Here is a 114,678-nt window from a genome sequence, read left to right as displayed (position 1 = left end):
TAAAGAAAGCTAATCCATATTTTTCGGATTAGCTTTCTTTTCATTATTATAATAATTTTTTCATAAAACACCCTCCTTTTTATAGTTAAGATTATTATAAAATCTTAACTATAAAAATTAATAAAGGAAATATGGAAAAACTATACAATGTCATTACAACTACTCTAATATTAATTTCTTTAACAATCATTTTCACTAGTTTGCCTTTTTATCAAGACAGCAAAAACTTTTTTAAACCCTAAAAATGAACTGAAAAATCAAGGTCGTTTTTTGTTAAAATTTTAGACAATCAATATTTATGATAAAATAAATTTTAATAAACAGGGGTGATATAATGAAAAAAATTATTCTTAATAGTTTACTAGTAATGATACTTTTATTCTTTATATTCAATATTCTTGTAATCTTTAACTTAATCAACTTCACTACAGACTACTCATCAAGAATTTACAGCCTAGTTATTATTGTATTCACGATATTAAACTTAATATACTTCAAACTAAAAGAAAAAGAAGAGAAAAAGGAAGAAGATAGACATCAATAATGATGTCTATCTTCTTTTTCATAAACTTATTTTTTTATTCATATTTTTCGACTTAATGTCATCAATCATGCGATGATTCAATTTTCTTTTTTCTTGTTCTGTTAAATCATGAAGCTCACTCGCTAAATATTCATTTTGTTTCCAAATATAAAAAATTTGATAGATATATTCAGTCGGATCAATCTCTTTTAAATAATCTAAATCGCCATTTTCCAATAACTTACTCGTCTCATTTAATAATCCCGAACACACTAATACCTGCTTACCTTTTAAAGAATGATAATACGCGTCGAACACTTTTTGAACATGAACTTGTGTTATTACTGGCATACCTGTAACATCACGCCATAAATTTAACATAAATCCAACAAAATAAAGCCAAAAGTAATATGAAAATAAAAACGGAAATATTTATAATTATTTTTACCATTTCATTAGAATTAAAGAATCCATTAAAACAAACAATAACAGCTAAAACTATCAAAATCACCTGAATATTTTTATATAATTTTTCCAAAAAATAACCTCTCTTTTATGTTAGTATAATATTATAAATGATAAGTATTAATAAAAAAATGTCGAATTCAATAGCTGATGCTATAGAAGATGCCGGAGCAATGATTCATGGTGAAATTTATCAATCTTTACTTTCTGCAGGAGTTCCACAAACTTATGCTACAAATATAGCTTGGGCTATAGACACATTTTTACTCTAAAGGAGAATTTTTTTGGAAAACAATCAATACAAATTATTATTAGACGAAATTGAAAAATTAAAATTTCACAACACTAGCTTACTAACGCTTATTGGACTTCTACATACTGAGGATATGAAAGAACCTACAATCCAGGAGACTGTAGTTTTGTTTGATTTATCTAAAAAAGACTTAAGAGAGTTCTCTACACTAATAAAAAACTATAACGGTAATAATTTTGCTTTAGAACAAAAAGCTTTAAAAATTAATCCTATTTTCAAAAGAAGAAATATAATTTCTATTTTAAAGTCATTTATTATTTCTGAAATGTTCCAAGAAAAAAGTCAAGAAATACTAAATTCTTATGAATAATATTTATTCCAATTTTCTTTTTGAACAGAAACTTTGAACCTTAAAAACCCAAAAGCGTGTCAAGCGCTCGGTTTATTTTAAGGTTCTTTTTTTAAAAGAGTTTTCTCAGCATAAAGGACACCAAACATTTTATTCATCACCTAGCCTATTTTCAAAATGAATAACATTTAATGTTTGCCATTACATACCCATCTCTCAAATTCTATACGATCTTATTAAATCTACAATCTTTTAAAAAGAGATTCTCCAAGATTTCCCTATTTCGATTTTAAATTCTCAAATCGTTTTTTTAACACTTTACATTTATCACTAGAAATCGGTAGCGGTTCATTTATTACAAGCGAACAAACTATAAAAGAATTAAAAGGATAGTATTTTGCATTTTTTATTTAATTTAATTTCAAATGCACTCATTTAATATTTCTTTTAATATCACAACATGATTGTATGTCTCGTCTTTTGCGGCATAAATTAAGGTTATATCCTGATTGGATTCTTTCATAATATGTTTAATGGTATCAAGAGCATCTTTTTGTGCGCCAGATTGTAATTCTTGTTTATACTTTTTCTTAAAGTCTTCAAATTTATCAGGATCATGGTTAAACCATTTTCTTAATTCGGTTGTAGGTCCGACTTGCTTTTCCCAATAATCTAATGCTGCCTTTTCCTTAGAAATACCTCTCGGCCAAACTCTATCAACCAATATACGAATTCCATCATCGTGTGCATCATTATATACTCGTTTCATTTGAACCTTCACCATCTTCAACTCCTTTATTTACCTTTTTTATACAATACCCTAATGTATTTTCTATAATGACTAAACAATCAAATGTGATATACTATATTATAATTCGTATGTAATATTTAAACATCATTTAGTGACTGGAGTGTATAGGATGACTGAACTAAATAATAATTATTTAAAAGAAAAATATTTGGATTTATTAGCTGAAAAGTTTGATGAAGAGGAAAAAGTTGCAACTGAAATAATCAACTTGGAATCTATATTAGACCTACCTAAAGGAACTGAACACTTTGTCAGTGATTTACATGGCGAATATCATGCATTTCAACATGTCTTACGAAATGGTTCTGGAAATGTTCGTGCTAAGATTAACGACATCTTTAAAGAAACACATTCTGAAGAACATATTAGTGAACTTGCAGCACTCGTTTATTATCCTGAAGAAAAACTCAAGCTTATTAAAAATCAATTCGAGTCTAAAGAAGCTTTAGATGATTGGTATATCGAAACTATACAACAACTTATTCATCTCGTTTCATATGCTTCTAGTAAATACACACGTTCTAAATTACGCAAAGCTTTGCCTAAACAATTTGTATACATAATAGAAGAGTTGCTTTATAAAAGTAACGTTTATAATAATAAGAAAACATACTACGAAACTATTCTCCAAAAAGTTAATTCTTTAGGTCAATCGGATAAATTGATTATTGGTTTAGCCTACTCTATCCAAAGACTTGTCGTAGATCATCTTCACGTCGTTGGTGACATTTATGATCGTGGCCCTGAACCGGATAAAATTATGGAAACACTTATTAATTATCATTCTGTAGACATTCAATGGGGTAATCATGATGTACTTTGGATAGGTGCTTTTGCTGGGTCTAAAGTATGTTTAGCTAACATCTTAAGAATATGCGCAAGATACGATAATTTAGACATTATTGAAGATGGTTATGGCATTAATTTAAGACCTTTAGTTAATCTAGCCGAAAAATATTATGAAGATAACCCAGCATTCTATCCAAAACAACGATCTGATAAAGCATTAGCTGACGATGAGAAATTACAAATTACAAAAATTCATCAAGCGATTGCGATTATTCAATTTAAACTAGAAGCTCCTATTATTAAGCGTAGACCTTCGTTTGATATGGAAGAGAGATTAGTATTAGAAAAAGTTGATTATCAAAACCAAGAAATAACGATTTATGGTCAAACATATTCATTGGAAAACACGTGTTTCCAAACTGTTGATCCAACGAATCCTGCTCAATTAACTGAAGAAGAGGAAGAAGTAATCAATAAATTGTTACTTTCAGTTCAAGAATCAGAAAAACTAAAACGCCATATGAATTTCTTAATGAAAAAAGGAAACCTATATTTACGATACAACGGTAACTTATTAATTCACGGTTGTATCCCAGTAGATGAAAATGGCAACATGGAAGAAATGGAGATAGACGGTAACTATTACAATGGTAGAGAACTACTTGACCAGTTTGAACGTCATTTAAGAACATCGTTTATTCATAAAGATAAAACTGATGACTTATCTACGGACTTAATTTGGTATTTATGGACAGGTAAATATTCATCACTATTTGGTAAACGTGCCATGACGACTTTTGAAAGATACTTCATTTCAGATAAAGCATCACATAAAGAAGAAAAGAATCCTTACTACTATTTAAGAGAAGACAATGACATGTGTCGTAAAATGTTAGAAGAATTTGATTTAGATCCAGAACAAGGTCGCATTATAAATGGACATACACCAGTTAAAGAAAAAGAAGGCGAAAATCCAATTAAAGCTAACGGAAAGATGATTGTTATTGATGGAGGATTTTCTAAAGCATATCAATCTACAACTGGAATAGCCGGATATACCCTATTATATAATTCATTCGGTATGCAACTTGTTGCTCATAAACGATTTGGCACTAAAGAAAACGTACTAAACAATGGTGCAGATGAATTATCTGTAAGACGTGTTGTTGATGAAGAATTAGAAAGAAAAAAAGTTCGTGACACAAATACTGGTGCCAAATTACAGGAAGAAATCAAAATGTTACAAGAACTGATGTCATATCGATATATAGACTAATCATTGCTATCGAAATAAGAAAAGAACTTATGAATCAACATAAATGTTGGTTCATAAGTTCTTTTCTTCTATTATATATGTACTTCTTCTAATTCTAGTTCTATATTTAATTTGTTCAACATTTCATTAAAGCTTTCTAACGTATAAACTTGATTTGTTGTAACAAGTGATTTAATCATACCGCTTCCTTCTACAGCATACTTCCCTACTTGTTCCACAACCTCAGTACTAGGATCAATAAACATAATATGCGGATATAATTCTTTGAAGTAGCTATATAACCATGGTAAATGAGTAGAAGATAATGTAAACACATCAATTGCTTCATGTTCATCCAGAACATTATCCATAAATGATTTAATCGTTATTAATGTACGATATTTGTCATTCATAAATGCCCCTGTTTCAACTAGTTCGACTAATGATGATGCATTGAATGTATTTATATTTGCATCTGGACTTTTTTCTTCATTAATATAATGCATCACTTCATCTGTTTCTATCATAGATTTTACACCTAATACACCAATTTCTTTAGTAGAAGATTTCTCGATAGCTTCTTTAATTGGTGGATACACACCTATAATATCTGTTTCAAATTCTGTTTGTATGTCCGGCAATATTGTCACAGAAGGCGCATTTGATGCTACTACAATCAAGCTAGGCAGCCATGTCTCTAAATACTTTAATGTATTCCTTAATATCACTGCTAATTCATCGTTTGTTTTATTTCCATATGGAAAGGAATTTCGGTCAGCTAAATATATAATATCTTGCTTTGGAAATTCTTTCTTTAACAATTCAACAATGGCATAACTACCTATGCCCGCATCAAACACTGCAATCGGTCGGTTTAACTTAAGTTTTGAATTCATATGTAAAGTCCTTTCAATTATAATTTAGTAAATACTTCTGGTAATGGCGCAATTTTCTTTGTTACAACGTTATAGAAACCGCCCTTTTGATATCCTTCACAGTGCACTTTATGATTTGAAATAATTTCGAATTCCAATTCCCATTTCAACTTACTCGTCTTTACTAACCAGCATCGTCCAATAGGTTTATCGTGAATTGTAAGTGGCGCTTTATAATCAACTTCTGTCCTCATCAATATTGGATTAATATCAGCATTCATCATTTCAGATATCGTCATATATTGATTGATAAATGCAGTACGAAGGTCTTCAAACCATCTGACATACACTATGTTACTGACAATACCCATTACATCAATATCATATACTTTAATTTCTATTTCTTGTTCTGCAACTAGTTTTCTTTCTGTCATACTAGACGCTCCTTTACCTAAAATCATGGCACAGACATCATTTTTTATTTTCTCTATTATCTCACTTATTCGGTTTCATTCAAATATCTATTTTTCTTTGTACTTTTCAATGTGAAAGTATACAATTGGATTAACTTGCAACTGAGATAAGGGGCGTTAACATGTACAAGCGTCATGGTGAATTTTTCCGCTTTATTATCGTTGGTGGTATTAACACGATAAATTATTATTGGATTTATTTAGTATTGCTTGAATTAATAAAACTCAATTATTTATTTAGCCATGTGTTTGCATTTTGTTTAAGCTTTGTTATTTCTTATTACTTAAATTGTTATGTTGTTTATCACGTGAAACCAACACTGAAAAAATTTATTCAGTTCCCACTGACACAGATTGTAAACATTGGTTTACAGACTTTGTTATTATTTATTTTTGTTGAATGGTTTAATTTAAGAGAGGTGTTCGCTCCTTTTTTAGGGCTTATCATTACTGTTCCGATAACGTTTATCATTTCAAAGCGAATTCTTAAAGCGAACGAACACACTAATCGTTAAATTAATATTGACTGATCAAGGGGGATATTTATGAATTTACAACTGGCAAAGCCCGATGAAATAAGAAAACAAATTAGAAATGGTGCATTAGACATCCCTACGAGTGGCATGTGTAAAAGCTATGTGCAGGCGAATGTCGTCATTTTACCTTCAAAATACGCATATGATTTTTTGAAATTTTGTTTTAGAAATCCTAAAACCTGTCCTTTATTAGATGTATCCGAAATTGGATCAACATCATTTTCAAAGTACGGAAAAGATGCAGACATCCGTACTGATGTTGGTAAGTATCGACTTTATAAAAACGGGAAATTAGTTGATTCTTATTCAGATATCAAAGCCTTATATACAGATGATATGGTGAGTTTCTTAATTGGTTGTAGTTTCACATTTGAACATGCTTTACTAGAAGCTGGTATTCCCATTAGACATATTGAAGAGAATCATAATGTTCCAATGTATATTACGAATATTCCAGCATCTCCTAGTGGCGTGTTTACAGGGAATATTACGGTCAGTATGAGACCGATGACGATGGCACAAGCAATTAAGGCTACTGAAATCACTTCAAATTTCAAAGAAGTACATGGAACGCCTATTCACATTGGGAACCCAAGTGAAATAGGCATTAGCGACTTAAACACACCTGATTATGGTGAGAAAGTAACGATTAAAGAAAATGAAGTACCTGTATTTTGGGGGTGTGGTGTAACACCTCAATCTGTTGCATTAGATGCTAAACCTGAATTGATGATGACACATGCACCTGGCTATATGTTTATTACAGATGTAAGAGATAGCGAAATGGGAAGTTAATCTATATCACAAATATAAAGACACGTACTTTAAAATCAAATTGATTTTGAAATACGTGTCTTTACATTATAATTCAGTTCTTAGCTCCCATAATTCTGGAAAGAAACTTAAATCAATAACTCGCTTCAAGTAGTTTACACCCGAACTACCGCCTGTCCCCATTTTAAATCCAATAATCCGTTGTACAGTTTTCATATGTCTAAATCTCCATTGACTATATCTATCTTCAACATCTGTTAATTTTTCCAATAACTCGTATAAATCGAAATATTTGTCTGAATTTAAATAAATTTCTTTAAACGCTTCTTTAACGGACTTATTTGGAACATAGTTTTCAGTCACTTTACGATTAAGCACTTCCTCATCAATATTAAATCCTGCTCTATGAACTGCTTTTATAGTCTCATCGTATAAGCTCGGTCTTTCTAATTGTGTTTTTAACTGATTATATATATGTGTATCATTTTCATAAATTTTTAATGCATGTGTTGTCTTATATCCAAGATTAAATTCTATCATTCTATTTTGAAAAGATTGAAATCCTGAAGAATTACCTAAATCATTTCTAAATTTTAGATAATCACTCGGTGTCATAGTCGACAATACTTCCCATACTTGTATAAGCTGTTTTTGAATATTTCCAACTCGAGCTAATTTTTTAAATGCTTGTTTATGTTGATCTACTTTAATGTCTTCACATGCTGAATTAATTTCATGAATAATTAAACTCATCCAAAGTTCTGAAACTTGGTGGACAATGATGAATAGTTTTTCATCATGTGCATCAGTTAAAGTATGTTGTGCAGATAAAATTTTATCCAAACCTAAGTACTCACTATAAGTCATATCTTCTGTGAAATCTGTTTTTACTGTTTCCCCTTTGATTGTTTCATCTTGAAATTCATTCATCAAAACTCCCCTTTCTTATTAATGACAGCTCTTATTGGTGAGCCGTCTGCACCTTTAATATTTAAGGGCAATCCAATAAAATCATAATAACCACTTGATACATGTTCTAATAATAAATTTTCAATATTAATAATGTTATAGCGATTAAAAGCATGATGATTATTTAACGTTTTCGAATCAATGTCATCTACAGATGCAACATCGATACCGAACACACATACTCCAATAGACGATAAATATTTAATAGCTTCCTCATTTAGAACGGGTACATTCTGTGGAAATATATGTGCGTTAGCTTGCTCTTTCGTTTTTATCATAATAATAGAACCTTTAATATCATAATTTTTCAAAGTATCTGCTGTAATAATGTCTTGATCTAAGATTTCAATTAACGTTGCTTCTCCAATCAGTTTATTGACATCAATTTCATCTATCTTAATCCCATCATCATCGAAATGAAACGGTGCATCCATATGCGTCCCGATATGTGTGCTTGTGGAAATACTACCTATATTGACTGAACCCGTTTCTTCCTTTGTCGCAGAAAATTCAAATCGAAAAGGCTCATCACCTGGCCAATGTGCAATATCATTCGTTAAAGTTTGTGTAATATCAATCCACATAATCATACCCCTTTATTTTTATTATTTATTCAATCATATCGTTTATTACCTTTATTTTACAACTCATAACATCATGTTTGTATAAAGCTATTTTATAAAACTTATGAATCGATATATTTAGCACAAATATTTCTGAACATCCTATTCATCTCCATCGAAATAAAATGTGAATTTATTTCGAATGTTAAATTATCTTATAAAATATTTATTGAATTTGTGATATACTGAACATGAAAAAGAAGTATTAAGGAGGAATAGCATATGAAAGCAATTATTGCAGCATCTGACAAAACAGCTCAAATTATATCTAAGGAAGTACGACCACTGAAATATGGTGAAGCTTTACTTGATATGGAATGCTGTGGCGTTTGTCACACAGATCTACATGTCAAAAATGCAGATTTTGGTGATGTTTCTGGTACTACTCTAGGTCACGAAGGAATCGGTATCGTTAAAGAAATTGGTGAAGGCGTAACAAGTCTGAAAGTAGGAGACCGTGCAAGTGTTGCTTGGTTCTATGCTGGATGTGGTCATTGTGAGTATTGTGTTTCTGGTCGAGAAACATTATGTAGAGAAGTTATAAACGCTGGTTATACTGTTGACGGAGGCATGGCAGAACAATGCATAGTTAAAGCAGATTATGCCGTGAAAGTACCAGACGGTTTATCTTCAGAAGCAGCAAGTAGTATTACTTGTGCAGGAGTAACGACTTATAAAGCCATTAAAGAAGCTCAAATTAAACCCGGAGAATGGCTATTCATTTCTGGGCTTGGTGGACTTGGCAATCTAGCTTTACAATATGCTAAAAATGTATTTAACCATAAAGTCATCGCTGTAGATATCAATGACGACCAACTTGCATTTGCTAAAGAACTTGGAGCAGACATTACATTGAACCCATTGAATTGTAAAGTTTCAGAAGAAATCCAATCATTAACAGGTGGTGCACATGCAGCAGTTGTTACAGCTGTCGCTAAATCTGCATTTAATGAGTCAGTTAATTCAGTACGTGCAGGTGCTCGTATCGTAGCAGTAGGTTTACCATCCGATTCTATGGATTTAAATATTCCACGACTCGTATTAGACGGTATACAAGTTGTAGGTTCACTTGTTGGTACAAGAACAGATCTACAAGAAGCTTTCCAATTCGGAGCTGAAGGAAAAGTCGTTCCGAAATGTGAATTACGTCCTATGGAAGATATCAATGACATCTTTAGTGAGATGGAGCAAGGAAAGTTTACAGGACGTATGGTAATTGATTTTAGAAATAAGACAGAATAAATAAATCTAAAGACCGTAACATTTCTTAACTTAACAAAGAAATGTTACGGTTTTTCTCTTTCCCTATTTGTCACCTCGACCTCAACGTGACAAGTTTGCGCCTTCTATTTGTCATCTCACGCTTAACATGACAAATTCGCGATCTCTATTTGTCAGATTCTGATACTTTTCCTTCATTTATAATAAATTTCTGGTCTTATCAACTAATACCAAATACAAATTACATTCTTGAGCCTATATCTTCACCAATATTCACCGTAGTTACATAGTTATCTTCTATTGTGAAAATGATAATATTACTACCTACAAGGAATTTATAATTTGTTTTATTACCACTTTCTTCTATAGTATAGTTATTTCCATACGCTTTTAATAATTGTGATTTTGAAATGTGATGTCGTTTAACAGGAAATTTAACACTTGCTGCATAATTGAGTTGGCTTGATTTACTTAGATAGAAGTGTTGATCGTATGCTTTTTTATGATTATAGTTATTTCCATCATCAGATTGAGGTTGAACAATCTTGTAACCATTCATTTCGACACCTTTATATTTAATGGCATTTATAAATGTTGAATCCAGTACAAATTTTCCATCATGTCCAGTGTTCCCTTTGTATTTATAATATGGCGTAGTCTCAGCATGAACAATTCCCGTATCTGAATGATTAAAATTTATCGTTCCGAATAATCCTCCTAGTGAAATACTAGTTGCAATAAATATTTTCAAAGATTTATTCATATTTATCATCTCCTAAGGTAGTGTAAATCTACTTATAATATTACAATAAGATTACAAACATTGCAAATATATTACACAACGTGATTTAATGCCGTTTTAACGTAATAAAACAGATAATTTTAATTAAAAAAATCGATAATCCCTATAAACATACTCGCCGTAGAGCTGGAATATAATCTGATAAAATAATTAATAATAATTTTTAATCAATATTTTAAATTATTAATTAAAACCAGGAAGTTAATCAATAGTATATAAATACTTAATATATCACTCTGAATTTCAATATTATTTACATTTTTAAAATAATTATAGAAACACAGACTGTTGTGAAAGTATTTCAAGCTCAATTAAATACTAGCATTTTGATTTTAACCAATACGCTAAAACGTATCTTAATGTGTATTATTACAAAGTGTGACATACGTAATTCATTATTACGAAATATCTTTTATATTGTAATCTTTTGTTATTTGACTGTAATTTACAAAGCCTTTATTTATGTTATTGTTGTCTTGTCCCAAATTAAAGGGAAGAATTTTTAACTAACGCAGAAATTATCATCTTAAAATACAATACTAATTAATATAATACTAACGGAGGGTTTTTATTTATGAAAAAAGCATTATTAACATCATCATTAGCAGTAGCAATCGGAGCAACAGGAGTAGCATCATCAAACACAGCGGACGCAGCTGAACAAGACGTTAACAAAGAGCAATTAGCTCAGTTAGCTCAATCAAATTCACCAGAATTAAATGATCATGCTATCCAAGAAGGCGCTTATGACATTAACTTTACTTTAAACGGTTTCGAATATAACTTCGAATCAGATGGTCAAAACTTTACTTGGGAATATCATGCATCAGGTGCAGCTGACACACAAGCTCCTGCAACTCAACAACAACCAGTAGCAGAACAACCAGCAGCTGAACAAACTCCAGCTCCTGCAGCTAATGAGCAAGCGACACAAGCACCACAAGTGGAAGCTCCACAACAACAAGCTCAACAACAAGCACCAAAACAAGAAGCAGCTCCACAACAACAAGCTAAATCTTCAGCTTCTGAAGGTTCAAACGTGAATGTAAATGATCACTTAAAATTAATCGCACAACGTGAATCAGGTGGCGATATCCATGCTGTTAACGCATCATCAGGTGCAGCAGGTAAATACCAATTCTTACAATCAACTTGGGATTCAGTAGCACCTGCACAATATAAAGGTCAACCAGCTTCAAGTGCACCAGAAAATGTACAAGATGCAGCAGCTGTTAAATTATACAACACTGCAGGCGCTTCACAATGGGTTACTGCATAATAAGTAACGAAACAAAATCTTTTTATTCAACTTAAATCCAACGCCCTCGGCAATAGCTGAGGGCGTTTTTATTATATAATTTTTAAAAATATTCTGTATAATATTGTAAACGCTTCCTAATTATTGTAAAATATTGTTAAGTTAATATTCTGGCTTTTGCCCCTTTATTCCATTAAACATTCTGAATTGAGTATTATTGTTTAATGCTTTAATAAAGGGGTTTTTATGTACTATTAAGAGAAAACTATCCGAGAATCATTAACAAATTTCAACCTTAGGAGGACATATGAAAACTATTTTTGCTCACAGAGGTATTCCAGATTTAGCACCTGAGAATACTTTACGTTCATTTAAAGAAGTCATCAAACATCCTGAAGTAAAGTGGTTAGAGTTAGATGTAGCCATCACTGCTGACAAAGAGCTCGTAATTATCCATGATGATTTTTACGATCGCACGACAAATATTAGTGGCGAAGTTAGTAATTCTCAATTCAACCAGCTTAATAATATAGACGCTGGATTTTGGTTTGATGCTTCGTTTAAAAATGAAAAACTACCTACACTTTGGGACGTTATCCATTTTGCGAACTGTCATAAAATAAACCTTAATTTAGAATTAAAAGGTGTAACTGGCGAAAATGGATACGCATTATCAATAACATTTATTAAACTTCTGCAAGAATATATACAAAAATTTAATAAAGATATTGATATCATTATCTCTAGTTTTAATTTCACACTTCTCAAGCTTGCACAACAATATATACCTCATATAAAGAGAGCAGTATTATTTGAAATGCATGCCTTTTATCCTGATTGGAGAACGATTGCTGAATATTGTGGTAGCAACATTATCCACTTAGAAGATAAAAATTTAACTAAAGCATTGATTCATGAAATAAAGTCATCTGGCTACATTTTAAATATTTACACTGTAAATACTTGCGATAGAGCAAACGAACTATTTAATTGGGGAGTTGATGGCATCTTCACAGACAAATGTCATAAATTAAAATACATCTTAGAATAACTACAAGGAGATTTATTATGAACAAAATGATTGATAAATTAGGATTAGAAAATAAACAGGCACTTATTGGATTCTTGTCAGTCATAACTGCCGGTCAATTAATTTATTCCGGATTTGAAGCATTTAAAGGTACATTTTATAATTTATTGTTAGAAGTATTAAACGTAAGTAATGCTGAACTTGGGGCAATATTTGGACTAATTGGTATATCTGTATTCTTTTATATTCCAGGTGGCTGGATAAATAATCGTTTTTCTATTCGTTCTATTTTAATTTTTGGGTTAGCAGTTAGATTTATTACGATGTGTATCATTGTATTTTTCACACCTAGTTTTGCAGTATTAAAAGTGATCGCTGTGATTTGGGGACTCATTGATGCATTCTTTTGGCCAGCAGTATTAAATGGTGTTATCTTCTTTACTGATGACAAGAAGAAGGCTTTAGGCTTTGGTTTACTAGAGTCTATTAGACGCGCACAAGAAATGTTGATGAACCTGTTACTTGTTGGTATTATGGCACTGATTAGTGGTATCATCGTCTTTAAAGGTGGTATGTTCGTTTATAATTTACTCATTATCCCTCTCATCTTACTAATCATCAAATATGTACCTAAAAATGGTATCGCTAAAGAGGACTCAGAAACAACTGTTAATATTTCTCAAAAAGAAAAAGCACTAGACGCACTTAAAGGCTTAGTTTATGTACTATTACAACCAAGAGTTTGGTTAGCATCTGTTAGTGCAATGTCGATTTATTGGTGTTATATCATTTTAATTTATAGTGTACCTTATTTACAAAGTTTGTATAAACTTTCTACTGCACAAACAGCTTTGTTTGGTATTTTGAACACTGGACTCATGGGTGTTTTTATAGGTGTTATCGCTGGTGTTATTTCGGACTTTGTATTTAAATCATCATCAAAAATGATATGTGTCGCTCTATTGTTTTCATCAATCACATTAGCTTGTGTTGTATTTTTTGATACAGGGCTTATTATGAGTATTATTCTAATATTCGCATTTTCGGTGACAACATTTCTTTCAAAAAGTGTTATATTGGCGCCAATTGCTGAATTTAAAATCCCAGAAAAATACACTGGTTCAGCTATGAGCGTTGGTTCATTCACAGCATATGCCCCAATATTTTGGGTTTATACGATGAACGGCTCATTACTTGACCATTATGCAGGCCATGAAATAGATGCCTATAACATTATCTTTAAAATTGGTATTATCGTTGCATTAATTGGTAGTTTTGCTGCGTTGTTGTTGCAACTTTTAAATAAAAAATATAAATCTGCATAAATTTATCCTATACATGTTGGGAGTGGGAAAGAAATCTCATTTTATCAAAAAGATTTCGTTTTCCCACCCCGGCAAGGATGACTAGAATTGAAAAAAGCTTGATTTAAAGCATATTTTCAATTCAGTCATCTACTGCCAATATATGACAAAGGCTGGGATGCATCCATTATATCCCAGCCTCATTATTAAATATGTTTTCAACATAATCGCGTACTTCTGGGAAAGTATCGTATCCATCGCGATCACAAAAGTGACCATCATGTTTTAAAGTCACAACTTCAACATTTAAATTTTTAGACATTTTTACACTTAATTCATAAGGAACAGTACGGTCATTATCCCCTGCTATGCTCACGATATAAGGAATTTGTTGAATTATTTTATCATAATTTTGATTAGTTTTATCAATGTAAGGATCTAACTTTTTCAAATTCGGTATTTTTTCATCAAATCCTGCTACAAGCACTAATCCTTTAACATTTAACTCTCCTTCATACTTGGATAAATAATCTAATACTGTAATCACACCTAAACTATGGGCAACTATAATATTTTCTCCGCTAGATAAGTCCATTTCTTGATTAAGTGTTGTTAGCCAGTTTTCTAATACAGGTTCAGTAGGATCAGGGAAATCAAATATATAACTATGAACTTCTTTCAATTGTTCAGTTAACCATTTAAACCAATGTCTATCACTACTAGCATTGTAACCATGTGCAATATATAAATTTTGTTCCGACATACTTCTCACCTTTCAAACATTTAAGTGTATAATCTTAAAATCGCTATAATCATTCCAAATAAAGGAAATGCTAACCACCAGTAATGAGATGCAAACTCCCAACCATTCATAGGTCTATCTCTATCGTGATTTTGATTTCTGTTTAATGGCTCTTCTCTATATGTTTCAATAATTGTCTTCTTTAATTCTTTATCTCCTTTTATTAATTCATCTAAAGAAATATCAAATAAATCACTCATTTGTACAAGTATATCAATTCCAGGATAGGACTTCCCAATTTCCCATTTAGAGACACTTTGTCTTGTCACATGTAGTTTATCTGCCAATTCATCTTGTGACCAACCACTCAGTTCACGTTCTTCTTTGATTTTTTTACCAATGTTCATCATCAATCACTCCTTTTGCTTTAATATAAAACTTAAACACCCTTTTGTCCCGAAGTTATTAATTGCACTACCGCAACCAGGAGTTGCAATCACAGCAAATATCGTACTTATCTCATATATACCCAAAATTAAAAATATTAGCCTCTTTATATAGGTCACTATGCCTTCCGTCTAAAGATAATGAATTAATATGAATAATGGTATTAAAACCAACTGTCGTATTTACTTTGTTATACTTAACTATAATGCTATTTATAAAATCTTAGGGGGAATTGACTATGACAACACCTATTATTATTGATACAGATCCAGGAATTGATGACATTATTGCGATTTCTGCCGCATTAAATTCTGACAAACTAGATGTAAGATTAATTACTTCAATTGGGGGAAATGTTGGAATTGAACATACAACTAAAAACGCTTTAGACATTGTTAATTATTTTAATAAGAATGTGCCTGTTGCTCAAGGCGTTAATAAACCTTTGCTCAATAAATTGTCTACTGCTGAACATGTACATGGACATAATGGCATCGGTAACTATATCATTAACACTTCACAAAATCTAAGCACAATAAGTGACAATGCTGTAAATGCTATGTATAACACGATCATGCAATCTGAAGAACCCATCACATTAGTACCAATTGGACCACTAACAAATATTGCATTACTGCTTTCACTTTATCCAGAAACTAAAAACAATATAAAAGAAATCGTATTAATGGGAGGCGCTGCTGTAGGGGGAAATGCTACACCTGTAGCTGAATTTAATATTTATGCTGATCCACATGCCGCTCATATAGTGTTTAATATTGATATACCAATCGTGATGTGTGGTTTAGATGTGACACGAGAAACGATGATTAACTTTAATGACATAAAGACAATTGAAACCATGGGAGACTTTGGACAAATGATTACCAAAATGCTCGATGTCTATAATGACGTTAATTCAGGTGAAGACCATGAACATATTATTCACGACCTATGTACGATCTTTTATTTATTATATCCAGAAATATTTATAACAGAACAAGCCAACGTTACAGTTATTACAGAAGGACATGCAGCCGGATGTACACTTACCGAATTTAGTCATGAAGGACGAGTAAAAGTCTGCATGCATGCTGATAATAAACAATTCAGAACAAAATTCATTGAATTTGTAAGTAACATTCATAGAAAAGTTAAGTAGAAATAAAAATAATGATGAGCTATTTTGCTAGATTTGTCAGTCTGGCTACTTAGAACGAAAAAACCGTAAAATTCCTTTTCTAAGAAAAGAAATTTTACGGTTTTTATATATATTTATTAAGTTCATTTAAATTTAATGTACAAATTTAATATTCTCCTCTATCTACCTTATGATAACCTCTTAAGAAATAGATAATGCCCATTATTAATAAGAATACTATACCTATAATAACTGAGACTCTTGTTTCACCATTAAATAGCATACCGATTAGGACTAATGTGAAGAAGCCTAATGTAATATAGTTTGTAAATGGTGCACCTGGCATTTTGAACGGATGATCTTTAAGTTCATCTGCATGGTTTCTTCTAAATTGAATATGACTTAATAAAATCATAAACCATGGGACCATACCTGGTAGAATAGACGCACTATATACGTAAACGAATATGTTTTCTGAACCATCAATTATTAACGGTAATACAATGTTTAAAATAACACCAAGGAAGATACCAATAGAAATTGCTAAAACAGCAAAGAATGGTACACCTGTTTTCATAACTTTTGTAAATATTTTTGGCATTTGCCCTTTTTGAGCTAATGTATAAACCATTCTACTAGAACTGAATATTCCTGAGTTACAACCTGACATAGCAGCTGTAATAACAACAAAGTTAATTAATCCAGCAGCAATTGTAATACCTACTTTTGCAAATGTAGCCACAAATGGACTACCTACAGAACCTAATTCATCCCAAGGATAAACAGTAACAATAACGAAAATTGCCCCTAAATAGAATATTAGAATACGCCATATAACTCCGTTTACAGCTTTTTTAATATTTTTTTGAGGGTCTTTAGTTTCACCAGCTGTTATACCGATTAACTCAACACCTTGATAGGATCCAACAACCATTGATAATGCGAAGAAGAAGCCTACGATTCCTTTAGGGAAGAAACCACCATGTTCAGTTAAGTTTCCTAACCCAATTGCGTTTCCATGATTCCCCAACCCGAAGAATATAAGTCCGAAACCTGCAACAATCATAAGGATAATTGTCACAACTTTAATCATTGCAAACCAAAATTCAAATTCCCCAAATGCTTTAACAGACGTTAAATTTGCTGCTGCTAAAGTTACGATGACAATGACACCTGGTATCCATGTAGGCAATTCCGGCCACCAAAATTGCATATATTGACCAACTGCAATGACTTCACTCATACCTACAACAATCCATTGGAAAATATTACTCCATGCTGTTAAATATCCTGCAACTGGATGTAAGTAGTCACTTGCATAGTTTGCGAACGAACCTGTTGTTGGATATAAGTATACTAATTCTCCCATCGCTCTCATCACTAAGTATAAGAATAGACCTGCAACTAAATAAGCAAAGATTGCAGATGGACCTGTCCATTTAATTGTGCTTGAAGCACCCATAAATAGACCTACACCAATTGTCCCACCAAGTGCAATCATCTGTACTTGACGAGAACTCAGGCCTCTTTTTAAATGATTATCTTCCATTATTGATTTGTCACTCCCTGAATATATTTAATGTTTTTTTATTTAATATCTAACATATGGGACAATTATACTATAAAGTTTTATAAAAAAAAGTATAACTTGAAAGCGATTTCCCAAATTTTATCCTTTTTGTGTTAATAAGTTCACATTTTTGTAATATTTCTCTATTTTTAATATTAAGGATATTCAAAAGGCTAATGTTCCATCATTAAGATAGGACATTAGCCTTTTTTAGCTCATACGATTATTTATTGAGCGTGCGTTCTATTGAAGTATTTCGTCCAGCTTGTGAACCAAACACCATAATTAATAATGATGTAACGAGTAATATACTAAACGATGCGTTCCAACTATTCGTCGCATCATGCAAAATACCGAAGAATAGTGGTCCAATTGCTGCGAATAAGTACCCCACTGATTGAGACATACCTGACAATTTAGCAGCTGTATAACCATTTTCAGTTCGTAAACCAAAGAATGTATTCACTAATCCGAATGCTAAACCACTCGCTATACCTATAAAGATAATACCTAAAATAGCCCATTCCGGTTTAATCATTAAAGTGATCACACCTAATACAAAGAGCATACCTGTACCAAACGTAACTAATACTTGTGATTTCAGCTTAACCGCAAATATAGGCGTTACAAATGTAAGTGGAATAATGGCAAGTTGCATTATTGATAAATAAATACCCGCTTCATTTATCGGTATTCCATTACTAAGTAAAAATTCTGGCAACCAATTTATAAGTGAATAAAATATCATAGATTGTCCACCCATCAACAACGTAATTTGCCAAGATAATGGTGATTTCCATACATTTATGTTCGATGTTGATTTAACAGCTTTTATGTTGCTATCATACTTCTTAAGTTGGAATGACCATATAACAACACCTATAAATGTTACGATACCTATTAATCCTATTGCGATATTATAATTAAACTGTTTTACTAAAGGCGCCGTTACATAAGAAGATAAACTTCCAAATATATTCATCGTAACGGTGTAAAATCCTGTCATTATCCCAATTCTTGTTGGAAAATTCAACTTAATAATTCCTGGTGTTAATACGTTCCCAAACGCAATACCTATACCTATTAAGATTGTTCCAACATATAACCATGATACACCTGTAATCGTTCTTAGTATAATACCTAATAATAGTAATAACAATGCACCAAATACTGTACGTTCTAATCCAAATCGGTCACTTATTTTAGCTGCAAATAATGAAATGAATGCAAATGAAAGCAGTGGAAATATCGTGATTAAACTGACTGACGTATTTGATAAACTCAGTGTTTCTTTAATTGATGGTAATGCGATCCCAACTGAAGTTATAGGTGCTCTTAAACTTGCACCAATTAATAAAATACCGAGAAATAACGTCCAATCAATTTTACTATTTCTATTTATATGTTCTGACACATTAATTCTCCTAAATTTTATTTTCTGTTATAATGTACTAAACGTTCGTTATAAAGAATACGTTATATTGTATAATACGTTCGTTATAAAGTAAATAGGAGTGCATTTTATAATGGAAGACATCCATACAATCGTTGCCCATAACCTTTCTCAATATCGTATGCGTAAACAGCTCAGCTTAAATTCTGTAGCTAAAAGTACTGGCGTCAGTAAAACAATGCTCAATCAAATTGAAAAAGGACAATCTAATCCTACGATTACAACACTTTGGAAGATTGCAAACGGACTTCATATCCCCATTTCAGAACTCATTACAAATAAAGATAATAATGTAAGTTGTATATCTAAATCAGACATCATACCAATCTATAACGATGATAAATCTATTATTATTCATCCTTATTTTCCGTATAATATAGATAAAAATTTTGAAATGTTCAATATGGAACTTCATCCCAATGCAAAAATGCATTCTGAAGGTCATCATGAAGGGTCAGAAGAATATATCATTGTTCACAGTGGTACTTTAGAAATATCACTTAATAATCAAACACATATTATTAGAAAAGACGATGCCGTCCACTTTGAATCTGAAACACCACATACATATCACAATATAGGTGATGAGACGATCTTTCTAACCGCTACAATTCAATATCAAAAATAAAAAGTCTGGATACCCAGACTTTTTTATTCTAATATATCCAGCATAGTACGATTTACACTTCCTGCATACATTGACCCAAATTTAACTAGATGAACCATCAATAAATATAGTTCATAATATTTAATGCGTTGGTCAGCACCTTTACTAAGTGGTAAAGCCTCGTTGTAAGCATCATAAAATGCTTGTGTAAATCCGCCAAATACTTTTGTTGCCCCTAAATCAAATTCTCTATCACCGTATAATGGAGACGGATCAAATAATGCCGGTTCTCCATTTGATAAAAACATATAGTTTCCTGCCCATAAATCACCATGCAACAATGATGGTTTACTTGTATGATTTTCTAAGTTTTCTATTATAATTTGTCTAACTCTGTCATAAATTATTAACTCTTCTTTCGTCCATAAACCACGATTAACTATCTCATTTCGTAATTGGTCTAGCCTTTGATACACAAATATTTCTATCCACGAATGTTTCCAGCCATTTTCAAAAGAGATATCTCGACCGTGATAAGGTAAATCAAAACCAAATTTCCCATTTGGTTCATATACACTATGCATTTTTGCAACTAAGCGACCAAGTTCTTTCTGACTACCTTGTCTACCTTCTTCTAAATAATCTAACAGTAAATATGCATCTTGATTTATTTGACCATACCCAACTACTTTAGGTGCTGTTACGTTCGCATCTTCTAACGCTTTCAACCCTGCAATTTCCGCTTCATAAAATTCTTCAGAACGGTTGCGTTGAACCAATAAGAAATAGTATCCATCTTCAGTTCTCACTTTAAACGCTTCATTTACATCACCACCACTTACTTGTGTTATATCTATAATATGCTCAAGTGGTAATTGTGCTTGCCATTCTTTATTCAAGAAAATCACTCCTCAAATTATTTATAGTTTAGATTGCGCTATCGCTTCAAACACTGTTATAATCTCTTTCCCTTGATTAGAAATAGTATAATATATGTTGGGTGGCATGATTTCTTCAATTCTAATATTTAACATGCCATTATTAACTAATAAATCAAGATTCTCTTTTATATACGTTGGGTTATATTCTTTCAATGCTTGATAAATTTCACTTATCTCCATTTCGTTATTCATAACTGTTAACAAAATCATAAGCCCGTAATTTTGACCCATCTTTTCTATTTTAAATTTCAAGTCATGTTTATGATATTCATGCATAGGATTAGCCTCCTTTCACGAATTATATACTGATGGATTTATCGTCAACTTTATCTTAACATATATGTTTTATAGGATATGACATTAAGGTTTACGACCATTTAATTGGGTATTATATAAATAAAAAGAGGAGTTGTTTAGTGTGAATAAACAAAGGATTTTTCCACATTTATGGTTTGACACAGGTTCTAAAGATGCTGCAGAATATTATATGAATGTATTCCCTGAATCAAAAATTTTATCAGAGGTTACGTTATCCGATACACCTTCAGGGGATTCTAAACAAATGTCATTTGAAGTATACAATTATAAATTTATGGCGATTGATGCAGGGCCATACTTTGTAAAGAATCCTTCCATTTCATTTACAGTATTATTTAAAAAATCCGAACTAGACGTATTAGAAAATGCTTGGCACTTATTATCTAAAAACGGAAATATTATTATGGATTTAGATACTTATGACTTTAGTGAAAAATACGGATGGGTAGAAGACCAATTTGGCGTTTCATGGCAATTAATCATTACGGAAGAGCCTTTCGAAGAACGAATTCGACCTTCTTTATTGTTTAACAATGATAATGTTGGACGTGCTGAAGAAGCAATTCATTATTATACAGAAATCTTCAAAAATAGTGAGTCTGTTAGTAAATTTTATTATCCAGAAGGTATGGAACCAAACAAAACTTCATATTTAGCACATTCTGAATTTAAATTAGAAAACCAATATTTTATCGCTATGGATAGTGCTTTTGAATATGATTATAGCTTTAATGAAGGTATTTCGTTAATGATTTTAGTGGATGGTCAAGACGAAATAGATTACTATTGGGATAAATTATCTGCCGTACCAGAAGCTGAACAATGCGGTTGGCTTAAAGATAAATTTGGTGTCTCATGGCAAGTTGTACCGAGCATCATGAACGAATTTGCTAAAAAAGGTACACCTGAGCAAATGCAACGTGTTACACAAGCATTTTTAAAAATGAAGAAATTTAATATTGCTGAATTAGAAAAAGCATTCGAAGGTCAATAAATAATTATTTAATAAGTTTACTGACCTCCCATTCTCATAGCATATCGATTTGGAAGTTATAAATATAAAGAGTAGAACTAAGAAGATTTTAACAATCAACGATTTCTTAGATCTACTCTCTTTTTATTCACAATTTTTTAAAAATGTTAATGCCTGTTTGTTAACTTCTCTTAAATCAATACCTTGTTTCATAGCTGCAAAGACACATCCACAATAACATTGTCGGTAAATATCATAATCATTACATAATGTGATAGATCGTTCATAACCTTTATTCTTCTTAAAGTCGCTCGGTAAATAGTTCGCGCGGAATTCATCTTGTATATTTAGACCGAGGTCATTAATGAGTTGTGCATTTTTCTTAGGAGATAATGTTAACGCACTCGCATAATAATCATACCCATACTTATCTGCCGCGTCAGCTACTAACTCTAATCTCATCTCAAAGCAAGCGGTACAACGCAAGCCGCCTTCTTCTTCATCTGATAATTCTTTGTCTTTTACCATTTTCATAAATTTATGTGGTTCATATGGCGCTTCTATATATTTAACATTTTGATGTTCTCTTTCATTGAACGCTTTAATAAATGCTTCTTGTACTTTCGCTCTCCTTTGATATTCGCTTTTAGGATGAATATTAGAATTCGCAAAATATATCCCTACATCTGCATATTGCGTTAACAACTCTAATGTATATGTACTACATGGTGCACAACAGCTATGTATTAATATACTTGGTCTCACTTCATCTTGTTCCCACTTTGAAATCATTTTCCGCATAACTTTATCATAATTTATTTTCTGGTTTTTCATTTTTAATATTATTTCATTTGCTGAAATCATTTGTCATTCACCTTTTGTAAAAAAATGTTAATTATATTTTAATGGATTCATCTTAGAAATACTAGACAAAGTTTAAATAACATTCGTATTGATGACACCTATGTCGATAAATATGCAACATAAAAAAAGTCTAGGACTAATCAAATATGTCCTAGACTTTTTAAATTTATGATTTTATTTTTCGGTTCTAAAGATGTTTTCTTTCTTCTTACCTCTTGCAAGTTCATCAATGAGTTTATCTAAATATCTGATTTCTTGCATAATAGGTTCTTCAATATCTTCAACTCTATATCCGCAAATAACGCCTTTAATCAGTTTTCTATTTGGATTCATATGAGGCGCTTCTTTAAAGAAAGTTTCATAGTTGGTTCTATTCTCAAGTATTCTTTCTATGTCGGTATCGCTATAACCAGTAAGCCAAGTTATGATTTCATGAACGTCTTCTTTAGTCTTTCCTTTTTTCTCAACTTTATTGATTAAATGTGGATATACACTTGAAAATGGCATTGCATATACTTTTTCTAATCTGCTCATATGACATTCCTCTTTCGTTTAATGATTTCTTTCATTATAAACAATAGTGGATTCATATTGCTAATTATTGATATTATTCGTCATCGTCGTTATTGATATCTTGTAGCAGTTCATTAACATGAACGATGCTTTGTTTTGTTTCGTTTACAATATCAACTTCTTGATCTAACATCTCACCATTTAAATAAGCGATAACCATAGGTAAGTTCATGCCTGCATATAATTTAAAATTTTGCCCTGTCATCAATTCTTTAGAAATGACGTTAGCAGGTGTTCCACCAAGTAAATCGGTAAAGACCGTAATATCATCTTCATCGTTAATAACTTGTTTGAATTTATTTTCATAATCTTCTTTGCCATCATCCGGTAACAATGATACCGTTACAATATTCTCTTGTGGACCTAAGATCATTTCTACACTTTCTTTTAATCCTTCACAAAATGAACCATGACTTGCTAACACTAATTTTCTCATCTATAAAACCCCTGTGAATTAAATTTTTGTAAGTACGCCTAATGCTGATAGAATAACTGTTACAATAATTACGATGAAAATTGCTCTCGTAGAATTCATATGTTTTTTACCTAGCAACCAATAAATACCTAACACGATAACGAGTGGTAATAATTTTGGTAAAATCATATCTAAATTGTTTTGTAGGTTTATAGTTAAATCACCTATCTTTGGTTCCCATGCAACTTGTACTTTAACCATTGTGGCGACTAGTGCCCCAACCATAAATACCCCGAGCAATGTTGCAGCATTTGTTAAAGATTCAAGCTTATGTTGCATTGTTGTAACAAGCGAAATTCCTTCTTTATAAGCAAATTCAACTTGTTTCCATCTAAATACCATAATTGCAATTTGAGCCGCCAACCATATAAATGCACCAATTGGATTACCATTGATCGCCATATTGGCAGCTAAAGCACCAAATATAGAAGGAATTAAGGCAGCAAATATTGAGTCACCAACAGCTGCGAACGGTCCCATTAAACCTAATTTAATACCACTTACAGATTCTTTAGATTTAATTTGTTCTTTTTCTTCCATTGCGATATCGATACCCGTCACAATCGTATTAAAGAAGTTACTTGTATTGAAAAACTGAGCGTGTGTTTTCATCATTTCTTTTAATTCAGGTGTGTCATCTCCGTAAATTTTACGTAATTGAGGTAACATGACATATAAATAACCTGAACCTTGCATACGTTCATAGTTCCAACCTGCTTGGAAGCCTAATAAACTTCTTCTATTAATTTGTCTAAAGTCTTTCTTAGTTAATTTATAATTACCATCTGAAGTTCCATTGTGTTCTTGTTGTTCAACATTTTGGTTAGATTTCGTCATCTTCAATCTCTCCTTCATCGTCATTTTGAGAATGAGTTTCACTCATTTCACCAGGTTTTACTGGCTTAGCTAAGGATGTACGTTTATATTCCATTGCTGCAAAAGCAAATCCTATAAGCGCAATTGCAAGCATTGGTAATGAATTGAATTCTGTATCAAACTTCTTGTCCAATCCTGAAACTGCCGTACCAAGTGACGTCATACCATCAAACATTGATGCAAATATTGCTGTTAATACAAATCCTAGAATAAAGTACATATAATGTTTCTTTATTGGTAAATATCTTAAGAGTATTGCGAAACCTACTGCTGGTAATACAGCACCTGCAGTTGTTAAACCATCGCCCAACCATTTCAAATCTGTGTTTAAGAAATGAACGACCGATTTAACGACTGAACCACCAAATGCTAAAGCTAAGAATACTGGAATCATTCGAGATAATGCCCACGGAATGATACCTGCGACATAATATCTTTCAATTGCTTTATAATTCATTTCTTCTATCTTCGTATCAATACGATGGGCGAAGAATGTATTCGTGAATCTCGCTAGTATATCTGTTTGAATCATTAAACTAGCAACTGGAACAGCTAATGTTGCTATCGCTTGTGTCGGTTCCATTCCAAGTGCAACAGAAAAGGCAACTGCTAATAATGTTCCAGAGTTAGCATCAATTCTAGATGCACCACCAAATGTACCTACACCTAAAATCATCAACTGCATACTACCACCGATTACTAAACCAGTTGTAACGTCTCCCATAATTAATCCCGCGATTAACCCTGCAAATACAGGTTGGCTAATTGAAGAATAAAGATGTAACTCATCCCATATTTGATAACCAGCATATAACGTTAAAAGCAGAACTTGCCACCATAATATTTCCATAATTAAAAACCCCTTTGTTTTTGTCTTTATATTACTGAATTAATGACATGAAATCTTCACTATTATCATTTGGTACCATTTGTGAAACAATTTTAATTCCTTTTTCATGAATTTTTCTAAACGTTTCAATATCTTTATCTGTAACATTGATTGAACGCTTAATTGATCTTGTTTCTTCAGTTTGAGACATGTTACCAACATTTAATGTGTCAATATCTACTCCGTAATTCGCAAGTTCTAAAAATTGATCCGGACCTTTTGCAATTATCATCAGCCTTTGAGAATCATATTTACCATTTAAGATGTTATCGGCTGCTTTTTTAACTGGTAAAACACTTAACTTAACGCCAGACGGTGTTGCTAATTTTAATCCGCTTTTGTCAACTGCACTTTCAGCTACAATATCATCAATAACCATTAAGCGTGTAATATCTAATTTAGTTGTCCATAAATTTGCTACTTGCCCATGTATCAATCTACCATCTATTCTGTTCGCTATAATTGCCATTTAAATCTCCCCTTCAATGTTAATTAGTTTTGGCTTGTCTATTAAGTTTATTTCACTAGAATATTTACCTTCTGTATCAAAGATAATGATTTCATTATGTCCTTCTTTAAGAAAAGCTTTAGAAATATAAAGTGATACTGTAGGTCCAATTTCCCAATATCTTCCGATATTAAAACCATTTACAAGTACAACACCTTTGTTGAAATCGCTTACATCAATATGCGTATTATTCACTTCGGACAAGTTGAATTCATACCTATAAAAGGCTGGCGTATCTTCTTCCCAACTTGATTTAAAGTGTTCTAATTTCAACTTATCAAATTGTATATTGAATTGTTCATAACCTTGAACAAAGTGTAAATCTTGCATTAAACCTTGTCCTATACCTTTTCTTTGTGTGTTTGAAAGTAATTTGTAACCGTAATTTACACGCCCCATATTCTCAACTAGTATATCTATTTTGGGTTGTTCCTTTTCAAGTTCTACTTCAAATGCTTCTCCAATTTCTTGTTGGTATGCTGTATAAACATGTTTGCTATCTACATACATTTTAACTCTATCACGTGCATCTACTATCCTGAACTTTTCAATATTAGAATCCCTTTGAAGTGATGTGCGATAAACCATATAGCCTAATCCATCACTTACTTCTTCCATTGTTTGTGGATAATTAGAATATGATTTTTCAGAAATATCTTCTAATATATTAAACAAACTCACTTTATCTGTAAGTTTAATATTTTCAACTTTCATAAAATCTTTAACTAAAGGTTTTGCTTGTTTAACATTAGGTAACGTTTCCTTAATCATTTGCTGTAAGTCATAATACTTTTGAGTAGGATTCCCCATTTCATCAAGAGGTGCATCATAATCGTATGAAGTAACTTGTGGTAAATCTATTGTCCCTCTTGCTGAACACCCATTCCAAAATCCAAAGTTTGTACCACCATGAAACATGTATAAATTGATATGTCCGTTTGTGATTACTGTTTTAACTTCTTCCGCTAGGTCTTTGCTATCACGTTTAATGATATTGTCACCCCAACGGTTAAACCAACCATCCCAAAACTCCATACAAATAAGTGGCCAATCTTTCTGAAATTCTTGATGATAGTCTTGCAAATTTTTAAAGTTTTGTTCCGTTCTAGAACCAAAGTTTGCAGTTGGTAGTATGTTTTTATCTGCCATACTACCTGCTCGTAACGTTTGTGCCCAACCACCATCAGATGTGAATAAAGGCACTGTTGTTCCATACTTAGTCATTAAATCTTTAATCATATTTAAATATGTTTTGTCTTCACCAAAAGACCCGTATTCATTTTCAATTTGCATTGCTAGAATTGGTCCTTGATGATCTATTTGTAATGGGGTTAATATACTGAATAATGCTTTGTAATATCGGTCTACTTTATTAATAAAAGTTTGATCCGATGTACGTATTTTCATATTTTTATCATTTAATAACCATGCAGGCAAGCCACCAAATTCCCATTCTGCACAAATGTAAGGTGAAGGTCTTATGATGACGTACAGTCCTACTTCTTCAGCTAATTTAACAAAGTGTTGTATATCTTTTTCACCTTCAAATTCAAACTGTCCTTCAAGGGGTTCATGGTAATTCCAAGGAATGTAAGTTTCAACTGTATTAAATCCTAATGCTTTTAAATTGAAAAGTGAATGGTACCAGTCTTCTCTTGGAACTCTAAAATAATGTATTGAGCCTGATAACATATGAAATGGTTCATCATCCAGTAATAGCGTTTTATCTATTTTAAATTGGGTCATATTGTCACTCCTTCAAACGTCTCATTAGCGAATTGGTGTTGCAGTGTTTTGAATTACTTCGTTAAGGGATTCTAAGTTTTGTAATCCTTGAGTTTTCAACCATGTTCTTGCCGCTTCTTCTCCGTGATTCTTCAATTCTGCTGTTCCGTCTTTCCATGTAGCACGACCACATAATACGCCATTAAACTTTGCGCCACTATTTTTAGCAAATTCTAAAGTATCCATAAATTGTTGTGCATTTAATCCCCCACTTAAATAAATATATGGAATCTCTGAAATACTATCTTGTTCTTTAAAGAATGCTTGTGCTTCTGATTTATTATGAATATAATCTGAAGTAAATCCTTCTACAAAATTCATATTCAGTGGTGTTTCAACTTTGATTACATCAATATTGAATCTAGGTTCGTTAAACACTTTCATTGCTTCAATCACTTTGTGAGGTCTTACTTTCGCAAATTCTTTACCTTTTTCATCACCAATTTTTTCATCATAAGTTAATATTTCTAATAAAAATGGTAATGATTCCTCAACAAGTTCTTTACCAATTTCTTCTACGAATTGTTTTTTCTTATTATTTATTTCGTCTGATTCATCTACATCGTAATAAATTAGAACTTTAACACCATCTGCTCCCATTTCTTTTAAACGATGAGCTGTTAATCCTTCAACTAGTCTAGGTAAACGACCTACTTCTGACTTATCATAACCTGTTTGTTCATATGCCAAAATCAAACCTGCATCTTTCGACTTTGCTTGAATACCCTCTTCTCCGAATTCTGGATCTAATAATATACTTGATCCTGCAGGAGATAAAACTTCAGATACTAATTTTTTAAATAATGAAATATTTTCTTCAGTTCCTTCGTCACCAAGAAGACGTTTCATCGCACCCCTTTGATCTACTGCTACCGCTGCAAATATTCCGTTGTCACTTACTAGTTTAGATATATTTTTATTCGTCATGATAATGTCTTAACCTCCACTTTGTTTATAAACGCTTTTACTTGTTCTAAATTAATATGACCAGTCTCTGCTTGCATAGCATTAGATGTCCCACATGCTAGTGCTGTTTTAATCAGCGTAATTGCATCTAAATGACTATCTATTCCAAATGCTATACCTGCAACGGTTGAATCACCAGAACCGACCGGGTTTTGAACTGACATCTTTGATATCGTTGCATGGTAAATGACATCACTTAGTTTAACGATTGCACCTTCAGAACCTAATGTTACAAATACATCTATCCCCTTGAACATACTCATATTTTTCAAAGAATGAATGATTGTTTCATGAGATAAATTAACCTCACCAATCAAATCTTCAAATTCTGATTTATTCGGTTTAATCGCGTGTATATGGTGCTCACTTTCAAGTAATGGCTTTAATTCTCGAGCATTGATATCCAAAATATTATAGCTATCCGTCAGTAAGCTTAAAATATTGCGTAAATGATTTGTCTTAGTATTGTTTATAACATTAGGTGTACTACCACTTATTGTTACTACAGAATATTTGTTTATTTGTCGTTTTATATTATGAATATATCTTTGTTGTTCAACTTCATATATTTCAGGACCTTGTTCTAATATTTCTGTTTGATTTGACCCATCATTTATTGCTATACATTGACGCGTATTGTTTCTTATTTCTACAAAATCTGTTTCTATTCCACGGTTCGACAATGTCTCTTTAATCCAATCACCATTGTTCCCACCTAAATAACCTGTTGCTGTAACATCAGACCCTAACTCTTGAAGTACTTTCGTAACATTGATGCCTTTTCCTCCAGCATTTCTAACGATATGAGTCGGTCTATGTACTTCGCCTATTGATAAATTATCAATTTGATAACTTATATCTATTGACGGATTGAGTGTGTTTGTTAGAATCATAAGCTTCACCCTTAATTGTATGGATATATTGTTACACCTTTAACTACTCGATTTATAAAACCATCGGGACTTGGATTGTCAGGATTTAATCCTAATTGTACTGATTTCTTACTTGCTAATAATTGTCCAAACATTAAGTATACGAGTCCTATTTCTAAATCATTAAATGATTCTAAATTAGAAATCTTAGTTACGTCTTCACCATCTTGATGATCTAATACTAAAATTTCATACTTATTTCTTACTTTACTAACCTCTTCCAATAAATCCGCTTCATATTGTCTCTTGTATAAATCATTACTTCTTAACAAGATGAATATAGTGCCTTGTTTAAGGCCAGCTTTTGGACCATGCCTGAACCCTAATGTAGTTTCTCGTGCTATTTCTATTGATCCACCCGTCAGTTCATTTAATTTCAAGCTCATTTCTCTTGTAAGTTCCCCTAATATCCCAGTACCAACATAGAACACTTTATTGAATGATTTTTTTAACGTTTGATCGGCAAGTGTTTCTATTTGTTCAAACAATGATTCCGCAATTTTATAAAATTCATTTGAAATTTTACCGTTAAATAACAAGTATCCAGCTAGCAACATCGTTGAGAAGCTTGACGTCATAGCAAGTGATTTATCATTTGTTTCTTTCGGTAATATAACTTTAAATACTTTCGATGTATCATCACCTTCATATGTAGCAAGATATCCACACTTGTTATTTGTAACAAACAAATGGTAAACCTTATCTGAAAACTGTTCAGATATTTCAATAGTCGCTTTAGTTTCTGGACTATTACCTGACCTTGCGAATGAAATGATTAAATATGTAGTATCCTTATCCATAAAAACTTCAGGACTTGTAACAAAGTCAGTCGTAGAAACAGATTCAAATTCCAAATTGTCATGCATAGATTTATCAATAGCATGTTTTAAGATATCTCCTACGTATGCAGAAGAACCTGCCCCTGTAAATAGTACTTTGACTTTACCAGTTGTTTCTTTCTCAATACTTTTAATGAATTCATCAAATTGATTTTTCAGTTCTGAAATGATGTTTGCAGTTTTTTCCCACATTTCAGGTTGTTGCCTTATTTCCGTGTACGTGTCAGTCTTATTTAACAATAGACTTACCTCCTATAATGGTAATGTTGTCATAACCAGTTATTGTATATTATCCTATATACTATAAATTTCAATTATATTAACTCGACAGTATATCGATAATCTTTACCGCTCGTTACGCTTTCAGTAAACTCAATAATTTCTTCGTCTACAAAACTAAATCTTTCAATAAACATACATGGTGCACCATCATTTTTTTCCAAACATCTTGCTTGTTCTTGAGTTAACTGTTTAGCTGTTAATGTCTCATAAGCGTGATTGATTTGAATCTGATAATGGTTGTTTAAAGTTTCATATAATGAAACTTTATTAAAATCAAATCGATCTAAGCCTTCGCAATACCTTACTGGTAAGTAACTTGTTTCATAAACAATCGGTCTATCATTTGCCAACCTTAATCGCTTTAATTCATATACTTCTTGAAATGATTTAAGTTGCATCTTCTCTTGTATATACAAACTAGGCTTAATCTTCTGAATACTAATGACTCCTGTACTCGCTTTATCGCCATTTTTCTCAATTTCTTCACTAAAGCTATACAAGTCATTCATCACTTGGTTGTACTGATTCCCTAGCACGAAAGAACCCCTGCCATGTTCTCTTTGAATCATATTGTCCGCTTCTAATTTCTCTAATGCTTCTCTAATCGTAATACGACTCACATCATATTCTTCGCATAGTTTTCTTTCTGAAGGTAATTTATCTCCTTCTTTGTAATAACCACTTATAATCTTCTCTTTGATCATGGTATATACTTGATAATACAAGTGTGTATTTTTAATCATTTCAATCCTTCCTATCCCAACTGGTTATAACCAGTTTAATTATAAATTATTTTTTCGAAATTGTAAACGTTTACCCTTAAATTTCAACTGTTCACATTCAGTTTCTTATTACCATTTATTTGACTCAACCATATTGAAATAATTACAACTATTTATATTATTGACTCACATTCAATATGTACTAACCATTCTTTCTATCTAATAAATATTATTATCTTCTTTCCATAGATTTACAATATTTTTTTACCTTTATTTGGCATCTCGTCCTCAACATGATAAGTTCACGACCTCTATTTGTCATCTAGATAATAGAATGGATTATTTTCAAATTATTAATAGCGCATTTCTGTATTTTCTTATAATAAACAAGCTCATCAAAAAAATAGCCAGGACATGAATTTATGTCCTGGCTATTTATATAGGTCTTTAATATATATAGTTATAATTACGAGCTGAAGCTTTCGAAATGATTCTTGTTCCATATCTAAGAGGTCTATTAAAATTGTATTCTGAAACTTTTACATTCCCATTATTATATACACCTTCAACATATGCAACATGGCCATAATAACCACTTGTAGATTGCATAATCGCGCCTCTCATAGGCGTTCTACCTACTCTGTACCCCGTTCTTCTAGCTGCTGATGCCCAATTTTTTGCATTTCCCCAATTTGAATAAATATATCTTTTTGCAGAAGTTCGTTTGTTAAATACGTACCATGTACATTGATTTTTTGTGTAGTAATTTCTCGTTGCTTTCTTTGCTACTGCTGCATCGGCTTTATGAGTATTAAAATTTGATTGATATGTAATATACAGAGAAGTTAACATGACAATTGTAAACACACACTTTATAACAAATGAATAATTTTTCATATCTGCTCCTATACGCTTTATTTATTCTTATATTAAATTAACCAAAATACATTTACAATACAAAAAGTTGCTTATTAAACTAAGTTTAATACAACTGAAATATAAGTAATATATTTAAATAAAAAACCTCTCATTATACAGCTACTTGTTTCGCATAATGAGAGGTTAAATTAAATTTTATACTTACAAAAATTCTTTAATTGTTTCTATAATTAAATAAATATTCAATACGCTTAGAACAATAGCTAAAATCCAAGATATAATGTTTACCCATAACTTATTAGTAAATTGTTCTCCCATAATTTTCGGATTATTTGTTGCTAATATTAACGGGATAATACTGAAGGGTAAAGCTAAACTTAGGAATACTTGCGTGAAAATAAGCATGTCTTCAATTTTGGATTCGCTTGATCCATAAAACCATAAACATATAAATACTGGAATAACTGCGATAAGCCTAGTTGCAAGTCTTCTAACCCATGGCTTGAGTTTAATTTTTAGAAATCCTTCCATCACAATTTGTCCTGATAATGTTCCTGTAATAGTAGAATTTTGACCTGAAGCAAGAAGTGCAACAGCAAATAAAGTACTCATGACTGCACCGCCAATTGCGCCTCCAACATGTGATTCACTCAAAGCGTGATACAAATCATAGAATCTACCTAATTCTTGATCACTACCGAAGAATAATGCTGCACCAAGCACTAATAATAAACAATTAATCACAAAAGCTATACTCAATTGTATATTTGAATCGATTGTTGCATATTTAATAGCGCTTTTCTTACCGAAATCAGTTCTATCATATTTTCTGGATTGAACAATACTAGAATGTAAATATAAATTATGGGGCATGATTGTTGCACCAATTATTCCTAACGCTATATATAAAGCACCTTTATTCATCACAATATCTGAACTTGGAACAAATCCTGTCAGTAAAGAACTTACGTTAGGCGATGATAAATATACTTCGAACATAAATATTAGAAGTACTGTAAATATCAATACACCAACAATTGCTTCAATTTTTCTAAATCCTAATTTAATAATCATCAGTAAAAGTAAAACATCTAATACTGTAATCGTCACGCCAAGAGCTAATGGTATATTAAATAATAAATCTAGTGCTATTGCACTTCCGATTACTTCAGCAATATCTGTTGCCATAATTGCTAATTCAGTTAATATCCACGCAAAAATACCTAATGGTCTATTTGCCATTTGTTGTGTTACTTGTGCCAAATCCATACCACTGGCAATACCGAGCCTTGCGCTCATACTTTGTAATAACATGGCAGCCGCACTTGATATTAAGATAATAAATAATAGTATATACCCATATTGAGCACCACCTGCCATAGACGTAATCCAGTTACCAGGATCCATATAACCAACCGCTACAAGTAGCCCTGGTCCTAAGTACATTATGAATTTTCTAAATGCATTGGCTGATGCATCAAATGATACTGTTCCATTAATTTCTTCTAAACTTTTCCCCATACGTTCAACACCTCATATTCAAATGATAAACCTAGATTACACTTTTGTAAACAATATTGTTAGGTGCGCCTAATAAATAAATATAAAAATTAAAAACCTAGGACGTGAATGATTAGTCCTAGGCTCAATATATGTTGAAACACTTTCGCACTTCGAGTTATTGTTTAATCTTGTTATTCTGATGCGACTTTTATAACTTGTTTACCAAAATTATCTCCTGTGAATAATTTTCTAAATGCATTTGGAATTTGATCAAAACCTTCATCAATCGTTACCTCTGCTTTAATTTGACCTGCTTGTACCCAACTCGATAATTGTTCACTTGCTGCTTTAAAATCTTCCTCAAATTGCGCTACTATAAATCCCTGCATTAGAGCTTGATTTTTAATTAAAGTTTGTTGAATGCGTGGGCCAATATCAGGTTTTGTATCATTATATGTTGATATAGCACCACAAACTGGTATACGTGCAAATTTATTTAAATGCTTAAATACTTCGTCAGAAATTTCTCCTCCGACATTTTCAAAGTATACATCCACACCATCTGGTACAGCATGCGCTAACTGATCTTTAAAATCATCTTTCTTATAATCAACCGCTGCATCAAACTCTAAAGTATCTGTTATATAATTTACTTTTTCACTACCGCCAGCAATACCAACTACACGAGCGCCTTTAAGTTTAGCTATTTGCCCAACAACTGACCCTACTGCACCTGACGCTGCTGATACTACAACTGTCTCGCCACTTTGAGGTTTACCAATTTGTAGTAAGCCTTGATACGCTGTCATACCAGGCATACCAAGAATACTAAGATATAAATATAACGGTACTTCTCTAGATGGTACGACCGTTACGCGTTGGCTTTCTACTGTGTTAAATTTCTTCCAAGGCAGTACGCCTGTAACATAATCTCCTTCATTTATGTCACTAACGTTGGACTTTACAACTTTCGAAACCATATGTCCTTCTAAAGGCGCATCAACTTGAAACGGAGGGGTATAACTTTTAACATCATACATTCTCCCTCTCATATATGGATCTACAGAAATATAAACTGACTCTAACAATAATTCACCTTGCCCAGGTTCTTGAATATCTATTTGTTCATATCTAAAAGCATCATCTTGCGGAATACCTTCTGGTCTATGTGCTAATACTATTTGTTCATTTTTCATTTTTATCACCCTTTTATCTATATAATAGGTTGCCTTACAATTGAAATTTTATAGAACTCTATTAGCCACGTCAAAAGGTCTGTTCCTAGCTCAAGCTTTATAATATACAAACTCTAGTGATTCTGTCAGAATTTAAATATATTATTTAAGAAAGAAGGAAAATACATGATTATCGTTAATGCCAAATTTGAAGTACAAGATGACTTTATTTATGAATATGAAGAACTCGTTAAAGATTTAGTTAGAGATTCTAAACAAGAATCAGGTAACGTAGCATACAGCCATTTTAAATCTACTGAAGATGAGAATGTATACTTAATGTATGAAATTTGGGAAGATGAACAAGCCATCGCTTCTCACAACAATAGTGAGCATTTCAAATATTTCTCAAGCCAAGTCAAAGAGATTTTAAATGGTCCATTAGATATTAAAGTCAGCCAAACTGTATAGTTACTCTATTGTTTAAACCTTGCTAGAGTTGCTTAAATAAAAAAACATACTATGCTAATTTTACGTAATCTACCTTTTAAATAGATTACTAAACTCAGCATAGTATGTTTTTATTATATATTTCACCTTAAGTTAAAATATAAACATAGTAATAATATATGCACTAATTCCAACTAATAGACAATACAATAATGCAGGAACTAATGTCTTACGGATAACACTGCCTTCTTTACCGTCCATATCTACAACCGCACAAACGGCTACAACATTGTGTACACAAATCATATTACCTGCAGCGCCTCCGATAACTTGTGCAGCTAACACACTAACTGCATCCATACCTACTGCATTGGCTACATTCAATTGAACTGGTGCAAATGTTAATGTTGATACTGTTGCACTACCTGTAATAAATGAACCTAAAGCTCCTAAAAATGGTGCTACAAATAACCATACTGGACCAAATAACGTAGTCATTCCACCTGCAATATATGCAGGCATACTTACTAAATCATTCGTATTCAAACCTGAGTTTGTAAATACATGTACCATTGCTAATGTTGATACTAAAGTAATCCCAGTTATCTTTATTGTGTTAAATGATATAACACTTGCTTTAGCAAATGATTTAAACGATTTACGTTGTATCACAATTGCAAACAGTGCAGCTAGTGTCAATATAGTTCCTGGAGAATATAGTATTTCCCAGTTTGATTTAATTGTTTCAAAACCAAGTATATTTTTCCAAGAAAGGTTCAGTACACTTGTTGTAAATGTCTTAACTGATGGTACTACTCGTGTTAATAGTAATAACAATACTACAATCACATAAGGTGACCAAGCAGCAGCAAGACTCATTTCTACTTTTTCATCTGATACTTTAAAATCTTTCGCCATTGCATCTTTCCAAATATTTTTTGGAATTAGGATATTCTTCTTAGCTGTAAATACTGCAACCATTATTGTTGTTAAAGATCCAAGTATTGAAACAAATTCCGGTCCAAATAAATTAGCGTATAGAAATGCACTTGCTACGTATGTAATGCCGATTAACAATGTCCAGGGCATAATTTCCAGTATATGTTTAAGTTTGTTCTGCTTACTTGTAAATAAAATCATTGTCGTCACAATAATAAATGGTATAAATATACCACTAAGTAAATCGATAGCTGTAATACGAATCGCTGTATTATGGAACAGTTCAGTATTAGCATTTTCAAGCGTACTCAGACCAACAATAACGGGAGTACCTACCGCTCCAAATGATACAGAGACACTGTCTGCTATTAAAGCTGTAGCTACAGCTGCCATTGGTCTAAATCCTAAAGCAAGCATAAGTGGTGCAGTGACCATTGCCGGTGTCCCGAATCCAGCAGCACCTTCTATTAAAGCACCGAATAAAAACGCTACAATTATCACTTGTACTCTCATATCACTAGAAACACTTTGGAAACCTAAGTTAATGCGATTTACAGCGCCAGTTTCTTTTAATGTATTTAATAAAACAAGTGCACCAAATAATATAAGTAATATTGTAATTGTTTTATGTGTACCTTGTAAGAATGAAGCAGCAATAACTTTTCCATCCATACCCCATACTGACATACCTAAGATGATGACAACAATAGCGCTAATTGTCATACCTTTAAGTGCTGACATACGGAGTAAAACTAATAATAAAAATGGTACAATAACAGCACTTAATGCAACTAGCATTAACATAATACCCCTCCTCATAACACAACAGGTCATATGATGACTGTTTGAGTTTGTAAGAAAAATATAGCACATATAGGAAACGCTTACAACTAGAAATTTTATAATTTCTTTATTTAATTTCTTTGTGATTTATTGCACAATTTCATACTTAAAAATTTAAGCTTCTCTAGTATTTTTTACCATGCTATTTTAACTATATTATGACCCAACATACATATTTTGGGCATGTAAGTTCATATGCTTATTCATTTCGAGATATCCTTTATGCCCTTGAATCATGACTTTGCCTATTTCGTGGATTAACTTCCGAGTTATTCCATGACTTTGCCTATTTCGTGGATTAACTTCTGAATTATTCCATGACTTCCGCCATTTCGTCGATTAACTTCAGGGTTATTCCATGACTTCGCCCTTTTCGTGGATTAACTTCCGAGTTATTCCATGACTTCGCCCTTTTCGTGGATTAACTTCTGACTTATTCCATGACTTTGCCTATATCGTGGATTAACTTCTGACTTATTCCATGACTTCGCCCTTTTCGTGGATTAACTTCTGACTTATTCCATGACTTCCGCCATTTTGTGGATTAACTTCTGACTTATTCCATGACTTTATAGTATCTACCAAAAGTTGAACCGCAATTTATCCATTAAAGGAGTGGAATCATGAAAAAACGAGAAAATCACTTTTCATCATGATTTTCTCGTTTTGGATAAGCTTGATATGAACTATGTCATAGTCTCGTTCCATTTCTCAGACCTTATAGTTGTAGTTCTTAAATATATGTTTGTTCAATTATTTCTCGTACGGAATAACGTTATCGCCGTATTCTTTATTAATGAAGTTTTTCATATCTTTAGATTGTAGCACTTTGATTAACTTCTGATATTTCTTATCATGCTTATGTCCTTCTTTAACAGCTAGAATATTAGCAAATGGTGAAGACTTACCTTCTATTTCTATAGCGTCTTTCACAGGTGTCAGTCCATTATCAATCGCATAATTTGAATTCATGATAACTAACTCACCTTCTCCACTGTTATACGTTTTTGGTAAAAATTCTGCACCTTGTTTGTTATTAAATTTTAAGTGTTTTTTATTTTCTACTATATCGTCAAATTTAGCATCTTCTATTTTAACACCTGGTTTAATCTTGATTAACCCTTCTTTAACAAAGAATGATAGGAATCTTCCTTCTTCTGCTGGATTATTTGATACATAAATTTCAGCATTATTTGGTAAGTGTTTTAAATCTTTATGTTTTTTACTATATACACCCATTGGCGTAGTAAACACTTTGCCTACTTCTTCTATTTTATAGCCGTGTGTTTTCTTTTCTTCTTTTAAGTAAGGAACATGTTGGAATAGATTTGCATCCACATCTCCTTTATGTAGTAATTTATTTGGTACTTTATAGTCATTTACCGTTTTGATTTCTAGATCATAGCCTTCTTCTTTCATTTTTTCTTTAGCATGTTCTAATACTTCTCCATGTGGTGCTGGTGAAGCTGCTACTGTAATTTTCTTCTCATTATCATTTGATTTTCCACATGCAGTTAATACGGTTACCAACGCTAAGCTTATTAAAAACAATATTGATCTCTTCATATATACAATCCTTTCTTTGTGCCAATTTATATATAAATAAAAAAACTTTCTCTAAAATTTAGAGAAAGTTAGTTGAACTCTCTCTTATCTGCTAAAGTTTTATAAAACTTTATGTGAATTAGCACCTTTTCACTTAAGACGGTTGCCGGGCTTCATTGGGCACATCCCTCAGCCACTCTTGATAAGAGTATTTATATTGTTTTTAATCCTACCATTTCACTCATGATTCGTCAAACATGTTTTTAAACTTATTTATGAATTTCAATGCAATAACTTGTTTCTCTACAATGAGGACATTCTAATTTTCTAGTTTTGTAAGTATGATTGCTTAATATCCATTCTGAAATTAAAGGTTTAAATTTATTTTGACAATTTGGGCATAAGTACATTGTTACAGCGTAATATTTTTTAGTTGCGATAGCTGCATAAATCATCAATAAAGGATATGCGATTAATATCGGTTTCCATTTCTTTTTTAATATAGCAGTGAATATACTACTATATTGGAAAATACCTGCAATCATTGCAACGCCTAGAAATTTCTTTCTAAATTCTTCCATCTCTTGATATGATCCTGATTCTTTTTGTAAATTTAATATATTTGATACTGGAAATTCGCTGTCTTTGCTAATATTTTTTTTAGCAAATTTAATTTGTTCAAGTAGTTCTTTATTATTTTTAATACTTTCTTCTAAATGTAATGTCTTTTCTTCTAATAGTAAATTCAATGTGTTAATAGATTGATTTGAATTCAATAATTCTTTAATCTCTTTAAGCGAAAATCCCATATCTTTTAATGCTAATATCACTCTAATTTTGTTAAGCTCGTCTTCTGTATAAAGTCTACGATTGTTCTCTGTTTTGTTACTGGGTGAAATGATACCTTTTTTATCATAATACTGAATGGTTCTGACACTTACATTACATAAACTTGCAACTTCTCCTGTTGTCATATTCATAATATTAGCTCCTCTCTTACTTATTTATTCCAATCTTACATTATGACGTAACGTCACTTGCAATACTTTTTGAAATAAATTTATTTTTATAAGGAAGTTAGACTGAAGGAATTATAAACCGACTAACGACTTTACGAAAGCATAGAAACTGATATAGAAGGCACCACAACAGCTTAGCACAAAGATGTACACTCAATTATATTACTTTTGTGATTAAAGTTTGTACTACTCTTTGATGATGCATGTTAAGTTTAATACAACAACAAAGGAGGGATTCATATACAGAAGGAAAACTTTAATCTCATTACTGAAATGATCAAAAATCCAAAAGTAAAAGGCAAAGATTTGGAATCAAGTTTCAACATTTCAAGAAGACAACTAGGTTATAGAATCCAAAAACTAAACAATTGGCTAATTGAACAAGATTTCCCAGAAATCAAAAGAACTAGCCAAGGTTATTTTATAGTGGATGACTCAATTAAAAGTTTTCTAAATGTTACGAATGAATCCATCCAACAAGAAAATGAGCAGGTATATACCGCCTATCAACGTGCACACCTCATTTTATTGATGTTGTTTAGAGAAGAAGAGAATTTATCTCTTAATCACTTTTCTTTAGATTTACAAGTTAGCAAAAACACTATATTAAATGACATAAAAAAATTAAAAGCATTACTTTTGCCTTATGAAGTTAACTTACATTATACGCGTATTAATGGATATTATCTTGTTGGTAAAGAGTTTGAAGTTCGCCGCTTACTTATGTGGGTTATTGATAAAGCTTTTATGCTTAATCTTAGTAAACGAGATCTTATGAAATACCTTGATTGTCATGAGAATAAAATTGAACCCATCAATCATCAGATTACAAAAATCGAGCAATTTTTGAATAGTAGATTTATTGATCAAAGTACCGAGACGTTACCACTGAAATTGTATCTCATTTTAAGACGTATCAATCACGATAAAATTGTGTCACCTTTTGCAATTGGTTACGATGACTTATCAGATACAGAAGAGTATCGTGCAACTGAAATATTAACTTCTGATTACCCTAATTTACCTAGACAAGAAAAGTTATTCATTACGTTGCAACTATTATCAACAAGTGTACAATGGTCCGAATTAAATGATGCAGAACATTTACCTGAACTTAAGCATGCACTTGAAGCCGTAATAGACCGATTTGAGAAAATAACATTTATCAACTTTACTGATAGAGCGTCTTTACTCAATCAACTCATGCTTCATATGAAACCAGCATTTTATAGAGTGAGATATCAATTATCCGATGTTGATGAGTTGGCTAACTCATTAAAGGAAGATTTCAAAGAACTGTTTCACTTAGTTAAATTATCTTTAAAACCTTTGGAAGATTTCTTTAATCAAACTTTACCAGATAATGAAATTGCCTATTTAACTATGTTGATTGGTGGTAGCTTACGAAGTCAAAACGAAGACATAGAAGAAAAAGTAAAAGCAGTCGTTGTTTGTACACAAGGTACTTCAGTTTCCCAACTCATGCTTCAAGAGTTACGAAATGTATTTCCAGAGTTTATATTCTTAGATGCATTATCTTTACGAGAGTTTGATCAATATGAATTGGACTTTGATATTGTGTTTTCACCGATGCATGTTATGACAAATAAACGTTTATACATTACTAAGGCGATTTTAACTGCTCAAGAAAAACAAGAATTACGTCAGCATGTGTTTGGTCAACTTAATAACAAATTAGAAACTGAAATTCAAGTTGAAAAGATGCTTACAATTATTAGAGAACATGCAACTATTCATAGTGAGAATGAATTATTCACAAAAATACATAATCAATTAGAAGAAAACTATGCATATTCTTCTATTAAATCATCCATGTTATCACTCAATAGTACGTTAAATTTAGAAGATTTAATTCTCATTGACCATATTCAATTCAAAAAGAACGTCTCTAATATTAGAGAAGCAATTGAGATAACTGCCGAACCTCTAGTCATGATGAAATATATTGAACCGAAATATATAGAAGAGATGTATGAATCTTTTGATGATACTTATATGGTAATAAATCAGAATATTGCAATTCCTCATGCTAGTGGTGAGAACAGTGTTAATAGAACATCCATGAGTATGTTAGTAGTAGAAGAACCTCTTACATTAAGTACTGGAAATGATGTTCAAATATTTGTTGTTATTGCAGCAACTGATAAATTCAAACATTTACGCCCACTACTACAATTAAGAGATATGTCTCAAGATTTAGAAAGCATTCAAAATATTATTAAAGCAAATTCAATTTCAGAAGTACATGAAGTGATTAAACAGTATTCAAAATCAGAATAAAAAGGGGTTGCATGATATGCAAGATTTAAAAATCGATGTCTCGAATGTCATTTTAAACTTAGAGGCAACGACAAATGAAGAAGCATTGAGTAAGTTATCTGATTTAATGTATCAAAATGGATATGTTAAAGAGGGTTACACGAATGCCGTAATAGAAAGAGAAAAATCATTTGCAACTGGATTACCCACTGTATATTGCTCAGTAGCAATCCCACATACTGACATAAAACATGTTAATACAAAGTCTATTGGCGTTGCAGTTCTTAAAGAAACGGTTCCCTTTGTCATCATGGGTGAATTAGAAGAAACAACTGATGTTAAATTGATTTTCATGTTAGCAATGGATAAAGAAGATGCACAACTTTCTTTATTACAAAAATTAATGGGTATTTTCCAAAATGATGAACTGTTAGCATTTCTTGCAAATGCTAAAGATAAGCAAGCTATTGTAAACAAATTAGATCAAGAATTAAGTAAATAAAAATAAATTAACTGGAAGAGAACTTAAACATTTATGTTCTCAAATTAGGAGGAAATTATTATGAAACAAGTATTAGTAGCGTGTGGAGCAGGAATCGCAACATCAACAGTAGTTAACAATGCAATCGAGGAAATGGCAAAAGAACATAATATCAAAGTAGATTTGAAACAAATTAAAATTACAGAAGTTGGACCTTATGTTGATACAGCAGACTTATTAGTTACAACTGCAATGACTAAAAAAGAATACGACTTCCCTGTTATCAATGCACGTAACTTCTTAACAGGTATCGGTATTGAAGATACAAAGAAAGAAATTTTAGACGTATTACAAAGCTAATATCAATTTCAAAATATTAAATAAGGGGGAGTGGGACAGAAATCTCATTTTATCAAAAAGATTTCGTGGTCCCACCCCGGCAAGGATGACTAGAATTGAAAAAAGCTTGATATAAAGCGTATTTTCAGTTCAGTCATCTACTGCCAATAAAACAAGAGTGTGGGGCTTATTCATGATGTCCCAGACTCTCTTCTAAAAAAGAGGATGGTGGAAGAAATGGATAAATTTGTAGATTTTATTCAAGCTTTTCTAGATTTAGGCGCAACGGTAATTCTACCGATTGTTATATTCTTACTTGGTTTATTCTTTAGACAAAAAGTTGGAGCAGCATTTCGTTCTGGCTTAACTATTGGTGTTGCTTTTGTAGGTATTTTCTTAGTTATTGATTTACTCGTTAAGAACTTAGGGCCAGCAGCACAAGCTATGATTAAAAACTTAGGTGTCAGTTTAAGTGTAATTGACGTTGGTTGGCCAGCAACTTCTTCAATTGCTTGGGCGTCTGTTATTGCCGCCTTTATCATTCCATTAGGTATTGTAATAAACGTTATTATGTTACTCACAAAAACGACTAAAACAATGAACGTAGATATTTGGAACTTCTGGCATTACACATTTATGGGTGCAATGGTTTATGCCGTATCAGGCAGTATTTGGCAATCACTTCTTGCTGCCGTCATATTCCAAATTGTCTGCTTAAAAGTTGCCGACTGGACTGCACCAATGATGAGTGAATTTTACGAATTACCAGGTGTTTCGATTGCAACTGGTAGTACAATTTCATATGCTCCAGGTATTTTCTTAGTTAAAGGTATCCAAAAAATCCCTGGCTTGAATAAACTGCATGCTGATCCAGAGACAATTCAGAAAAGATTTGGTGCATTTGGTGAATCAATCTTCGTTGGTTTAGTACTCGGGCTCGCTATTGGTTTACTTGCGGGTTATAACGCAGGAGATGTAATTAATTTAGGTATGTCAATGGCTGCTGTCATGGTATTAATGCCTAGAATGGTTAAGATTCTTATGGAAGGTTTAATGCCTGTATCTGAATCAGCTCGTACATGGTTAAATAAACGTTTCGGAGATAGAGAAATTTATATTGGATTAGATGCCGCAGTTGCATTAGGACACCCAGCCGTTATCTCAACAGCATTAATTCTAGTGCCTGTAACTGTCCTACTTGCAGTTATACTACCAGGTAATAAAGTTTTACCCTTTGGTGATTTAGCAACTATTCCCTTTATTGTTGCATTCATTGTCGGTGCAGCTCGAGGTAATATTATTCACTCTGTAATTGTAGGTACGATTATGATTGCTATTTCACTATATATCGCAACTGATGTTGCACCAATTTTCACTAGTATGGCTGACGGTACAAATGTCAAAATGCCATCAGACGCGTCACAAATATCAAGTCTTGACCAAGGTGGTAACATCTTAAACTATATCATCTACAAATTCTTTGCATTATTCAATTAACATTAAGGGGATGTCATACATGAAGGCTTTAGTAAAAACAGCACCCGGATTCGGAAATTTAGAAATTTTAGATAAAGAAATACCTGAACCAAATAAGAATGAAGTGAAAATAAAAGTTCATTATGCTGGTATTTGTGGAACTGACGTTCATACATATGAAGGTCATTACAACGTAAACTTCCCAGTTACATTAGGTCATGAATTTTCAGGTGAAATTGTATCAATTGGTGAAGACGTTCAAGGTTTTACAATTGGCGATCGTGTTACATCTGAAACTACTTATTATATTTGTGGAGAATGTGAGTATTGCCAAACTAAAGACTATAACTTATGTAATCTTAGAAAAGGTCTTGGTACTCAACAAAATGGTGGTTTTACAGAGTTCTTAATAGCAAGAGCAGCAAGTGTACACAAATTACCCGATAATGTGACCTATAAGGCGGCAGCTATGACTGAACCTCTAGCGTGTGCGCATCATGCCGTTTCTAAAATTGAAATTAACCAAGACGACATTGTTGTTGTAATGGGTCCAGGTCCTATTGGCTTACTTGTTGCACAGGTAGTAAAAAGTAAAGGTGGAAAAGTTGTCATTACTGGTTTAGATAATGACAAAGCTAGACTTAACAAAGCAGAAGAACTGAATTTAGATCATGTTGTCAATATTCAGCATACTGATTTAAAAAAATATATTAATAATATTACAAACGGTTATGGTGCCAATGTCGTATTAGAATGTTCTGGAGCGGTACCTGCTGCAAATCAAGGACTAGATTTACTTCGCAAAAAAGGTTTATACGTCCAAGTTGGTATCTTTAAAGACCCTGTCATTCAGTTTGATTTAGAGAAAATCGTACAAAAAGAAATACGAGTTGTGGGCACAAGAAGTCAAAAACCTGCAGATTGGGAAGCATCATTGGAACTCTTAAGTAATGGTTCAGTTAATGCTGAAGCACTCATAACAAATGAACTAGATATTTCTGAATGGGACAAAGGATATAACCATATAAAAAGTGGTGAAGGTATAAAAGTACTACTCCGCCCTATCCACTAAAAAGGAGATTGATAATTATGGTAGAACATATGTTGGATTTTATGCTTGGACCGATGAGAGAGATTACTGATTTTTATATGAACCATTTACTTTATTGTAATGGTGCTGTCTTCTTAAGTTATTTCGGTGCCAAACTATTTAAGAAAAAGAAAGTAGTAGCTGAACAAGCTTAAAGTTATAAGTCCATTATAGATTGGAGGTCTAATTGAAATGAAAGCATTAAATTTATATGGTATTGAAGATTTAAGATATGAAGATACTCCAAAACCAACAATACAAAATTCATTCGATGTCATTATAAAAGTAAAAGCGACTGGTATTTGTGGTTCAGATACTTCACGTTATAAAAAACTCGGTCCATATCATGAAGGTATGACATTTGGTCATGAATTTTCAGGAGTTGTTGAAGCGATTGGTGAAGATGTAACCCACTTGAATGTGGGTGATGCAGTAACAGGTTGTCCTGCAATTGCATGTCATAACTGCGAATATTGCGAAAAGGGTGAATACTCTAGATGTACAAAACTCTTTGTGATAGGTTCATTAGAACCAGGATCATTTGCAGAGTATGTTAAATTACCTGCAAACAATGTTCTAAAAATTCCTAACAACGTTGACTTTGACACTGCAGCTATGGTTGAGCCTTCAGCAGTAGTAGCTCACGGTTTCTATCGAACACACATTAAACCAGGCTCAACAGTTGCAGTCATGGGATGTGGAAGTATCGGGCTTCTTGCAATACAATGGGCAAAGATATTTGGAGCAATTAAAATTATCGCAATTGATATAGACAATCACAAACTAAATATCGCCAAAAAACTTGGTGCTGATTACACTATTAATTCCATTGAAGAATCTTTAGAAGAGGCAATTGATGCTATTCCTGAACAAATTGATGTAGCTATAGAATCAGCAGGCTCACCATTTACTATTGGACAAGTATTGACGCTTCCAACTAAAGGGGGACAAGTTTTACTACTTGGCATACCTTACTCTGATATTGAAATCAAGCGTACACAATTTGAAAAAATATTAAGAAATGAATTAAACGTTATTGGATCTTGGAATGGATTATCTGCGCCCTTCCCAGGTAAAGAGTGGGATGCTACCATACATTATATGTCTTCAGGTGATTTATTAGTGGACCCTATTATTTCAGACAGACTAGATTTAAGTGAAGGACCAGAAACGTTCTTCAAACTTGTAAATAAGAAACAGCATTATGACAAAGTTATATTTCATCCGTAATAATTAACTTGGAATTACCCATACAAAACAACGAGCCAACGACATGTATAGTGTCATTGGCTCGTTGTTCTTTATTAACTATTTTGTTTAGAAAATGCTTTACCAATTGCATCTAACTTTTCTGGTGCATCTGATACATGCATTTTAACTTCTATAAAGTGCATTCGATTTGGTTCATTATTAATATTCATTAAAGTTTCTTGTAAATCTTCTGATGTTTCAACATCATGTACTGCGACTTTATCTTTACCACCAAATACGGCTGGAAGTAGTTTATAGTCCCACATTTGAATATCATTATAAGATTGGTGTTCCCCATGAATTTTACGTTCTACAGTATAACCATCATTATTAATAACAAAAATAACTGGTTTCAAGTCTTCTCTGATCATTGTTGAAATGTCTTGTGCAGTAAGTTGTAATGATCCATCACCTATTAATAATATATTTCTTCTGTATAAGTTAGACATTTGAGTACCAATTGTTGCTGGTAATGTATAACCTATTGATCCCCAGAGTGGTTGCCCTATAAATGTATTATCTTTATATAAGTTTAAATCATACGCCCCAAAAAATGATGTCCCTTGTTCAGCAAGTATAACGTCATCTAATCCAATAAAGTTTTGAATCATTTTAAAGTAATTCTCTTGCGTCAACGGCTCTTTATTAATGACATAGTCTGCTTTTCTAGATTGTTTATTTCCTGGGAAATTTGAAGTATTTTTATAATTTATATTCAATAAGCCATTCAACATATTTACTAATGAAATTTCTGATGTAATAGTTTCATTCATTTTAAAGTCATGATGATTAATCATAACGACATCATCTATATCAAATTCATATGAATATCCAGCTGTTGCTGAATCAGTTAATTTTGCACCTATATTTAAAATTGCATCACTATTATTTACGTAGTCTTTAATATCTTCTTCAGCTATGCTGCCATCATAAATTCCCATATAATAATCATTCTCTTCGTTAAATGCACCTTTACCTAATGATAATTGTGCTACAGGAATTTGAGTTTGATTCACAAATTGCTCTAGCACTCTGTGTAATTTAAAGCTGTTTATTTCATGACCAGCAATTATAACTGGTTGCTTAGCAGTCTGTAATTTCTCTACTATCATTTGTGTGTATTTTGAAACATCTTGATTTATCATTTCAGCTGGTGCGTATGGCATTTGTACATCTATCTCTGCTTGTGCTACATCTATAGGCAAATGTAAATGTACAGGGCGTTTTTCAGCTAAAGCAGCATCAATTAATCTAGGAATTTCGGTTTGTGCATTTTCAACAGTGATGTATCCTTGTGCAGTTGTAATTTCTTTGTACATTCTTCGATAATTATCAAAATGTCCTTCACCTAATGAATGATGAACAAACTTACCAGCTTCTTCTACACTCGTTGTAGGCGCTCCAGTAATTGTGACAACAGGTACTCTTTCAGCATAAGCTCCAGCAATACCGTTAACTGCGCTCAATTCACCTACACCAAATGTTGTCACAATAGCACTAATACCATTTAATCTTGCATAACCATCCGCTGCATAACTAGCATTTAATTCATTTGTGTTACCTATCCATTCCATATCATCTCGACAAACTATATCATCTAAAAAAGCTAAATTAAAGTCACCAGGAACACCAAATACCTTCTCGACCCCAACTGTGCTTAAACTATCCATTAAATATTCTCCAACACGTTTTTTCATTGACTATTCCACCTTTTCTCTTTTTAAAAGGTCAACATAGTTGACCTTTTGGTGTAAAAAAAATCAATCAAATATCTTTTGACTTTTTAAACCTTTGATAACGATTATATGCTTCTCAACATATTAAGTCAACCTAATTGACCTATTGATGAATTTTATTGTCATTTCTATTATAATGAAGAAAAAGGAGTCGACAATATGGAGAATAAAAACAATTATGATCACATGCTCTTCTACTTCGCATATAAGTCATTTATCAATACAGCAGATGAAATTATTCAAGAACATGGTATGAATCGACAACACCACAGGTTTCTATTTTTCATCGATCAAATGCCTGGCATTACCTTAAAACAATTACTAGAAACATTAGAAATATCTAAACAAGCTTCACATGCATCGTTAAAAATGCTGCAAGAAAAAGGCTTAATTCAATATAGAGATTCCGAACACGATCGACGTGTTAAACATTTATATCCTACTCAAGAAGGCACTTCACTTGTTAGCATATTAAACCAAGCACAAAATGACTTGCTACAAGAAACATTTGATACTGCTGGAAGCGACTGGCATGACGTAATGGAACATTTAGCACAAAAGAAAGCAGGATTCAAAAACGTAAAATCAATTAGATCAGATAAATAATTAACATATTACAAAATATCAGACTCACTATGTATGGAGGTCATTTATATATTAAAAGATAAACTTATCTATGGTTTTTCTAATCTATTATTTACATTATTGATTATCATCTTCGTACAATGGCTTTTCAATAATAAAATTGATTGGATATCTTTGGTTGCATATAGTGTTTCTTTTTCGTTGCTTTTATTTATGATTCCAAGTTTCAAAGTTAGTAAACATAATATTTTCAAGAAAGAAACTTTAGTTTTACTTCCTCTATATATTCTATCCATGGTTATCATTAAATTCTTCGTTCCAGATGGATTCAAAATCATTTCTATAATTTTTGTCATAATCATTTGCATTGCATTTGAAATTTTTAATAGAAAAAAGAAGCAAGGCACTAACTAATATGCGCCTTGCTTCTTTTTAGTTTGAGGGTTCTACATTTAATTCTTCTTCATGATAATTAAAGTATTTATTAGATATATATTGTTGAATAATGAGTACAATCGCACTCGTTCCCCAATACAACGGAAGTGCAGCAGGTGCATTCATACTAATGATAAATATCATAATCGGACTTAAATACATCATATACTTCATTTGTCCCGGCGATTCTTCTGGTAAATACTTCGTCGAAAGATAAGCTTGTACTAAATACATTGCACCAGCAATTAATGCCATAAATATATCTGGTGTCCCTAAATTAAACCAAGCAAAACTGTGACTCGCCAATGCTTCATTCTTAGATATTGCAAAGTATAATGCCATTAATATAGGCATTTGTATCAACATTGGCAAACATCCCATATTAAGCGGATTTACATTATTATCTTTGTATAAAGCCATGAGCTCTTGAGAGTATTTAGCACGTTCTTTTTCATCTTTAGTCGCCTTCATCTTCTTATTTATTTCATCTATTTCAGGTTTAATTTGTTTCATTTTAAATTGCATTTTTTTCTGAGATTTAAATGAACGCAACATGAAAGGCATTACAATGAGTCGTACACATAATGTCACGATTATAATACCAATGCCATAACTCCCATCAAAAAATGACGCGAAAAACTTTATTAGATAAATAAACGGTTCTACAAATGTAGTGTGAAATACACCGTCTTTATTTGGCGCACAACCACCTAATAATAATGTGATTGATAAAAATGCTAAAACTGAATATAATTTTTTCAAAATTTCTCCTCCAATATATTAAATATGAATTAATATATTGGACAAACATCTTCTTCATCGTCGGACTTGGACAAACATCTAATACGCCATCTTAATATTGGAATGATCCATTCAAATATATATTGATCATCAATTTCTGTTGAAGATTTTACAAACCAATTGTGATGTAATTTGATATTTGCTTGCATTTGTAAATATACAAAAAGGAGAGTTAGTAATATTGGAATGAAATAATGAATACCAAATGCTAAATAATTAAATAGAACATCTTCACCTAATAAACCAATCAACCATTCCATCATTACCAACTCCTTCCAAATTTAATATCTTGAATTTATTATACGATTTTTCTACTGTCTTATTCAAGGAAAACGACATATAAACTATTCTATCGTTCCATTAGACAACCTTCAGTCTAGTGGTAGACAACCCGCAGACTATCCTCGAAACCACTTTGATACATCATATAATGTCTGATAAATGGGATGCTGACAGTACTATTCACATGAGTTCAACTACATAAGAAAAACCCAGTACCATTCTTGATATCAAGAATGGTACTGGGTTTAAATATTTGGAACAATTACGTTCCATCTATTTAGAACTTAATTGCAATCTTTATTTCTTAGAATCTGCTTTGTCTTCAATTTTTGATAATGTTTTTTCAGCGAATGATTTACCACCGATACCGAATGAAATAGCGAATGCTACTGCAACAGCACCTAAGATAAGTAAGAACGCTACATTAACAATACTTTGAGCAAAGTTTAATTGATCTAATGTCATAAATACTGAAACGATAATTACTAAGTACTTAACAATCTCAGCAACGAATCCGTTACCAGTTGATTTCTTAATAACTTTAGATAATAAGTTACCACCAATGAAACCAATTAGTAAGATGATTGCACCTGAGATAACTAATGGTAAGTAACCGATTATTGCTTCACCAATTGTATTTAAAACTTCTAAATTAACTGTGTTTAATGCTTCAACTACAAAGAATAAACCAATAATTGCTGTAATAATGCCTCCAGTTGCTGAAGGGATGTCTATGCTTTCTTTATTTTCACCAAAGTTTACATAGTGGTTATAGCGACTTGCATTTAAGTTAGCTAATAAATTCTTAACTAATGTACCTAATACTTTTGCAATAAATAATCCTACTACTAAGATTACAACTGCAACGATAATTTTAGGTAAGAAGTCTAACACGCTACCCATCATGTTTTTAATAGGTGTTGATACTGATGTCATATTCAATGCATCAAATACTGATGGTAAGAATAATAAGAAAATAATGAAGTAAGCTAATTTACCAAATGTTTGAATTAAACCTTCAGATTCTGATTTGCCACTTCCTGAATCAGTTAATCCTTTTTTCTCTAACCATTTTTCAAAACCTAATGCACCTAAACCTTTAATAATTACGTTCTTAACAATTACTGCAATTAACCATGCAACAATTAATAAAATAATTGCACTTATTAAGTTTGGTATAAAACCAATAATGCTATCTAAAGCACTCATGAATGAATCTGTTATTTTACTCATATATAAATCCTCCTTTTTTAGTATGTTACCCTAAGTATTATATTGATAATCATATATTTATAAATTTTTTTAATTATTTTTAAGAAGAATTAATATTTAGTATTATTTTTGCCGGTTTACAGTTTAATATTGTTTCAAAATGTATAATTTACAACTTTTTTCTCATTCTTATTTCTTTCATTTCTTTACCTAAATTACTTATTTCATAAATTCCATCAGCCTTAAATCCAAATCTTTCGTAAAATTTAATTGCTTGTTTATTATCTTCAAATACCCAAAAACACTTAGTTGTTCAAAATCACCTCTCATACGTTGCTCTGCTTCTTCCATTAACTTGCTTCCGACACCTTTATTCTGAAATTCCTTTAATAAATATATAACCATTATTTCACCACAATAGTTCCCTACATCACTATCTTTGTCTTTGCTATACATCAAGAACCCTACAATTGAATCATCCACTTCCGCTACAAGACACGGCGCATTAAATTTATGATGTCTTTCTATGTAGTCATCTGGTATCATGCCTTCGTATGCACTTATCCATGATTGATAATGTACTTCAGCCAAACTTTCAATATCAGAACTTTTCTTATCACGAATTATCATATAACGATCCCCTTCCTATATCATATATAGTGTAATACTACTACAATCAATATATTAATAAAATAAAACGAGCAAAGAACAAATCATTTATGTTCTTTACTCGTTTTATTTGGATCCTCATTACATTTTCATTTCATGAATTTTCATCATTAAACCGTGTGGTATATCATCATGTGATACGATTTCTTTTTTATAGAATGTTTTGCCATCATCATTTGAAATGAGTTTTACAAAATCACCTTTTTTAGGTTTAAATTCTTTTGAATTTTCTATCTTAACGTCTTTCGTGACTTTATTCGTTTTTTCACTTACAACTTTTTCTGCTTTTGTACTATTTTCCATATAACCATAGTACGTTGTTTTTTGTGTTGAAAAGAATAACAATGCCGCTACTGCAATCGCTACTATTGCTAGTCCGCTTATTAATAATATTGCATATTTTTTGTTCATTTAAAATCCTCCTTCTTCCCATCATAAAGCGTATAACCTAATTTTGTAATATCATTTTGAAAATCTTCTTAAAATAGACAAACTTATCTTCTTATTAGTTAAAAAGTTTAATCACTTGCGATTCGTCTTTTATTTCATCATACTTAAATTGAAATTATCTAAAGGAGTGGAACAAAATGACCCAAGAACAATTTGATAAAGTAAAAAATGGTAAAGGTTTTATAGCTGCACTAGATCAAAGTGGTGGTAGTACTCCGAAAGCACTTAACGACTATGGTATTAACGAAGATCAATACAATAGTGAAGAGGAAATGTTTACACTCGTACATGAAATGAGAACACGCATCATTACATCTCCATCATTTAACGCAGATAAAATTTTAGGTGCTATTTTATTTGAACAAACAATGGACCGTAAAGTTGAAGGTAAATACACATCAGATTATTTAAATGATAAAGGCGTTGTACCTTTCTTAAAAGTAGACAAAGGACTAGCTGAAGAAGAAAATGGCGTTCAACTTATGAAAGTTATTCCAGGTTTAGATGAACTTTTACAACGTGCAAAAGAAAGAAACGTATTCGGTACTAAGATGCGTTCTAATATTTTAGAAGCAAATAAAGAAGCAATTGCTAAAGTAGTCGAACAACAATTCGAAATTGGTAAACAAATTATCTCTGCAGGTTTAGTGCCAATCATCGAGCCAGAAGTAAACATTAATGCTAATGACAAAGCTGAAATTGAAGACATCTTGAAAGAAGAAATAACAAAGGCATTAGATAAATTAAATGATGACCAATTAGTAATGTTGAAACTTACAATCCCAACTAATGCTAATCTATACAAATCATTAATCGAACATCCCAATGTTGTTCGTGTTGTAGCTTTATCAGGAGGTTATTCAAGAGATAAAGCAAACGAATTATTGAAAGAAAACGATGGACTAATCGCTAGTTTCTCACGCGCATTAGTTACAGACTTATACGCTGACCAATCACAAGAAGAATTCGATAAAGGTTTAGCTGACGCAGTTGATTCTATATATGATGCATCAGTAAATAAGAAGTAATATAAACATGCAAACAAGCCTCCCCATTTACAATAAAGTAATGTGGGAGGCTTGTTTTTTTATGTGTTTTGAGTTTTGCGGTCCATATAATCATTTATCTGGACTGAATATCTCATTTGCGGACCACATAATCATTTATCTGGACCGAATACCTCATTTGCGGGCCACATAATCTGTTATCTGGACCGAATATCTCATTTGCGGACCACAAATCATCACTCAACTCAGTATCAGGTCTTCATCATCGATCATTATAAATATTTGTGTTCTTCTAAATATGACAATATTTTATCAACTGACGATTCTACGCTTTCTACTTCTGTATCTAAAACGATTTCTGGATTTGTAGGCTCCTCATATGGTGCATTGATACCAGTAAATCCTTTTATTTCTCCGCTTCTTGCTTTTTTATATAATCCTTTTGGGTCTCGATTTTCGCATTCATCGACACTGCACTTAGTATATACTTCGATAAATTCTCCATCGTCTAATATATTTCTTACATCTGTACGGTCTTCTTCATAAGGGGATATAAATGCTGTCATTGTAATAACGCCAGCATCTACCATCAATTTGCCTACTTCTCCTATTCGACGGATATTTTCTTTTCTATCTTCCGGACTAAATCCTAAATTTTGATTTAATCCGTGTCTCACATTATCACCATCTAAGCGGTATGAAGACATATTTCTATCGAATAATGCTTTTTCTAGTGCAACTGAAATAGTCGATTTGCCTGATCCTGATAAACCTGTGAACCAAATGATTACACTTTTATGTCCATTTCTTTCTTGTCTCTGTTCTTTAGTTACTTCTGAATCGTGCCATGTAATGTTTGTCGATGTTTGCATGATGTTGTTCACTCCTTACAAATTAGTCTTGTCTTAATCCTTTGATTAGTACATCTGCAACTTCCGGTCTTGAAAATTCTTTAGGTAGTTGCTCACCATTGCGTAACTTCTCTCTTACTTTCGTCCCACTTAAATGTACGTGATTTGATTTATCATGTGGACATGTCTTGGCTGTTGTCATATTGTCACAAACAGTGCAGAAAAATGCATGTTCAAACTTAAAGATGTTAATATCTAATTCATCTTCATATTCACTAATGAGTTCTTGAGCTTCATAAGTGCCATAATAATCACCCACACCTGCATGATCTCGACCGACTATAAAATGGGTACAGCCATAGTTTTTACGTACTAATGCATGCAATATTGATTCTCGTGGTCCTGCATATCTCATTGCTGCTGGGTATATAACTAATCTTGTTCTTTCTTCTGGATAATAATGTTTCAATATAACTTGATAGCTTTCCATTCTAATTTTTGCTGATATATCATCCGACTTTGTTTCTCCAACTAATGGATTCAATAGCAATCCATCAACAGATTCTAGTGCTATTTTCTGAATGTATTCGTGTGCACGATGAACTGGATTTCTTGTTTGAAAACCAACTACCGTCTTCCATCCTAAGTCCTTAAATAATGTTCTCGTCTCTTTTGGATCAAGATGGAATTCTGTAAACTCATCATGTTTAGGTCTATCAACTAACTGAATTGGACCTGCTAGATAAATTTCTCCTTTATCATAAACATTTTTAACTCCTGGGTGATTGTCATCTGTTGTTCCGTATACTTTTTCGGCTTCTTGTTGTTTATCGTAAGTATATTTTTCTTCTAAATTTAAAACACCATATAAATGGTTGTCTTCACCATAAAGCGCGATATTTGATCCGATAGTTAGTTTATCTGCTTCTTCTTTTGTAACTGGCAATGTAATAGGGATACTCCATACAAGACCATTATCTAAACGCAAATTTTCGACTACACTTATATAATCTTTTTTTCCTAAAAATCCAGTTAAAGGGCTGAATCCACCTATCGCAATTAACTCTAAGTCTGACAGACTCCATGGATTTAATATTAACTTAGGAAAATGTTTCGCTTCTTGAATAAGGATTTCTCTTTCTTCACCTTCAACCTGACGATTGATAAGTTCTCCTCCATGTGGCTTTATCGTTTCTTCTTTTGTAATTGCTGATGATACCATTTAGCAAACACTCCTCTTAATTGATTTGGTCTATCTCTTTAGATTTTTCATTTTGAAGATTAAAGGGAAACTTACTATGTTGATATAAAGTAAATAATACAAGTCCTAGCCATAGAACAACTATTGTGATTTTTAAGATATTTGCAGTTACGTCACTTTGTACAAATGTACCTATCAATACTGTGCTATTCGTGAAAATTATGAGCCCACCAACAAGTACCGCAAGTACGTATACTGGTAAAGTCTTAACTAACCAAGCAGAAAATGGTGCTGCTACTACGCCTCCTACTGCTAATGCTGCTACAAGTGCAATACTTATTTGATCCCATCCAAAGAATAGAATAAATCCAAGCGACGTTGAAATCGTAACGAAAAATTCACTCGCCGATACTGTACCTATCACATATCTTGGTTCTATTTTGTTTTGTGTTAACAATAGTGGTGTGTTTACTGGTCCCCAACCACCTCCGCCTATTGCATCTAAAAATCCTGCGATTGCGCCTTGGGGAACAAGTAAGAATCCTGAAAGTTTACCTTCTTTCGTGTTATTAAACTGTTTCGGTTGTTTAAACACGAATTGATAAATAATATAGACTCCCATCGTCAGTAAAAATAACGCAATGAATGGCTTAATAGCATCACTTTGTAAATTACTTAGCACACCAGCACCAATAAATCCTGCAATTGCACCTGGTAAGGCTAATTTTAAAATGATAGATTTATCAACGTTCTTAAATTTAATGTGGGAAATTCCCGATGCTGCTGTAGTCGCTACTTCAGAAAAGTGTATTGTCGCAGAAGCTACTGCCGGTGCTATACCAAACGTAAGTAACAAAGATGAAGATGTTGCGCCAAATCCCATTCCGAGTGATCCATCAATAAGTTGTGCTAGGAAACCTACTATCGCAAATATTGTTAATTTCCGCATATACTACTCCTCTCTTGCACGCATTGAGTTTTGTGTATCTAACCACTTTGTAAACTGTAATTGATGATTAGAATCTAAGTATTTATCCGATATAATTTCTTCTAATAGCTGTTGCTTTTGTTCTTTCTCGATTTCTAAATTTTTAATTGTGCATCGACAATGATATAAAAAATCTACGTATGCTTCATAGTCAGGTGGGAATTGTTCATTTAAATTATTCAATATTTGTGAGACTAGTTTCGGACTTGCACCATTACTCGATACACTTATTGAAAGTTTTCCACGATTTAATGTCCCGGGAAATATGACATTCCCACTTTCTGCCTCATTCGTCATATTGATTAATGTGTGATCCGGTGTTAACTTTCGAATCTTCTGATTAACCGCCTCATTGCCTGTAGCAACAATGATAAAATCTTCATTCTGTATATCTCCACTATCAAATTCTTTGTTTATCCAATGTATACGATTTGAGTTATGCAACTCTTTCAATCGACTTGTAATGTTTGGACTAATAATTTGAATAATTGCTTCACTTTCTAATAGCGCTTTAACTCGTCGTTCAGCAATCATTCCGCCACCAAAAATTTTTATTATTTTATTTGTAAAATCAAACATTAGTGGAATATATGCCAATTAACATCACCCTTTTTATACTTTTTGAACGTCTAATGTTTCAAGGACTCTATCCAAAAGTGCTTGTTTCATAGATTCGTGATGACCTAAATGGTCACAAACAATAACATCACTTTCTGTTTCTTGAATATTGACAGTTTGTTCAATATGTTTTTCAAGTACACCTGTAAACCAAAGATATGGTGCGATAAATATTTGTGAGGGCTTAGCTTCTAAATATTTGTTTAATGTATGTTCGAATGACGGATTACATGCTGCTAAATAGCATACTTCAACATCTTTAAAACCCGTTGTTTCACGGAATGTTTCTCCAATACTTGATATATCTATTTGTGTTTGTGGATTATAACTTCCTCGTCCTACTATTAATATCTTTGCATCTTCAGCTGGTTTAATACCTGTTTCTTGAATACGTTCACTCAAAATTTGAGTTAATCTTGGTTGCACGCCTAACGGTTGCCCATATGTAAATTGAACATCCGGAAACTGAACTTTAATGGATTCTATTTCTTTTGGAATGTCTTTAAAGTAATGACCTGCGCTTAATAGTAAAACTGGTATAATGGATATTTTGTTCGCACCTTGTTTGATTAGTTTATAAACACCTTGCTGAATGTTTGGTTCAGCAAGTTCTAAAAAACAAGTTTCTTGTAAAGGTTCCTCAACTTTTTCTTTAACAGTTTCAATAAACGATATAGCTTCTTCGATTGCTTCTTTAATTCTGCTTCCATGACTTACATATAATACACCGTTCATGTAATCCCTCCAGTGCTAGTGAATCAGTTGTGTTACGCCTTGTTCTTTCTTTACTTCTTCAAACCAATCTATCTTTTCTCTTAGTTTTACAACTTCACCAATAACAATCATTGCAGGATTTTTAATGTGTGCTGACTTCTCGATAATGTTATTCAAAGTACCCGTGACAGTATCTTGCTCATTTGTTGTACCTGAGTGAATTAATGCAACTGGCGTATCAGTTGGTCTACCATGCTTCGTTAATAATCTTTGAATTTCAGGTAATTTTTTAACTCCCATATAAATACACAATGTTTCAGGTCCTAAAGCTAAATGTTTCCAGTATTCATCTTCATCAACGGAATCTTTCATGACGCCAGTGACAAAAGCAACAGACGAGCTATAATCTCGATGTGTGACAGGTATTCCAGCATAAGCTGGAGCTGCTACACCTGCAGTAATTCCAGGTACAATTTCAAATTGAACACCGTAATTTCTCAATTCCTCTGCTTCCTCTCCACCTCGACCGAAGATGAATGGATCGCCACCTTTAAGTCTTGTAATTGTATGACCTTCAAGCCCTAACTTCACAAGTAAATGATTAATCTCATCTTGAGTTAGCGAATGTTGGTTCGGACTTTTACCACAATAAATGAATCGAGTGCCTTCAGAAGCATATTCAAGCAAACTCTTATTTACAAGACGATCATAAAGTATGACATTCGACTGTTTTATTGCTTTAATCGCTTTTACTGTAATTAAATCAGGATCACCCGGTCCTGCACCAACTAGAAATACTTTGCCCATTGTTGCCACCCCATTCTCTCTTTAACTGTGAAAATCTTGTCCAGAATGTACTTCTTTAACGATATCTTTTCTAATTACGAAATCACCAAAATGTTCTCCGTCATTTTTTTCTTTGCCATATTGAATTAATATTGGTCTTAAACTTTCTAAAATATCATCCTCACCAATATTTTCTTTATATAACTTGTTCAATCTATCTCCAGCAAATCCTCCGCCAAGGTACATATTATATTTACCTGGTGCTTTACCTATAAATGCGATTTCTGCTAATGCTGGTCTTGCGCATCCATTTGGGCATCCAGTCATTCGAATCGTAATTTCTTCTTCATTTAATCCTGCTTCATCTAATAGTCCTTCTATTTTATTGATCAATGTTGGTAAGTATCTTTCAGATTCTGCCATCGCTAATCCACACGTCGGAAATGCAACACATGCCATTGAATTTCTTCTAAGCCCGGTATATTGCTCTCCGTCTGTAATGCTATATTTATCAATAATTTTTTGGATATTCTTTTTATTGCTTGTCGAAACATTCGCTATAATTAAGTTTTGATTTGGTGTTAAACGAAAATCTCCATTATGAATTTCAGCAATTTCTCTTAATGCTGTTTTGAGTTGATAATCTTTAGTATCTTTCACTCGTCCATTTTGAATAAATAATGTGAAGTGCCACTTACCACTTCCTTCAGTCCAACCGTAACGATCTCCATTATGTTCAAATTCGAATGGTTTAGGCTTTTCTATTTCCCAACCTAACCTCTTATTTAATTCTTCTTTAATCCAATCAACACCGTATTTATCTACTGTATATTTAAATCTTGCGTTTGCACGATTTTCTCTATTTCCATAATCTCTCTGGATTGTTAAAAGTTTTTCACAGACGTCAATCGCTTCTTCTTTTGAAAAATAACCAAGTAGTCTACCTACTTGTGGGTATGTATCTGTGTTACCATGTTTCATACCCATACCGCCGCCTACAGTTACATTGAATCCGACTAATTTATCGTCTTCAATAATTGAAATGAGACCTATATCTTGTGAATACACATCAATATCATTAGAAGGTGGAACCGCAATTCCAATTTTAAATTTACGAGGCAAATACGTTTTGCCGTACATTGGTTCAACTTCTTCTTGTGTATTTACTATTTTCTCTCCATCTAACCAAATTTCATGATAAGCACCTGTTTGAGGTGATAAATGGTCACTAATATCCGTCGCAAGTTGATCCACTTCTTTGTGAACTTCGGATTGATATGGATTAGGATTACACATTACATTCCTATTTACATCACCACAAGCAGCGAGCGAGTCCATTACAGCTTGATGTATACTTTGCATTGAACTTTTTAAATTTTTCTTTAAAATGCCATGAAATTGAAATGCTTGTCTAGTTGTTAATTTGATCGTTTGATTAGCATACTGATTTGAAATATCATCCATTGCTATCCACTGATTTGCTGTAGCTGTACCACCAGGTACTCTCACTCGAATCATAAAGCTATATGCTGGTTCAAGCTTTTGTTTTCTTCTTTCATCTCTTAAATCTCTGTCGTCTTGCATATAACTACCGTGGAATTTAAGTAGTTTTGTATCATCGGCTGCTATCGCTCCAGTAATTTCATCAGCTAATCCTTCTTGGATTGTGCCTCGTAAATAATTACTTCTATTCTTTATATGTTCCATTTCATCTAATTTATCGGAAAGTTCATGTTGAGTGCTCATTGTTTTGCCCCCTCTTAATAAATATCTCTTTGGTATCTTTTTTCTTTCTTTAATTGTGTTAAGAAAGCTTCTGCTTCTTCTTCGTTGTAATGTCCTTCTGTTTGAACAACTTTTAGAATGGCTTGATGAACATCTTTTGCCATATTCTTTTCATCTCCACAAACGTAAATGGCTGCTCCTTGCTCAATCCATTCATAAAATTCTTTACTATTTTCTTCAATACGATGTTGTACGTATACTTTTTCATCTGATTCTCTAGAAAAAGCTAATGATAATTTATTCAGTACACCATCTTTCAACCAACTTTGCCATTCTGTTTGATATAAGAAATCTGTTGTGAAATATTGTTCGCCAAAGAATAACCAGGCTTTGTTATTTATTCCAAGTTCTTCTTTATCTTGAACATATGCTCTAAATGGTGCGACACCTGTACCTGGACCTATCATGATAACTGGTGTTTCATCTGATTTTGGAAACTTGAAGTTTGGATTCTTCTTGAGATAAATAGGAACTGTATCTCCTGGTTCTATTCTTTCTGCAAATTGTACAGAACATACGCCTTTTCTATCTCTTTCATTCGCGTTATATCGAACTGCTCCAATTGTTAAATGTACTTCGTCTGGCGTTGCTTCATAACTACTCGCAATAGAATATTCTCTTGCAGGAAGTTTTCTCAAAATTTTATAAAGTGCGCCTGGTTCTAAATCTTCAGGTGGAAAGTCATTAATTAAATCTATAAAATCTCTACCTTCAACATATCCATATATCCAGCGTTCTTTTTTTACTTTTTCGGATAAAACCCCGTTGTTAAATATTTCTGCCGCTTTAGTTAATATAGATTTCGTTAATTTCGTAATTTCAAAGTGATTCTCTAAAGCATCTTTAAGTTTTAATTTATCTTGATTGTCGTTTATCACAATTTCTTCTTCTGGATCCCAAACTAATATGTTTATAAGTTTCTCAACAATTTCAGGGTCATTTTTAGGGAATATTCCAATACAATCCCCAGGTTCAAACGATTCTGTAAAACCTTCTAAAGATAATTCAATGTGTCTTACTTCTTTATTCGAACCTCTACCACTCAAGTTAATATTCTCAAGTACTTCTGCCTCGTATGGATTAGTTCTAGAATATTTTTGAGTTGCTGATGTTTTTTCAGTATTTACCGCATCATATTCTTCTTGCTTCTGACCAGTTTCTTCAGCTAGTTCATTTATAATATCTTCCATCCATTTTTCAGCTGGTTCATCAAAATCCAAATCACAGTCCACTCTTGGATGTAATTTTTTCGCGCCAAGCTCTTCTAATTTTTTGTCAAAATCTCTACCTGTTTGACAAAAGTATTCGTATGACTCGTCTCCTAATGCTAGGACTGAATATCTCAAATCGTTCAACTTAGGTGCCTTTCGACTATGTATAAATTCATGGAATGTAATAGCATTATCTGGTGGTTCGCCCTCACCATGGGTTGCAGTAATAATAAATAAGTCTTCAACTTTCTTTAAATCCTTCGTCTTAAAGTCTTCCATACTACTTAAATTAACTTCAAAATGATGCTCTTTAAGTTTGTTCTCTAATGTTTCAGCTAAGCCTTGTGCATTACCAGTTTCAGAGCCAAATAATATCGTAATTGCTCTTGTCTTAGGTGATGGGACATTAGTGTTAACAGTAGAAATAGGTAAATCAGTTTGATTGCTAGCTTGTTGTGTATTGACAGATGCAGTTAAGTATCCGCTTAGCCATATTTTTTGTTCTTTTGTTAGTTTTGAAAACACTTGATTTAATTGTTCTGATTGCGCCTCGTTAAATGGGCTATTTGTAACATTCAACTCCAAAAGTGTCACCTCGTCTTGTTTGTTTTATTTAATTATTCCTATAGGATTACTATGTTTTATTATTAAAAAAATTTGTAGTATTTCACTATTTATTTAGGTTTATTGTTTGGTGTGTGTAATCCGCATTCTGTCTTATTAAAGTTTGTCCATCTGCCGTCTCTCGAATCATCATTAGATGTTACTTGTGACGTACATGGGATACAACCAATACTTGGATATTGAAAATCATGTAACGTATTATAAGTTAAATCGTGTTTATTGATATAGTTCCATACATCATCCCAAGTCCAATGAATCAGCGGACATACTTTAATAGATTTGAATCTTTCATCTTTATTAATGAAATCCGTGTCCTGTCTACTTAGTGACTGTTCACGTCTTAATCCAGAAACCCATGCAGTCGCACCTGATAACACTTCTTCTAACGGTTTAATCTTTCTAATATAGCAACACTGATTTGGATCACTAGTCCAAAGTGCTGGTTCATATTGGTCTGCTTGCTGTTCGAGTGTCAAATCTGGTTTCTTTAATTCTATATTAAGACTAGGATATCTTTCTTTAACTCTATCAATTAATTCGTAAGTTTCTTGAAAATGTAAATCAGTATCTAAAAACACAATTTTTGCGTCTGCTTTGACTTTTGAAATTAAATCTATGAGTATCATACCTTCAGCACCAAAACTGCACGAATACACAATTGAGTCTCCATAATGTTCATATGCCCATTTAATAATTTGATATGCGCCTTTTGTTTCATCATTGATATCTAAATCTTTAAATGGATCTGTGTCAAACTTTTCATAAGTTAACACTTCTACCATAATAATAGCGCCTCCTTAAATAACCCAAATTTTAACAAATCCGATATGTTTAGTAGGATATAGTAAATTATGTTGTTAAATATACCCGATACAAAAAAACATGTCAACTGTTCATTTTTTAATTTTCAGTTAATTTCATATTTAAAAAAAGAAAAATCATTAACATCTCAATGTTGAGAAGCTAATGATTTTCTTTTAAATTTTTTTATAATGAAAAGATAAATACAATAATAATTATAATTGGAATAATATATCTCATAAGAAATTTCCATAATTTAAACCATTTAAGCGATAATGTATTCCCTCTTTGGAACTCACTTTTAACAAGTGCTTTATCCATTCTAAACGAAATAAATACAGCAATAAGCAAACAACCAATAGGTAATAATATATTACTTACTAAGTAGTCCGTAGCATCAAAAATAGATTTCCCAAATATATCAACATGCGCTAATACACCTGAAGATAATGATGACGGAATACATGCTATAAATGTCAGTAAACCGATAATGACAACTACTTTTGGTCTTGAGCGTTTTTTATCTTTTTCTATAGCTGAAATGATAATTTCAAATTGACTAAACGATGAAGTGAGTGTCGCAAATAGAAATAATAGCAAGAATAAAGTTAAGAACAATGAACCAAATGCCATTTGGCTAAATACGTTAGGTAGTACGATAAATAATAAACCAGGACCAGCTGTCGGTTCTAAAGAAAACGCGTAAACAACTGGGAATATTGCCATACCCGCTAATATAGAAACAATAATATTCATCCCTGTAACACTCGCTGCAGAAGTTGGTAAACTTTCTTGCTTACTTAAATATGAGCTATACGTTACCATGCAAGAAAATCCAACTGCTAACGAGAAGAATGATTGACCGAGTGCATACAGGACACCTTCAGCGTTAAAATCAGAAAAATTAAAACTGAAGAAAAACGATAATCCTTCAGACGCACCTTCTAAAGTGACTGCTCTTACTACTAATATAATAAAAAAAATAAACAATAAAGGCATTAATACATTGTTCGCTCGTTCAATACCTTTTTTTATTCCAAAACTTAATACAATCACATTAAGTAAAATAAACACAAATGTACCAAGCAAGATTGTAAATGGCTGACTTATTATTTGTTCAAACATCTTTCCGTAATTTGCATCATCAGAAATAATTTGACCTGTTAATCCCATTGCAGTATAAATTGTAATCCAACCACCAACTACACTGTAAAACGTTAATAGTAAGAAACAACCAATGACTCCAAGCCTACCCGTAATACGCCATGGTGACTTCGGAGCTAACGTATCATAAGCAGAAACAGCTTCCTTATTTACAGATCTCCCTATAATAAATTCAGAAATCAACATAGGTAATCCTATAAACAATGTGAAAATAATAAATAAAAGTAAGAAAGCACCACCACCAAATTGGCCAGCAACATAAGGGAATTTCCATATCGCACCAATACCTATAGCAGCTCCCGCACTTGCCATAATAAACCCTAATTTCGATGACCATTCTTCGCGTTGTTTACTCACATAATCACTCCATTCAAATTGATGAATCTTTCCCTAAATTATACAGTAAAATCTTTAGCAACACAGTAAATAATTGTAGATAGCTTTATTTAGATTGAATAAATATAAATTTCATAATTTTTTACATCACAAAATTTGATGGTTTTAAACTATATCAATTCATCTTACTTTTTATTGTGAACACTTAAATTGTATAATGTAATAGATAGATGCTTTAATTCGGATAGGAGATGATGTGCATGGCAATTGAAAAGATAGACCATGTCGGGATTATTGTACAAGATTTAGAATTGGTTAAAGAATTCTTTAGTAGTTTAGGATTAGAGCTTATGGGTCAACAAGAAGTCAGTGGAGATTGGATTAATAATATTTATGGTGTAGATGATGCTGCAGCAACCGTAGCTATGATGAATGTTCCTAATGCCGAGACTGTGATAGAAATAATTACATTTAAGAGTCCACAAAACGTTGTTCCTGATTCAAACTATTTCCCAAGAAATATTGGAGGTAGCCATATTGCTTTTGCGGTGCAAGATTTAGACCAAATCGTATCAAACCTCAAAGACTCAACACATCATGTCATTGGTGATATTATTCAATATAAAGATCAGTATAAACTGTGTTACATTAAAGGACCAGAAAGTGTTTATGTAGAATTAGCTGAAAAACTTAAATAAATTTCTAAATGGACAAACCTAAAGTGATTTTAGGTTTGTCCATTTAGAAATCATTACTTTTTACATGCCATAATTTAGTCGATGTTGTATAATATATTTAAAAAACTAGGAGGTAGTTAATGATAAGAAATGCTTATTATATGGCCCTTGAAGGTCGAATTGATAAAGATTATGTGCGCAAGGATTTATTGAACTTTTTGAAAGGGATTGAAGGAGAATCAAAAATTGAATCGATTCTAAATCAAGTAAAAAACTTATGCTATGATTACAATTTAGAATTAGATTTACAAAACAGAATTCAAATCGATTTCCTAGTTGTAGATGACAAAAATATAATCAATTTAGAAGTTAAAAATTATAGTGGTGATTATTTCATTCACAATTCTCAAATGCGTAATGAATATGGTAACGCATTTAATTTACCTTTTCACCAAATCAATCGGACTGAGTACGAACTCGAGCATATTAAATCTCATCTTCAAATTGACAGAGATATTAAATCTTATCTTATTTTCACAAATCCTACTTTTACTTTGCATACAAACATACCCCACAGAGAAAAAGTATTATTACCAACAGAATTACATAAATTACCCAAAAAGTTTCAAAATTATAAAATCGAAGAAAATCGTAAACTTTTAAATAAAATTAAAACAATGAAGAAAGATTTTTCACAAGTTTATCCTAATACACTTGTACCTTTTAACGATATTAAACCCGGATTGCGTTGTCAGCACTGTAGAAAAATAGGCCATATCTTTTTAGAAAACCGAAAAAGACATGGATATTGTATGCATTGCACTTACCAAACAACTCGACAAGAGTTATACCTGCATAATTTACGTGAATTATATGTATTAAAACGCAAACCTTTCACTATAAATGATGCACAAAGATGGTGTGACAATGGCAATAAGGATACCATCAGGCTTATTTGTAGAAAACACTTTAAAAATGAAGGTAAACACTCTTCATTTTACTCTTTATAAAAACATTTCGGCTCATGGACGTTTTCTTGGATTAACTACTGAGTTATTCCATGACTTAGACCTTTTCTTGGATTAAATCCCGTGTTATTCCATGACTTAGACCTTTTCGTGGATTAACTCCCGAGTTATTCCACGACTTGGACGTTTTCTTGGATTAAATCCCGTGTTATTCCATGACTTGGGCCTTTTCTTGGATTAACTTACGCTTTATTCCATGACTTGGACATTTTCTTGGATTAACTCCCGTGTTATTCCATGACTCGGACGTTTTCTTGGATTAACTCCCGTGTTATTCCATGACTTGGACGTTTTCTTGGATTAACTTACGCTTTATTCCATGACTTGGGCCTTTTCTTGGATTAACTCCCGTGTTATTCCATGACTCGGACGTTTTCTTGGATTAAATCCCGTGTTATTCCACGACTTGGACCTTTTCTCGGATTAACTTCCGCTTTATTCCACGACTTCATTACAAAGCACCTCGACATGCATTTACACAATGTCGAGGTGCTTCATGTTTATTATTAAGTCCACCACATATTACCGAGGGATTCATTAATATTTACTGATTGCAGATTTTGGGCTGCTTTTTGGAATCCTTCTTCGACAGACATGATTGGATCTTCATGCTCGATACTAACCGCGTAATCATAACCGTTAATTCTTAAAGCACTAATAATATCGCCCCATACTTGCGGGCTATGACCATATCCAACCGTTCTAAATGTCCATGCTCTTGATTGTACCGACCCATATGGTTGCATATCTGTTAAGCCATACATATTAACATTTTCTTGGTCAATATATGTATCTTTAGCATGAAAATGATGTATCGCATTTGCTTTACCTAAAATTTTAATTGCGGCAACTGGGTCTATACCTTGCCACCATAAATGACTTGGATCAAGATTTGCTCCTATTGCATCATTCGTTGCTTCTCTTAATTTTAATAAAGTATGTGGTGTATGTACCGAGAATCCTGCATGTAATTCAATACCTATTTTGACATTATGATCTTTAGCAAATTGAGCTGCTTCTTTCCAATATGGAATTAACTTCTTCTCCCATTGCCATTCCAATATTTCTGAATACGCTGTTGGCCAAGGTGTCACAGGCCAATTTGGATATTTCGCCTCTTCATCAGAACCAGGTATCCCTGAAAAAGTATTTACAACGGGTACTCCTAATATTGAAGCAAGTTTAACCGATTTAATAAATGTTTCATGTGCTTCTTGTGCTTCCTCTTCATTCGGAGAAACCGGATTATTATGACAACTAAATGCACTGATTTCTAAACCACGATCTGTTATAGCTTTCATAAATGCTGCTCGCTTATTCTCATCTTCTAACAACTCATCTACATTACAAAAATGATTACCAGGATTACCGCCAGTTCCGATTTCTACCATTTTTAATCCCGAATTTGCAACATGATCTAACATTTCTTCAAAAGTTTTATCTTGAAATAGTACTGTAAATACACCTATTTTCATTTGTGTCACTCCTTTAAAATTTATTAATACTCGATTCGTACACTTTTTCCTGTTTCACTACTTTTATATATTGCATCAATGATTGTACTCACACGTCTTGCTTCTTTTGGTTGAACGACCAATGTTTCAAGACCTAAACAACTTTTCACAAAATTGGCAGTTTGACGCTCTGCTGCTACATCTTCATTATGATCAGCAACCGCTTCTTCTTTAAAGAACGTTCCAAATCTAGGTTGATATATTTCAAATGGGTATACGTTTAAACCACCATCAACGCCTGACATACTCAAATGTATATTATCTTCTTTAATATTTGCTGACCAAGAACATTCAAACTGCATCGAGGAACCATCTTCAAAAGTAATAAAACTAGATACGTGGTCGTCTACTTCAAATGTTTCACTATCAAACGTCCCCCAATCATTTATTTGGTTAGGAATTTTGCTAAGACGGTTGTAAGTTTTACCTAAAACTTCAACTGGTTTGGCATCTCTTAACAACCACATTGATAAATCTAATAAATGACAACCATAATCTATAAGGCTCCCACCACCTTGAAGTTCTTTATTTGTAAACACACCCCAACCGGGTACTTTTCGTCTTCGTAATGCTTGAACTCTCGTAACTAAATGATCTCCTACTACACCTTCTTCAATAGCACGATGCGCCGTTATCGCAGCATCGGTAAATCTATAGTGATAACCAATTGCTAATAATTTATTAGCTCGTTTAGAAGCTTCGAGCATTATGTCACATTCTTCTTTATTCATTGCCATCGGTTTTTCACAAAATACATGTACACCTGAATCTAAAGCTGCACAACTAATGACTGAATGAAATTTATTTGGTGTACAAATTAATGACCGCATCAACTACTTCAAACATATCTTTGTATTCTTGAAATACTCGAGGAATTTTATGCTCTGATGCAACTTGTTGAGACAGTTCATAATTAATATCTTGCACACCTACAATTTCTACTAAATGGTCTAATTTCTTCAGAGCAGGAATATGTCTATTCTGAGCAATACCACCTACACCAATGATACCTACTTTTAAAGTTTCCATCGTCTTATCTCCTAATTTATTTCTTACTAATTTCTTCTAGAGGTTTACTGTTTCCATATTTATGTTTAGGTGTTTGCTGATTTTCCGCCCATATTACACTATTCTTTATGACTTGTTGAATGTCTTTGTTGTAATAAGTTGGATAACTTTCATGACCCGGTCTAAAATAGAAAATCTTGCCGTTCCCTCTTTTAAATGTAGCACCGCTTCGGAATACTTCTCCACCTTCGAACCAGCTTATAAATACCGTTTCATCTGGTGCTGGAATATCAAAATGTTCTCCATACATTTCTTCTTTTTCTAGTTCGATATACTCACCCAATCCTGCAGTTATAGGATGCGTTGGATCAACAACCCATAATCGTTCTTTATCGTCTGCTTCGCGCCATTTCAAATCGCATGTTGTTCCCATAAGACTCTTGAAAATTTTTGAGAAATGTCCTGAATGTAATACAATCAATCCCATCCCGTCTAGCACGCGTTGCTTTACTTTCTCTACCACTTCATCAGCTACTTCGTCATGTGCTTTATGGCCCCACCAAATTAATACATCTGTGTTTTTCAAGACATCATCTGTTAATCCGTGCGATTCCTCATCTAAAGTAGCAGTCTTAACGTCATGATCTACACTTAAAAACTCAGCAATAACATTGTGTATGCCATCTGGATAAACAGCTTTAATTTCTTCACTTTCTACCTCATGTCTAAATTCATTCCATACTGTAATATTCATATAGTCCCTCCTAAATTATTTATCAAAATATACTGCCTCACCAGTTTGATTGGACTCATAAATCGCTTCTAATATTTGCGTAATAACAATCGCTTCCTCAGGTTTTACGACTGGATCTGTATCATTCAATATACTATCAATCCAACTACGTGCTTCTACGAAAGCTTCATCAACTTTTTCACCTTCATAGAAATCTACGCCTTTATTTTCAAGTTCTACTTGTGTTGTGTATAAAGACCCGAAATCTTCTCCATGAATTCTCAATCCGTCTTTCATATCTGCTCCACCTTCAGTCCCTGAAAGTGAACATTTTGCTTCATCAACTTCTAACGAATTGAGCGCCCAACTAGACTCTAAGAAAATTGTCGCACCATTTTTCATCTTAATGAATCCAAATGCAGAATCTTCAACTTTGAATTTCTTTGGATCCCAAGATCCCCATGCATTTGCGGCATTTTCTTTTTTACCTAATTTGTGGAAAGTTGAACCCATGACAGATTCAGGTTCATAATTATCCATCATCCACAATGTCAGATCTAATGCATGTGTTCCGATATCAATTAATGGACCTCCACCTTGCTTTTCTTCATCTAAGAATCCCCCCCAAGTAGGTACTGCTCTTCTACGTATTGCATGTGCTTTAGCAAAATATATATCACCTAAATCACCGCGCTCGGTTACATTATGTAAATATTGGCTATCTGGTCTGAACCGATTTTGATAGCCTATTGTCAATTTCTTATTATTGCGTTTAGCTGCATCTATCATCTCTTGCGCTTCTTCAGTTGATTTAGCCATAGGTTTTTCACACATGACATGTTTGCCTGCATCTAGGGAAGCTACTGTTAATTCTTTATGCGAGCTATTAGGCGTACAAACATGAATAATGTCAATCTTACTATCTTTTAATAGTTCTTTATAATCTGTGTATACCTTTGCTTCTCTTGTTCCGTATTCGTTTGCTGCTGCTTTAGCTTTTTCAATATCAATATCACAAAATGCAACAATATTTACTTCATCAATCTTCTCTAAACTTGGTAGATGCTTCCCATTTGCAATACCACCACATCCGATAATCCCAATATTCAAACTCATATGTTCATCCCCTTATATATTTTTTAATGATTTTTCCACATAAGCAAACGCTTACATCAATGTGTAAAAAAACATAAATTTATTGTCTATATGACTATCCTAGAATAAAAACCGTTAAACACCAATGAATAACACTTGTAAAGACACTTATTGTTTATATTAGAATATATTTTCAAAGCTTGAAAATATTTTTACTATGAATCACTAATATCACTATCTCGTGGATTAACTATCGAGTTATTCCATGACATTGCCTATTTCGTGGATTAACTTCCTACTTATTCCATGACTTTGCCTATTTCGTGGATTAACTTCCGACTTATTCCATGACTTTGCCCATTTCGTGGATTAACTTCCGACTTATTCCATGACTTTGCCCATTTCGTGGATTAACTTCCGACTTATTCCATGACTTTGCCTATTTCCCAAAAGTTGAACCACAATTTATCCATTAAAAATGTCCACTCATGAAAAAACGAGAAAATCACTTTTTATCGTGATTTTCTCGTTTTGATTATGACTGAAAGGAATGATATCTCAAGCTTTCTTTGAAATGTTTATCTTACATATTCAAATATACCTGCTGCACCCATACCAACACCTATACACATTGTAACCATGCCGTATTTAGTGTCTGGTCTTTTCTTCATTTCTGATAGTAACTTCCCAGTTAACATAGCGCCAGTTGCGCCAAGTGGATGACCTAAAGCTATGGCACCACCGTTTACATTTGTCTTGTTTAAATCTAATCCAACTTTATTAATAGAAGCTACTGTTTGTGAAGCGAACGCTTCATTGAGTTCAACTAAATCGATATCATCTATCGATAGATTAGCTAATTCTAGTACTTCTGGGATTGCATAAGCAGGTCCAATTCCCATCAATTTAGGGTTTACACCTACTGCTTTAAATCCTACAAATTTAGCGATTGGTTTAATGCCTAATTCTTTCACTTTATCTCCTGACATCAATACAACAAATCCAGCTCCATCTGTAAGTGGCGCTGATGTACCAGCTGTAACTGTTCCATCTGCTTTAAATAATGTTCTTAACTTGGATAAAGCTTCTAAATTTGTATCTGCTCTAATTAATTCATCTTCTTTAAACACTTCTTTCGTTACTTGTGGTCCATTTGGCCCATAGCTTACTTTATGCACATCGATTGGAATAATTTCATCCTCAAATTTACCTGCATCTTGAGCTTCTTTGGCACGTCTATGACTTTCAACTGCGTATTTATCTTGTGCTTCTCTTGAAATTTGATACTCATCTGCAACCATTTCAGCAGTTAATCCCATAGGATATGAAACGCCTGAATCTGCTTCTTGTAATAATGGGTTATTAGTAGGTTCATTGCCTCCCATTGGGACAGCACTCATTAATTCTACACCGCCAGCTACTAATACATCCGCTTGTTCAGACATAATTTCATTTGCTGCAATAGCAATTGTTTGTAAGCCAGATGAACAATAACGGTTAACAGTTTGTCCAGGTACTTCTTCTGGTAATCCTGCTAATAATGCGATTGAACGTGCAATATTTTGCCCTTGTAATCCTTCTGGAAATGAATTACCGACAATAACATCTTGCACCATACTTGGATCAAATGATCCTTCTACTTTCTTTAGTACACCTTTTAATACTTGTGCAGCCACTTCATCAGGTCTTTCATGAAATAACGCACCTCCTTTTGCTTTCCCAGCTGCAGAACGTCCGTATGCTACTATATATGCATCTTGCATTGATATCCATCCTCTCTTATTTCCGCTCAATACTAATTACGTAGTGGTTTACCTTTTTCTAACATATGGGTAATACGGTCATATGTTTTTTTATTATTTAGTAATGATAAGAAACCTTCTCTTTCTAGTAACTGAATATATCTTTGATTCACTAACGTATTACGAGGTAAATCTCCACCTGATAATATATGTGCTACTTTCATCGTGATTTCATAATCATAATCACTTATAAAGTGACCGACACGTTGAGCGTCTAATTGAGCTTGCGCGAGTGCCTTGAAATCTCTACCTAATGCATAATATTGTGCTTTTGGCTTAGGTATATAATTCGTCTCTGATAAGAATCTCGCTTTATTAAGTGCTACTTCAACACGCTTATCTTTATTAAAGATAATTGTATCCGTTTCACGTAAATAACCTAATCGTCTTGCTTCATACGCATTAGTTGATACTTTAGCTAGTCCAACATTCATTAATACTTTAATAATAGATTCTTGTTTATCATCATTTTTATGATTAGATCGCAATATACGGTCTGTAAATTCTGCAAGACCGCCACCACTTGGTAGTAACCCTACTCCAGTCTCTACTAATCCTATATAAGTTTCACTTGATGCCACTACATAAGGTGAATGCAGAACTACTTCACAACCACCACCAAGCGCTCTACCTTGAATAGCAGTTACGATTGGTTTTAAAGCGTATTTCATACGTCCGAAACTTTCGTGTAAATTATCTATTGCAGGACCAACTGATTTTTCTACACTATTTTGTTCATGTGCTAATTTCATTAAATTTAAGTTAGCACCAACACTAAAGTTATTACCATCCGCATATAAAACCATGCTAGTATAATCTTCTCTTTCTAATAAGTCGATTGATTCAATTAAATCGTTCGCAAAATTATCAGAAATGATATTATTTTTACTCTGAATTTTTAGTAATAATTGGTCTTTATTTGCTACGGATAAACTAGAGTCTTCTCTATTCCATATTTCGCGATCTACAAATGCTGATATTGGTGTCATACGTTCGATTGACTCTCCATCTTTGTAGAATGGTTCAGTTTGTTTTTCAATCCATTCTGGTAATTCCCCTAATTCTGCTTTCATACGATCTTTAACTCTTTCAAATCCCATTAGGTCCCATAGTTGGAATGGACCTTTCTTCCAGTTAAAGCCCCATACGAGTGCACGGTCTATATCTTTAAAATCTGCTGCAGCTTTAGGAACATTTATTGCTGAATAATAGAAATTATTTCTTAAAGTTTCCCATAAGAATTTTCCACCTTTGTCTTCGGCATTAAAGATAACATCTAAATTCGCTTCTAAATCTTTTTTGAATTTTGAAAGTATCTCTAATTGTGGCATTTCTGGTTCAATATAATCATTCTTATTTATATCAAATACTAGCTTTTTCTTTTTATCTTTTTTATAAAAGCCTTGTTTCGTTTTGCGACCTAAGGCACCTTGTTCATATAATGTCTCAGCTAGTTTAGTATCTTTGAAGTATGGTTTTTCTTCAGGAACTTGTTGAAGTCCTTTAATCACTGTAACTGCAATATCTAAACCTACTAAATCTGATAGTCCATACGTACCTGTACCTGGTCTCCCAATCGAACGTCCAGTTAATGCATCGACTTCAACAATTGAAAGTCCTTGTTCTTCACCTCTATACATAACATCATTCATCGTTTGTGTTCCTACGCGGTTAGCTACAAAACCAGGTACATCATTAGCAACAACAACACCTTTGCCTAACACATCTTCAACAAAACATTGCGTTTGTTCTACTACGCTATCAGAAGTACTTGCATTTGGAATGATCTCAACCAATTTCATAATGCGAGGTGGATTAAAGAAATGTACACCTAGAAAACGTTCTTTAGCACCAGCTTCAAACACTTTTGCTATTGCCTCAATAGGAATACCAGATGTATTTGTAGCAAATATTGCATCATCTTTAGCAACTTTAGTCACTTGTTTCCATACTTGATGTTTAATGTCTAATTCTTCTTTAACCGCTTCTATATAAATATCTGTGTCATCTTCATTTAAGTCATCATTAAAGTTACCATAACTCAAATTAGATGCTGTTTCTAAATCAAATAATAATGGTCGTTTCTTATCTGTTATAATCTCGTAAGCTTTCTTCGAAATTTTATTAGGATCTTTCTCATCTATCACTATATCTAGTAATTTAACTTTTAGCCCTGCATTTACCAGTAGTGCAGCAATCTGACTCCCCATTGTACCTGCACCTAATACGGTTGCTTTTCTTATCGTCATAAAAAGTCCTCCAAAATTGTATTCTGAGATTTCTAATTGTTACTCAGTAAACTTAAATAAATGCTGAATCACCCGTTAAGGCTCTACCTATTAATAATGCATTAATTTCATGTGTACCCTCATATGTGTAAACCGCTTCAGCATCTGAGAAGAATCTAGCAATATCATATTCAGCTAAAATTCCGTTACCCCCTGTAATACCACGTCCCATAGCGACTGATTCTCTTAATCTTAAAGCGTTCATCATTTTTGCTGCAGATGTTGCAACTTCGTCATACTCACCTTTTGCTTGCATTCTAGCTAATTGTGCACATGTTGCCATTGCTTGTGCCAAGTTTCCTTGCATCATCGCAAGCTTCTCTTGTATTAATTGGTATTTACTAATTTCTTTACCAAATTGTTTACGTTCCGTTACGTAATCTAACGTCGCGCGTAATGCTCCAGCCATTGCACCAGTTGCCATGTAAGCAACACCAGCACGTGTTGAGTAAAGTATTTTTGCAATATCTTTAAATCCATTAATATTTTGAAGTCTATCTTCCTCTTTAACTTCAACATTTGTTAATTTAATATTTGTATTTGGTATGATACGTAACGCAATTTTATTTTCAATAACATCAATTTCTACGCCTTCTTGCTCAGGTCTAATAATAAATCCTTTTGGTTTACCTGTATCAACATCTACCGCATATAAAGGAATAACATCAGCCACGTTTGCTCCACCGATCCATTTTTTGGCACCATTAATAATCCATTTGTCTCCATCACGTTTTGCTGTCGTTTCTAATCCTCCAGCAACATCTGAACCATGTTCTGGTTCTGTCAGTGCAAAGCACGTTCTTAGTTCATGTGTTTGTAACTTTGGTAAGTAGTATGCGATTTGTTCTTTACTTCCACCAAATAAGAATGAATTATGTCCTAACCCTTGATGAACACCTAGTAATGTAACAAGCGAAACATCAAATCGAGCAATAACGTATGACATGAAAAATTGGAATAACTGACTTGGTGTTTTTTCACCTTCACGTCCTTCAAATAATAATGGATTGTGGAAATAGTTTAATTTCCCCATGTCTTCAAAGAAATCTTCTGGCACAGTTGCATTTACCCAATGATCGTTAATGGAAGAACGATATTTTTCTTCTAATAAGTCATTTAATTGCTTTAAAAACTTAACCTCACCTTCTGTTAAATCTTTAGATGTTTTTAAGATATCCTCTGGGAATAACGCTTTTAATACTTCATCTTTATTAGTCATATATATAACCTCCATTTTTATGATAACGCTTTCATAATTGTGTAAAAAAATTTATTTAATTGATTTTAATCACGATTTAACTGATCTGCTTTTTTATTCATCATTTTCTTTACTTCTAACTTATCTGGTTTAGAAGTAGAAGTTAATGGCATTTTTGTTACTTGTAAATAAAGTTTCGGTACTTTATAACTTGCTAAATGCTCCCTCATATGTGCATCTAATTTCTCTTCGTAATCCGGATCATTTTCAGTAAGTAATACACCTGCCGTTACGACTTCTCCAAATTTTTCACTTTCAAAACCGACGACGACACATTGAGCTACAAGTGGATGTTCAGAAAGTATTGTTTCAACTTCTGATGGTAGTACATTTTCTCCACCAGTAATGATTAGTTCTTTCTTACGATCGACAATAAACACATCACCATCTTCATCAATGCAAGCTAAGTCACCTGTTAAGAAATATCCATTATGGAAAGATGCTTTCGTTGCATCTGGTTTGTTCCAATATCCTGGTGTTACTTGTTTACCTTTAATTGCTAATTCACCAATTTCACCAACTTCAACTTCGTTATGTTCTTCATCTAACAAACATATGTCGACATACATAACTGGCTTACCAATACTCATGGGCTTTTTAACTGAGTTTTCAGGTGTATTAACTAAACCAAGTGGCGCTTCAGTTAACCCGTATCCATTTATAATATTTAAGCCCATACTTTCAAATTTTTTCTGTACACCTGGTAGTGGTGCTGAACCACCTTGAACTAGAAAATCAATGTTCTCAAAATCTTTTGGATTGAAGTTAGGTGCAATTAACAAGGCATAATACATTGTTGGTATAAGTGTTAAATAATTAGGTTTATATTGAGCCATTAAATCATTAAACTGCTCTCCTTCAAAGTATCGATGTAAGACAAGTTTGCCCCCAGCCATCAATAACGGAATTGTTAAATCATTGAATCCAAACACATGGAACATTGGCAGCGAGACTACAGTTGAGAAATTCGAATTTACCCTATAAGTTAATATTGAATTAATGGCATTCGACGTAAATGATTCATATGTGAACATAACACCTTTAGGTAAAGCCGTTGTACCACTTGTATACATCAGACAAGCTAAATCATCTCTTTCAACATCAACTGATTTAAACGGTTTATGTTTTTTAGGATTAACTAGTTCATCATATTCAGATGAATCTATATCCATGTGCAATTTCTCATCTGCGATACCTTCTAAACTGCTTAAATGTCTCTTCGCATAGAATATCACTTGCACGCCAGAATCTGCTATTACACTTTCAATTTCGTTTGGTTTCAATCGCCAATTCATTGGAAAATATACTGCTCCAAGTTTAAATGCTGCGAACAATAAATCTAAAACAGCTACATCATTTGGAGAGAATATTCCAATGACATCACCTTTTTTAACACCTTGTTCTTGAAGATGATTTGCTAAGTTTTCTGCACGGATATTTAATTCTTGAAACGTCCACTCAGTGCCTTTTAGCGGGTCGATGACAGCTGTACGCTCTTCATCAAACTGAGCTCTTGTTTTAATCCAATCGTAATTCATATTAAACTACCCCCTTAATAGTTTGAACCATTGTCTTGAATAATTTGTTTCAACTCACCCCAATCTTGTTGATAAATCTTGTTACTCATCACTTTTAGATTATCTGCAATTATTGGTTTAAATGCGATATGAGCAAGAATGTCTTTCTCTAAATCTAGCCCTGGCGCTATTTCAATAAGTTTAACTCCTTCATCAACTAACTTAAACACCGCTCGTTCCGTTACATAATAAACTTCTTGCCCTAATTCTCTTGAGTATTTAGCATTAAAATCTAAATTATGTACGTCTTCAACAAATTTCTTTGTGTGGCCTTCTTGCTCAATTATCAAATGTTCATCAGCACAAATAGTCTTACTTCCAACTACCATTGTTCCTGAAAATACAATTTTCTTGACTGTCTGACTAATATCAATGAATCCCCCACAACCATTCATTCTATCGCCATACTTAGACACATTTACATTGCCATATTGATCAATCTCAGCAAAGCTTAAATATGCAACATCTAATCCACCATTGTAAATAAAATCCCATGTCATCTCGTGTCTTAATTTTGCGTCAACGTTATAATTCATACCGTAATTTTTGCCACTACCTATCATACCGCCAAAATTACCGATATCGATATTGAGTTGAACTAAGTTATCTGCTTTTTCTTCGACTAGTAAGTTAGATAAGTCATTACTGATTCCAAAACCAATACTGACAACATGTCCTTTATTCAAAAATTGTGCAGATCTTCGGAGAATTACTTTTTTAGTACTAAGTGCATTAAATTCCTCTTGCATACCATTTACTCTATATTCACCGCTTATTGCCGGATCATAATAAGATTGCATGCTTTGTCTATGTAATTTGGGATTATCATTTACTACCACATAATCTACTAATTCACTTGGTATAAAGACATCTGTTGGTTTGAAGCTCCCCTCTTGCACAATCTGTTTAACTTGCACAATAACCTTCCCACCGTTTGCATGTGCTGCTAAAGCAACGCCATAGCCTTCACCTAAGTGCGCTTCATGGTTCATATAAATGTTACCCTTTGTATCAGCATATGTCCCTCTAAGTAAAGCAACATCCACTTTTGGGAATTTATATTGCAAATATTCTTCACCATCGATTTCAAGTAATGAAACAATATCCGTTTTAGTATTTTTATTAACTTTTCCACCGTTATATCTTGGATCAACATTTGTATGTAGACCTATTTTTGTAATTTTATTTGGAAACTTATTCGATTCTTCTCTGTAATGTGTTGTCAAAATACCTTGAGGCACGAAATAAGCCTCAACGTCTCCATCTTTCATTGCTTCTATTGTTTTAGGCGAACCAATTATAATGCTTAACACAAGTTGCTTAATCATTTTACGACTAATAAAGGAATCTAAATCATAACCATCACCACGGTAATCACTGATATCATTTGCTACCATTAAAGTGAGGTTATCTAAATTTCCATATTCATCATGTGCTTCAACGATATGCTTTAGTACATTAACCGGCAAATTACTTGCTGATAATGCTGCTAACCCTATAACATCTCCTCTTTTGATAATATCTTTTATATCTTTAAAAGAAATAATTTCCATTCGGCTAACCCCTATCTTTCATGATTACGAGCACTGCATAAAACCTCCCGCTTTAAATGTAAGCCCTTACATAAATAAATATAACATATTGTAATTGTAAAACAAAAGAAAAAAGATATACAAGAATATTATTTCGTACACTATTGCATACAAATTACAACTTGCACTTAGTACCTCATCATAACAACAATTGGTAGTTATAACGGTTTTGTTAACAATTTCCATTACAATATATTTATGTAAACTCCGTGTTTTTAATTGTTATTATTTAATATATAAATATATCAATTAAACAAGAAAGTAAAATCACATCAAAATCCTAAATATACAATAAAGACAAGTAATCATGTTGCTTATACAATTCTCAAGATATTTTCTGTAATATGAATTTATTTTATTTATGTAACATTTTGTTATGCTAAAGTCGTGCTTCTTAGCGCCTCTCTATTTTCTATAACATCAGTAATTATTATTTACGTGGGGCCTATGTTGCTAGATTCTTCAGTCTGGCTACTTAGCGCGCTTCTATTTTGCTAGATTTACTAATCTGGCTACTTAGGCATTAAAAAAATCGTAAAACTTCTTTAAATTAACATAAGAAGTTTTACGATTTACTAGGTTTCTAAGACTAATTGTCCTAGTCGTTTTTTATTTATTTAATTCTAAATCTTTTGTAGTCTCTTTACGTATTTTTTTCAATAATTCACTATCTTCAATTAATGATTCGCCGTATGAAGGAATAATTTCTTTGATTTTAGGTTCCCATTTATTTATATATTGTGGGAAGTTTTTCTCAAATACTTCTAAAGCAACAGAAACTGATGTAGATGCCCCAGGTGATTCACCTAATAACGCAATAACTGTATTATCTTCAGAATTCACTACCTCAGTACCAAATTGAATAAACCCTCTACCATGCTCTTTAGTATCTTTGATTACTTGAACACGTTTGCCTGCAATATGAATATCCCAATCTTCATCTTTAGCATTAGGAACAAAGCGGCGTAATTCTTTCATACGATCTTCTTTCTTCTGTAATACTTGTTCCACTGAATATTTAACTAGTGACATGTTTTTAACACCTGAGGAAAGCATTGTGACAATATTACTTGGATTAATTGATTTAAATAAATCTAAATTTGATCCATTCTTCAGGAATTTAGGCCCAATGGCAGCGAAAGGACCGAATAATAAACTTTCTTTACCTTGAATATAACGTCTATCTAAGTGAGGGACTGTCATTGGCGGTGTACCAGCTGGTTCTTTACCATACACTTTCGCGTCATGCTCATTAACAACTTTCGGATTATTACATATTAAAAATGCACCACTGATTGGGAAGCCACCTAGGTGTCTACTTTCAGGGATTTTTGTTTTTTGTAATAAAGGAATTGCATGACCACCCGCACCAATAAATATATAGTCAGCAACGTGAACAACCACTTCACCAGTTTTTAAGTTTTTCACTTTTACTTCCCATTTACTGTCATCAAGTTGTTTAAAATCTATAACTTCTTGATTGAATTGAACATCTGCATGATCATGTTTTTCAATATTTTTAATTAGTTTACGTGTTAATTCACCGAAGTTAACATCAGTACCTTCATTTATTTTACTAGCTGCAAGTGGCTCATTAGAATTACGCCCTTCCATCATTAAAGGGATCCATTTTTCTAATTCTTTATGATCCTCTGTATATGTCAATCCTTCAAACATATCTAAAGATTTTAGCGCTTCGTAACGTCTCTTTAAGAAATCAACATTTCTCATACCACTAACGAAACTAATATGAGGCAATGGACGAATAAATTCGCTTGGATTTTCGATAGCTTTATTCTTAACGAGATAAGACCAAAATTGTTTAGAAATCTCGAATTGCTCATTAATCTCTTTAGCCTTCTCAACATCTATTGAGCCGTCTTCTTGTTCTACGGTATAATTCAACTCACATAAAGCGGCGTGACCAGTACCTGCATTATTCATTTCATTAGAACTTTCAATTGCAGGTTGATCTAATCTTTCAAATATTTTAATGTTCCACTCAGGTTCAATATTTTTCAAAAATGTACCAAAAGTTGAACTCAAAATACCAGCACCAATTAAAATAATATCTTTAGATTCTTTATTGTCCATATTTATCACCTTTCTGAATAATTACTGTTTATGTAACAAAACAATTTTAACATCTATTTAGATATAACCTAAAAATTTAAATTATATTATAAAAATAGTTCATTAAAATAAAGGCTTATTACAAATTTATATTAAAACAACATATTAAAAAAGTAAATTATTTCCACTTAAACATTCAAGCAAAGTAATTGTAAAATTACACTGCAGATAATATACTTTCCTTAAGAATCAATATTTCTTGTATAACGCTATTTCATAAAGACTATATTGAGATATAAGGGGGTATAACAAATGACTGTTCATGGTAAAAAACTTATAAAAGTAAATCGACTGAATGAAGGTAGATCCTCAGGTATTTCTGTGATGATTGAAGAAGGCGGGCTTGGCGCTGATAGTTACTACCAAATTATTAAACAAAATTCAGACCAAGAAGAAACAATGGAAGATATTTTTCAATTTGAGAAAGAAGTTCAATCAAAAGGCAATCAAGAACTTATAGATTTACTCATTATCAATGCACAACAACATACTGGTCAATACTACAAAGAAGCACTCAATATTATAAAAGCTGAATTACTAAGTAGAATGTAGATTTCTGATACTCATATCTGTAATCCTAATAAACCGTAAAATTTCTTTATTAAGTAAAGAAATTTTACGGTTTTTCTTATCACTATTTGACTCCTCTGCCTCAACAAAACAAGTTCACACTTACCATATTTATGATACAGACATATACTTCTCACTTTATACTTCGTTGTTGATATTTTCTGTTAACTCACTAAACATACAAGCATCATTTTAATAAAATAACACGCTATACAATCATGTTTTTCTGAATTTTTAATATTTATTTTTAATGACATAATCGTCTTTAAATCCTTTGCCTATATTTTACTTTTAATGTATATTTTATATAAATCATGTTATAATTTTTTTCATTGGAAAAATTTACCTTATGTTAAGGAGCTAGAAGGCAATGTCTGTTGAACAATTGAATATAAACGATTCTCATAGAACGAGATATTTCTATGGATTAGATGGATTACGTGCTATTGCTGTAATAGCGATTATTATTTATCATTTAAATCCTAAATGGCTTCCTGGTGGTTTTTTAGGTGTTGATACTTTTTTTATCATTTCAGGTTATCTCATTACTAGCTTACTTTTAAATGAATACAAAATAAATGGACAGATTAATTTATTTAATTTTTGGAAGAAGAGAATAAAGCGATTATTACCAGCTGTTATCTTTATGATTTCAACTGTTTTATTGTATACCTTATTATTTGAACATGACATTATTAAAAATGTTAAACAAGACGCACTTGCAGCAATTTTTTATGTATCAAATTGGTGGTATATTTTTCATGATGTCAGTTACTTTGACAGTTTTAAATTAATGCCTTTAAAGCATTTATGGAGTTTGGCAATCGAAGAACAATTTTATATTATTTGGCCATTAGCCTTAACATTACTTCTAAGTAAGGAAAAATTAAAACAAAAATCACTCTTGTATATTTTTTTGTTATCTTTAATTTCAGTTATTTTAATGATGATACTTGCCCAACCAAATGCAGATAATTCAAGGGTTTATTTTGGAACGGATACAAGATTACAAACTTTATTGCTAGGTGTTACGCTTGCGTTTCTATGGCCACCTTTCAAACTTAAAAGCAAAATCAATTTCCCATTACGCCTATCAATTGAGATTATAGGTTTAATATCATTTTCATTACTTTTATATTTTATATTCACTGTATCTTCAAGCGATAATTGGTTTTACTTTGGTGGTATATATATCATTTCAATTGCTACATTACCCGCTTTAGCTAGTAGTGTGCACCCTAGTACACTTTTTTCTAAAGCATTAGGTAATCCTGTATTATTATGGATTGGACAAAGGTCTTATAGTTTATATTTATGGCATTATCCTGTCATTACGTTTATAAACAAACATTTTGTACAAGGTCAGACACCATTTTCATTTGTTGTATTAGAAATTATATTGACCATATTATTGGCAATGTTCTCTTATCGATTTGTAGAAGTACCTTTTAGAAGAAATGGATTGAGGATGTTCCTTCCAAATAAAAATACATTATACTCAACTGTTATTCGTCTTAGTATATGTATGATATTGCTCGGCATCTCCGTTATTACATTATTTGGGCAGTTCGATTATTTACAAAAACCTGATCACAAGCCTGTACAAACTGCATTTAAAGTAACAAGTGATCATAAATCCCATAATAGTTTGATAGAACCTGTAGGCAAGATAGATTTAGATAATAAAGATGCGAAAAAATCAAACGACCCTGCCCCATTATTTATTGGTGATTCTGTCATGGTTGATATTGGTGAAGAACTTCTCCAAACATACCCAGATTCAGTTATTGATGGAAAAGTTGGTAGACATTTATCGGATGCCATCCCACTCGCTAAACAAAAGTATAAGGATTATACAAAGAAAGATAATAGAGTGGTACTAGAGCTTGGGACAAACGGAGATTTTAATAGCGAAGATCTAAATACTCTAATCAAACAGTTTGGTAATGCTAAGATTTATCTCGTTAATACACATGTACCAAGAGATTGGGAAGAAAGTGTAAACAAAAAATTATCCGAAGCTGCGAAAAAGCACAAAAATGTGGAATTGATAAATTGGCAAAACGTCGCTAATGGCAAGTCAGAATACTTCGCATACGACGGTGTTCATCTAGAAAATAGTGGCATTAAAGCGCTCGTTAATGAAATCACTGCTAGAATAGGCAACTAAATGTAATAAGTTCAAAACAAAAACACGAATTCCTTTTTAAATAAAAAGGAATCCGTGTTTTTATGTATACATTACATCCTTTCAACTTGTTTATCACCACTAATGTGCTTACAATATAATATAAGTTACAGTGGGAATGCGGTGGAAATATGTTAAATCGTCATGTGAAATTAATTCGATTAATTTTAAAAAATGAGCATCATTATTTAAATGCAGATGAAATTGCTAGCTATTTAAATGTTTCAAATAGGACAGTAAGAAATGATATTAAATATATCAACAGTGAGGTTTATAGTGAATTAATTGTTAGCGTTAAGGGGAAAGGTTATCAATTAAACAAAACACGTTATACTAAACAGGCATTAGAACAATTATTAGATAAACAGATGATAAACGAAGACAATAATTTAATTAAATTAGCCTACCAATTATTAATGTCAAAGCAGTCTGTTACTTTAAATCATATTGCAGAACAGTTTATGTTAAGTAAAAATGAAATCAATGATTATATCAGACGTATTCAAGAATGGTGTGACACATACGATGTGACACTTAAAATTGTGAAGAAAAAAGGCATCACAGTCAGTGGCAACGAAATGAATATTCGTAACGCTATTTTACATTTAAATCAGCTTACGCATCATGATGTTTCTATTGAAGATTTTATTATATCTGAAATACCAAAAGCACATCGTGAAGTCATGGTTCATAGTATCACGATGCATTTAAATCATCATGGTATACAAACATCTCAAATACGCATACAACAACTACTTGTTCATTTAATCATTATTTATAAACGACAACACGAATCAAATGAATCCTGGGTCATTAATCAGGAAGCCCATGGCATTGCTAAATCGATTATCCAAGACATTAATCAGAAACTTAAGTATCACTTAAATGAAGAAACAAGTAGATTATTTTCATTTTTTATAAGCTATTATTTCGAAAAGTACGAACTAGGATTTAACCAAATTTTTATTCAAAGTTATATTGATCGTCTTATATACCAGATGAATATAAAAGTAAATGTGGACTTCACACAAGATAAATTACTTCGTGAAAACATTTACTCACACTTTAGTAGAACTTATTTAAGAATCACTAAAAATATCTATATTAATAACCCTCTCACTGAAGATATAAAACGACAATACCCATTCATGTTCAATGCATTATATGAATCTGTCGAATATTTAGAATTAGATGCAAAAATTAATTTAAATGAGGATGAAATCGCCTTCCTTGCTTTACATTTCCAATCATCTCTAGATAGAAATATGCAGCAAAAGGTCAACATCGTCATTACTTGTTATTATGGTTTAGGTATTTCAAGTTTATTAGAAGCAAAAATTAAAAATTTAAATGATAATATAACGATTGTCGATACACTCAACATAGAAGAAGTACCAAATTATACATTTTCAAATATAGATATATTAATTACTACGCATGATATCGATGATTCATATATACCTAAAGATGTACATATAATAAAAGTAACACCCCTGTTTTCTGATGAAGATAAATCTAAAATCAAATCAACTTTGAAACAAATTCAAAATCCTATAATTAAAAACGATGCCCTTTCTTCAGTTGAAGTCACTGTTCAATCTGACTTTGACAAATCACTTAAAATGATAGATATTTTTAAAGAATCCAAAAACACATTAGACAAACAACATGCGATTACTCATGATTATATTGAAACGGCTTTAGAACGCGAAAAATTTTCTTCCACTTATATTGGAAATTTAATTGCTATACCTCACGGCAATCCTGAGTATGTACTTAAATCAAATGTTATGATATATAAGCTTAATCATAGTATTTCGTGGAAACAATATGAGGTAAAGCTCGTCTTTTTCTTGGCGATAGCCAAAGATGATGCTTCAATTATGAAAAATATCATTCATAATATAGCCCAATTGACTGAACAAGATGTTCACCATTTAATCAAATTAGACGATGAAACTTTTAAACAAAAGATAATAGAACACATTAAAAAATAATTGCCACTTGTAACGGCAATTATTTTTTTTATTATTAAGATGGATACGCTTACAATAAAGAAGAAGGAGTGATGTTATGAAAATTTTAGCTATTACATCTTGTCCAAACGGGATAGCGCATACTTATATGGCTCAAGAAAAACTTGAGCAAGCCGCTAAAGAAATGGGCATAGATATTAAAGTGGAAACACAAGGTGGCGTTGGTGCTGAAAATGTACTAACTGCTAAAGACATTAGGGAAGCAGACGGCATTATTATCGCTGCAGACAGACAAGTTGATTTATCACGCTTTGATGGACAACTCATTGTTAACGAAAGTGTACGTGAAGGGATACATAATCCTAAAGAACTCATTCAACGCATCATCAATCGTGAAGTAACCATTCATCGTGTAGATGGAGGAAATCAAGATAACCACTATAACGATGAAGATAGTAAAAGCGGTATACAAATGGTATATCAACATTTAATGAACGGTGTATCTTTCATGGTACCATTCATTGTTGTAGGCGGGTTATTGATAGCTATTTCACTAACTTTAGGTGGACAAACAACGCCCGAAGGATTAAAAATTCCAGAACATTCATTTTGGAAATCTATTGAAAGTATAGGCTCTCTATCATTTAGTTTTATGGTTCCTATACTCGCAGGTTACATTGCTTATAGTATAGCTGATAAACCTGGACTTGTTCCTGGTATGATCGGTGGTGCTATTGCAGCAGACGGTAGTTTCTATGGAAGTGAAGCTGGTGCAGGATTTCTTGGTGGTATCGTTGCAGGTTTCATAGCTGGTTATATTGCAAAATGGATTAAAAGCGTTAAAATACCTAAGGCAATGGCACCTATAATGCCAATTATTATCATTCCCATTATATCCTCAATTCTAGTAGGATTAATATTCATCTTCGTAATAGGCGCACCTATTGCAGGTATATTCGAAGGATTAACAACCTGGTTAAAAGGCATGCAAGGGACGAACATTATCCTTCTAGCTCTTATTATAGGAGCAATGATAGCATTTGATATGGGAGGACCTGTGAATAAAGTTGCATTCTTATTCGGTTCTGCCCTTATAGCTGAAGGCAACTATGCCGTCATGGGAATGGTCGCTGTAAGTGTATGTACCCCACCTATCGGCTTAGGTTTGGCTACTTTTGTAAACAGACGCAAATTTAATAAAAGTGAAATTGAAATGGGTAAAGCATCATTTACTATGGGATTATTTGGTATAACTGAAGGCGCAATTCCATTTGCTGCCCAAGACCCTTTACGTATTATTCCAGCAAACATCATAGGTGCAATGGTAGCTGCGGTTATTGCTGCATTAGGTGGCGTTGGTGATAGAGTGGCGCATGGTGGGCCTATTGTAGCTGTTCTAGGCGGTATTGACCAAATTATATGGTTCTTCATAGCGGTCTTAGTCGGAAGCCTTGTTACGATGACGACTGCATTGTTATTAAAAAAACAAGAACCCATAGCGGTAGCGACAGACGCAACAAGTATTGCTACTCCAGATATTTCAAATGATGACGTTGATCACGATAAAGAAACACATCCAGAACAGAAATCTCAAGCTGAATTAGAAGTATTTGATCAACAATTAATTCAAATTTCAGATGAAACGATGACAAGAGATGATGCAATTGAAAATTTAATACATCAACTAAAACTCAATAACTATATTGATAATGAAGTGGATTTAAAGACTGCTGTACTTAATCGCGAGGCAGAGTCTACAACTGCAATTGGAATGAACGTTGCAATTCCACACGGTAAATCTAATACCGTAAGAAAACCAATTGTCGCCGTATTAAATAATAAACAAGGGATAGAATGGGAAAGTTTAGATGAAACCCTTCCGAAGATTGTCTTTCTTATAGCTGTACCAAATGATAGTAGTGACACACACTTAAAATTACTACAAAGATTATCACGTGCATTAATGGACGATGACATACGAGATAGCTTAATCGACGCTAAAGATAAACAAGCTATATACAATATACTGCAAGATATATAACAAACAAAGAACACATGATGAGGGCGTATTGGCCCTCATCATGTGTTCTTTGTTTGGAACTATAATGTAAAAATTCATCTATAACGCGTCATTTACACTCATTTTACTCAAAATAGTTATGTTTTTTCAAGAATTTTTCTGCTATTACTGCTGGTTCTTCTTTCTCACCGTCTGCTTTATAGTTTAATTCTTGCATTTTCTTTGTAGAAACTTTGCCTTCTAATTTTTCAATCGATTTTTTTACTTTTGGATTTGCTTTTAAATATTCATTTGTTGCTAATGGACTTGCATCGTATGGTGGGAAGAAATGTTTGTCATCTTCTAATGTTACTAAATCATATGCAGCTATACGCCCATCGGTAGTATAACCTAATGCTGCATCTATACTTTCATTTTTGAGTGCATCATATACTAATCCAATTTGCATTGATCTAATATTTTTAAATTCAAATCCATATGCTTTTGTAAATGATGGATAACCATCACCTTTACGCTTAATCCATGTTGCATCAGACGCTACTCTTAATTTATCTTTATATTTTTCTAAATCCGAGACTTTTTTCAAATGATACTTTTGAGCTGTTTCTTTCGTTACCGTAAACGCAAAAGTATTTTCAAAACCATAACTATCAAAGAACGTTTGATTAAATTTGTTTTTAAACCCTGACTTCACAGCTTTTTCAGCTTTTTTTGTATTTGTTATTGGATCTGAGTTTAACGCACCAACTAAATCGGTTCCTGTATATCTTGTAGAAGATATTTGTGCATCATCATGTAATATTGCATTATGTTCAATAACTGCAGAACCTAAATTATTTACAAGTGTCGGTTTAATCTTCCCTTTTGTATCGTGCTCTATTTGTAATCTGATCATGTGTGCCATTATTTGAGATTCACTTGTTGCAAGTGCGGTTATTTTAACTGATTCTGGAGATGATCCAGCTAAACCAGGTAGATTACAGCCACTAAGTAATAATATACATATAAGTATAATTGAAAATTGTTTTATCTTAATGATTATTCTCCTCCATTTGTAATTGTCATTTATTAATCGTCCCCTATTATATTAACATAAACCCAAATTTTCTTTTTTATTTAAATTACTTCATTGTTTAATTTTAGTAACATTTTTTGATAATTACAGCAAATTCTACGCTATTCTTTTTTGGAAAATAGTATCTTATAAACGTATACTTATCACCGTTGTGTCATTCTGTTTAACTTCATATTGACAACTGTTATAATGAAATTGTGAAATTTTAAGCAAAATCATTTAATATATGGAGGATAAACGAATGGACGACTCATTAAGAAGTATTAGAAAGAATGAACATATTCAATTAGCTTTAGATACTTATCAATCTGGCGGTACTGATTTTGATAAAGTTCAGTTAATTCATCAGTCCATTCCTTCAATCAATAAAAATCAAATAAACCTTTCCATGACGTTCCCTCACTTTACTTTTAACCATCCTATTTACATCAATGCAATGACAGGTGGCAGTGAACGTGCCAGTTTAATTAATAAACACCTTGCTCAAATTGCCCGTGAATGCGATATCCCTATGGCGGTTGGATCCACTCATTCTGCTTTAAAAGACACTCATGCAGAATCAAGTTTCACCGTAGTTAGAGAAGAAAATCCAAATGGTATTATATTCAGTAATGTCGGGGCAGATATTGGCTACAAACTAGCCCAAAAATCTATTGAGTTATTAGGTGCTAATGCGTTACAAATACACGTCAATGCACCACAAGAGCTTATTATGCCTGAAGGTGACACTGAATTTGAACATTGGTTAAATAACATTCAAGAAATTCAAGAACATATAGATGTTCCAGTCATTATTAAAGAAGTTGGATTCGGTATGAGTGCAGAAACTATACAAAAAATTAAAGACATCGGCATTCAATATGTAGATATTAGTGGTAGAGGCGGAACGAATTTTGCTGATATAGAAAATAGAAGAAGACCATTACAAGACATGTCTTTCCTTAATCAATGGGGACAAAGTACGGTACAAAGCTTGTTAGAAGCAAGTATTCTAGGAACAGATATTAATTTACTAGCAAGTGGTGGTGTGAAAAACCCATTAGATGCGATTAAAAGCATTGTATTAGGTGCAGATGCAGTTGGTATGTCAGGATATGTCCTAAAACACCTTGAAGAATTTGGTGTTACAGAAACAATAACCCATATGAAACAATTTATTGACCAACTTTATATTATAGCTAACTTGTTAAATGCGTCTAACATATCAGACTTACGAGAAGTTGGTTATGTGCTTTCACCAGATTTGCAATCTTACGTAGAACAACGAAATAAAGCAATACAACGTTTTAAATAAGTTACACGTGAAACAAATTTATAATTTTGAACTTCAAGTTCTTACTTCAACAAAATCTATCCATCGCATGATGGATAGATTTTTAATATAGGATATTAAGTGATAATATTAAACATATACAATTGATATATTTTACATAAATTTAACTTCATATATAAATAATACGGTTTTATAAAATTTTCAAATAAAGGAGAAATCATAATGACAAATTCTAAAATTCCAGGATTATATTATACCGAATCTTCTAAAAGCGCAGTCCCACTCTTAAGTAGTGAAGCACATCTACAAACTGTTACTGCAGAACCATGGTTGAAAATTTCTGATGAAGGGTTGCAACTAGAAGGATTATGTTTCGATAGAAATCATAATTTATTTTTATGCGAAGTTTTTGGTGGCTCTATCTTCCGTGTCGACTTACCTGAAAAAAAGGTAAACACCGTTTTCAAGTCAGAGAAGACAAATCCTGCATCTGTAAAAATCCATAAAAATGGTCGCCTATATATTAGTTATTTAGGTGATTTTAAGGATACTGGCGGTATTATAGCTACTGATGATGATGGAAATAATCCAGAGAGTATCGTGTCAGATATTGATACCGATTATTGTGTAGACGATTTAGTCTTCGATAGCAAAGGTGGATTCTATTTCACAGACTTCAGAGGTTATTCAACAAACCCACTTGGTGGCGTTTATTATGTATCACCTGACCACAGTAAGATCACACCTATTATACAAAATATTGCTGTTGCTAATGGTATAGCACTCAGTACGGATGAACGCGTTCTTTGGGTAACTGAAACAAACGCAAATAGGTTGCATCGCATATCACTTAAAGAAGATGGTGTTACGATTGAACCATTTGGTGCTTCCATCCCTTATCATTTCACAGGACATGAAGGTCCAGATTCATGTTGTATAGATTCTGATGATAATTTATATGTTGCTATGTACGGTCAAGGTCGTGTCCTCGTCTTTAATAAAAGTGGATACCCAATTGGTCAAATACTTATGCCAGGAAGAGACAAAGGCCATATGCTAAGATCAACTCACCCTGCATTTATTCCGGGTACAGATCAATTAATTATATGCGCAAATGATATAGAGCGTGGTGGCGATTCTTGGTTATTCACAGCAAAAGGATTTGCTAAAGGTCACACAAGTTATCAATTTCAATAAGTAAAATCTTAGTTTTTGAATATCTGTACATAGAGTTTTATAATGAGTAATGTTGTAATGGTTTATCAAGCTTAATATAAAAATAAAATAAGGTGATTGTATATATGACACAAATTGGATATGGGGAATCAAACGGGAAAGTAATTTTAATAGGAGAACATGCTGTTACATTTGGTCAGCCAGCTATTGCTATTCCATTTACTACAGGAAAAGTCAAAGCTAAAATAGAATCCTTAAACTTTGGTCAACCCACTATGATAATCAGTGATGTATATGAAGGTACTCTGAATCAAGCGCCAGAACATATAAATGCAGTCATTTCCCGATTCATAGCGCAACACCGAATTTCATTACCAATCAAAGTGACCTTTGAAACGAATCTACCTCCTTCTAGAGGATTAGGTTCAAGTGCAGCTATGGCTATTGCCTTTATACGTGCTTGCTATGATTATGTAGACAAACCATTATCTGATGAAGTATTGATCAATGAGGCTAACTGGGCTGAACAAATAGCACATGGAAAACCTAGTGGCATCGATACACAAACGATTATTTCAAACAAACCAGTATGGTTCCAGCAAGGTAAAGCTTCAACTTTAAAACCACTTTCATTAAATGGTTATATGGTAGTCATTGATACTGGTATACAAGGCTCAACTAAACAGGCAGTAGAAGATGTACATGCATTATGTGATAACGATTCAAAATTCATGCAATATATACATGAACTAGGCAACCTTACTTATAAAGCGAGTGATGCTATTAACACGCATAATCTTGAACAACTGGCACATGTTTTTGAGCTTTCACAAACTTATTTACGAAAGCTCACTGTTAGCCACGATCAAATTGAAGCATTAATATCATTAAGCAAACATCAAGGTGCACTCGCTGGTAAATTAACTGGCGGTGGACGCGGAGGTAGTATGATTATACTTGCTCGTAATTTAGATATTGCGGAGAAAATCGCAGCTAATGCAGAACATTTTGGGGCCCATCATACTTGGATTGAACCATTAGGAGGTTTATGAGTTTGAAACAACATGGAAAAGCTCGTGCTCATACTAATATCGCATTAATTAAATATTGGGGTAAAGCTGATGAATCATTAATCATACCTATGAATAATAGTATCTCGGTTACATTAGATAAATTTTATACGGAGACTGAAGTCACATTTAACCCTGAATATAAACAAGATCGCTTAGTCTTAAATGGCCAAGAGGTTACGGATGATGAAGCTACAAAGATTTATCGCTTTATGGACCTTGTCAGAGAAAGAGGTAACACATCAATGTATGCACACATTGAAAGTGTTAATTTTGTCCCTACTGCAGCTGGACTCGCTTCTTCAGCAAGTGCATATGCGGCCTTATCTGCTGCTTGTAATGTTGCATTAAATTTAAATTTATCTGATACAGCGTTATCCAGATTAGCACGAAGAGGTTCTGGCTCTGCTTGTAGAAGTATCTTTGGAGGATTTTCTGAATGGAATAAAGGATATGACGATGAAACATCTTATGCACATTCTATAGATGCGAATGGTTGGGAGAATGACCTCTCAATGATATTTGTTGTCATCAATAATAAATCCAAAAAAATATCAAGTAGAAGTGGAATGTCACATACACGCCAGACGTCTCGTTTTTATCAATATTGGTTAGATCATGTAGATGATGACATATCCGATGTTAAAGATGCTATTCATAATAAGAATTTTAATAAATTGGGTGAAGTTATTGAAGAAAATGGATTGAGAATGCATGCGACCAACTTAGGTTCACAACCACCATTTACTTATTTAGTTCCAGAAAGTTATCAAGCAATGGAAATTGTTCATCAATGTAGAGAAGCGGGTTTCCCTGGCTATTTCACAATGGATGCTGGTCCAAATGTAAAAATTTTAACAGAAAAGAAAAATCAAGATTACATTATAAATGCACTATTAAAGACTTTTAGAGAAGACCAAATTATAGCAAGCGATATTACACAAACGAGTATAGAAATTATTAAATAGGGACGAGATAACATGATTCAAGCAAAAGCACCTGGTAAGTTATATATTGCAGGAGAATATGCCGTAACTGAACCTGGATACAAATCAGTATTGATTGCTGTTGATCGCTTCGTTACAGCTACTATCGAGGATACAGATACCGAGTGTGGATCGATTCATTCAAAAGCTTTACACAAAGACCAAGTGTCTTTTGTACGTAAAGAAGACAAAATCGTCATATCCGATATAGATCATGCTAAACAACTTAAATATATTACCCAGGCAATAGAAGTTTTTGAGCAATATGTCAATAGTAAAAACATCACCTTAAGGCACTTCAATATAACAATCGACAGTGATTTAGATGATGCTTCAGGTCAAAAATACGGTCTAGGATCAAGCGCAGCCGTGCTTGTATCCGTACTTAAAGCATTAAACGAATTCTATCATATGCAATTGTCTAATCTTTATATATATAAATTAGCAGTGATTGCTAATATGAAATTACAAAGTTTAAGTTCTTGTGGTGATATTGCGGTTAGTGTTTATACAGGTTGGCTTGTATATAGTACATTTGACCACGAATGGGTTAAAGAACAAATAATCACATCTACCGTTGATGAAGTACTCATCAAAAATTGGCCCGGCCTTCACATAGAACCATTACAGGCTCCTGAACATATGAAAGTTTTAATAGGATGGACTGGCTCACCAGCTTCTTCGCACCACTTAGTAAGTGAAGTTAAACGTCTTAAATCAGACCCAAATATATTTGGACATTTTCTAAAATCATCACAATTAAATGTTGAAAAATTAATACAAGCGTTCAAGACAAACCATATAGAAGGTGTATTAGACTCTATTAGAAAAAATCGAGAAGTTATTCAATATTTAGATGCATTTGCTACTGTAGATATTGAAACACCCGATTTAAAAAAACTATGTGCTATCGGCGAAAAATACGACGGTGCAAGTAAAACTTCAGGTGCAGGCGGTGGCGATTGTGGCATAACCATCGTTAAAAATGATTTAAATAGAGAGAACATTTATAATGAATGGTCCAAAAACAACATAAAGCCACTGCGTTTTAGTATATATCATGGACAATAAATGTAAGATTCAAACTTAATCCAGTCTAACGTTGTATGTCTCTTTGAACATGTAACGTTAGACTGGATTTATTTACATTATTATATAATAACTACATTTACTCTGATTTGTATTTATTCATTAATACATTCGGAATATGACAGTAATCATTAGGATATTTGTCTAATCTATCTTGATGTTCATCTGCACTTCTTAAATAATTCGTAACTGGTAACACTTCTACTACAATACTTTCTACATCATTTCTACTGTTGATATAAGCTTTTGCTTCTTCTAAGTGTGCTGAATGATAGCTATAAACACCTGTTCTATACTTTAAGCCTATATCTTCACCTTGTTGATTGAGACTATATGGATCAATAATTTCAAATAAAAAATGCATAAGCTCTGTAATGGATACATCTTCTGGATCAAAATCAACCTTTACACACTCTGCATAGCCGTCATATTGTCCATCCAATGTATGACTTTGACCATTTACTCTACCGGCTTCAGTATTTAGTACACCAGGTAAAGTTTTAACAAATGCTTGAACACCCCATAGACATCCGCCTGCTAAATATATCGTTTCCATCTAATCATCCCCCCTGCTTCATCATATACTGATTATACTAGAAACTAGATTAAACTTATAAATAAAAACGATTTCCATACGTATTTAAAAATTAAACAATTGAAAAATACAACTTTTTTGATACAATATAATGAGGATAAAATTGTGTTTTTAAATATATTGTGCTTCAATCTTAATTAAAGTTAATGTGACACTTATCATAGATTTATTTAAAAATATTAAAGGAGAATAATAAATGGATTATAGAGTATTGCTATTTTACAAATATACAACAATCGAAGACCCCGAAACTTTTTCAACTGAACATTTAGCATTTTGTAAAGACTTGGAACTTAAAGGGAGAATTTTAGTTGCAAATGAAGGAATAAACGGAACATTATCTGGAACAAAAGTAGCGACAGATGCATACATGGCTCAAATGCAGGCTGACGAACGATTCCAAGGCATCACATTCAAAATAGATGAAGCGGATGGTCATACATTCAAGAAAATGCATGTTCGTCCTAGAACTGAAATTGTAGCATTAGACTTAGAAGATGACGTTGATCCTAGAACATTAACAGGTGAATATTTATCACCTAAAGAATTTAAAGAAGCCTTATTAGCAGAAGATACAGTCGTTATTGATGCTAGAAATGATTATGAATATGATTTAGGTCACTTCCGTGGTGCAATTCGCCCTAATATCACTAGATTTAGAGACTTACCTGACTGGATCAAAGAAAACAAAGAGCAATTTATGGATAAAAAAATCGTAACATATTGTACTGGCGGTATCCGTTGTGAAAAATTCTCTGGTTTTCTACTCAAAGAAGGATTTGAAGATGTAAGTCAACTTGAAGGTGGTATTGCTACTTACGGTAAAGACCCTGAAACGAAAGGTGAATACTGGGACGGCAAAATGTACGTCTTTGATGAACGTATTAGTGTTGAAGTTAACCAAGTTGAAAAAACAATTGTTGGTAAAGAATGGTTTGATGGCACACCATGTGAAAGATACATTAATTGTGCCAACCCAGAATGTAACAGACAATTTTTAGTACATGAAGAAAACGAAGCAACATATTTAGGTTCTTGTAGTCACGAATGTGCGACACATGAACATAATCGTTATGTTAAAGCACATCATATAAGTGAAGAAGAAAGAAACAATCGTTTAGAGAACTTTAAAGAACTCGTTAAATAAATAATAATCCTACAAAGTATACACTCATCATGTTACTTTGTAGGACTTTTTTAATTTATAGGATTTATACCTCTACCACTTCATCAAAAATAGTATGTTCTATTATACTTTGTTCGAATTGTAGTCGTGAGTTGCTCTGTTCCTCGTATTCCGTACTTATAAAACTCCATATTCCTTGATCATAAAGCGACCATGCTTTTTCTAATGCTTCTTGATAATGACCTTTAACTAAGATTTTCTCGCCAAATCTAGGTAGTTTTTCAAACCAAGATGCCCTATCTGAATTTACAATTTCTCCGATTAATATTAATGCTGGTGATTGTTTATCAATCTCCCTTATCATACTTTCAATAGTAAGAATATTCCCTTTGTATGTTTGTTGTGAAGCTAATGATACGTTTGATATAACAGCTATTTCATATGTTTGATCTGTTTGAGATTTGATTTCCGATATTAAATGAGGTAATCGCTTCAAGCCCATATAAACAGCTATTGTCCCACCGTCTAGTAATGATTGTATCTTTAAAGGTTCTTCTTTATCTTTCTGAAAGTGACCTGTTACAAAAGTTATTTGATTGGCTGTTCCTCTTCTTGTTAACCCATGACTTTGGTATGAAGCTGCTGCACTAGCAGTTGTAATACCTGGTACAATTTCATATGAAATATCATGGTTTTCTAGCACTTCTATTTCTTCATCTACTCTTCCAAATATGGCTGGGTCGCCGCCTTTTAATCTTACAATCACTTTGTTTGTTTTTCCATATTGAACAATAAGTTTGTTGATTTCATCTTGTTTAATTTGTTTATGATAAGGTGTTTTACCAACATTAATTAAATCCGCATTAGGATGTGATAATTGGATGATAAATGGGTTTACAAGACGGTCATATAATATGACATCTGCAGTTTTTATTAATTGTTCTGCCCTTCTTGTTATGAGTCGTGGATCACCTGGACCGACACCTACTAAATATACTTTGTTCATTACAGGCATAAGTAGACTTCTCCATTCACCACTTCTGTTTCGTACGCTTTTACACACCCTGTATCTGGTGCTTGTACTTCACCAGTATTTAAATCTATTTTTCTATCGTGTAGCGGGCAATACACATATTCTCCACTAACTGTTCCTTCAGAAAGTGGGCCTTGCTTATGCGGGCAGAGATTGTGAATTGCTTTTACTTTTCCTGATTCAAGCAAAAATACACCGACTTCTGTATCATTGACTATGACTTTTTTGCCTATTAATGGTACTAACTCATCTAAATTTGCGATTTTGATTTTTTCTGCAGATTTCATACAATTACACCCTCTCTACATTGAATATTTTTCTTGCTTGTTTATCATTTGTAATTTGTTGCCATGGTTCTTTGCTCACTGCTTCTTTAGCTTCCATAATACGATTATATAAAGTATCTTGTTGTTCTTGATCTAAGAGTACATCCTTAACTTGTTCAAAGCCCATTCGTTTTAACCATGGTGCTGTTCTTTCAGCATATATACCTGTTTCTCTGTAATATTGCATGAATGCACCGCATAGTTTAACTACTTCGTCTTCTGTTTGTACAGTCGTTAAATGTGTTGCCGCTTCAACTTCAGTACCACCATTTCCACCAATATAAATTTGGAATCCATTCTCCACACCTATTACACCAAAATCTTTAACTCCTGATTCAACGCAACTTCTCGGACAACCTGAGACTCCCATTTTAAATTTGTGTGGTGTATCAATATATTCAAATGTCTTTTCAAGTCTAATACCTAGTTTTGTCGTATATTGTGTACCGAAACGACAAAATTCTTTTCCAACACAGCTTTTCACACTTCTCGTCTTCTTACCGTATGCTGATGCTGAACGCATTCCTAAATCTTCCCAAACTTCTGGTAATTCTTCTTTCTTCAATCCATATAAACCTATACGTTGTGCACCCGTAATTTTAACAAGTGGCACATTGTATTTTTTAGCTACTTCTCCAAGTTTAATCAATTGGTCTGCGTCTGTAACGCCACCTTGCATTTGTGGAATAACAGAGAATGTACCGTCTTTTTGAATATTTGCATGATATCTCTCATTTGCAAATCTAGATTCTTTTTCATCTTGATGGTCTTTAGGGTAAACCATATTTAAATAGTAATTAATTGCTGGTCGACATTTCGGACAGCCATTTTTATCATCAAAATCTAAGACATGTCTTACTTCTTTAGATGTCTTTAATCCTTTAGCTCTAATTTGAGTAACAATTTGATCACGTGATAATGACGTACATGCACAAATACCTTCAGGCTTACTGTTCTCAAAGTCATCTCCAAGTGTATGTTGCAATAATTCTAAGATTTGACCTTTACATTTACCACATGAATTTCCCGCTTTCGTCATCTTTGTTACTTCTTGTACAGAAGTGAGTCCTTCATCTTTAATTGCTTGCACAATCGTACCTTTAGAAATACCGTTACAACCGCAAATCGTCTCATTATCATCCATAGCACTTACATCTAATGCATCTACTTCCCCAGCTTTATGAAGTAAAGATACGAGTGTATATTCTTCAATCGTTTCTTGTTTTTTCATCATATTATAATAACGATTACCTTCAGCCGTATCACCATATAATACCGCACCAACTATACGGTTATTTTCTACAAATATTTTTTTATAAATATTATCTACGCTATTGAATGTTTCAATGCCTTTAATATTTTCGCTTGTATGAATCTTACCGGCACTAAACAAATCACAACCGGAAACTTTTAATGAAGTAAATGTTGTTGAACCTTTATATCCTTCAGTTTCTTGACCTGTTAAATAGTCAGCAAGTACTTTACCTTGTTCGTATAAAGGCGCAACTAGTCCGTATACTTTAGAATTATGTTCACAACATTCCCCAACTGCAAATATATGTTCATCGCTCGTTCTCATATAGTCATCAACTATAATACCTCTACCAATTTCTAAACCTGCAGCACGCGCTTCTTTCGTGATAGGTCGAATACCAACTGCCATTACTACCATATCTGTTTCTAAAATACGTCCGTCAGACAATTGAATACCTTCTACCTTTTCTTCACCTATAATTTCTTGTGTATTTGCTTGTAATTCAAATTTCATACCTTGCGCTATTAAATCATCTTTAAGTAATTGACCTGCTTTTCTATCTAGTTGCATTTCCATGAGCCATTCTGCTAAATGTACAACTGTTACTTCCATGCCTTGGTCCAACAAACCTCTTGCACACTCTAATCCAAGTAAACCTCCACCAATAACGACGGCTTTCTTTTTCGTTTTAGCCATCTCAATCATTTTCTTTGTATCTTCAATCGTTCTCCAACCAATAACACCTTCTAAACGAGAACCATTTATAGGAAGAATAAATGAATTAGAACCTGTTGCGATAATACATTTATCATAAGAAACGACTTTGCCCTCTTTTGTTTCAACAAACTTTTCTTCTTTATTAATCTTAACGACTTGATCACCCGTTATTAAATGAATCCCATTATCTTTATACCAATCATAAGGATTCATAATCGTTTCTTCTATGGTCATTTTTTTCTGTAATATATTTGATAACATGATTCTATTGTAATTCGGATATGGTTCTTTACCTATTATTGTTATTTCGAATTTATTTGGGTCTCTTGATATAATTTCTTCAATTGTTCTTATACCTGCCATGCCGTTTCCAACCATGACTAATCGCTCTTTACTCATTAATGTTCCTCCTCTAAAAATGTTTGTAACTTTCTATAAATCGCCTTCGTTTGCCCAATATCTTTACCAGCAGAACTAATGCTGATATCGCATTCCTTATATTTAAATGTCTTCATATTATAAAAATCAGATTGAGATTTATCTCCGGTATGATTGACTAACTGTGATGATGACGTATGTTGTCTAACTAAATCGTTTACTTCACGACTATTTGTTGTGATAAATACTATATCAGCACCTTCAATATCTCCATATTCGTAACACTTCTTTATTAATTTAAGCCGTTTATCACGTTCAACTTTAAAGGCTTCACCAAATTGAGGGCTTATCACTTCAATCGTGACGTTCTCATTTTTAAGAGACATATATTTCCGGTAAGCAATTTTACCGCCTCCAATAATCACGACATGGCAACCATCAATATTTAACTGTATGTTATACATTGGTTAATACCTTCAAACTGTTCAAATTATCTATTACAGCTCTTTCCATCCCTATATCAAAATTAATTGCCGGCGTGTATATTATTTCAGTATTTAAATTCATCATCTTGATGTTTTGTTTCGTTTTATTTACTAAAAATCCATCAAACATAAAATATGGAACAATTAATAACTTATCGTGACATTTTGTTAATTTTTGTAGATGGGTTTTATAAGTTAAATCTCCATAAATCGTGAGTGGATATACGTGTTCTTGAATTTGATTACATATGTTTTTAAGTGCAATATCGGGATACTTATAAGTCGAACTGCCGTGTGCTAATAACACAATTGCCATATCTTCCTCTTTGTATTTATCGATTTTAAATTTTAACTGTTGAATCATCTCATGATGTGTTCCAATTGGTTTAGAAATGTAAATTTCGATTTCATTGTGACGATTTTTATAAGTTTCAATCACCCCATGAATATCTTCCAAATAATGACGTGCCTCAAATAATATTATTGGAATAACATAAAAATATTTATATCCTTTAGCTATAAGCGACGACATCGTTTGTTCCAAATTTTCTGTATTACTTTCTAAGAAAGCAACGACATATTCTTCACTAATCCAATCAAATGTACGAGAAATAAATGATTTTAATTCTTTATTAATCTCACCTGTTCTCATGCCATGTACGACAAAAATCACCTTAAACATCACATCATCCCTTTCAATATATATTATATATTTATTTGTGATTCATTTCACAAATATGGAGGTAATTCAGTATTATCCCTTATAAGATTAAGGGATTCCCCTAGTGATAAATAGAGAATAAACAATCTAAGGCGCTTGTGGATATAGTCTTGCGCCTTAGAACATAAAAAAATACCCTGTGACAATATGTCTCAGGATACTTCTTTTATAAATGCTTTATCTTTCTTTTATTTTTTGTAATATGTTATTTACTGCAAACCAGTTTTTCTTTATTGGTTTAATAAAATCACCTATATACTCTTCTACTTCTGCATTGAATCCTTTCTTAAACTGTTGGACTCCATAATCTTCTGCTGTGTCGTTAAAGTCTCCCGTAACACCATAGAAATTGTATCTATCAATGCCTCTTTCTTTACTGAATTTAATCATTTCCCATTGAAGTTTATATGCACCCATAAATTCATTATATTTCGGATTTGAACCGCTAGATAAATAATACATTTCATAATCATTATAAATATATAGAGCAGCTGCCAAATCAATGACTTCACCGTCTGTACTGATAAGATTTTTAACTTTATCTATTCTTTTAGCTGTACTATCATATCTTTGTTTTACATTTTGCATTAACGTTTTTTGTTTTTTAGAATTAGGATTCTCTTGTAGATTTTTCTCTATGCAAGACATTTCGTCTGATAGTGATGTTTGTTGATTCTTTAATTGATTTAAGTAGTTTGTTAAATTAATCGTGGCTACCTTCAATACAGAATTATCATGGTATATAGCTTGCATTTCTTTAAAATAATCTATCCCTCTAAATGAGAATCCATGTTTTTCTTCTGCCATTTTAAACAAATTAAAAAATCTATCTGTTTCTTCAATCTTAAGCGTATTAACTTGTACACCCATTTCATCAGTCTTCTTAATATTTCGTCTTGTTTGGTAGTTCAATTCTTTTAATAATGTTTGTTCTGATTTGTCCTTTAAATCTAATACTGACAACCATCTTATTTGACTCATTGGTTGATAACCTACTGAATATCCTTGATGTTTATAACCTTGTTCTTCTAACATTTCGATTAATTTTTGGTGTTCATATTCATTAATCTTATTTCCATCTGCCTCATACTTATTGATAACGATATATGGATCGACAAGCACATACAGGCACCTTTGTTTCTTTAAATATTTCGTTAAATTTTTAAAGAAAAAGCTAACTAATTCTTCGTTATTAAAGTCTAAAACGGGTCCACGATGTGTGTAAAAATATTTAAAAAACTTCATTGACCTTGCTTCTGTTAACAGTGTTGCAGCTATTACTTCATTTTGTTCGTTTTTAACCCCGACAATATGTACGTCTTTCTTGAATTTATTTCTGTATGCATAATGATTCTTACTTTGTGTGTAATGTGAAAAATTCCGCTTTATAAAGCCGTCAAATTCTTCTTCTGTTAATGTTAAGAAATACATTTCTCTTCCCCTTTTGCTAAATATTGTAAATACTTAATATAAGAATATAACAATTTATAACAACTTACAATATATGGTTTAAAAGAAATAATATGTAAACAATTTCTTTTCCACTCAAAAAAACACCCTCTCACAACTCATGTCGTAAAAGGGCGTTTGTTACTGAGTATTATTATTTAAATTGCTACTTTATAATATCTATAAGTTCTTTCTTCGCTGCAGCTCTTGCTGGTATCCAACCGAATACGATACCAATCAATGTTGAAACGCCTACTGCTATGATTAAGGACGTCACACTGACGACACTTCTAATATAATCAGGTGTTAAGGCATCTACAATTGTTGCAATCAATATACCAAATATTAAACCTATAATTCCGCCTATAACACATAAGACAACACTTTCTATTAAAAATTGTACTTCTATATCTCTAGCTTTTGCGCCAAACGCACGTCTAATCGCAATCTCTTCCGTACGTTCCGTAACAGATATAAACATGACATTCATAACGCCAATTCCAGCAATAAACAACGATATACCTGCTACTGCAGCAACAAAGTAAGTAATACCGTCAAATATATTTGTAATATTCTTCATAATAGATTCCATATCAGTATAACTATACTTACCTTCTCCAGCTCCAGTCCCTTGTTTATTCAACTTGTCTGCAACTTTATTGGCAACATCTTTCTTATTTGTTCCATCCTTTAATGTTAATTGTAGTGATGGGTATCCTTGACTTAAATTCCCCATATATTGATTAAACGTCTTTGTTGGCATATTAACAGAAGATGGAGTCTTGGAATCATTGACGATACCGACAACCTCAAATCCTTGTTCATCTATGAACAACGTTTTTCCAATAGCATCATTATTGAAAATTTCTTTGGCAATTTTGTTATCTACTGTTACAACTTTATGACGTAATTCGTTATCATCTTCATCAAAGCCTTTTCCTTTTTCAGGATTAGTTAATGTTTCAGATTTAAATATACTGATATCAGATTGCTTCTTTGCATTCGTCATCTTTGCTTGATATCCTTGATCATCCGATTCTTTGACCTTTGCACTCAATACACCTTTAACTTGTTTCGCTATATCAATATCTTGTTTAGTGAATGGATTCTTCTTAACGGCCTCTCCTGTACCTGTAATGTAATCAACAGTTGCTGCATTCTTACCTGCTCCTGTATCTTCAAATTGTTCAGCTGCTGATTGCTTAAAACCATTACCTAATGACATAATCGTTATAACTGCCGCGATACCGATAATAATACCAATCATCGTAAAGATATTGCGTCGTTTATTTTTTAATATAGATTTAAAAGAAATCACAATAATATTATTTAAATTCTTCATTCGAGCACCTCTTCTCGCTGTACTCTTCCATCTAATATATGAATGATACGGTCTGCTTTATCTGCAACTTTACGGTCATGTGTGACTAATATCATGGTTGTTTTATGTTCTTTATTTAATTTAATAAATAAATCCATTATATCTTTAGATGTTTTTGAATCAAGTGCACCTGTTGGTTCATCAGCAATTATAAATTTAGGATTATTGATAATGGCTCGTGCAATTGCAACACGTTGTTGTTGACCACCTGATAATTTATTAGGTACTAAGTTTTCTTTGTCATAAAGACCAACTTCATGTAAAGTTTCAATGACTTTTTCTTTTCTTTCTTGTGAACTAAGCCCTGCATACACTAATGGAATGCTTACATTTTCTAATATCGTATTGTTTTGAATCAATTTGAAATTTTGAAATACAAATCCTACTGTTTTATTTCTAATGTCGGAAAGTTGATTATCCGAGCTTTTCTTAAAATTTTCGCCTTTAAACAAATAATCGCCTTTATAGCCTCTATCAATAAAACCTAATATATTAATTAATGTACTCTTCCCAGAACCTGAAGGACCCATAATCGCGATAAATTCGCCTTCTTTAATCTTTATATTAATATCTTTCAAAATATGGTTCTCTTCATTACCATTCTTGAAGTGTCTATTAATATCTACAAGTTCTATCATGACGACACCTCAACTTTGTCTCCATTGTTCATATTTTTTTTAGGATGTTTAATGAGTTTTTCACCTTTTTTCAATCCATCTTTTACGATTATCTCACCGTTTACTTTGTCTATTTTGATGTGGCGTTTTTCAATTTTATTGTCTTTACCTACTACAAATACATGATTATCTTTTGCTAATACTGACTTAGGTATTTTAATCGTATCTACTGGTACTTTAACCTCCATAGAATAACCAGATCGAACAGGTATATCAATATCATTTATCACGATTGTGTACTTAGAAGATTCATCACTGTTGCCACTACTAGGGTCGTTTATAACATTTGATGATGGCGCTTCGCCACCTTCTCCGCCACTCGCTTTACTACCTGCATCTTCAAAGCTTTTAGGAAGTTCTGATATTTTAGCGATTTTCCCTTTGGCAGTTTCTCCTGTACTTGTAATGCTCAAATCAACATCATTTCCTTCTTTAATTTTACTTACATCAAATTCAGAAATTGTTGCTTTCACTTGAAGTTCTTTAGATATTAATTGAAGAATTGGTTCTCCAGCAGATACATCATTTTTATTTTTGATGTCTACTTTCCCATCAAATGATGCATATATACTGTCATATACAGTGCGATCATACTTATTTAATTCTTGTTGTGCCTCAGCTTTTGCGTATGCATCTTCAGTAGCATTCAATTTATCTAATAATTGTTTTCTCTTGTTGTTATTAATATCATAGTTAATGAGTGGTTCTCCTTGCTTAACAGTTTGACCATCATTAACCGACGTACTTATGTATGAACCTATTTGATCATTATTGTTATACATTTTAATTGATTTAGGTGTTGCTTTACCTTCTAAATTAATCGGATTTTCTTTCTTTACTTCATATGTATCATAACCGTTTTTATCTTTATCTCCACTATTACTTTGCCTTAATATAAAGGCGATAGAAATTAATACAACGATTACAATGACTGCAATGATCCAAGTCAACTTCTTCAATTGTTAAACACTCCCTAATTATCTTATTATTTAAATATTACTTTAGTTTGAATTTTACCATAATTTAACATCACATTACAGAATATATACTATGTAATTATAATCAAAACTAATATTCGCTTATATTAATTGGTAAGTTATATTTTTAAAAGATATAAACTATAGAAAATACATTGCAATTAATGGTATAATTTGGATAAATATGACATTTATAGGAGGCAACATGATGCAATCATCTAATTTACCATTTATGCAGCATTTCGAAAGTTTAAGAATAAATCCGAAGTATGGTTTGAAATTAATTCTTGTTATTATTCTCGCTATGCTAACCACCACATTGTATAACTTAATAATAGACCCTTTAGTGATTTACAAAGATTTGGGGTTATCTTCTAAAGAAATTATGGACTTACACGAAACATCTAAGAAGTATTCATTAATAGCTGTACCTTTTATTACACTTTTCATGATAGCTTTTTCTTTCTTAATCGTTCTTATTGTTTCAAAAATCATGAAATCTGATGCAACTCAGAAAATGATATTTTCAGCAACATTAAGTCATATGCTTATAACGTCTATCTTAACATTTGTTATTTATTTCATACAATATGTCGCAGGAATAGCGCTTACTGATTATGATATTTCAAGCCTAAATATCTTTGATAAAGGAAATAAGGTACTTGCCGCGTTTAATTTACAAACGATTTTCAGTGCTTATGTATTCGGCGTTCTACTTTATGCTACTTGTAAATTAACAAAGAAAGCTTCTATTATATGGGCAGTCGTATTCTTTGTACTCTTTACATCTTTCGATTTAATAAGTTCTATGTTTTAATAAAATAAAACTCGAACGTGTTACTAGAAATTTCCTAGTCATGCGTTCGAGTTTTTCAAATTATATCATCGTATTATCAACTATTCTTGAGCTAATGCTAATTTAATATGTGCCAAATGATGTTCTTCATGCCAAGAAAGTTTAGCAAGTTTGAATGCAACTGTTACTTCTCCATTCTCTACATGTGTGAATTTACGTTTCAAATCACTTTCATCTAATTCTCTTCCTATAGCAACGATATGCTCATTGATACCTTCAATCATTCTTATAGATGCTTCTATCGGTAATTTATTATCTGGCGTATTAATCCATTTTTCTTGATCAAATGCTGGTACTGTAGGTTTGCTATCATCTGTTAAAGCAAGTTTAAGCCTTTGATACATATTTAACTGACAATCAGCAATATGATGTACTAATTGCCTAACATCCCAACTACCTTCTCGATATTTGCTATTTAAAGCTTCTGAAGATAAACCATCTACTGTTTTTCGTAATTTATTAGCGTAATTACCAATCTCATTTAACCATTGCTGAATATGATCCATCGTGACAGGTTCTGGCATTTGTAATTCTCCAATTGGAAGCTTAACATCCATGTTTATCACCTCTAAAGTTTTTTAAATCAAATAAACCAACTTCTCATCACTAATATAAATTCACGTTTTCAATATAAATAAACATTCAAAGAAGGCTAGAATGGTTTTTTGTTCAGCCATTGACCACCATCCATTGTAATAACTTCTCCGTTTATATAATCCGCATCTGAAGAGAATAAGAATCGTGCTAATCCTGCTATTTCTTCAGGTTGACCAGTTCTTCCAAGTGGGACACTATCCACTGTTCGCTGACGCGCTTCTTCTGACAATGTTAGCTTTTGAGCACCTCCCGTATTCTCAATAGGACCTGGTGCTATCGCATTAACAGTAATGCCGTATTTACTTCCCCATTCAACTGCCAATGTCCTCGTCATAGAAAGAACTCCTGCTTTAGCACTGGCAGAATGTATAACACCTTCACCAGCTAACCAAGAATATGTCGCAACCATATTAATGATGCGACCTTTTTGACCATTTTTAATCCATTGTTTACCTACTGCTTGCGTACAATACCAAGTTCCATTTAACACAATATCAATAACAGAATTCCATCCATTTATAGATAAATCTTCAGCAGCGCAAATAAAATTACCAGCAGCATTATTGACTAATCCATCTATTTGACCAAAAGTCTTAATAGCCTCATCAACTGTATATTGAACTCTCTCGGGATCACGAACATCCATATCTATAGTAAGTATTTGCCCATCATATTGTTCAATTTCTTCCTTTGCCACTTCTAATTTTTCCTTTGATCGACCCGTTATAACAACCTTTGCACCTTCCTGAGCAAATCGTTTAGCCATTGCTTTACCCATACCATTACTGCCACCAGTTACCATGATCACTTTATCTTTCATATATATTCTCCTTATAACTGTTATATTTGTATAATTACTCTTAAGTAAACGCTTACATTAAGTGTACAATAAGTTTAATCAAAGGACAATTTTATGGATTTATTTAATTTTTTAGTATAAAAAGACCTTAACTCTCCTGTATTGAAGTGTTAAGGTCTTTGAGATTTAAAGTTGTAAGTGATTCTGAGAAATATGTAATTTATTTAACTTCATTATTTACCCTACCTTTTGAAATAATAAATATTATGTTAGCAATTGTATAAATGGCCATGGCAATTAAGTGTTTATTATATGATAAAAAGTGTTCTATATCTGCCACTGATGTCATGACACTTAAAGACACTCTAAATGGTGAGTATAATGATATCTTATTCAGAAACGGTTTAGAATCATCAAACGGTATCACTAATCCCGAAAAGAATAAACAAATAAAAAACACTAATATACCTATCGTTTGAGCTGTTCTCGGTGATACAGGTAAAGTTGCAATATTATAGCCAATAGCAAAGAAATTAAATAGTATCACTATATATGCAGGAACATAAAATATATTAAACTTTAATGTTACTGGATATAGCCAATAGTTTAATAGGACAATAATGAAAGTTATAATTAAAGCTAACACAATCGAAGAAAACACATTGAGTATAAATTTATTAAAATTATTAATAGGTAATACTTGATCTCTTTTAGCGGCCATAGATATTCTTTTTTCTATTATTGTCATAACTAAACCCATTAAGCCCAAATTTCCTAACAGAAATACTATATTAAATAAAATAGACATATCATATCCCGACAAAATATCATTATATTTATACTTTCCAAATGCATCTCCATAAATAAACACTAAGATTATTGGTAAAGCAATACTAAAGAAGGAAGCAAATGGCTCTCTAATGTATGAAATCACTTCATTTTTTAATAAGGTCTTCATTCAATTGACCTCCTCTCCAAATCTCTAAGTATAAATCTTGTAAATCTTTAAATTCATAATTCATTTGATTCAGCTTTGTACTTATCTTTTTATGGTCACCTGACAAAATAAAATTTCCATCATACATAAAGATAAAATGATAATTATACTTTTGACATTCTAAAATATTATGTTCACTAAATAAGATTAAAGCCTGATTCTCTTCTACGTATGAATCAAGAAATGTTCTGAATTGGTGTCTAAGCTTTGTATCTATCCCCGTAAATGGCTCATCTAATATTACGTATTTAGGTTTATTTATAAATGCCAATGCCATTAACACTCTTCTACGTTCTCCACCACTTAGTGAATTTCCTATTTTATTTAGCAGTGGTGTTATATTAAAAGCGTCTATTATTTTTTCTGTCCATTCTTTATCCACTTTGTATAAATCAACATAAGCATATAACTCCTCTTTTACTTTTAATCTAGGTCTTAAAGAGTTCTCTTGAAATACTATACCTAGATTTTCCAAGACTTCTTCAGTCATGTTCTTTTGATTCCCAAAATAAATTTCACCCTGCTGTATTTTTTTCAGCCTTAGTATTAGTTCTATTAACGTCGTCTTCCCTGCTCCATTCTCACCTACAAGACAGTAAAGTTGACCAAGTTTAAATTCAAAGTTTAAATCCCGTATTATTTCTTTGTCCTTATAAGCAAATTTTAAATTTTTAACCTTTATCATAACGAACCTCCATTTCTATGCACGAAGAATTTAATATTTTTATCTTATAATTATATGCATCAAATATTCAAAATATATTATATACTATATTTATCCAATTGTGGAATAATATTACTATAACATACCATTAACATTAATTGTCTTATCAGAATCAATGTCTTCTAGAGATAGTTACGAACTATTTACAAACTTTCACCACTTACAAAATACAAAAAAAGGTTGTTAAAAACTCTCTAAACACAAAAGTTTTAACAACCTAATACATATTTAAATATATGATATATACTAATATCTTTTCCTATGCTTTTGAAAGATGTACCATCTTATCTGCATTATTTGTGAATATACCATCAACGCCCCAATTGGCTAATTGGTTTGCTCGTGTTGATTTATTAACCGTCCATACATTTAATTCATAGCCCGCTTCTTTTATTAATTTAACTTTCTCTTCTGTTAATTGTGCATCTTCTATGTTAAGTATTTCTGCTTCACAATAATCTAATAATGATTGCCAATCTCTTCTAAATGATGAAGCATGGAATATAAGTCCACGTCTATATTGAGGCATAATTTCAGAAGCTAATTTCACTAATATGACATTAAAGCTTGATATAACCACTTGCTGATCTTTATTTAAATTCTGTAATTTCTCACTTACTTGTTTCACCATGCTATGTGATAACGCGAGCCCGTTAGGTCCGGAAACACCTTTGAGTTCTACATTGATATTCATATCGAATGCATTGGCTAATTCAATTACTTCATCAAATGTAGGTAATTTTTCTTCTTTAAATTTCTCGCTATACCATGCACCTGTTGATGCAGATTTGATTTCATCATAATTAAATGTCGTTATTTCTCCAGACATATCTGTTGTACGCTCCAAGTCATCATCGTGAATAATGACTAATTGTTCATCTTTCGTAATCGCGACATCTAGCTCTAACCACTTTATTCCTTCTACTTCAGCAGCAGCTTTAAATGATGCTAATGTATTTTCTGGAGCTTTACTTGGCATTCCTCTATGTCCGTATATTGTAAACATATCTTTCACTCCTCGAATTTATAAATTTCATATATCATTATGGTGATTTACTATTAATACCTTAAAATAATACTATATAAACACATTTATAACATACTTGCTACAAGATACAAAAGAACTCCCATTCTTATCATAATCATTTATACAATACGGTAATTTTGTTCTTTATTTAAGATGTTAGTTCCGTTTTTACCTCCTACTATTGACTTTAGTACATGGAAAAATATAAGATAATTGATATGCCAAAGATAACATGTCTTTAGCTTTTTTTACATAAATTATAAATACAGAATGTGGGGCACTATAATCATGAAAAACAGATTAACGATTAAAGAAAACATTTATATAGGTTCCATGTTATTTGGGTTATTTTTCGGTGCTGGGAACTTAATTTTCCCTATACATCTTGGCCAATCAGCAGGAGCAAATGTCTTAACTGCAAATTTAGGTTTTTTAATTACAGCAATTGGCTTACCCTTCTTAGGTATCATTGCAATTGGTGTATCCAAAACAAATGGACTATTTGAAATATCTACTCGGGTTAACAAGACATATGCATACATATTTACTATTGCCTTATACTTAGTTATTGGTCCCTTCTTTGCGCTGCCAAGGTTGGCCACAACTTCATTTGAAATAGCTTTTTCACCATTTATTTTCGGCAAATCAGCAACATTATTCTTATCAGTTTTTAGTATATTGTTCTTTCTAGTTGCTTGGTTCTTTGCAAGAAAACCATCCAAAATTTTAGACTATATTGGTAAATTTCTAAATCCTATTTTCTTAATATTATTAGGGTTAATTATTCTGTTAGCATTTATCAATCCAATTGGTAATATTTCAGATGCCACAATTGATCCTCAATATAAAGACAGTTCATTACTCAAAGGGTTTATTGATGGTTATAATACGCTAGACGCTTTAGCATCACTAGCATTCGGTATTATTATTGTATCTACGATTAAGAAATTAGGCATTACAAACCCAAATGAAATAGCGAAAGAAACTGTAAAATCAGGAACAATCAGCATTGTTTTAATGGGTGTTATCTACAGTCTCTTAGCAGTCATGGGTACGATGAGTTTAGGTCATTTCAAAGTTAGCGAAAATGGTGGTATTGCACTAGCTCAAATAGCAAAATATTACTTAGGTGATTATGGAATCATACTATTATCATTAATTATTATTGTTGCTTGTTTGAAAACAGCAATCGGACTTATCACTGCATTTTCAGAAACATTTACAGAATTATTCCCAAAACAAAATTATTTAATGTTTGCGACGGTAGTCAGTATCATTTCATGCGTTTTTGCAAATGTCGGTTTAACTAAAATTATAGAATATTCAACACCAGTGTTAATGTTTCTATATCCATTAGCAATTACACTTATATTATTAACTTTGGTTAGTACAACCTTTAACCATTCAAAAATCGTTTATCAGTTTACAACATACTTTACAATGATTGCATCCTTTTTAGATGGTATTAAAGCTAGTCCCGATTTTATTGTAAATACAAAATTCTCAGAAGTTGTACTTACTTTCGGAGAAAAATGTTTGCCATTCTTCACTATTGGGATGGGATGGGTTCTACCATCTATAATAGGATTCATAATTGGATTTATTATATACAAGATTAAACACACACGACAACCTCATACAGTATCGTAAACAATAACGATCAATGTCCTCCTTAGATGATAACAGGGAACATTGATCGTTATTTTTAATTATTTGGTAATGACCCCAGCAAAGCTTAGATATGTTGGGATTAATCAAAATGTGATGAATGAAGTTATTCGTAATGTAATAAGTCATAATTAAACTTTAACTGAAAAATCAGTGTTCAATGTAATATTTTCTACGTGATTAATAAAAGTATTGATATTTTCATTAATCGCATAAATATATTTGTAATTATATAACGGACTAAATGGATTTATATTAGAAGAAACTATTTCTATCATTTCTTCTATATCGTCATATCCCCACTTATCAAAAAATTTGTTTATATTACCTTCTAAAGTATATTTCTCATAATCCAAACTTAATGAATTACAAATATATATATGAATATGATTGAATATAAAGTTAATATATAAAATTTTAAAAATATCATCTTCTTTAAAGAAAGTTAGCATCTCCATGTGGTGTTTGAAAACAAACTTTTCATGTCTGTACATATCCTCTTGACCCATAAAATAAAAGACAGCGTGAAATAATTCATGAATAAGCATATTATAGTTACTAGTCGTTCCATCTAAACAATTAAAAATAAATATGCTATTATTATTTTTAATTGTTAGAGAAGAATCATTTATATATTTATTTCTATATGTATAAATATATTCGTTTTCGATTGTGTTTTTTAGAGAATTATAAATATTCTTAGTGAAGTTAACTCTCACATACTCTAATACTTTGTCAAATATATGTTTTTTTATATATTCTATATTTTCATTTATCAAGACATATTCGTTAGATTCTAGATGTGACTTATTCTTTACAAAAAAGGATAAATTAGATTCATTATTAGAATTCTCTATTATGTACTCATATTGTTTTTTATCTAATTTTGGTTTTTTAATAATATTATTTATAAAGAAGTTTTCATTAGTTATTTCTTCAATCCATCTTTCAGATTCCTTACCTAAATCTTCTTTAATATTATAAATCAATTCTTTAATTTTGTTATTTGAACTCTTGTTATATAAA

General features: G+C 32.4%; 109 protein-coding genes, 2 pseudogenes and 1 riboswitch. Of the genes and pseudogenes, 37 read left to right on the top strand and 74 right to left on the bottom strand.

All coding sequences use genetic code 11. The annotated features are described in order from the left end of the window. The first annotated feature begins 334 nt into the window (after positions 1-334). Complete coding sequence (locus CD111_RS07705; RefSeq protein WP_095085705.1) at positions 335-544, top strand: hypothetical protein; 210 nt, start codon at positions 335-337, stop codon at positions 542-544. An 18-nt stretch (positions 545-562) separates the two neighbouring features. Here the strand turns inward: CD111_RS07705 and CD111_RS07700 are convergent. Then, a pseudogene (locus CD111_RS07700) lies at positions 563-901 on the bottom strand (protein rep); the annotation flags it as partial. 218 nt (positions 902-1,119) lie between these two features. On the opposite strand from CD111_RS07700, the gene CD111_RS12445 reads away from it, so the two are divergent. Together CD111_RS12445 and CD111_RS07695 are read left to right on the top strand one after the other, a co-directional pair. Further along, positions 1,120-1,260 (top strand): hypothetical protein, encoded by a 141-nt coding sequence (locus CD111_RS12445; RefSeq protein WP_158245685.1) that lies wholly within the window; start codon positions 1,120-1,122, stop codon positions 1,258-1,260. A gap of 12 nt (positions 1,261-1,272) precedes the next feature. Beyond that, on the top strand, positions 1,273-1,611 hold the full coding sequence (locus tag CD111_RS07695; protein WP_095085700.1) for a hypothetical protein: 339 nt from the start codon (positions 1,273-1,275) through the stop codon (positions 1,609-1,611). Positions 1,612-2,011: 400 nt separating this feature from the next. Here CD111_RS07695 and CD111_RS07690 read toward each other — a convergent pair whose 3' ends face one another. Beyond that, positions 2,012-2,374: a DUF488 domain-containing protein gene (locus tag CD111_RS07690; protein ID WP_308629185.1), complete on the bottom strand. Its 363-nt coding sequence runs from the start codon at positions 2,372-2,374 to the stop codon at positions 2,012-2,014. A gap of 136 nt (positions 2,375-2,510) precedes the next feature. On the opposite strand from CD111_RS07690, the gene CD111_RS07685 reads away from it, so the two are divergent. Beyond that, a complete protein-coding gene (locus CD111_RS07685) occupies positions 2,511-4,466 on the top strand; it encodes a fructose-1,6-bisphosphatase (protein WP_095085697.1) in 1,956 nt (651 codons plus the stop codon). A 71-nt stretch (positions 4,467-4,537) separates the two neighbouring features. Here the strand turns inward: CD111_RS07685 and CD111_RS07680 are convergent, their stop codons facing one another. Together CD111_RS07680 and CD111_RS07675 are read right to left on the bottom strand one after the other, a co-directional pair. Next, entirely contained in the window at positions 4,538-5,341 is an 804-nt protein-coding gene (locus tag CD111_RS07680) for a glutamate racemase (RefSeq protein WP_095085695.1), read from the bottom strand. Between the two features lie 17 nt (positions 5,342-5,358). Next, on the bottom strand, positions 5,359-5,754 hold the full coding sequence (locus CD111_RS07675; RefSeq protein ID WP_095085692.1) for an acyl-CoA thioesterase: 396 nt from the start codon (positions 5,752-5,754) through the stop codon (positions 5,359-5,361). 161 nt (positions 5,755-5,915) lie between these two features. Here CD111_RS07675 and CD111_RS07670 point away from each other — a divergent pair, with 161 nt between their 5' ends. Both CD111_RS07670 and CD111_RS07665 read left to right on the top strand, forming a co-directional pair. Then, on the top strand, positions 5,916-6,308 hold the full coding sequence (locus CD111_RS07670) for a GtrA family protein (protein ID WP_095085689.1): 393 nt from the start codon (positions 5,916-5,918) through the stop codon (positions 6,306-6,308). A gap of 30 nt (positions 6,309-6,338) precedes the next feature. Beyond that, on the top strand, positions 6,339-7,124 hold the full coding sequence (locus CD111_RS07665; protein WP_095085687.1) for a putative hydro-lyase: 786 nt from the start codon (positions 6,339-6,341) through the stop codon (positions 7,122-7,124). Between the two features lie 66 nt (positions 7,125-7,190). On the opposite strand, the gene CD111_RS07660 is transcribed toward CD111_RS07665, so the two are convergent. After that, positions 7,191-8,033 (bottom strand): tryptophan 2,3-dioxygenase, encoded by an 843-nt coding sequence (locus tag CD111_RS07660; RefSeq protein ID WP_095085685.1) that lies wholly within the window; start codon positions 8,031-8,033, stop codon positions 7,191-7,193. Continuing rightward, positions 8,033-8,656 carry a cyclase family protein gene (locus tag CD111_RS07655; RefSeq protein ID WP_095085682.1) on the bottom strand — a complete coding sequence of 208 codons (624 nt, stop codon included), beginning with the start codon at positions 8,654-8,656 and terminating at the stop codon, positions 8,033-8,035. Before CD111_RS07655 ends, CD111_RS07660 begins: the two co-directional genes overlap by 1 nt. A gap of 261 nt (positions 8,657-8,917) precedes the next feature. Here CD111_RS07655 and adhP point away from each other — a divergent pair, with 261 nt between their 5' ends. After that, a complete protein-coding gene (adhP, locus tag CD111_RS07650; protein ID WP_095085679.1) occupies positions 8,918-9,937 on the top strand; it encodes an alcohol dehydrogenase AdhP in 1,020 nt (339 codons plus the stop codon). Between the two features lie 220 nt (positions 9,938-10,157). Here adhP and isaB read toward each other — a convergent pair whose 3' ends face one another. Beyond that, a complete protein-coding gene (gene isaB / locus CD111_RS07645; RefSeq protein ID WP_095085676.1) occupies positions 10,158-10,679 on the bottom strand; it encodes an immunodominant staphylococcal antigen IsaB family protein in 522 nt (173 codons plus the stop codon). A gap of 613 nt (positions 10,680-11,292) precedes the next feature. Here isaB and CD111_RS07640 point away from each other — a divergent pair. The 3 genes from CD111_RS07640 to CD111_RS07630 all read left to right on the top strand — a co-directional run bounded on the left by CD111_RS07640 (position 11,293) and on the right by CD111_RS07630 (position 14,331). After that, positions 11,293-11,997, top strand: coding sequence for a transglycosylase family protein (locus tag CD111_RS07640; protein WP_095085673.1), 705 nt, complete (start codon positions 11,293-11,295; stop codon positions 11,995-11,997). Between the two features lie 286 nt (positions 11,998-12,283). Then, positions 12,284-13,027: a glycerophosphodiester phosphodiesterase family protein gene (locus CD111_RS07635; protein ID WP_095085670.1), complete on the top strand. Its 744-nt coding sequence runs from the start codon at positions 12,284-12,286 to the stop codon at positions 13,025-13,027. Between the two features lie 17 nt (positions 13,028-13,044). Next, on the top strand, positions 13,045-14,331 hold the full coding sequence (locus CD111_RS07630) for an MFS transporter (RefSeq protein WP_095085668.1): 1,287 nt from the start codon (positions 13,045-13,047) through the stop codon (positions 14,329-14,331). A gap of 166 nt (positions 14,332-14,497) precedes the next feature. On the opposite strand, the gene CD111_RS07625 is transcribed toward CD111_RS07630, so the two are convergent. Then, positions 14,498-15,073: an RBBP9/YdeN family alpha/beta hydrolase gene (locus CD111_RS07625; protein ID WP_095085665.1), complete on the bottom strand. Its 576-nt coding sequence runs from the start codon at positions 15,071-15,073 to the stop codon at positions 14,498-14,500. A 20-nt stretch (positions 15,074-15,093) separates the two neighbouring features. Next, positions 15,094-15,459 (bottom strand): helix-turn-helix domain-containing protein, encoded by a 366-nt coding sequence (locus CD111_RS07620; protein WP_095085662.1) that lies wholly within the window; start codon positions 15,457-15,459, stop codon positions 15,094-15,096. A 278-nt stretch (positions 15,460-15,737) separates the two neighbouring features. Between CD111_RS07620 and CD111_RS07615 the strand changes: the two genes are divergently transcribed. After that, complete coding sequence (locus tag CD111_RS07615) at positions 15,738-16,658, top strand: nucleoside hydrolase (protein WP_095085659.1); 921 nt, start codon at positions 15,738-15,740, stop codon at positions 16,656-16,658. A 145-nt stretch (positions 16,659-16,803) separates the two neighbouring features. Here CD111_RS07615 and CD111_RS07610 read toward each other — a convergent pair whose 3' ends face one another. Both CD111_RS07610 and CD111_RS07605 read right to left on the bottom strand, forming a co-directional pair. Next, positions 16,804-18,186 carry an amino acid permease gene (locus CD111_RS07610; RefSeq protein WP_095085655.1) on the bottom strand — a complete coding sequence of 461 codons (1,383 nt, stop codon included), beginning with the start codon at positions 18,184-18,186 and terminating at the stop codon, positions 16,804-16,806. 244 nt (positions 18,187-18,430) lie between these two features. After that, the gene (locus CD111_RS07605; RefSeq protein ID WP_229726517.1) at positions 18,431-19,621 is read right to left on the bottom strand and encodes a CynX/NimT family MFS transporter; all 1,191 of its coding nucleotides are present in this window, start codon (positions 19,619-19,621) and stop codon (positions 18,431-18,433) included. Positions 19,622-19,733: 112 nt separating this feature from the next. Here CD111_RS07605 and CD111_RS07600 point away from each other — a divergent pair, with 112 nt between their 5' ends. After that, positions 19,734-20,288, top strand: a complete 555-nt coding sequence (locus CD111_RS07600; protein WP_095085652.1) for a helix-turn-helix domain-containing protein — start codon at positions 19,734-19,736, stop codon at positions 20,286-20,288. 23 nt (positions 20,289-20,311) lie between these two features. Here the strand turns inward: CD111_RS07600 and CD111_RS07595 are convergent, their stop codons facing one another. Together CD111_RS07595 and CD111_RS07590 are read right to left on the bottom strand one after the other, a co-directional pair. After that, a complete protein-coding gene (locus CD111_RS07595) occupies positions 20,312-21,166 on the bottom strand; it encodes a fructosamine kinase family protein (RefSeq protein WP_095085648.1) in 855 nt (284 codons plus the stop codon). A gap of 21 nt (positions 21,167-21,187) precedes the next feature. After that, on the bottom strand, positions 21,188-21,484 hold the full coding sequence (locus tag CD111_RS07590) for a winged helix-turn-helix transcriptional regulator (RefSeq protein WP_095085643.1): 297 nt from the start codon (positions 21,482-21,484) through the stop codon (positions 21,188-21,190). A 142-nt stretch (positions 21,485-21,626) separates the two neighbouring features. Here CD111_RS07590 and CD111_RS07585 point away from each other — a divergent pair, with 142 nt between their 5' ends. Continuing rightward, positions 21,627-22,520 (top strand): VOC family protein, encoded by an 894-nt coding sequence (locus CD111_RS07585; RefSeq protein WP_095085639.1) that lies wholly within the window; start codon positions 21,627-21,629, stop codon positions 22,518-22,520. Positions 22,521-22,643: 123 nt separating this feature from the next. Here the strand turns inward: CD111_RS07585 and CD111_RS07580 are convergent, their stop codons facing one another. From CD111_RS07580 to CD111_RS07515, 14 genes are all read right to left on the bottom strand, one after another. Further along, complete coding sequence (locus tag CD111_RS07580) at positions 22,644-23,363, bottom strand: epoxyqueuosine reductase QueH (protein WP_095085636.1); 720 nt, start codon at positions 23,361-23,363, stop codon at positions 22,644-22,646. A 174-nt stretch (positions 23,364-23,537) separates the two neighbouring features. Further along, positions 23,538-23,897: a DUF2200 domain-containing protein gene (locus tag CD111_RS07575; RefSeq protein ID WP_095085634.1), complete on the bottom strand. Its 360-nt coding sequence runs from the start codon at positions 23,895-23,897 to the stop codon at positions 23,538-23,540. Between the two features lie 73 nt (positions 23,898-23,970). Next, positions 23,971-24,372: a PTS sugar transporter subunit IIA gene (locus CD111_RS07570; RefSeq protein ID WP_095085631.1), complete on the bottom strand. Its 402-nt coding sequence runs from the start codon at positions 24,370-24,372 to the stop codon at positions 23,971-23,973. A gap of 18 nt (positions 24,373-24,390) precedes the next feature. Further along, a complete protein-coding gene (locus CD111_RS07565) occupies positions 24,391-25,248 on the bottom strand; it encodes a PTS system mannose/fructose/sorbose family transporter subunit IID (RefSeq protein ID WP_095085628.1) in 858 nt (285 codons plus the stop codon). Then, a complete protein-coding gene (locus CD111_RS07560) occupies positions 25,235-26,137 on the bottom strand; it encodes a PTS mannose/fructose/sorbose/N-acetylgalactosamine transporter subunit IIC (protein ID WP_095085625.1) in 903 nt (300 codons plus the stop codon). Before CD111_RS07560 ends, CD111_RS07565 begins: the two co-directional genes overlap by 14 nt. 31 nt (positions 26,138-26,168) lie before the next feature. Then, the gene (locus CD111_RS07555; protein ID WP_095085622.1) at positions 26,169-26,645 is read right to left on the bottom strand and encodes a PTS sugar transporter subunit IIB; all 477 of its coding nucleotides are present in this window, start codon (positions 26,643-26,645) and stop codon (positions 26,169-26,171) included. Continuing rightward, positions 26,646-28,430 carry a glycoside hydrolase family 35 protein gene (locus CD111_RS07550; RefSeq protein ID WP_095085619.1) on the bottom strand — a complete coding sequence of 595 codons (1,785 nt, stop codon included), beginning with the start codon at positions 28,428-28,430 and terminating at the stop codon, positions 26,646-26,648. 24 nt (positions 28,431-28,454) lie between these two features. Beyond that, positions 28,455-29,396, bottom strand: a complete 942-nt coding sequence (locus CD111_RS07545; protein WP_095085616.1) for a tagatose 1,6-diphosphate aldolase — start codon at positions 29,394-29,396, stop codon at positions 28,455-28,457. After that, complete coding sequence (locus tag CD111_RS07540) at positions 29,393-30,328, bottom strand: 1-phosphofructokinase family hexose kinase (RefSeq protein ID WP_095085613.1); 936 nt, start codon at positions 30,326-30,328, stop codon at positions 29,393-29,395. Before CD111_RS07540 ends, CD111_RS07545 begins: the two co-directional genes overlap by 4 nt. An 11-nt stretch (positions 30,329-30,339) precedes the next feature. Beyond that, complete coding sequence (locus tag CD111_RS07535; protein ID WP_095085610.1) at positions 30,340-31,446, bottom strand: SIS domain-containing protein; 1,107 nt, start codon at positions 31,444-31,446, stop codon at positions 30,340-30,342. Positions 31,447-31,520: 74 nt separating this feature from the next. Continuing rightward, positions 31,521-32,231 (bottom strand): GntR family transcriptional regulator, encoded by a 711-nt coding sequence (locus tag CD111_RS07530; RefSeq protein ID WP_095085607.1) that lies wholly within the window; start codon positions 32,229-32,231, stop codon positions 31,521-31,523. A gap of 426 nt (positions 32,232-32,657) precedes the next feature. After that, positions 32,658-33,107: a CHAP domain-containing protein gene (locus CD111_RS07525; protein WP_095085605.1), complete on the bottom strand. Its 450-nt coding sequence runs from the start codon at positions 33,105-33,107 to the stop codon at positions 32,658-32,660. Positions 33,108-33,290: 183 nt separating this feature from the next. After that, positions 33,291-34,610: an Nramp family divalent metal transporter gene (locus CD111_RS07520; protein WP_095085602.1), complete on the bottom strand. Its 1,320-nt coding sequence runs from the start codon at positions 34,608-34,610 to the stop codon at positions 33,291-33,293. A 173-nt stretch (positions 34,611-34,783) separates the two neighbouring features. Further along, the gene (locus CD111_RS07515; RefSeq protein ID WP_095085599.1) at positions 34,784-35,788 is read right to left on the bottom strand and encodes an NADP-dependent oxidoreductase; all 1,005 of its coding nucleotides are present in this window, start codon (positions 35,786-35,788) and stop codon (positions 34,784-34,786) included. Positions 35,789-35,953: 165 nt separating this feature from the next. Between CD111_RS07515 and CD111_RS07510 the strand changes: the two genes are divergently transcribed. Then, positions 35,954-36,238, top strand: a complete 285-nt coding sequence (locus CD111_RS07510; RefSeq protein ID WP_095085596.1) for a putative quinol monooxygenase — start codon at positions 35,954-35,956, stop codon at positions 36,236-36,238. 132 nt (positions 36,239-36,370) lie between these two features. Here the strand turns inward: CD111_RS07510 and CD111_RS07505 are convergent, their stop codons facing one another. From CD111_RS07505 to CD111_RS07495, 3 genes are all read right to left on the bottom strand, one after another. Further along, the gene (locus CD111_RS07505; protein ID WP_095085593.1) at positions 36,371-37,960 is read right to left on the bottom strand and encodes an L-lactate permease; all 1,590 of its coding nucleotides are present in this window, start codon (positions 37,958-37,960) and stop codon (positions 36,371-36,373) included. 792 nt (positions 37,961-38,752) lie between these two features. Then, positions 38,753-39,565, bottom strand: coding sequence for a MetQ/NlpA family ABC transporter substrate-binding protein (locus CD111_RS07500; protein WP_095085590.1), 813 nt, complete (start codon positions 39,563-39,565; stop codon positions 38,753-38,755). An 81-nt stretch (positions 39,566-39,646) separates the two neighbouring features. Continuing rightward, a riboswitch (SAM riboswitch) is annotated at positions 39,647-39,753 on the bottom strand. Positions 39,754-39,813: 60 nt separating this feature from the next. Then, a complete protein-coding gene (locus CD111_RS07495) occupies positions 39,814-40,524 on the bottom strand; it encodes a MerR family transcriptional regulator (protein WP_095085587.1) in 711 nt (236 codons plus the stop codon). Between the two features lie 345 nt (positions 40,525-40,869). Between CD111_RS07495 and CD111_RS07490 the strand changes: the two genes are divergently transcribed. The 7 genes from CD111_RS07490 (at position 40,870) to CD111_RS07465 (ending at position 47,459) form a co-directional block, all read left to right on the top strand. Further along, entirely contained in the window at positions 40,870-42,864 is a 1,995-nt protein-coding gene (locus tag CD111_RS07490; protein WP_240610494.1) for a BglG family transcription antiterminator, read from the top strand. 16 nt (positions 42,865-42,880) lie between these two features. Next, positions 42,881-43,345 carry a PTS sugar transporter subunit IIA gene (locus tag CD111_RS07485; RefSeq protein WP_095085585.1) on the top strand — a complete coding sequence of 155 codons (465 nt, stop codon included), beginning with the start codon at positions 42,881-42,883 and terminating at the stop codon, positions 43,343-43,345. A 60-nt stretch (positions 43,346-43,405) separates the two neighbouring features. Further along, the gene (locus CD111_RS07480) at positions 43,406-43,684 is read left to right on the top strand and encodes a PTS sugar transporter subunit IIB (protein ID WP_095085584.1); all 279 of its coding nucleotides are present in this window, start codon (positions 43,406-43,408) and stop codon (positions 43,682-43,684) included. 216 nt (positions 43,685-43,900) lie between these two features. Beyond that, complete coding sequence (locus CD111_RS07475; protein ID WP_095085582.1) at positions 43,901-45,160, top strand: PTS galactitol transporter subunit IIC; 1,260 nt, start codon at positions 43,901-43,903, stop codon at positions 45,158-45,160. 19 nt (positions 45,161-45,179) lie between these two features. Then, the gene (locus tag CD111_RS07470; RefSeq protein WP_095085579.1) at positions 45,180-46,211 is read left to right on the top strand and encodes a zinc-binding dehydrogenase; all 1,032 of its coding nucleotides are present in this window, start codon (positions 45,180-45,182) and stop codon (positions 46,209-46,211) included. A 17-nt stretch (positions 46,212-46,228) separates the two neighbouring features. Then, positions 46,229-46,384 carry a hypothetical protein gene (locus CD111_RS12635; RefSeq protein WP_095085576.1) on the top strand — a complete coding sequence of 52 codons (156 nt, stop codon included), beginning with the start codon at positions 46,229-46,231 and terminating at the stop codon, positions 46,382-46,384. Positions 46,385-46,421: 37 nt separating this feature from the next. Next, positions 46,422-47,459, top strand: a complete 1,038-nt coding sequence (locus CD111_RS07465) for a galactitol-1-phosphate 5-dehydrogenase (RefSeq protein ID WP_095085573.1) — start codon at positions 46,422-46,424, stop codon at positions 47,457-47,459. A 74-nt stretch (positions 47,460-47,533) separates the two neighbouring features. Here CD111_RS07465 and CD111_RS07460 read toward each other — a convergent pair whose 3' ends face one another. Beyond that, positions 47,534-49,177: an alpha-keto acid decarboxylase family protein gene (locus CD111_RS07460; protein WP_095085570.1), complete on the bottom strand. Its 1,644-nt coding sequence runs from the start codon at positions 49,175-49,177 to the stop codon at positions 47,534-47,536. Positions 49,178-49,375: 198 nt separating this feature from the next. Between CD111_RS07460 and CD111_RS07455 the strand changes: the two genes are divergently transcribed. Further along, positions 49,376-49,822, top strand: a complete 447-nt coding sequence (locus CD111_RS07455; RefSeq protein ID WP_095085567.1) for a MarR family winged helix-turn-helix transcriptional regulator — start codon at positions 49,376-49,378, stop codon at positions 49,820-49,822. A gap of 68 nt (positions 49,823-49,890) precedes the next feature. Here the strand turns inward: CD111_RS07455 and CD111_RS07450 are convergent, their stop codons facing one another. The 6 genes from CD111_RS07450 to CD111_RS07425 all read right to left on the bottom strand — a co-directional run bounded on the left by CD111_RS07450 (position 49,891) and on the right by CD111_RS07425 (position 53,611). Beyond that, positions 49,891-50,157 carry a hypothetical protein gene (locus CD111_RS07450; RefSeq protein ID WP_142380941.1) on the bottom strand — a complete coding sequence of 89 codons (267 nt, stop codon included), beginning with the start codon at positions 50,155-50,157 and terminating at the stop codon, positions 49,891-49,893. A 76-nt stretch (positions 50,158-50,233) separates the two neighbouring features. Continuing rightward, on the bottom strand, positions 50,234-50,998 hold the full coding sequence (yidC, locus tag CD111_RS07445; RefSeq protein WP_095085564.1) for a membrane protein insertase YidC: 765 nt from the start codon (positions 50,996-50,998) through the stop codon (positions 50,234-50,236). 29 nt (positions 50,999-51,027) lie between these two features. Continuing rightward, complete coding sequence (locus CD111_RS07440) at positions 51,028-51,297, bottom strand: hypothetical protein (RefSeq protein ID WP_095085561.1); 270 nt, start codon at positions 51,295-51,297, stop codon at positions 51,028-51,030. A 319-nt stretch (positions 51,298-51,616) separates the two neighbouring features. Then, positions 51,617-52,552, bottom strand: a complete 936-nt coding sequence (locus CD111_RS07435; RefSeq protein ID WP_095085557.1) for a mechanosensitive ion channel — start codon at positions 52,550-52,552, stop codon at positions 51,617-51,619. Positions 52,553-52,750: 198 nt separating this feature from the next. Beyond that, positions 52,751-53,161, bottom strand: coding sequence for a GNAT family N-acetyltransferase (locus CD111_RS07430; RefSeq protein ID WP_229726516.1), 411 nt, complete (start codon positions 53,159-53,161; stop codon positions 52,751-52,753). A gap of 120 nt (positions 53,162-53,281) precedes the next feature. Next, a complete protein-coding gene (locus CD111_RS07425) occupies positions 53,282-53,611 on the bottom strand; it encodes a DUF4889 domain-containing protein (protein WP_095085554.1) in 330 nt (109 codons plus the stop codon). Between the two features lie 176 nt (positions 53,612-53,787). Here CD111_RS07425 and CD111_RS07420 point away from each other — a divergent pair, with 176 nt between their 5' ends. After that, positions 53,788-54,678 (top strand): fructose bisphosphate aldolase, encoded by an 891-nt coding sequence (locus tag CD111_RS07420; protein WP_095085551.1) that lies wholly within the window; start codon positions 53,788-53,790, stop codon positions 54,676-54,678. A 251-nt stretch (positions 54,679-54,929) separates the two neighbouring features. Here the strand turns inward: CD111_RS07420 and cysC are convergent, their stop codons facing one another. From cysC to CD111_RS07370, 10 genes are all read right to left on the bottom strand, one after another. Continuing rightward, a complete protein-coding gene (cysC, locus tag CD111_RS07415; RefSeq protein WP_095085548.1) occupies positions 54,930-55,529 on the bottom strand; it encodes an adenylyl-sulfate kinase in 600 nt (199 codons plus the stop codon). Between the two features lie 22 nt (positions 55,530-55,551). After that, positions 55,552-56,730, bottom strand: a complete 1,179-nt coding sequence (gene sat, locus CD111_RS07410) for a sulfate adenylyltransferase (RefSeq protein WP_095085544.1) — start codon at positions 56,728-56,730, stop codon at positions 55,552-55,554. 16 nt (positions 56,731-56,746) lie between these two features. Continuing rightward, positions 56,747-57,658: a sulfite exporter TauE/SafE family protein gene (locus tag CD111_RS07405; protein ID WP_095085541.1), complete on the bottom strand. Its 912-nt coding sequence runs from the start codon at positions 57,656-57,658 to the stop codon at positions 56,747-56,749. A gap of 3 nt (positions 57,659-57,661) precedes the next feature. After that, positions 57,662-58,294 carry an NAD(P)-binding protein gene (locus CD111_RS07400; protein WP_095085538.1) on the bottom strand — a complete coding sequence of 211 codons (633 nt, stop codon included), beginning with the start codon at positions 58,292-58,294 and terminating at the stop codon, positions 57,662-57,664. Positions 58,295-58,309: 15 nt separating this feature from the next. Continuing rightward, positions 58,310-59,050, bottom strand: a complete 741-nt coding sequence (locus tag CD111_RS07395) for a sirohydrochlorin chelatase (protein WP_095085536.1) — start codon at positions 59,048-59,050, stop codon at positions 58,310-58,312. Positions 59,051-59,065: 15 nt separating this feature from the next. Further along, on the bottom strand, positions 59,066-59,836 hold the full coding sequence (gene cobA, locus CD111_RS07390; RefSeq protein ID WP_095085535.1) for a uroporphyrinogen-III C-methyltransferase: 771 nt from the start codon (positions 59,834-59,836) through the stop codon (positions 59,066-59,068). A 21-nt stretch (positions 59,837-59,857) separates the two neighbouring features. Then, positions 59,858-61,561 (bottom strand): NADPH-dependent assimilatory sulfite reductase hemoprotein subunit, encoded by a 1,704-nt coding sequence (locus CD111_RS07385; RefSeq protein WP_095085533.1) that lies wholly within the window; start codon positions 61,559-61,561, stop codon positions 59,858-59,860. 14 nt (positions 61,562-61,575) lie between these two features. After that, the gene (locus tag CD111_RS07380) at positions 61,576-63,396 is read right to left on the bottom strand and encodes an assimilatory sulfite reductase (NADPH) flavoprotein subunit (RefSeq protein WP_095085531.1); all 1,821 of its coding nucleotides are present in this window, start codon (positions 63,394-63,396) and stop codon (positions 61,576-61,578) included. An 89-nt stretch (positions 63,397-63,485) separates the two neighbouring features. Further along, positions 63,486-64,217, bottom strand: a complete 732-nt coding sequence (locus CD111_RS07375) for a phosphoadenylyl-sulfate reductase (protein WP_371868760.1) — start codon at positions 64,215-64,217, stop codon at positions 63,486-63,488. Between the two features lie 205 nt (positions 64,218-64,422). After that, entirely contained in the window at positions 64,423-65,757 is a 1,335-nt protein-coding gene (locus tag CD111_RS07370) for a sodium-dependent transporter (protein WP_095085529.1), read from the bottom strand. A gap of 239 nt (positions 65,758-65,996) precedes the next feature. On the opposite strand from CD111_RS07370, the gene CD111_RS07365 reads away from it, so the two are divergent. Both CD111_RS07365 and CD111_RS07360 read left to right on the top strand, forming a co-directional pair. Beyond that, a complete protein-coding gene (locus CD111_RS07365) occupies positions 65,997-66,434 on the top strand; it encodes a VOC family protein (RefSeq protein ID WP_158245684.1) in 438 nt (145 codons plus the stop codon). Between the two features lie 119 nt (positions 66,435-66,553). After that, on the top strand, positions 66,554-67,423 hold the full coding sequence (locus CD111_RS07360; protein WP_095085525.1) for a nuclease-related domain-containing protein: 870 nt from the start codon (positions 66,554-66,556) through the stop codon (positions 67,421-67,423). A 524-nt stretch (positions 67,424-67,947) separates the two neighbouring features. On the opposite strand, the gene CD111_RS07355 is transcribed toward CD111_RS07360, so the two are convergent. From CD111_RS07355 to mqo, 10 genes and pseudogenes are all read right to left on the bottom strand, one after another. Next, entirely contained in the window at positions 67,948-68,916 is a 969-nt protein-coding gene (locus CD111_RS07355; RefSeq protein WP_095085523.1) for a sugar phosphate isomerase/epimerase family protein, read from the bottom strand. Positions 68,917-68,939: 23 nt separating this feature from the next. Beyond that, positions 68,940-69,984, bottom strand: a pseudogene (locus tag CD111_RS07350) (Gfo/Idh/MocA family protein). 16 nt (positions 69,985-70,000) lie between these two features. Further along, a complete protein-coding gene (locus tag CD111_RS07345; protein ID WP_095085521.1) occupies positions 70,001-70,717 on the bottom strand; it encodes a ThuA domain-containing protein in 717 nt (238 codons plus the stop codon). Between the two features lie 15 nt (positions 70,718-70,732). Then, positions 70,733-71,812: a Gfo/Idh/MocA family protein gene (locus CD111_RS07340; protein ID WP_095085519.1), complete on the bottom strand. Its 1,080-nt coding sequence runs from the start codon at positions 71,810-71,812 to the stop codon at positions 70,733-70,735. Between the two features lie 557 nt (positions 71,813-72,369). Next, positions 72,370-73,554 (bottom strand): thiolase family protein, encoded by a 1,185-nt coding sequence (locus CD111_RS07335; protein ID WP_095085517.1) that lies wholly within the window; start codon positions 73,552-73,554, stop codon positions 72,370-72,372. A gap of 32 nt (positions 73,555-73,586) precedes the next feature. Continuing rightward, complete coding sequence (gene fadB / locus CD111_RS07330; protein WP_095085514.1) at positions 73,587-75,842, bottom strand: 3-hydroxyacyl-CoA dehydrogenase/crotonase FadB; 2,256 nt, start codon at positions 75,840-75,842, stop codon at positions 73,587-73,589. 52 nt (positions 75,843-75,894) lie between these two features. Further along, a complete protein-coding gene (gene fadE / locus CD111_RS07325) occupies positions 75,895-77,100 on the bottom strand; it encodes an acyl-CoA dehydrogenase FadE (RefSeq protein ID WP_095085511.1) in 1,206 nt (401 codons plus the stop codon). 65 nt (positions 77,101-77,165) lie between these two features. Continuing rightward, positions 77,166-78,677 (bottom strand): long-chain-fatty-acid--CoA ligase FadD, encoded by a 1,512-nt coding sequence (gene fadD / locus CD111_RS07320; protein ID WP_095085507.1) that lies wholly within the window; start codon positions 78,675-78,677, stop codon positions 77,166-77,168. 14 nt (positions 78,678-78,691) lie between these two features. Continuing rightward, complete coding sequence (fadX, locus tag CD111_RS07315) at positions 78,692-80,269, bottom strand: fatty acid degradation protein FadX (protein ID WP_095085502.1); 1,578 nt, start codon at positions 80,267-80,269, stop codon at positions 78,692-78,694. A gap of 648 nt (positions 80,270-80,917) precedes the next feature. After that, entirely contained in the window at positions 80,918-82,402 is a 1,485-nt protein-coding gene (mqo, locus tag CD111_RS07310) for a malate dehydrogenase (quinone) (RefSeq protein WP_095085499.1), read from the bottom strand. A gap of 291 nt (positions 82,403-82,693) precedes the next feature. Here mqo and CD111_RS07305 point away from each other — a divergent pair, with 291 nt between their 5' ends. The 4 genes from CD111_RS07305 to CD111_RS07290 all read left to right on the top strand — a co-directional run bounded on the left by CD111_RS07305 (position 82,694) and on the right by CD111_RS07290 (position 89,216). After that, a complete protein-coding gene (locus CD111_RS07305) occupies positions 82,694-82,993 on the top strand; it encodes a hypothetical protein (RefSeq protein WP_095085494.1) in 300 nt (99 codons plus the stop codon). Positions 82,994-83,381: 388 nt separating this feature from the next. Further along, on the top strand, positions 83,382-85,181 hold the full coding sequence (locus CD111_RS07300; RefSeq protein ID WP_095085490.1) for an acyltransferase family protein: 1,800 nt from the start codon (positions 83,382-83,384) through the stop codon (positions 85,179-85,181). Between the two features lie 149 nt (positions 85,182-85,330). Next, a complete protein-coding gene (locus CD111_RS07295; RefSeq protein WP_095085487.1) occupies positions 85,331-87,196 on the top strand; it encodes a BglG family transcription antiterminator in 1,866 nt (621 codons plus the stop codon). 76 nt (positions 87,197-87,272) lie between these two features. Beyond that, complete coding sequence (locus CD111_RS07290; RefSeq protein WP_095085484.1) at positions 87,273-89,216, top strand: fructose-specific PTS transporter subunit EIIC; 1,944 nt, start codon at positions 87,273-87,275, stop codon at positions 89,214-89,216. Between the two features lie 103 nt (positions 89,217-89,319). Here CD111_RS07290 and CD111_RS07285 read toward each other — a convergent pair whose 3' ends face one another. Further along, the gene (locus CD111_RS07285; RefSeq protein ID WP_095085481.1) at positions 89,320-90,234 is read right to left on the bottom strand and encodes an osmoprotectant ABC transporter substrate-binding protein; all 915 of its coding nucleotides are present in this window, start codon (positions 90,232-90,234) and stop codon (positions 89,320-89,322) included. 277 nt (positions 90,235-90,511) lie between these two features. Here CD111_RS07285 and fni point away from each other — a divergent pair, with 277 nt between their 5' ends. From fni to CD111_RS07260, 5 genes are all read left to right on the top strand, one after another. After that, on the top strand, positions 90,512-91,564 hold the full coding sequence (gene fni, locus CD111_RS07280) for a type 2 isopentenyl-diphosphate Delta-isomerase (RefSeq protein WP_095085479.1): 1,053 nt from the start codon (positions 90,512-90,514) through the stop codon (positions 91,562-91,564). Between the two features lie 201 nt (positions 91,565-91,765). Beyond that, a complete protein-coding gene (locus CD111_RS07275) occupies positions 91,766-92,740 on the top strand; it encodes an SMP-30/gluconolactonase/LRE family protein (RefSeq protein WP_095085477.1) in 975 nt (324 codons plus the stop codon). A gap of 104 nt (positions 92,741-92,844) precedes the next feature. Next, complete coding sequence (gene mvk, locus CD111_RS07270; RefSeq protein ID WP_095085475.1) at positions 92,845-93,771, top strand: mevalonate kinase; 927 nt, start codon at positions 92,845-92,847, stop codon at positions 93,769-93,771. A 2-nt stretch (positions 93,772-93,773) separates the two neighbouring features. Further along, positions 93,774-94,757, top strand: a complete 984-nt coding sequence (mvaD, locus tag CD111_RS07265; RefSeq protein ID WP_095085474.1) for a diphosphomevalonate decarboxylase — start codon at positions 93,774-93,776, stop codon at positions 94,755-94,757. A gap of 12 nt (positions 94,758-94,769) precedes the next feature. After that, complete coding sequence (locus CD111_RS07260; RefSeq protein ID WP_095085472.1) at positions 94,770-95,846, top strand: phosphomevalonate kinase; 1,077 nt, start codon at positions 94,770-94,772, stop codon at positions 95,844-95,846. A 97-nt stretch (positions 95,847-95,943) separates the two neighbouring features. On the opposite strand, the gene CD111_RS07255 is transcribed toward CD111_RS07260, so the two are convergent. Next, on the bottom strand, positions 95,944-96,420 hold the full coding sequence (locus CD111_RS07255) for a peptide-methionine (S)-S-oxide reductase (RefSeq protein WP_095085471.1): 477 nt from the start codon (positions 96,418-96,420) through the stop codon (positions 95,944-95,946). A gap of 235 nt (positions 96,421-96,655) precedes the next feature. Here CD111_RS07255 and trhO point away from each other — a divergent pair, with 235 nt between their 5' ends. Beyond that, a complete protein-coding gene (trhO, locus tag CD111_RS07250) occupies positions 96,656-97,606 on the top strand; it encodes an oxygen-dependent tRNA uridine(34) hydroxylase TrhO (protein WP_095085470.1) in 951 nt (316 codons plus the stop codon). 64 nt (positions 97,607-97,670) lie between these two features. Here the strand turns inward: trhO and cobA (CD111_RS07245) are convergent, their stop codons facing one another. From cobA (CD111_RS07245) to CD111_RS07205, 9 genes are all read right to left on the bottom strand, one after another. Continuing rightward, positions 97,671-98,600: a uroporphyrinogen-III C-methyltransferase gene (gene cobA / locus CD111_RS07245; RefSeq protein ID WP_095085468.1), complete on the bottom strand. Its 930-nt coding sequence runs from the start codon at positions 98,598-98,600 to the stop codon at positions 97,671-97,673. Continuing rightward, entirely contained in the window at positions 98,591-98,905 is a 315-nt protein-coding gene (nirD, locus tag CD111_RS07240) for a nitrite reductase small subunit NirD (RefSeq protein WP_095085465.1), read from the bottom strand. Before nirD ends, cobA (CD111_RS07245) begins: the two co-directional genes overlap by 10 nt. Before the next feature lie 4 nt (positions 98,906-98,909). Beyond that, the gene (gene nirB / locus CD111_RS07235; RefSeq protein WP_095085463.1) at positions 98,910-101,315 is read right to left on the bottom strand and encodes a nitrite reductase large subunit NirB; all 2,406 of its coding nucleotides are present in this window, start codon (positions 101,313-101,315) and stop codon (positions 98,910-98,912) included. Continuing rightward, positions 101,315-101,758, bottom strand: a complete 444-nt coding sequence (locus CD111_RS07230) for a precorrin-2 dehydrogenase/sirohydrochlorin ferrochelatase family protein (protein WP_095085462.1) — start codon at positions 101,756-101,758, stop codon at positions 101,315-101,317. Before CD111_RS07230 ends, nirB begins: the two co-directional genes overlap by 1 nt. Continuing rightward, entirely contained in the window at positions 101,751-102,461 is a 711-nt protein-coding gene (locus CD111_RS07225; protein WP_095085460.1) for a sirohydrochlorin chelatase, read from the bottom strand. Before CD111_RS07225 ends, CD111_RS07230 begins: the two co-directional genes overlap by 8 nt. Before the next feature lie 216 nt (positions 102,462-102,677). Further along, on the bottom strand, positions 102,678-103,931 hold the full coding sequence (locus CD111_RS07220; protein ID WP_095085459.1) for an aminoacyltransferase: 1,254 nt from the start codon (positions 103,929-103,931) through the stop codon (positions 102,678-102,680). A 184-nt stretch (positions 103,932-104,115) separates the two neighbouring features. Then, complete coding sequence (locus tag CD111_RS07215) at positions 104,116-105,291, bottom strand: ABC transporter permease (protein ID WP_095085457.1); 1,176 nt, start codon at positions 105,289-105,291, stop codon at positions 104,116-104,118. Continuing rightward, entirely contained in the window at positions 105,288-105,968 is a 681-nt protein-coding gene (locus tag CD111_RS07210; RefSeq protein ID WP_095085456.1) for an ABC transporter ATP-binding protein, read from the bottom strand. Before CD111_RS07210 ends, CD111_RS07215 begins: the two co-directional genes overlap by 4 nt. Next, a complete protein-coding gene (locus CD111_RS07205; RefSeq protein WP_095085454.1) occupies positions 105,965-106,966 on the bottom strand; it encodes an efflux RND transporter periplasmic adaptor subunit in 1,002 nt (333 codons plus the stop codon). Before CD111_RS07205 ends, CD111_RS07210 begins: the two co-directional genes overlap by 4 nt. 226 nt (positions 106,967-107,192) lie before the next feature. On the opposite strand from CD111_RS07205, the gene CD111_RS07200 reads away from it, so the two are divergent. Further along, a complete protein-coding gene (locus CD111_RS07200) occupies positions 107,193-107,801 on the top strand; it encodes a hypothetical protein (RefSeq protein ID WP_095085452.1) in 609 nt (202 codons plus the stop codon). Positions 107,802-107,881: 80 nt separating this feature from the next. Here CD111_RS07200 and CD111_RS07195 read toward each other — a convergent pair whose 3' ends face one another. From CD111_RS07195 to CD111_RS07175, 5 genes are all read right to left on the bottom strand, one after another. Beyond that, on the bottom strand, positions 107,882-108,397 hold the full coding sequence (locus tag CD111_RS07195; RefSeq protein WP_095085451.1) for a YfiT family bacillithiol transferase: 516 nt from the start codon (positions 108,395-108,397) through the stop codon (positions 107,882-107,884). Between the two features lie 95 nt (positions 108,398-108,492). Beyond that, positions 108,493-109,257, bottom strand: coding sequence for a 2,4-dienoyl-CoA reductase (gene fadH / locus CD111_RS07190; RefSeq protein WP_095085447.1), 765 nt, complete (start codon positions 109,255-109,257; stop codon positions 108,493-108,495). Positions 109,258-109,456: 199 nt separating this feature from the next. Beyond that, positions 109,457-110,194 carry an ABC transporter permease gene (locus CD111_RS07185; RefSeq protein WP_095085444.1) on the bottom strand — a complete coding sequence of 246 codons (738 nt, stop codon included), beginning with the start codon at positions 110,192-110,194 and terminating at the stop codon, positions 109,457-109,459. Continuing rightward, positions 110,172-110,918 (bottom strand): ATP-binding cassette domain-containing protein, encoded by a 747-nt coding sequence (locus tag CD111_RS07180; protein WP_095085443.1) that lies wholly within the window; start codon positions 110,916-110,918, stop codon positions 110,172-110,174. Before CD111_RS07180 ends, CD111_RS07185 begins: the two co-directional genes overlap by 23 nt. Positions 110,919-111,216: 298 nt before the next feature. After that, positions 111,217-111,963: a glycerophosphoryl diester phosphodiesterase gene (locus CD111_RS07175; RefSeq protein WP_095085441.1), complete on the bottom strand. Its 747-nt coding sequence runs from the start codon at positions 111,961-111,963 to the stop codon at positions 111,217-111,219. 306 nt (positions 111,964-112,269) lie between these two features. On the opposite strand from CD111_RS07175, the gene brnQ reads away from it, so the two are divergent. Next, positions 112,270-113,634: a branched-chain amino acid transport system II carrier protein gene (brnQ, locus tag CD111_RS07170; RefSeq protein ID WP_095090045.1), complete on the top strand. Its 1,365-nt coding sequence runs from the start codon at positions 112,270-112,272 to the stop codon at positions 113,632-113,634. A gap of 149 nt (positions 113,635-113,783) precedes the next feature. Here the strand turns inward: brnQ and CD111_RS07165 are convergent. After that, the coding region (locus tag CD111_RS07165; protein WP_206124225.1) for a hypothetical protein at positions 113,784-114,678 on the bottom strand (895 nt) is incomplete at its 5' end.

Source organism: Mammaliicoccus stepanovicii (assembly GCF_002902525.1).
Lineage (GTDB): Bacteria > Bacillota > Bacilli > Staphylococcales > Staphylococcaceae > Mammaliicoccus > Mammaliicoccus stepanovicii.
The sequence above is the reverse complement of the archived record's forward strand: the minus strand, read 5'-3'. Positions and strand labels throughout refer to the sequence as shown.

Coding starts and splice junctions, on each gene's coding strand:
- CD111_RS07705 (WP_095085705.1), top strand. CDS start 335: ATGAAAAAAATTATTCTTAATAGTTTACTAGTAATGATACTTTTATTC.
- CD111_RS12445 (WP_158245685.1), top strand. CDS start 1,120: ATGTCGAATTCAATAGCTGATGCTATAGAAGATGCCGGAGCAATGATT.
- CD111_RS07690 (WP_308629185.1), bottom strand. CDS start 2,374: ATGGTGAAGGTTCAAATGAAACGAGTATATAATGATGCACACGATGAT.
- CD111_RS07685 (WP_095085697.1), top strand. CDS start 2,511: ATGACTGAACTAAATAATAATTATTTAAAAGAAAAATATTTGGATTTA.
- CD111_RS07680 (WP_095085695.1), bottom strand. CDS start 5,341: ATGAATTCAAAACTTAAGTTAAACCGACCGATTGCAGTGTTTGATGCG.
- CD111_RS07675 (WP_095085692.1), bottom strand. CDS start 5,754: ATGACAGAAAGAAAACTAGTTGCAGAACAAGAAATAGAAATTAAAGTA.
- CD111_RS07670 (WP_095085689.1), top strand. CDS start 5,916: ATGTACAAGCGTCATGGTGAATTTTTCCGCTTTATTATCGTTGGTGGT.
- CD111_RS07665 (WP_095085687.1), top strand. CDS start 6,339: ATGAATTTACAACTGGCAAAGCCCGATGAAATAAGAAAACAAATTAGA.
- CD111_RS07660 (WP_095085685.1), bottom strand. CDS start 8,033: ATGAATGAATTTCAAGATGAAACAATCAAAGGGGAAACAGTAAAAACA.
- CD111_RS07655 (WP_095085682.1), bottom strand. CDS start 8,656: ATGTGGATTGATATTACACAAACTTTAACGAATGATATTGCACATTGG.
- adhP (WP_095085679.1), top strand. CDS start 8,918: ATGAAAGCAATTATTGCAGCATCTGACAAAACAGCTCAAATTATATCT.
- isaB (WP_095085676.1), bottom strand. CDS start 10,679: ATGAATAAATCTTTGAAAATATTTATTGCAACTAGTATTTCACTAGGA.
- CD111_RS07640 (WP_095085673.1), top strand. CDS start 11,293: ATGAAAAAAGCATTATTAACATCATCATTAGCAGTAGCAATCGGAGCA.
- CD111_RS07635 (WP_095085670.1), top strand. CDS start 12,284: ATGAAAACTATTTTTGCTCACAGAGGTATTCCAGATTTAGCACCTGAG.
- CD111_RS07630 (WP_095085668.1), top strand. CDS start 13,045: ATGAACAAAATGATTGATAAATTAGGATTAGAAAATAAACAGGCACTT.
- CD111_RS07625 (WP_095085665.1), bottom strand. CDS start 15,073: ATGTCGGAACAAAATTTATATATTGCACATGGTTACAATGCTAGTAGT.
- CD111_RS07620 (WP_095085662.1), bottom strand. CDS start 15,459: ATGAACATTGGTAAAAAAATCAAAGAAGAACGTGAACTGAGTGGTTGG.
- CD111_RS07615 (WP_095085659.1), top strand. CDS start 15,738: ATGACAACACCTATTATTATTGATACAGATCCAGGAATTGATGACATT.
- CD111_RS07610 (WP_095085655.1), bottom strand. CDS start 18,186: ATGGAAGATAATCATTTAAAAAGAGGCCTGAGTTCTCGTCAAGTACAG.
- CD111_RS07600 (WP_095085652.1), top strand. CDS start 19,734: ATGGAAGACATCCATACAATCGTTGCCCATAACCTTTCTCAATATCGT.
- CD111_RS07590 (WP_095085643.1), bottom strand. CDS start 21,484: ATGCATGAATATCATAAACATGACTTGAAATTTAAAATAGAAAAGATG.
- CD111_RS07580 (WP_095085636.1), bottom strand. CDS start 23,363: ATGATTTCAGCAAATGAAATAATATTAAAAATGAAAAACCAGAAAATA.
- CD111_RS07575 (WP_095085634.1), bottom strand. CDS start 23,897: ATGAGCAGATTAGAAAAAGTATATGCAATGCCATTTTCAAGTGTATAT.
- CD111_RS07570 (WP_095085631.1), bottom strand. CDS start 24,372: ATGAGAAAATTAGTGTTAGCAAGTCATGGTTCATTTTGTGAAGGATTA.
- CD111_RS07565 (WP_095085628.1), bottom strand. CDS start 25,248: ATGACGAAATCTAACCAAAATGTTGAACAACAAGAACACAATGGAACT.
- CD111_RS07560 (WP_095085625.1), bottom strand. CDS start 26,137: ATGGAAATATTATGGTGGCAAGTTCTGCTTTTAACGTTATATGCTGGT.
- CD111_RS07555 (WP_095085622.1), bottom strand. CDS start 26,645: ATGGCAATTATAGCGAACAGAATAGATGGTAGATTGATACATGGGCAA.
- CD111_RS07550 (WP_095085619.1), bottom strand. CDS start 28,430: ATGACCCAATTTAAAATAGATAAAACGCTATTACTGGATGATGAACCA.
- CD111_RS07545 (WP_095085616.1), bottom strand. CDS start 29,396: ATGACGAATAAAAATATATCTAAACTAGTAAGTGACAACGGAATATTT.
- CD111_RS07540 (WP_095085613.1), bottom strand. CDS start 30,328: ATGATTCTAACAAACACACTCAATCCGTCAATAGATATAAGTTATCAA.
- CD111_RS07530 (WP_095085607.1), bottom strand. CDS start 32,231: ATGATTAAAAATACACACTTGTATTATCAAGTATATACCATGATCAAA.
- CD111_RS07525 (WP_095085605.1), bottom strand. CDS start 33,107: ATGAAAAATTATTCATTTGTTATAAAGTGTGTGTTTACAATTGTCATG.
- CD111_RS07520 (WP_095085602.1), bottom strand. CDS start 34,610: ATGGGGAAAAGTTTAGAAGAAATTAATGGAACAGTATCATTTGATGCA.
- CD111_RS07515 (WP_095085599.1), bottom strand. CDS start 35,788: ATGAAAAATGAACAAATAGTATTAGCACATAGACCAGAAGGTATTCCG.
- CD111_RS07510 (WP_095085596.1), top strand. CDS start 35,954: ATGATTATCGTTAATGCCAAATTTGAAGTACAAGATGACTTTATTTAT.
- CD111_RS07505 (WP_095085593.1), bottom strand. CDS start 37,960: ATGTTAATGCTAGTTGCATTAAGTGCTGTTATTGTACCATTTTTATTA.
- CD111_RS07500 (WP_095085590.1), bottom strand. CDS start 39,565: ATGAAGAGATCAATATTGTTTTTAATAAGCTTAGCGTTGGTAACCGTA.
- CD111_RS07495 (WP_095085587.1), bottom strand. CDS start 40,524: ATGAATATGACAACAGGAGAAGTTGCAAGTTTATGTAATGTAAGTGTC.
- CD111_RS07485 (WP_095085585.1), top strand. CDS start 42,881: ATGCAAGATTTAAAAATCGATGTCTCGAATGTCATTTTAAACTTAGAG.
- CD111_RS07480 (WP_095085584.1), top strand. CDS start 43,406: ATGAAACAAGTATTAGTAGCGTGTGGAGCAGGAATCGCAACATCAACA.
- CD111_RS07475 (WP_095085582.1), top strand. CDS start 43,901: ATGGATAAATTTGTAGATTTTATTCAAGCTTTTCTAGATTTAGGCGCA.
- CD111_RS07470 (WP_095085579.1), top strand. CDS start 45,180: ATGAAGGCTTTAGTAAAAACAGCACCCGGATTCGGAAATTTAGAAATT.
- CD111_RS12635 (WP_095085576.1), top strand. CDS start 46,229: ATGGTAGAACATATGTTGGATTTTATGCTTGGACCGATGAGAGAGATT.
- CD111_RS07465 (WP_095085573.1), top strand. CDS start 46,422: ATGAAAGCATTAAATTTATATGGTATTGAAGATTTAAGATATGAAGAT.
- CD111_RS07460 (WP_095085570.1), bottom strand. CDS start 49,177: ATGAAAAAACGTGTTGGAGAATATTTAATGGATAGTTTAAGCACAGTT.
- CD111_RS07455 (WP_095085567.1), top strand. CDS start 49,376: ATGGAGAATAAAAACAATTATGATCACATGCTCTTCTACTTCGCATAT.
- CD111_RS07450 (WP_142380941.1), bottom strand. CDS start 50,157: ATGACAAAAATTATAGAAATGATTTTGAATCCATCTGGAACGAAGAAT.
- CD111_RS07440 (WP_095085561.1), bottom strand. CDS start 51,297: ATGGAATGGTTGATTGGTTTATTAGGTGAAGATGTTCTATTTAATTAT.
- CD111_RS07435 (WP_095085557.1), bottom strand. CDS start 52,552: ATGAGTAAAATAACAGATTCATTCATGAGTGCTTTAGATAGCATTATT.
- CD111_RS07430 (WP_229726516.1), bottom strand. CDS start 53,161: ATGATAATTCGTGATAAGAAAAGTTCTGATATTGAAAGTTTGGCTGAA.
- CD111_RS07425 (WP_095085554.1), bottom strand. CDS start 53,611: ATGAACAAAAAATATGCAATATTATTAATAAGCGGACTAGCAATAGTA.
- CD111_RS07420 (WP_095085551.1), top strand. CDS start 53,788: ATGACCCAAGAACAATTTGATAAAGTAAAAAATGGTAAAGGTTTTATA.
- cysC (WP_095085548.1), bottom strand. CDS start 55,529: ATGCAAACATCGACAAACATTACATGGCACGATTCAGAAGTAACTAAA.
- sat (WP_095085544.1), bottom strand. CDS start 56,730: ATGGTATCATCAGCAATTACAAAAGAAGAAACGATAAAGCCACATGGA.
- CD111_RS07405 (WP_095085541.1), bottom strand. CDS start 57,658: ATGCGGAAATTAACAATATTTGCGATAGTAGGTTTCCTAGCACAACTT.
- CD111_RS07395 (WP_095085536.1), bottom strand. CDS start 59,050: ATGAACGGTGTATTATATGTAAGTCATGGAAGCAGAATTAAAGAAGCA.
- cobA (WP_095085535.1), bottom strand. CDS start 59,836: ATGGGCAAAGTATTTCTAGTTGGTGCAGGACCGGGTGATCCTGATTTA.
- CD111_RS07385 (WP_095085533.1), bottom strand. CDS start 61,561: ATGAGCACTCAACATGAACTTTCCGATAAATTAGATGAAATGGAACAT.
- CD111_RS07375 (WP_371868760.1), bottom strand. CDS start 64,217: ATGGTAGAAGTGTTAACTTATGAAAAGTTTGACACAGATCCATTTAAA.
- CD111_RS07365 (WP_158245684.1), top strand. CDS start 65,997: ATGGCAATTGAAAAGATAGACCATGTCGGGATTATTGTACAAGATTTA.
- CD111_RS07360 (WP_095085525.1), top strand. CDS start 66,554: ATGATAAGAAATGCTTATTATATGGCCCTTGAAGGTCGAATTGATAAA.
- CD111_RS07355 (WP_095085523.1), bottom strand. CDS start 68,916: ATGAAAATAGGTGTATTTACAGTACTATTTCAAGATAAAACTTTTGAA.
- CD111_RS07345 (WP_095085521.1), bottom strand. CDS start 70,717: ATGAATATTACAGTATGGAATGAATTTAGACATGAGGTAGAAAGTGAA.
- CD111_RS07340 (WP_095085519.1), bottom strand. CDS start 71,812: ATGAGTTTGAATATTGGGATTATCGGATGTGGTGGTATTGCAAATGGG.
- CD111_RS07335 (WP_095085517.1), bottom strand. CDS start 73,554: ATGCAAGATGCATATATAGTAGCATACGGACGTTCTGCAGCTGGGAAA.
- fadB (WP_095085514.1), bottom strand. CDS start 75,842: ATGACGATAAGAAAAGCAACCGTATTAGGTGCAGGTACAATGGGGAGT.
- fadE (WP_095085511.1), bottom strand. CDS start 77,100: ATGACTAATAAAGATGAAGTATTAAAAGCGTTATTCCCAGAGGATATC.
- fadD (WP_095085507.1), bottom strand. CDS start 78,677: ATGAATTACGATTGGATTAAAACAAGAGCTCAGTTTGATGAAGAGCGT.
- fadX (WP_095085502.1), bottom strand. CDS start 80,269: ATGGAAATTATTTCTTTTAAAGATATAAAAGATATTATCAAAAGAGGA.
- mqo (WP_095085499.1), bottom strand. CDS start 82,402: ATGGACAATAAAGAATCTAAAGATATTATTTTAATTGGTGCTGGTATT.
- CD111_RS07305 (WP_095085494.1), top strand. CDS start 82,694: ATGACTGTTCATGGTAAAAAACTTATAAAAGTAAATCGACTGAATGAA.
- CD111_RS07300 (WP_095085490.1), top strand. CDS start 83,382: ATGTCTGTTGAACAATTGAATATAAACGATTCTCATAGAACGAGATAT.
- CD111_RS07295 (WP_095085487.1), top strand. CDS start 85,331: ATGTTAAATCGTCATGTGAAATTAATTCGATTAATTTTAAAAAATGAG.
- CD111_RS07290 (WP_095085484.1), top strand. CDS start 87,273: ATGAAAATTTTAGCTATTACATCTTGTCCAAACGGGATAGCGCATACT.
- fni (WP_095085479.1), top strand. CDS start 90,512: ATGGACGACTCATTAAGAAGTATTAGAAAGAATGAACATATTCAATTA.
- CD111_RS07275 (WP_095085477.1), top strand. CDS start 91,766: ATGACAAATTCTAAAATTCCAGGATTATATTATACCGAATCTTCTAAA.
- mvk (WP_095085475.1), top strand. CDS start 92,845: ATGACACAAATTGGATATGGGGAATCAAACGGGAAAGTAATTTTAATA.
- CD111_RS07260 (WP_095085472.1), top strand. CDS start 94,770: ATGATTCAAGCAAAAGCACCTGGTAAGTTATATATTGCAGGAGAATAT.
- CD111_RS07255 (WP_095085471.1), bottom strand. CDS start 96,420: ATGGAAACGATATATTTAGCAGGCGGATGTCTATGGGGTGTTCAAGCA.
- trhO (WP_095085470.1), top strand. CDS start 96,656: ATGGATTATAGAGTATTGCTATTTTACAAATATACAACAATCGAAGAC.
- cobA (WP_095085468.1), bottom strand. CDS start 98,600: ATGCCTGTAATGAACAAAGTATATTTAGTAGGTGTCGGTCCAGGTGAT.
- nirD (WP_095085465.1), bottom strand. CDS start 98,905: ATGAAATCTGCAGAAAAAATCAAAATCGCAAATTTAGATGAGTTAGTA.
- nirB (WP_095085463.1), bottom strand. CDS start 101,315: ATGAGTAAAGAGCGATTAGTCATGGTTGGAAACGGCATGGCAGGTATA.
- CD111_RS07230 (WP_095085462.1), bottom strand. CDS start 101,758: ATGTATAACATACAGTTAAATATTGATGGTTGCCATGTCGTGATTATT.
- CD111_RS07225 (WP_095085460.1), bottom strand. CDS start 102,461: ATGTTTAAGGTGATTTTTGTCGTACATGGCATGAGAACAGGTGAGATT.
- CD111_RS07220 (WP_095085459.1), bottom strand. CDS start 103,931: ATGTATTTCTTAACATTAACAGAAGAAGAATTTGACGGCTTTATAAAG.
- CD111_RS07215 (WP_095085457.1), bottom strand. CDS start 105,291: ATGAAGAATTTAAATAATATTATTGTGATTTCTTTTAAATCTATATTA.
- CD111_RS07210 (WP_095085456.1), bottom strand. CDS start 105,968: ATGATAGAACTTGTAGATATTAATAGACACTTCAAGAATGGTAATGAA.
- CD111_RS07200 (WP_095085452.1), top strand. CDS start 107,193: ATGCAATCATCTAATTTACCATTTATGCAGCATTTCGAAAGTTTAAGA.
- CD111_RS07195 (WP_095085451.1), bottom strand. CDS start 108,397: ATGGATGTTAAGCTTCCAATTGGAGAATTACAAATGCCAGAACCTGTC.
- fadH (WP_095085447.1), bottom strand. CDS start 109,257: ATGAAAGATAAAGTGATCATGGTAACTGGTGGCAGTAATGGTATGGGT.
- CD111_RS07185 (WP_095085444.1), bottom strand. CDS start 110,194: ATGAAGACCTTATTAAAAAATGAAGTGATTTCATACATTAGAGAGCCA.
- CD111_RS07180 (WP_095085443.1), bottom strand. CDS start 110,918: ATGATAAAGGTTAAAAATTTAAAATTTGCTTATAAGGACAAAGAAATA.
- CD111_RS07175 (WP_095085441.1), bottom strand. CDS start 111,963: ATGTTTACAATATACGGACATAGAGGAATGCCAAGTAAAGCTCCAGAA.